The organism is Mesorhizobium sp. B2-9-1 (assembly GCF_006439455.1).
Lineage (GTDB): Bacteria > Pseudomonadota > Alphaproteobacteria > Rhizobiales > Rhizobiaceae > Mesorhizobium.
Window position 1 is genome coordinate 225,330 of the sequence record NZ_VFTP01000001.1, and the last position, 114,435, is coordinate 339,764.

Here is a 114,435-nt window from a genome sequence, read left to right on the forward strand (position 1 = left end):
GGCACGGCGGCCTATATCGACACGCTGGCCGAAGCCGAGAAGGTGCTGGTCGAGGATGCCTCCTCGACCCTGTTCACCATCGCCAAGGACGTCAAGATCCAGGTCGAGTTCAATCCGGCCACGATCTCCGAATACCGTCTCGTCGGTTATGAGACCCGTGCCCTGAAGCGCGAGGATTTCAACAATGACCGCGTCGATGCCGGCGATATCGGCTCGGGCCATTCGGTGACGGCGGTCTATGAGATCACGCCGAAAGGCAGCGGCGGCGAGCAGGTCGATCCGCTGCGCTACGGCCAGGCGAAGGTCGACAATGGCGGCGTCGCCAATGCGGGCGAATATGCCTTCGTCAAGATCCGCTACAAGCTGCCGGACGAGAACACCTCGAAGCTCATCACCACGCCGGTGACCGCCGCTAACGAGGTCTCGTCCTTCGACGCGGCCGGCGCCGACCAGCGTTTCTCGGTCGCCGTCGCGGCTTTCGGGCAGAAGCTGCGCGACGAGGATCAGACTGCGAATTTCAGCTACGACCGCATCGCGGAGATCGCCAATGCCGCGCGCGGCGCCGATCCATTCGGCTATCGGGCGGAGTTCCTGTCGCTGGTGCGGCTGGCCTCGTCGCTGGACGGCAACAAGTAGGCCATTGCGATTGACTGAAGAGCCGGCGGGACAATCCTGCCGGCTCTTTTTTCGATCGTTAAATTGCACGGCTTTTCCGGAACCTGGCCGCAACGAGCTTCTGTCAGTGTTGCTGATAAGGGTTTGAGGGATCAGCAGTGCATATCACGACAATCGGGAACGTGAACTCGACGGCGGCCAATGCCCCGGTGCGCGGACCGTCCGCTGCTTCGGCGGAAGCCGCGCGCATCAGGAAGGATGTCGACGCGGCGCGCAACACAGCGCTTTCGGCCCTCAACAACGACCGTTTTCGTTCGATGCTCGAGCAGATCAGCGACCCCGGCGCATCGGGCGCCCTGATGACGATGGGCGCCGACAACCAAGGCAGCGCCGGCACCGATCTCAATACCGCGCTGTCGCGCTACGCTGAAAACAGCAAGTAGAAAACGTATCAGGCGCGGCTGCGCCGGCGCTCGCGGCGGGCTTCGCTGGTCTCGGCGGTGTTTGCCGTCGCCGCCTTGTTGCGCATCGGGCCGATGCGTTCGACGATCGTCTCGACGGTCGGGCGAGTCGACTTGGTGTGCGCGTCCAGCGCCTTGCGCATGGCAGCAAGGTGCGCGAACGAGGTGCCGCAGCAGCCGCCGACAATCTTGGCGCCGGCATCGACCGCCAGCCGCACATAATCGGACATCAGCTCCGGCGTGCCGGAATAATGGATCTCCGCGCCGCGGAACTCCGGAATGCCGCAATTGCCCTTGACGATCACGGTCGCGTCCGGCTTCGCCTCGGTCATGTCGAGCAGCGACGCCAGGATATCGGAAGCGCCGACGCCGCAATTGGCGCCGACACCGAGAGGGGCCTGCGACAGGCCATCGGCGACGGCGTGGATATCCTTCGGCAGCAGGCCCATCATGGTGCGGCCGGCCGTGTCGAAGGAACCGGTGTAGGTATAGGGCAGGCCGACACGGATGGCGGCTTGCGCCGCGGCGCGGATCTCGTCCGGCGCCGACATGGTCTCGATCCAGGCGACCTCGGCGCCGCCGGCCTTCAAGCCCTCGATCTGTTCGGCGAAGGCCTCGACCGCCTCGTCATAGGTCATGGCGCCGAGCGGCACCAGCAATTCGCCGGTCGGGCCGACGGAGCCGACGACGATCACCGTGCGGCCGGCCTTGTCGGCGACGGAGCGGGCAATCTCGGCGGCGCGCTTGTTCAGCTCGTGGACGCGATCCTGCGCATGATGCAGCTTCAGCCTGTGGCGAGTGCCGCCGAAGGAGTTGGTGAGAATGATATCGGCGCCGGCGTCGACGAAGTTGCGATGCAGGCTGGCGATGGTCTCGGGCGCCGTCTCATTGAGCAACTCAGGCGCTTCGCCGGCCTCAAGACCCATCGCGAACAGATTGGTGCCGGTGGCGCCATCGGCCAAAAGCACGCCTTTTTCGGCAAGCAGTGCGTCAATCGGGTTGGTCGCGGTCATGGCCCTGGATTTCCTGCCTGGAATGGCTTTCGCGTTCAAATTCAAATAACGATATAAAGAAGTCTTTATGTCCAGTCAACGAATTTGCGGCCGCGAAAGGCCAATGGGTTTCCCTGGAGCGATGAGGGGCGGCCAAGATGATGTCGATGCGCGCGATCAGGCAGAGCCTGATGGGAAGGACATTGCGGCCAGCTTTTGCGCAAAACTCGCGGCCTCGTGCGCGTTGATGTCGGCGGCCCGGATCAGGTTGTCGAAATGGCTGGTGAGCGTGCGGATCGGCTGAGTGGCGCTCAGCACGATATACATGTCGCCGACATAGATCGCGGCGCGATAGGGGCCGAAGATCGTATAGGGGATCGAGTAGCGAATGCGGCCGTCATAGAGGAACAGGCGAAAGGTCGGATAAAGATCGTCAAGCAGCGCCGCCATGTGCAGCAATTGCTTGCGCCGTTCGGCCTCCGGGAAACGATCCCAGACACCGAGGCCGCGCGCGAAGATCTCCAGCGTGTGGCGCGGCATGCAGACTTCCATGTCGGTCTCCGGCCGACGGTTGTAGTCGATGCGATATTGCGTTTCGCCGGCCTGCGCCTCGCGGCTCTTGTTGGCAATGCCGGCCTCATATTCCACCAGTGCCTCGGTCCGCAGAAGGTCGGGAATGCCGGCGGGCACATAGCGGATCTTCGTGCCGGCCGCCTCGGCATGCCATTTGGCCAAAAGCGTGCGGTCGAAGCCGTCGGGCGCCTCCTCGATCTCCAGGCTTTCTCTGATTTCGCCGGTGACACCTTCGTCCTGGCTCAGGCCCAGCAGCCAGTCGAGCGACACCTTGAACTCGGCGGCGATGTTGAGGAGGGTCTCGGCGCGGGGCAGGCGGGTCGAGGCGCCGGAGAGCAACTGCGACAGCGCCGAACGGTCGATGCCGACCGCCGTCGCGAAGGCCGACTGGTTCAGGTCGGACCGCGTCAAGAGCAATTTCAGGCGCTCCCGAAAGGTCGTCGACAGATCGCGCTTGTCCATCACGCTGCTCCAGCATTGGAGAGGAAAAATTTGCGCCGGGGCCGTTCTGAACGTGGCTCAGGCGGAAATGAATCCCCATGTCTGTTTACAATGTATAACATATGCCGCCAAAAATGCGCATTCGCAACGGTTTGTGCGCATAGTCGCGTTGATGTCACGGCAGGCTCCTGACACAATGTTGTCAGGAATCGAGTTGGTTCCGGCGACTGGGGGGCAGTGGTCGAGAGCATGGCAAGCGTGAATACCGGCACGAAAAAGAGACGTAGCAGCACACCGGCTGTCGAATGGCCGACAGTCTTCCTCACACTCTTCTGCTACGGCGCATGGCTTGCCACCGGTTTCCTTCTCTGGCCATCCCATCCGCTTCTGGCGCTTGTCGTCCTGCCCTTTATCCTGGCTCTGCAATCCTCCATCATGCACGAAGTGCTGCACGGCCACCCGACCCGCAACGCCAGGATCAATGAAGCCTTCGTCTTCCTGCCCATCGGCATGGTCTGGCCGTTCCGCCGCTTCAAGACCATCCACCTTCGCCATCATGCCGACGAGCGCCTGACCGATCCGCTCGACGATCCAGAGAGCTACTACCAGGCGCTCTGGATGCATGAGGATCTGCCGCCGACAATGAAGCTCCTGCTCAAAATCAACAACACCATGGTCGGCCGCCTCGTCCTCGGTCCGTGGTTGTCCTCGGTCGGTTTCTTCATCGACGATGCCAAGCAGATCCTTGCCGGCGACAAAGCGATCCGCAAGGCCTGGCTGCTGCATGCCATCGGTCTTGCGGTTGTGACGCCGATCGTCACGTTCGGTTTCGGCATCCCACTGTGGCTCTATATCCTGGTGCCGGTGTGGCTCGGTCAGTCGCTGATCTCGATCCGCACCTATGCCGAGCACCAGTGGTCGGAGCATCCGGAGGGGCGAACGGTGATCGTCGAGCGCTCGCCGCTCTCTTTCCTGTTCCTGAACAACAATCTGCATTTCGTTCATCACAAGAGCCCGACCATTGCCTGGTACCGGCTGCCGAAGCTCTTTCGCGAGCGCCGCGAGGAATGGCTGCGGATGAACAACGGTTATGCCTATCCGAACTATTTTGCGATGCTGAAAGCCCATGCGTTCAGGGCCAAGGAGCCGATCGTCCATCCGGTGCTGCGGCGCACGCCGGAACCGGGCCGCGCCTTCAAGCCGCGCGTCAGGGCGCGCAATGTCAGCGGACTTGGCACGGCGCCTGTTCCGGCCGAGCCGCCGAAGGAGTAATTTCGACTTTCCGCGACGCTTTTTTTGCGGCGGAACGCAGGCGCCGAAGGCCGCTTGTCTTTGAAAGCTATTCGACATGAGCAAGTTCGTTGCGGCCCTGCCTATGTATGATTGGTCCGAAGCGCGTGGCCAGGTCGACGCGCAATGGGCGCGGCTCCGTGACGCTTTCCGGCAAAGGGGCATCGATGCGCCGGAGGCGGTCGTGCGCAGCAATCGCGAACTGCCAGGGGTCCCCGGCGGCATACTCGACGGCGCCGGCAAGCCGATCGCGCCCGACCCGGCGACGCTGCCCCCGGAAGAGTTGGACTTTCTCCCGCTCTGGCTAAGCCCGGCGCTGCTCTTCGGGCAAACCTGCTGGGGGCCGATGGAACTCGGCCTTGCCCGGCATGTGCAGGTGGTTGCCCAGCCGAGCTACGATGCGTTCGAGGGCGGGCAGGGAGAGCTCTATTCCAGCGCGCTGGTGATGCCGGCGGATGGCGGACCGGGTATTGCCTCGCCCGCGGACGGCAAGGCCCTCATCCCGATCGACCTTCTCCGCGGCAAGCGCTTCACCTTCAACAATCCGGACTCGATGTCCGGGCTGATCGGCCTGCAGCGCGACCTGGAGGCGATGGGCGAAAGCCTGGACATCTTCGCCTCGCGCGGCGAAAGCGGCGGCCACCGGTCGTCGATCGTGGCCGTGGCGGAAGGCAGCGCCGAGGTCGCGGCCATCGACTGCGGAAGCTGGGCGCTGGCGCAACGTTTCGAGCCGGCGGCGAGGGGCGTGAAGGTGGTCGGCTGGACGGCGCGGCGCAAGGGCCTGCCCTATATCACCGCCCGAACGACGCCGGAAAAAATCATTGCCGCGATGCGCGACGCCGTCGCGGCTGTCGAAAGCGGATCAGAGCAGCCGCTCATCCAGCTTGTAGGCTGAAAGCTTCTCATTGCCGGTCTCGGTGATCAGGATCTGCTCCTCGATCTTGACGCCTTCGCGCCCGCCAAGCCTGCCGATATAGCTTTCGACGCAAAGCACCATGCCGGGTTCGAGCACGCCGTCCGGCGTGTCGTCGGTCCAGTCGCCGGCATGCGGCAGCGTCGGATATTCGTCTGCCAGGCCGACCCCGTGATAGAGCACGCCGTAGCGTGTCGGATAGCAGTCGTCCGGCGGCACCGCCGAGCGCTCGACGAGATCGCGAAAGGAGATGCCCGGCCGCATCAGATCGGTGTTATGGGCGATCTGATCGGCGGCGATGCGAAAGAGGTCGCGCTGCTCGTTCGACGGCTTTCCGTCGCCGCAAAGCCACGTGCGCGAAAGATCGGCGCAGAACCCGTAGGGGCCGATCAGGTCCGTGTCGAAGGCGACGAGGTCGCCATCCTCGATGACGCGCGAGGAGCATTCCTGGAACCAGGGATTGGTGCGCGGTCCCGATGACAAGAGACGCGTTTCGATCCATTCGCCGCCGCGCGCGATGTTGCCGCGATGCAGTTCCGCCCAGAGCTCGTTTTCGGAGATGCCGGGCTTCAGCGCTGTCTCCATCTCGCCAATCGCCGCCTCGCAGGCGACGATGGCGCGGCGCATGGCGAGGATCTCGTCCGGCGATTTGATGAGACGCGCATTCTCCATCACCGCCTCGCCATTGCCTATCGCGATGCCGCGGCGGGCGAGTTCCTCAACGCCTTCCGGGTTGATGCGGTCGACGGCAATGCGGCGGTTGCCGCCGCCATGCTCGGCAACGAGCTCGTCGATACCGGCACCCCAGCGCCGGACTTTCTGCTCGGTAAGCTCGCCGCTGTAGAGATATATCCACGACACGGCGGGGCGTACCTCGTCGACGACGCCCGAATGGTCGGACAGGTGCTCGCAGGAGAAATAGTCGAACAGCACCACCGGCCCTTCCGTGGCGACGAAACAATGGCGTGTCGAATTGTGCGCGACCCAGAGCTGCATGTTGGTCGAATCTGTCGCGTAGCGGATGTTGACCGGGTCGTAGAGCAGGGCGCCGGCATAGTCGCGACGCTTCAGCTCGGCGCGAATGCGCTCCAGCCGGTATCTGCGCATGGCGGGCAGATCGGGCGCGGCGATGCCCGCCGTCGCCCACTCGGCTTCGGCAGTCGCGCCATAGCCCAGCAGATGCTGGTTGAGCGCGCCCGCCTTTCCGCGCGAGGCCTCGCGCAACGCTTCGACCGAGCCGGGTTCGAAGGGCATGATCTTGCGGTGGCGGCCGAAGCCTAGCTTGTCCATTCGTCCCACCTGAAGCTTACTGCGCGGGCTTCTTGTGCAGTCTGGTAATCGTGACCTTGCGGGGCGGAAAGCCGAGTGCCTGCGGCACTTCAATCGTGCGGTGGATCGTGTCCATCACGTAGCCGGCCTTCGCCAACTCTTCGAAAACCTCCGAGGACGATTCCCTGTCGTCGGTAAGCACGAGCACCGCCGGCTCGCGGATCGACCTGGCGAAGTCCGGCGTCTCGTCATCGAGCGCGATGAGATCGGCATCGACCAGGCGCAGATTGCCGACCCAGAACCAGCTCGAGACCACGGTCTTGACCGGTCCGTCGGCGTTGATCTGCTCGTAAAGCGAGCGGTAATCCATGCGCACGACGCTGCCGCGGCTGTCGCCGCCGTGCAGATGCATGTACCAGCTCAGCGGCAGCACCAATATGGCAAGCAGAGCGCCGACGAAGACAATGGTGGCATGCGTCTTTCGGCCTCTCTGGCCCATGGCGTCGAAGCGCATGGCGAGCGCCGCGGGCAAGAGGATGAAGATCGGTAGCATCCAGCGGTCGCGAAACTGGGTGATGCCGGCCGCCAATACGACTGTGACCATGACCACAAGACCGAGTACGATCGCCCGCCACAACAGCTTTTCCGGCCACCGTACCGGGTGAGGCGTATCCGTCCGTTTTCTTGTCGCCAGGACGTAGGCGACGGCAAAAATCGCGACCGGCAGTCCAGCGAAATTGACGATCGCGTTGACCAGTCTGCGGATGCCGAGAAGCGCCGTTTTCGCAACGCTGCCGCCTTCGGCGACGCCCAGGCCCCCCTGGTGCGCGAGCAGATCTTCCAGATGTGTCAGGCTCCAATAAAGCGTCGGCAGGCAGGCAAGGACCGCCACCGCCACGCCGATTGCGAAACGGCGGTCGAAGATCGCCTCACGCGTTTCGCGAACCGACAGAGATGCCAGGAACAGGGCGGCAAGGAAGATGACGATGTTGTACTTCGACAGCATCGCGGCCGCCGTCGCCAGGCCGAAAAACGCATAGGCGACGGCCGATCGCCGCTTCTCCACCTCGACCAGCGCCAGAAACAGCAGCGAGGTGAAACAGAATATGGCGACCGAGTGGGTGAGGGCGTGCTGCATCTCCCAGAAGATCTGGGGAAACAGCAGCAATCCGAACATGCCGGCCGCCGCGGCACGGTTCGAGTAGCCGACGCGGCGTATGGCGGTGAAATAGGCGATCAGCCCCGCGGCCAGCAGGCCGTATTTGACGATCTTGAGGGCAAGGACGCTGGTTCCGACCAGCGAGGCCGCAAGCGTCGCCAGCCAGGTGTATAGAGGCGGCTGCGAGCTGCCGTAGCCGGCGGCCAGGAACCGCATTTCCGTCAATTGCTCTGCATCGTCGACACCGACGCCCGTGCCCGCAACATGGGACAGCAGGGCCATCATGACGATCTGGGTCAGGCAGTAGAGGAGGACCGAAGCAACCGCCGCGCTGAATGGACCGACCCGTTCATCGCAGAGCCAATCGGTCCATTTCTCTAGTTGCCGCACGGGGACGGTCTTCTCATGCTGATGCGCCGGTAGTGGGCTCGGACCATGCCATAGCTACCGACGCAATCCAACAATTCGCGGGGCTTCAGGTCCGCATCTTCTCGCCGCTCGGGTCGAAAGGCGGTTCGACATTGATGCGGGCCGGGCGGCGGTGGCCAAGAATCTCGATCTCGAACAGGCCGGCGCTTTCGTCCTCGGCAAGAGCGGCCGGCACATAGCCCTGCGCCATCGACTTCTGCACGTAATGCGCGTAGCCGCCCGAAGTCACCCAACCAACGACGCGCCAGTCTCCATCGACGATGCCGCGCACGGCCGAAGCGCCTTCGGCGGCCTTCGAGCCACGCACTTCCTTGCCTGATGTGTCGAAGCGCGGCGCGCCGTAGCCATGCGGCTTCTCGACCGTGCCGTAGTCCTTGCCGACCTTGGCCCAGATCGGCTCGTCGCCCATCACGTCGGCATCGGCCGCATCGACGATGAAGGAGACCCGGCGCAGCTTCGGCCCTTCGGCATGCTCCTTGGCGGACGCCTCGCGGCCAATGAAGTCGTTCTTCTCCAGCTTGATGAAGCGGTCCATCGAGCCTTCGAACGGTCCGTAGATCGGACGCAATTCACGGAACCAGGTCGGAAAATTCTTTTCCAGGCGCATTGAGAGCAGCGCGCGCATGCCGAAATCGACGATGCCGAATTCCGCGCCGGCTTCCTTGATCGCCTTGTAGACCAGGCGCTGGTAGGCGGGCGCCATCCAGATCTCGTAGCCAAGGTCGCCGGTATAGGTGATGCGGTTGACCATGCAGGGCGCGCCGCCGACCGCCATCTCGCGGAAGTCCATGAAGCGGAAGGCCTTTGTCGAGACGTCGACATCGACGAGCTTCTGCAGCAGGTCGCGCGATTTCGGCCCGGCGATGGAGAGACCGACCAGCGTCTGGTCGAAGCGGTGGATGCGCACCGACCCATCCTTCGGCAGGTGCTTCTCGAACCAGCGCATGTGATATTTCTGCGCTGCGGACGAGCCCCAGATCATGAAGCGGTCTTCTCCATTTCTTGGGCCGGCCTTGGCGATGGTGAAGTCGCCGATCAGCTTGCCGAATTCGTTGACCATCGGGGTCAGCACGATGCGGCCGACCTTCGGCATGCGGTTGGTCATCAACCGGTTGAGGAAATCCTCGGCACCCGGGCCTGAGACCTCGTATTTGGCGAAGTTGGCGATCTCGGTCACGCCGACCCTGTCGCGGGTGGCGCGCACTTCGTCGCCGATCGGGCCGAAGTCGTTGGAGCGGTGGAAGGAGACGATGTCCTTCGGCTCCGTGCCCTTCGGCGCGAACCAGAGCGGCGTTTCCAGGCCCCACGAATCGCCCATGACGGCGTTGTTGGCGAGCATGGCGTCGTAAAGTGGCGTCGTCTGCGCCGGACGGGCGGCGGGCAGTTCTTCGTTCGGGAAGCGGATCGAGAAGCGACGCGAATAGTTTTCCCGCACCTTGGCGTTGGTGTAGCGCAAGCTCGCCCATTCGCCGAAGCGAGCGACATCCATGCCCCAGACGTCGAAGCCCGGATCGCCATGCACCATCCAGTTGGAGAGCGCCAGGCCGACGCCGCCGCCCTGGCTGAACCCGGCCATGACGGCGCAGGCGCACCAGAAATTGGTCAGGCCCTGCACCGGGCCGACCAGCGGATTGCCGTCGAGCGCGAAGGTGAAGGGGCCATTGATGATCTGCTTGATGCCGGCCTTCTCGATGCCGGGGAAATGCTTGAAGCCGATCTCCAGCGACGGAGCGATGCGGTCGATGTCGGGCTGCAGCAGCTCATGGCCGAAATCCCACGGCGTGTTGACCGGCGACCACGGCTTGCAGGCCTTCTCGTAGGTGCCGAGCAGAACGCCGTTGCGCTCCTGGCGGGTGTAGATCTCGCCCTTGAAGTCGAGCACGCCGATCATCTCGCGGCCGGTCGACTTGTTGAATTCCTCGACCTCCGGCATCGGCTCAGTCAAGAGGTACATGTGCTCCATGGCCAGCACCGGCAGCTCGACGCCGACCATGCGGCCGATCTCGCGCGCCCACAGGCCGCCGCAGTTGACGACGTGCTCGGCATGGACCGTGCCCTGCTCGGTGACGACGTTCCAGGTGCCGTCCGGCTGCTGAGTCAGGTCGACGACGCGGTTGCGCAGCACGATCTCGGCGCCGAGCTTTTTCGCCGCCTTGGAATAGGCGATGGTGGTGCCCGAAGGGTCGAGATGACCTTCGACCGGATCCCACATGGCGCCGACGAAGTTCGTCTCGTCCATCAGCGGGAACATCGCCTTGGCTTCCGAGGGCGTGATCAGCTCGGTATCCATGCCGAGATAGCGGCCCTTGGCGTGAGCCAGCCGCAGGAAGTCCATGCGCTCGGGCGTGTCGGCCATCATGACGCCGCCGGTCAGATGCAGCGAGCAGGACTGGCCGGAGAGTTCCTCGATCTCCTTGTAGAGCTGGACCGTGTAGGCCTGCAGCTTGGCGACGTTAGGGTCGCCGTTCAGCGTATGGAAGCCGCCCGCCGCATGCCAGGACGAGCCGGAGGTCAGCTCCGAGCGCTCGATCAGCATGATGTCGGTCCAGCCGGCCTTGGCGAGGTGATAGAGCACCGAACAGCCGACGACGCCGCCGCCGATGACAACCGCTTTTACGTGGGATTTCATGCAGATAGATCCGTGTTGTGCAATGTGGAGTCAGAAATGGAGATCAAGGATCAGAAATCCGTCGGCGCGCCGCCTTCGGCGCGGCGTTTCTCGACGAAGTCGTTGAGCTCCTCGCGGATGGCCGGATCCATATAGGGCTCCTCGTAGGAGGCAAGGCGCTCCTTCCAGATCTTGTTGGTGCGTTCCAGCGCTGTCGGCGAACCTGCCTCGGCCCATGTCTCGAAATTGCGCCAGTCGGAGACGATCGGCGAATAGAAGGCGGTCTTGTAACGCTGCTGCGTGTGCTGGGTGCCGAAGAAATGCCCGCCCGGGCCGACCGACTGGATGGCGTCGAAGCCGAGCGCATCCTCCGAGAGGTCGAGCGGGGTGAGGAATTCAGCCACCATCTGCAAAAGGTCGATGTCGAGGATGGTCTTTTCGTAGGAGCAGCGCAGGCCGCCTTCCAGCCAGCCGGCGCCATGCATCATCAGATTGCCGCCGCCCTGCATCGCGCCCCACAGCGAGAACACGCTTTCATAGGCGGCCTGGGCGTCGACGGTGTTGGCGGCGCAGGTGTTGGAGGTGCGGTAGGGAATTTGATAGCGTCGGGCGAGCTGGCCGCCGACGAGCTGCGCCTTCATATATTCGGGCGTGCCGAAGGCCGGCGCGCCGGACTTCATGTCGACATTGGAGGTGAAGCCGCCATAGCCGACCGGCGCGCCTTTCTTGACCATCTGCGCGAAGGCAATGCCCGAGAGCGCCTCGGCGTTCTGCTGCACCAGCGCGCCGGCGACGGTGACGGGCGCCATGGCGCCGGACAGCGTGAACGGCGTGACGATCACGACCTGGCCCATGCTCGACATCTGGATGATGCCTTCCATCATCGGCACGTCGAGCTTGAGCGGCGAATTGGTGTTGATGATGGTAAAGACCGACGGTTCCTGCATCAGCTGCTCGCGGCTGACGCCGCGCGCGATGCGGGTGATCTCGATGCCGTCGACGTTGCGTTCCTTGCCGAGCGAATAGATGTGGAAGACCTTGTCGGTCAGCATGGCGAGGTCGCGAATGCATTCCAGGTGCCGCACCGACGGATGGATGTCGATCGGCTCGACCGGATAGCCGCCGGTGCAGTGCAGGATGTTGTGCATCTGCGCCAGGCGCAGGAAGTTGCGGTAATCGGCCTGGTTGCCGGGCCTGCGGCCGCGGTCAAGGTCGGAGCAGTTCGGCGCCGAAGCCATCATCGACAGGATGACGTTGTTGCCGCCGAAGCGCAGATTATGCGCCGGATTGCGGGCATGCAGCGTGAACTCCGACGGGCAATGCGAGACAAGCTCGAGGATCATGTCGCTGTCGAAGCGCACGCGCTCCGAGCCTTCGCGCACGTCCGCGCCATGCGCCTTCATGATGCGGCGGGCCTCATCGTGCAGAACGTCGACGCCGATTTCCCTCAACACACGCAGCGAGGCGAGGTGAATTGATTCCAATTCGTCATCGGACACCAACCTGGTCGGCGTCAGCGGGTTCTTCAATTGCCGGAAGGCGGGCTGCTCGAAGGCGGCCGAACCGCCGGCGCGCTTTCCCGCGCGGCCGCCACGACGGGCGCGATCGGTTGCCAATGCCGGTTCGGCGGGATGGAGGGCGGCAGTCATGAGAAGCCTCGTGAGGATGCGAATTTGGCCGGCATAATGGACTGGCCGCAATGCAGCCGGTGAGGAGGCGGCGACCACTAGGGCGAGGGAAGCGACATGACGGAAGGGGGGCCGGCCGCAGGCGATCGGCCGCTCGGCTGCCTGCCGTTATCGTCGGGCCCGATGCGTTGCTGGGTGCCGTTACCTTGTGCTGTTCCTTGCAGCGCCAGCGCTCCTGACAGGGACTGGCTGGAACATGCGCTTTCGCCGCCGTTGGCCCTTACGGCTGTCGCCGGTAGCGGCTAAGGCTCCGAGATTGGAGCAGCAATGATGGCGCTGGCGGGCTCGGAAAGCGACGAGACGGTGCAGTGGGCCGCGATCACCGGCGTGATCGCGACGGTTTCCGTCTTCGCCATCGCGCAAGGGCTTTCCTATCCGCTGCTCAGCTTTATCCTGCAGCGCCAAGGCGTTTCGCCGGCGATGATCGGACTGTCGGCGGCGATGACGCCGGTCGGCTTCATCCTGTCCTCGCCGCTGATCCCGGGATTGGCGCGCCGGTTCGGGGCAGGGCGGACCGCGCTGACCTGCGCGGCGCTCTCGGCGCTGGTGCTGGCGCTGATCGGCTGGACGCAAAATGTCTATCTGTGGTTCCCGCTGCGCTTCCTGATCGGCGTAGTGACCAACCCGCTCTATGTCCTGAGCGAAATCTGGGTGATCGCTCTGGCGCCGCCGACGCGGCGCGGTCGCGTCATGGGTATCTATTCAACCATCATCTCGGCGGGCTTCGCGGCCGGGCCGCTCTGCCTGCTCGCCGTCGGCACCGAAGGCTGGCCGCCTTTCCTTGTCGGCATTCTTGCCTTCCTCTTCTGCGGCGGCTGCCTGGCCGTGGTGGTGAAGCGGCTGCCGAAAGTCGACGAGGCCGAAAACAAGGTTTCGGTGCTGGGCTTCATACCAATGGCCTGGCTGCTTCTGTCGGCGGTGATCGTCGCGGCCGGGTTCGAGCAGGCGATATTGGCGCTGCTGCCAGTCTATGGGACCCATCACGGCATTCCCGAGGCACGCATGTCGGCGCTGCTTTCCGTGATGATCGCCGGCAACATCGCCATGCAGGTGCCGCTCGGCCTGCTCGCCGAAAGGTTGACGGCGCGCCTGGTGCGGTTCGGCTGCGTGGCGGTGACCGTCCTTGGATGCGTGGCTTTGCCGGCGCTGATCGAGACGCCGCTGATCTGGGCTTGCGTCTTTATCTGGGGCGCCGTTTCCTACGGCATCTACACGATGTCGATCGTCGAGCTCGGCGAACGCTTCACCGGGTCGGCGCTGGTTGCCGGCAATGTCGCCTTCTCGCTGATGTGGGGTTTTGGCGGCATCGTCGTGCCGCCGCTCACCGGCGGCGTCATGGATGTCATCGGCGCCGCCGGCCTGCCGGTCACGCTGGGCGCCATTTGCGCCGCGCTGGCGGCGGCGACGATCGCGCGCCGGCGGGTTTTGTAATCGGTCCCGAAATGGCTCTTGAATATCGAGGCAGCGAACGCGATGTAGGCGGGGCCGCCGGATGGAGACCTGCATGACCAGCACGATGACCAAAACCCAGCTCGAATTGACCGCCGACGATCCCTACCTCTGGCTTGAGGACCGCAACGGCAAGGAAGCGCTGGACTGGGTTCATCGCCAGAATGCGCTGACGGTCGCCGAACTGCAGGGCGATCCTTCTTATCAGGCCGCGTTCGAGACCGCGCTCGACCTGATGACCGCCGAGGACAACATGCCGGTCGGGGCAGCACTTGCCGGCTACGTCTATAATTTCTGGCAGGACAAGACCAATGCGCTGGGTCTCTGGCGGCGCACAACGGTCGCGTCCTATAAGACCGACAAGCCCGATTGGGAGACGATCATCGACTTCGATCAGCTTTCCGCGAAGGAAGGCGTGAAGTGGGTGTTCGGCGGGGCGAGCCGGCTCTATCCCGATTTCAACCGCTGCCTGCTCTACATGTCGCCCGATGGCGGCGATGCCAGCGAGATGCGCGAATTCGATATCGTGACGAGGTCTTTTGTCGATGGCGGTTTTTCCGCGCGTGCTTCCAAGTCGGGCTTTTCCTGGCTGGACGAAGATACGGTGATCGTCTCCGCCGCTTTCGAGGAAGACGACAAGACGCAGTCCGGCTATCCGCGCGTGATCAAGCTGTGGCGGCGCGGCACCAAGCTTGAGGACGCCACGCCGATCCTCGAAGGCGAAAAGCAACATCTCGCGGTCGGCGGCGGCGTCGAATATGACGGCGACAAGCGGCACGTGCTGCTCGGCAAGACGCTCGACTTCTTCACCTCGCACAGTTTCCTGCGGCTGGCTTCGGGCGAGAACCGGCGCATTCCGCTGCCCGACGACGCCACCGACACGGCGATCTTCAAGGGCCAACTGATCTTCGGCGTGCGCAGCCCCTGGACGGCGCCGGACGGCACGCGCTGCCTGCCCGACGGGCTCTATTCGGTCGATTTCGATCGCTGGATCGAGAGCGGTGCCTTCGGTCCGTTCCAGACCGTGCTCGAGCCGGCGCACCGCGTTTCGATCGCCGGCCTCGCCAGGACGCAGGACCGGCTGTTCATCAACCTGATGGACAATGTGCGCGGCAAGGTCATCGCCTGCGACCGCGCCGCCGAAGGCTGGTCGCTGAAGCGGATCGCGCTGCCCGACAACGGCAATGTCGGCATCAGCCATGTCGAGCATTTCGGCTCGAGCGTCTCCTTCTCTTTCACCGATTTCCTGACGCCGAGCTCGATCATCTGGTCGGACGACAATGGCGAGACGCTTCAAACGGTGAAGTCGCAGCCGGCCCGCTTCGACGCCTCGCCTTATATCTCGGAGCAGTTCGAGGCGCGCTCGAAGGACGGCACGATGATCCCGTATTTCGTGGTGCGGCGGCGCGACCAGAAAGGGCCGGTGCCGACGCTGCTCTACGGCTATGGCGGCTTTGAAGTGCCGCTGCTGCCCGGCTATGCCGGCATTCGCGGCAAGCTCTGGCTGGACAGGGGCAACGCCTATGTCCAGGCCAACATCCGCGGCGGCGGCGAGTTTGGTCCGGCCTGGCACCAGGCGGCGCTGAAGGGCAAGCGCCAGAACGCTTTCGACGATTTCGCGGCGGTGGCCGAGGACGTGGTCCGGCGCGGCATCACCACGGCGGCGCAGCTCGGCATCCAGGGCGGCTCCAATGGCGGCCTGCTCACCGGCACGTCGCTGACGCAGCGGCCGGAGCTGTTCGGCGCGGTCATCATCGACGTGCCGCTGCTCGATATGTTGCGCTACACCGAACTGCCCCCCGGCGCCTCGTGGATCGCCGAATATGGCGACCCGTCGAAGCCCGAAGAGGCGGCCTGGCTCGGCGCCTATTCGCCCTACCAGCATGTCGCGGCCAATGTCGCCTATCCGCCCGTGCTGTTGATGACGTCCACCGCCGATGATCGCGTCCATCCCGGACATGCGCGCAAGATGGCGGCACGGCTGCAGGAGGCAGGTCACGGCAGGACGCTGTTTTTCGAGGAGACCGAAGGCGGCCATGGCGGGCGCGGCGACCGCCGGCCGCAGGCGGCGCAGACGGCGATGCGCTACATATTCCTGCAGCGGGCGCTAACCGGAACAGCTTGAATTCTAGGCCTCAGGCGGCATAAGCTGCCGCCATGATCCGCTTCAGCACTTCTGGCGCCTTCGGGGTCGCGGTGACGCCGTCACCGCGCACGCTGCGCGCCGAGCTGTTGCGGCTGTGCGCCCGCATCGGCTATTCGCCGCCCCGCTTCCTCTGACGAATCCGCCCCGGCCGCGCCGGATTGATTCAAGAGGAAAGATCAAATCCATGACCTATCAGAATTATTCGCTGAAGCAGCTTCAGCAGATCGATGCCGCGCATCACCTGCATCCCTTCACCGACCATAAGGAGCTGCGCGAGACGGGCTCGCGCATCATCACCCATGCCAACGGCCCGTTCATCTACGATGCCGACGGCACCGAAATCCTCGACGGCATGGCGGGCCTGTGGTGCGTCAATGTCGGCTATGGCCGCGACGAGCTGGCCGAGGCTGCCTACGCGCAGATGAAGGAGCTGCCTTACTACAACTCCTTCTTCAAATGTTCGACGCCGACGCCGGTGCTGTTGTCGAAGAAGCTGGCGGAGCTGGCGCCGACGCATGTCAGCCAGGTTTTCTACGGTTCGTCCGGGTCGGAGGCCAACGACACGGCGCTCAGGCTCGTGCGCCACTTTTGGGCGCTTGAAGGCAAGCCCGAGAAGAATCGCGTCATCTCGCGCAAGTCGGCCTATCACGGCTCGACGGTCGCCGGCACGTCGCTCGGCGGCATGGAGCCGATGCACAAGCAGCTCGGCGGCGCGGTGCCCAACATCGTCCATGTGATGATGCCCTATGCCTATGAGCTCGCGTTGCCCGGCGAAAGCGACCATGATTTCGGCATCCGCGCGGCCAAGGCGGTCGAGGACGCGATCCTCGAGGCCGGCGCCGACAAGGTCGCCGCCTTTATCGGCGAGCCGGTGATGGGTGCCGGCGGGGTGAAGATCCCGCCGATGAGCTACTGGCCGGAAGTGGAGCGCATCTGCCGCAAATACGACGTGCTGTTGATGCTGGACGAGGTGATCACCGGCTATGGCCGCACCGGCGAGTGGTTCGCGGCGCAGACTTTCGGCATCGAGCCCGACACCATCACCACCGCCAAGGCGCTGACCTCGGGCTACCAGCCGCTGTCGGCGCTGCTGGTCGGCGACCGCATCGCCAAGACGCTGGTCGAGAAAGGCGGCGAGTTCTACCACGGCTACACCTATTCCGGTCATCCCGTGGCTTGCGCGGTGGCGCTGAAGAACCTTGAGATCATCGAGAAGGAAGGCCTGGTCGAGCGCGTCAAGAACGACACCGGTCCCTATTTCGCGCAGGCGCTGCAGGAGCGGATCGCCGGGCATCGGCTGGTCGGCGAGGTGCGCTCGATCGGCCTGATGGGCGCGATCGAGATCGTCAAGGACAAGGCGACCAAGGAACGCTATTTGCCGTCGGGAAGTGCGGCGGTCGTCGTGCGCGACCACGCGATCGCGCAGGGCATGATGCTGCGGGCCACCGGCGACACGATGATCCTGTCGCCGCCGCTGATCTGGACGCGCGACACGATCGACATGGCTTGCGAGCGCATCGCCAAGGCGCTCGATCTCGCGGATGCCGATTTGCGGAAGCGCTGACGAGGCGAAACGCAGCCAGTCGTTCTATGGCGGAGCAAGGAGCGAAGCGACGCGCGCAGACCATAGAATCCATTCCGTGACCTCCGCCGAGGGGTGCAGCGGAGCAGAACTCTGCGCCGTTGCAGCGCTTCGAAGTCACGGCATGGATTCCAGGGTCTTCGCGACGGAGCTTCGCTCCTGCTGCGCCCTGGAATGACGAAGTTGGCGACGTTCTAAAACGCAAAAACCGCGTCCCTGCGGGAACGCGGCTTTGCCAGATACACATGGCATTTCGCTACGAGAATACTTGCGAAATTTACGGGCTCCGGTACGCGAGACCTGATCCGGAGCGCCGGGCAGACGCGATGTCCGCCTCGCAGTCCGTTTTAAAGGCACATCGTTACCGGTGCGTTAGCGAGACCTTAAGCAAATCTAAATTTGCCGGCTTCGCACCGGCAAATCGTGGAAAGAATCTTTGAAAATCAGTGGCTTATGCCGGATTTCCGCGCAAGAAATTAATAATGCCGGAAAAATCGGCGCCGGCGTGGCCTTGCGCGTTGAACAAGGCGTAGAGCTGTGTGGCTTCGGCGCCGAGCGGGGTCACGGCGCCCGCGTTCTGCGCGGCTTCCTGCGACAATTTCAGGTCCTTCAGCATCAGGGCCGCGGCAAAGCCGGGCTTGTAGTCGCGGTTGGCCGGCGAGGCTGGAACAGGCCCGGGCACCGGGCAATAGGTGGTGAGCGACCAGCATTGGCCCGACGAGGTCGAGGCGACGTCATACAGCGCCTGGTGCGAAAGGCCCAGCTTTTCGGCCAGCACGAAGGCTTCGGCTACGCCAATCATCGAGATGCCGAGAATCATGTTGTTGCAGATCTTGGCGGCCTGTCCGGCGCCGTCGCCGCCGCAATGAACGACGCGCCCGGCCATCGGCTTCAGGATCGGCTCGGCGGCGGCAAACGCCTGATCTGAGCCACCGGCCATGAAGGTGAGGGTGCCGGCCGTGGCGCCGCCGGTGCCGCCGGAAACGGGTGCGTCGATCGACGGGTGACCATGCTTCGCGGCAATGGCATGCGCCTTGCGAGCCGATTCGACATCGATGGTCGAGGAATCGATGAACAGCCCGCCTTTCTTCGCCTTGGGCGCGATGTCCTCATAAACCGACAGCACATGCTTGCCGGCCGGCAGCATGGTGATGACGACGTCGGCGTCCTTCACCGCGGCGACGGCATTCGCCATGACGGTGACGCCGTGTTCTTTCGCGACAGTGAGGTTCTCTGGAATGAGATCGAAGCCGAGCACGGTGTGTCCCGCCTTCACGAGGTTGGCGGCCATCGGATTACCCATGTTGCCGAGACCAATGAAGGCGATCGTTGTCATAATGGTGCTCCCTGGATCAGGCAGTAGGCAGTAGGCAGTAGGCAGTAGGCAGTAGGCAGTAGGCAGTAGGGTGTCTACTCAGGTGCGAGCTTGATAATAAGCTGGCGAAGCATTTTTCCGATCGCTTCTGTAGCTGACAGCATATGGTGAACCTCATCACGAGTGGCCAGGCCGATGCGTTCAGCGACCTGGAGGTGTGTCTCGAGTTCCTTTAGGGAGCCTTGGGCTATCCTGAGAAACTGCTGGTAAGAGCCGGTGTTATCTCGGCCGTAACCTTCCGCAATGTTTGCGGGGATAGACGTGGCTGAGCGGCGAATTTGGCTGGTCAGCCCATACAATTCTTCTTTTGGCCATGCCTTGGTCAAGGAGTAGGTAGCCACAGCCAAATCCATCGCCTGCTGCCAAACGATCAAATCCTTGTACGAGTTGATCTTGCCGGTCATCTTTCCCTACTGCCTACTGCCTACTGCCTACCAATCAACGCCCGCGCGATGATGACGCGCATGATCTCGTTGGTGCCTTCGAGGATCTGGTGGACGCGCAGGTCGCGGACCAGCTTCTCGATGCCGTAATCGTGCAGATAGCCGTAGCCGCCGTGCAATTGCAGCGCCTGGTTGGCGATGTCGAAGCCGATATCGGTGACGAAGCGCTTGGCCATCGCGGACCATTTGCCGGCATCCGGCGCCTTGCGGTCGAGCTTCGAGGCGGCGGCGTAGAGAAAGATGCGGGCCGCCTGCAGCTCCGTCTCCATGTCGGCCAGCCTGAATTGCAGCGCTTGGAATTGGTTGATCTTGGAGCCGAAGGCCTTGCGCTCGGAAGTGTAAGTGAGCGCCTTGTCGAGCGCCGACTGCGCGCCGCCGAGCGAACATGCGGCGATGTTGAGCCGCCCGCCATCGAGCCCGGCCATGGCGATGCCGAAGCCGGCGCCTTCCGCGGCGAGCAGGTTGTCGGCCGGCACCTTGCAATCCTCGAAGATGACTTGGCGGGTCGACTGCATGTGCCAGCCCATCTTGTGCTCGTTGGCGCCGAAGGACAGGCCCGGCGCATCCTTGGGCACGGCGAAGGTCGAGATGCCTTTCGGGCCATCGCTGCCGGTGCGCGCCATCACGACATAAAGGTCACTGTCGCCGGCGCCGGAGATGAACTGCTTGGCGCCGTTCAAGACATAGTCGCCGCCGCTCTTTACCGCGCGCGTCTTCAGCGCGGCCGCATCCGAGCCTGAGCCGGGCTCGGTCAGGCAATAGCTCGCGAGCCATTCCATCGAGATCAGTTTCGGCAGGAAGCGCCGGCGCTGCTCGTCTGAGCCGAAGCGGTCGATCATCGAGGCCGCCATGTTGTGGATGGAAATGAAGGAAGAGAAGGCCGGATCGGCATGGGCAAGCGCCTCGAAGATCAGCACGGCATCGAGCCGCCCAAGCGCCGAGCCGCCGACATCGTCGCGCACATAGATGCCGCCGAGGCCGAGCGGCCCGGTCTCGCGGATCACATCGGCGGGGAAGTGCTTTGCCTTGTCCCAATCGAGCGCGTTGGGCGCGACGCGGTCCGCCGCGAAAGCCTGGGCCATCTCCTGGATGGCGCGCTGTTCCTCGTTGAGTTCGAATTGGCCAGTGCCCGCATCGACTGCCGCGTCCATGGCGTGCTCCCTGTCGTTTCAGGCCTTCTGGCCTGTCGTTTTTGGCTTTGCGCGCCGTTCAATCTAGACCAATGATGCCGCCGCGCAACCGGGCCGTTGAGAACCGGCTGTGCATGGAATGACGAACGGAGCTCTTGCGTGCCAACAATTTTCGATGAGTTGCTGGAGCGATTGCAAGCCTATCTCGCCGGCGTCGACAACGATCTGGTGACGGATGAAGTCGCGCGCATCGGCTGGGACATGCCTGCACGTTCTCTCGAGCCGCGTGCGCTTGGCTGCCTTAGCCATCTCGATCGCATCGCCGAGTTGGCTCCGGCCGATGCCAGGCCATTGACGCGATTTGTTGCCGACCATCGGGACGAGTTGCGTTGGGGGCAGACCTATACCGAGGCCGATTTCGGGCCGAGCTTCATCGACAATTACGGCTGGCTGGAAGTGTTCGGCACACGCGGGCATTTCGTCAATGACAAGGTCGCGGCTGGCCTGCTGATCCTCGGGCCTGACATCGTCTATCCCGACCACCATCATATCGCCGAGGAGATCTACATCCCGCTGACCGGCGGCACGGAATGGCGGATGGGCGAGGGGAACTTTCATACGCGCGACGCCGGCGAGGTCATTCACCACGCCTCCAATGTCAGCCATGCCATGCGCACGGGCAAGGAACCGCTGATGGCGCTCTATCTCTGGCGCGGCGGACCGCTGGCGCAGAAATCGACCATTGGTTCAGGAGGCAGAGGCTGATGGCCAAGGCGATCATGCTGCAGGGCACCGGCTCGGATGTCGGCAAGACCGTGCTGGTGGCGGGGCTTTGCCGTGCTGCAAAGAATCGCGGGCTGAAGGTGCGGCCGTTCAAGCCGCAGAACATGTCGAACAACGCCGCCGTCGCCGATATTCCGGGCGACGACAAAGCCGGCGAAGGCGAGATCGGCCGCGGGCAATGGCTGCAGGCGCTGGCCTGCGGGGTGAGGCCGACCGTCCATATGAACCCGGTGCTGCTCAAGCCGCAGAGCGATATCGGCTCGCAAGTGGTGGTGCAGGGCAAAGTCTATGGCGAGGCGCGGGCGCGCGACTACCAGGCGATGAAAGCCGGGCTGATGGACGCGGTGCTCGATTCATGGGCCAAAGTCGGCGAGGGGGCCGACCTGGTCATCGTCGAGGGCGCGGGCTCGCCCGCCGAGATCAATCTCCGCAGCCGCGACATCGCCAATATGGGCTTTGCCACGCGCGCCAATGTGCCGGTGATCCTGGTCGGCGACATCGACCGCGGCGGCGTGATTGCGTCGGTGGCCGGCACGCACCTGATCCTGCCGGAGGAAGACCGGCGCATGATCGCCGGCTATCTCATCAACAAGTTCCGCGGCGATGTCTCGTTGTTCGACGACGGGATCAGCGCGATCGAAAAATTCACCGGTTGGCGTTGCTTCGGCGTCGTGCCGTGGCTGAAGGCGGCCGGGCGGCTGCCGTCCGAGGATTCGGTGGTGCTCGAACGCCTCGCTTCGGGCGAGAAACGGGCGCTGAAGGTTGCGGTGCCGATGCTGGCGCGCATCGCCAATTTCGACGATCTCGATCCGCTGAAAGCCGAGCCGCAGGTCGAGGTGGTGTTCGTGCCGCCGGGCAAGAGGCTGCCGGAAGATGCCGGGCTGGTGGTCATCCCCGGCTCCAAATCGACGATCGGCGATCTCCTGAAATTCCGCGAGAACGGCTGGGATCGCGATCTCCTCGCCCATCGCAAGCGCGGCGGTCATGTCGTCGGCATCTGCGGCGGCTACCAGATGCTCGGCCGCATGGTGCGCGATCCCGACGGCATCGAAGGCAGCGTCACCGAAGCCGAGGGCCTTGGCCTGCTCGACATCGAAACGGTGATGGAACCTGAGAAGACTGTGCGCAATTCAAGCGCGCATTCGGTGCAGTTCGGCCTGCCGCTCGAAGGCTACGAAATCCATCTCGGCCGCACCACCGGCCCGGACGCGGCGCGGCCATCGACAATCCTCAACGGCGTTGAGGACGGCGCGGTCTCCGCCGACGGCAAGGTCATCGGCACCTATCTGCACGGACTGTTTTCCGCCGACGCTTTTCGCGCCGCCTACCTGGAGAGCCTTGGCGTCAGGGGAGGCGGCATCGACTATCGCGCGGATGTCGAGAAGGCGCTGGACGAGGTCGCGGCCGAGCTGGAGAGACACCTCGACTGCGACGCGATTTTTGGTCTGGCGCGATAGGCCTCTCACCAACACGAGTCATTTGGTCGTCATTCTATGGCGGAGCAAGGAGCGACGCGCGCAGACCATAGAATCCATTCCGTGAGGCTAAGGCATTGCAACGGTGCAGAATTCTGCTCCGCCGCGCCCTTCGATCAAGGTCACGGAATGGATCCTCGGGTCTACGCGTCCGCTACGCTCCCGCTCCGCCCGTGGATGACGAAGTTCAGGCGCTTTCGCCAACCTCGGAGCCGCCCTGTCGCGTCGTCATTCTATGGCGGAGCAAGGAGCGAAGCGACGCGCGCAGACCATAGAATCCATTCCGTGACGTCAAAACGTTGCGAGGGTGCAGAATTCTGCGCCGCTGCGCTCTTCGATCAAGGTCACGGAATGGATCCTCGGGTCTGCGCGTCCGCTACGCTCCCGCTCCGCCCGTGGATGACGAAGTCCTTCGCCACCTGGAGCGCGGCGATAACAGAGCTACGCCTTCTCTCCCGCCTTCGGCCAGTAAGTACCGAAGGACCAGACATTGCCTTCCGGGTCGAGGCAGATGAACTCGCGGCTGCCATAGTCGCGGTCGACCAGTTCCTGGATGATTTTCGCGCCGGCCTTCTCGGCACGCGCATAGGCGGCGTCGGCGTCATCGACGGCGATGTAGATCGACTTGCCGCCGCCACCGCCGGGCGCGCCGACCATCTTGCCGTAATCGTCGTCGCGTGCCGTACCCAGCATGATCATCGAGGACCCGAAAGTGAGCTCGGCATGGTGGACGATGTCGCCCTCGCCATAGCGGGCGCGAAGTTCGAAGCCGAAGGCCTCGCTGAGCCAGTCGATCATCTTGGCGGCGTTCCTGTAGCGCAGGGCCGGATAGAGACGGGGTGCTTCGTTTGCTGTCGGCATGACAATATCCCTCGGTCGGTTGATGAATGCCAGTCTGCGCAAAGGCGGTCTCGGCGTCTTGAAGAAATGTTACCTCGCTCAGGCCTACATCGACGTTGCGAGACCGGTCGGCGTTTCGCCGGCCAACTGACGGAACTCGCGCACCAGATGCGCCTGGTCGGCGTAGCCGCAATCGGCGGCGATGTCGGCCCAGTCATGGTCCTGCCGTTTCGACTGGGACAGCGCGCGGTTGAAGCGCACGATGCGTGACAATGTCTTCGGGCCGATGCCGATCGCGTCGGTGAATCTCGCCGCCAGATGCTTGCGGCTCCAGCCGATCTCGCCGGCGAGCGTCGAAATGCGGGTGCGGCCGCCCGACGCAATGACCGCCCTGTAGGCCCAGGCGATTTCCGGTGAAAGCGCATTCGCCTCGACAAGGCGGCTGGTAATGAATCCCTCGGCAATGTCGAAGCGCGCGTTCCAATGCGATGCCTCGCCAAGCCGGTCGCGCAATGCGATGCCGTCAAAGCCCAGCGCATCGTCCAACCCGACCATGCGATCGCGCAACTCGCTCATCGGCAGGCCGAAGAACTGCCTGGCGCCAAGCGGGGTGAAATTGACCTGGACGCAGCAGGCGCCGCCAAAGGATTCGATCATGACCGGCCCGGCATAGAGGCCGGCGGCGAAGCTGGCGTAGCGGTCATTGTCGCCCGGGCTGTGGCCGAGCCCAATGGCAAAGGCTTCGGCGAAGCTGATCACCAGCGGCACGGTCAGCGAAGCATATTCGACGATGCGGAAATGGCCGGGACAGGTCTCGCGATAGCCGCAGATATCGGTGACGATGCCCGCAAGCGAGGCGGCGGGCTTGCGCCGCACCATCTCGAAATGGAGGGCGGGAGAGCGATTATCCTGGCGATGGCGCTCTGGCTCGTCGGACATGATCCGAACCTAGCAGAACACCCCCTCGAAAATCAAAAGCGCCCGGCAGGGCCGGGCGCTCCGAGTTGCCTGAGAATGCTGTGCTCAGGCGCCGCGCATCAAACAGCCGGCGGCGAGCACGATGTAGGCGATAAGCATGATCCAAACGGACGCAAGCGGAATAAATGCAAGAACGCCAAGCGCGGCAAGAAGGCCGATGATGGCGATAACCAACGAAATGATGAACACGATCTGGGTGGGCGCACTGAGATTCATGTCTGGTCCCTCCAACATGATTCGCAACACCAGAACTCTACCAGCAGGAGGCCTCACACACCAACCAGTTGGCGCAAAGGATTGGCGGGATCGGCCAAGAGCTTGATCGCGAGCGCCACGCACACGGTCACCAGCAGCGGCTTGATCAGCTTCGCGCCAATCCGGATGGCCAGGCTTGCGCCGACACGGGCGCCGATGAACTGCGCCACGCCCATCATCAAGCCGATCTTCCAATCGATGACGCCGACGGCGGCGAAAACGACGAAGCCGCCGATGTTGGAGGCGAAATTGAGCAGCTTGGTGTGCGCCGTCGCTTTGAGCACGCCGTAGCCAGCGAGCGTGACGAAGGCGAGCATGTAGAAGGAGCCGGCGCCGGGACCGAAGAGCCCGTCGTAGAAGCCGATCAGCGGCGGGACGCTCAGTCCGAACAGGAAGGGCGACAGCCGCTCGGCGCGGTCGACGTCGTCCATGTTCGGCTTCAGCGCGAAATAGAGCGCGATGGCGATCAGCAGCACCGGCAGCAGGGCGCGCATGAAATCGCCGGGCACGACGGTCGCCAAAAGCGCCCCGACCGCGCCGCCGGCAAGCGCCAGCGCGGCGGACGGCAGCTGGCGGCGCAGGTCGACCTGACCCTTGGCGGCGTAATGGATAGTGGCCGAGCCGGACCCGAACATGCCCTGCAATTTGTTAGTGCCAAGTGCTGCCACCGGCGAAAAGCCGGCGAGCAGCAGCGCCGGGATGGTGATCAGCCCGCCGCCGCCGGCGATCGAATCGACAAAGCCTGCCGCGAAAGCGGCGGCGACGAGAATAAGGACAGTCTGCAGGGTAAGGTCGATCATCGGGGAGGGGCGCCTGGAAGGAAGCCGCAGCTTCCATCATGCTCGCCCCGTTTGCGCAAGAGCGATTCCACGCCACAGCGGTTCGCCGTCACGCGCCGAACCGCTCTGTTCTTGTTTTGACCTAAATTCCGGTCGGAAGGCTACGGCGAAGTCGCCGAGCCTAAACGCTCACACTTTTCCTGGAATTGCTCTAACAATCCAATCGGAACAGCAAGGGAGCTTGGTGGCGATGGCGCTGCTTGACCAGATACGTTCGATCTTCGACGGTGACCCGGGTGTGCGCAAGGTGGCGGACGACCCTGTGCTGTCGGCGGAATTGCTGATGCTGTTCCGCATGATCCTGGCCGACGGCTCGGTCTCGGAGAGCGAGATGGTCGTCTTCCGGCATATCTGCAAGGAAGCCTTCGGCATTCCGGAGGCCAGCATCGACAGCGTCGTCGAATATCTCAACGATTATGGCTACGAGACCAACGGCTCGCAGGCGATCGCGCTGTTCCGCGACCTCGATGTCGAGCGCCGGAAGCTGCTTGCGCGCCACATGGCCGAGATCGCCAAGGCCGATGCCAGGCTGGCGGAGAGCGAGGTGAAGCTTCTGCGCCGCACGCTCGACCTGCTCGACATCAGCCCCGTCGATTTGGTGAAGCCGGAGCGCTGAAGCAATTCCAGGGCAAGGGGAAGCGGTTAGCCTCGCCGACTTCGCCATAGCCTTCCGTCGGGAATTGCCTCAAACAAGGAAGCTGGCTCACCCCTGTTCCTGCATGCGCCGCGCGATGGCGCGGTGGAGGTCAGGCGCCGCCGCGACCAGCGCCTGCGCCGCTTCCGAGCGCGGATGGTCGAGCACTTCGGCCGCCCGGCCGCGTTCGACAATCTTGCCTTCATGCATGACCAGCACCTCGTCCGCCATGGCGCGGGCGACCGTCAGGTCATGGGTGATGAAGAGATAGGCGATGCCGAGCTTCTGGTTGAGCTCGGCGAAAAGGTCGAGGATCTGGGCGCGGATCGAGACGTCCAGCGCCGATACCGGCTCGTCGGCCACCACCAGCTTCGGACGGGTGATGATGGCGCGGGCGATCGACAGGCGCTGGCGCTGGCCGCCGGAGAATTCATGCGGGTATTTGTCCATGTCGCGCTGGCTAAGGCCGACTTCCTGCAGCGCATGCGCGACCATCTCGCGGCGCTCGGCCTTTGCCGGCTGCTTTTCCAGAAGATGCAGCGGCTCGGCCACCAGCTTCTCGACCTTCTGGCGCGGGTCGAAGGAACCGTAGGGATCCTGGAACACGACCTGCATGTCGCGTCGGGCCGGCTTCAGCGTCGACTCCGGCTTGCCGGTGATGGGCTCGCCGCGAAAGCGGATCGTGCCCGCCGTCGGCTTGTCCAAGGCGAGGATCATGCGGGCAAGCGTGGACTTGCCGCAGCCCGAGCGGCCGACGAGCGCCACCGATTGCGCGGGCTCGATGGTGAGCGAGACATCGTCGACGGCGCGGATCGGTTGCGCCGGTCGGAACAGCGATTTGCGCCGTCCCGGATAGTCCCGGCCGACGCCCTCGACTTCGAGCAGGGGTTTTGCCGATCCGGCAAGGTGCGGTTTCGGACGCGCCGGCACATGCATCGAGGCCAATGCCAGCTCGCGCGTATAGGGATGCTGTTGCTCCGACAAGGTCCGGGCGGTGTCGCCGGCTTCCATCACTTCGCCGTTGCGCAGGATGGTCAGGCGATCGGCCATCTCGGTCACCACGGCGAGGTCGTGCGAGATGAGCAGCAACCCCATGCGGTGCTCGCTGACCAGGTCGCGCAAAAGGTCGAGGATCTGCGCCTGCAGCACCACGTCGAGCGCCGTCGTCGGCTCGTCGGCGATCAGCAGCTTCGGCTTCAGCGCGCAGGCGATGGCGATGACGACGCGCTGGCGCTGGCCGCCCGATAGTTCGTGCGGATAGCGCGACAGCGGGAATTTGGCCTCGGGCAGGCCGACGCGGTCGAGGATTTTTCGTGCGCGCTCCTCGGCCTCGGCGCGGCCCGCCTTGGTGTGCCAGCGAATGCCCTCGGCGACCTGCTCGCCGATCGTCTTGACCGGGTTCAACGCTGTCATCGGCTCCTGGAAGACCATGCCGATATCGTCGCCGCGCAAGGCGCACATCTGGTCCTCGCTCGCGCCGAGGATGTCGATGCTGTCGAAGGCGACGCGGCCCTCGGCGCGGGCCAGATGCGGCAGCAGCCGCATGACTGTCAGCGCCGTCATCGACTTGCCGGAGCCGGATTCGCCGACCAGGCCGACGACCTCGCCCGGTGCGATCGTCAGCTCGACGCCTTTCAGGATCGGCGTATCGCCGATCGAAAGCGACAGGTTTTCGATCTCGAGCAGATTCATCTGCGCCGCCGCGATTTCGGATCGAGGATGTCGGCAATGCCGTCGCCGAGCAGGTTCAGCCCAAGCACGGTGATCACGATCGCCATGCCGGGGAAGATCGCCATCCAGGGCGCGATCACCATGCGCGTCTGCGCGTCGAACAGCATGCGGCCCCAGCTCGGCATCGGCGGCTGGGCGCCGAGGCCGACATAGGAGAGCCCGGCTTCGGCGAGGATGCCCAGCGCGAACTGGATCGTGCCCTGGACCAGCAGCAGCGTCGCGATGTTGGGCAGGACGTGCTCGACGGTGATCTGTGTCATGCCCTTGCCGGCGGCGCGCGCGGCAAGGATGAATTCGCGCGGCCAGATGGCTAAAGCGCCCGCGCGGGCGACACGCGCGAAGACAGGTATGTTGAAGATGCCGATGGCAATAATGGCATTGACGGCGCCCGGACCGAAGATCGCGGTGATCATGATTGCCGAAAGCAGCGCCGGAAAGGCGAAGACGAGATCGTTGAGGCGCATCAGCGCCTCGTCGACTATCCCGCCGCGCGCCGCGGCGACGGCGCCGAGCGGCACACCGATGCCCATGCCGATGCCGACCGCGACCAACGCCACGGCGATCGAGTTGCGGGCGCCAACCATGATCATCGACAGGATGTCGCGGCCGAAATGGTCGGTGCCGAACCAGTGCGCCCAAGAGGGCGGCTGCGTCTTGTCGGCGATCACCAACCTGCTGACGTCGTAAGGCGTCCAGACAAAGGAGAGGAGCGCGACGGCCACAACCAGCAGCGTGATGATCAAGCCGATCAGGAAGGAGCGGTTGCCGAAGGCCTTGGCCAGCACGCCGGCAAGCGTTTCTTCGGGCAGGTCGACGCGCAGAGTCATTGCCGGCCTCTCGAGCGGTTCCGCGTTTCGCGGAATCGCTGAACCGCTCTCAGTATTTGTTTTGGCGCAATTCCGGACGGAAAACCGCTACGCACTTTTCCTGGAATTGCTCTAAGCCGCGGGTCGACGATGGCGTAGGAGAAATCGACGATGAGGTTGATCAGGATCACGGCGGCGACCAACAGCATGACGATGCTCTCGACCACGATCAGGTCGCGCTGGGTGATCGCCTGAAAGATCAGCCGGCCGAGACCAGGCAGGTAAAAGACGTTCTCGATGATGATGGTGCCGGCAAGCAGGAAAGCGAATTGCAGGCCGAGGATGGTGAGCACCGGGATCATGGCGTTGCGCAGCGCGTGGCGCCAGAGCACGGTGCGATAGGGCAGGCCCTTGGCGCGCGCGGTGCGGATATAGTCCTCGTTGAGCACCTCGATCAGCGCCGAGCGGGCGACGCGTCCGAGGATCGCCGCCTGCGGCAGCGCGAGCGCGATGGCGGGCAGGAACAGCGATTTCAGCGCCGTCCAGATGCCGGCGCTCCAGCCGGGGAAACCGCCGGCGGGCACCAGCCGCAGCCATACGGCAAACAGATAGATCAGGATCAGCGCGAACCAGAAATTCGGCACGGCGACGCCGAGCTGGGCGGCACCCATGGCGAGCGTGTCGCCGGCACGGCCCTGGCGGCTGGCGGAGAACACGCCGACCGGAATGGCGATGATGGTCGAGAGCGCCAGCGCGATCAGCGCCAGCGGCAGGGAGACGACGACGCGTTCGCGCACCAGATCGATGACGGGCACCGAATAGGTGTAGGAGCGGCCGAAATCGAGGCTGAGCAAGCCTCCCGCCCAGTGGAGATAGCGCAGCACCAATGGCGCGTTCAGCCCCATCTGGTTGCGCAGCACCTCGACCTGGTCGGCGCTGGCATTGAGGCCCAGCATCAGGCGCGCCGGGTCGCCGGGCAGGATCTCCATGACCGCGAACACCACGATCGAGGCCAGCACCAGGGTGAGGGCGGCGATGATGATGCGTTTCAGGAGATAGGCGGTCATGGGAGGCGATCGGGCGATCGCGCCGGCCTCAATCCGTCCACTTCACCTTGGTCAGATCGTCAGCCTCGATCGGCCAGTTCGTCCACATGCCCTGCAGCTTGGCATCCCAGACGCCAATCTTGGGCAGCTCGAACAGGTAGACGGCGGGCACGTCGTGCGCGAGAATCCTCTGCGCCTCGCCCAGCAGCTCCAGCCTCTTGTCCTTGTCGACCGTGGTGCCGAGCTCCTTGATGACATCGTTGAACTTCGGATTGTCATACTGGAAATAGTAGCCGGGCCGCGAATAGATATCGATGTCGTTTGGCTCGACATGGGAAACAATCGTCAGGTCGTAGTCCTTGTTGGTGAAGACCTGGCTCAGCCACTCCGCCCATTCGACCGGAACGATCTGCAGATTGACCCCGATGTCCTTCAGTTGGGACTGAATCACCTGGCCGCCGTCGCGTGCGTAAGGTACGGGCGGCAGCTTGATCGTGGCCGAGAAGCCGTTCTCCAGCCCCGCTTCCTTCAGATACTCCTTGGCCCTGGCGATGTCGTGCGGATAGACGCCGGTGAGATCGACATAGCCCGCATCGGCTGGCGAGAAATGAGAGCCGATCGGCTTTCCTAGACCGTTCGAGGCCGCGGCGATGATGGCACTGCGATCGATCGCGGAGGCGAGCGCCTGCCGCACCGCGAGCTTGTCGAAGGGCGGCTTCTTGTTGTTGATCGACAGGATCGTCTCGCCCTCGGTCGAGCCGATCACGACGCTGAAGCGCGGATCGGACTGGACCTGCGCGAGCGCGTCTTGTGCGGGCATGTTGGCGAAAGCCTGGATATCGCCCGAGAGCAATGCGGGGACAGCCGCGGCCGCGTCCGGCACGATACGGAATGTCGCCTTGTCGAGCGCTGCGGGCGTACCCCAGTACTCCGGATTCTTGACCAGCGTGATCTCGGAACCCTTGGCCCAATGATCGAGCTTGAATGGACCGGTGCCGATCGGCTTGTCCTTGTTGCCGTCGGCCGACCCCTTCGCCACGATCACCGCTGCAACCTGGCCCATGTCGTTGAGGAAACTACCCTGCGGTCCGTCGAGACTGACCTTGACGGTCGCCGGATCGACCGCGGTGACATCGGTGATGTGCGCAAAGAGCTGCTTTTGCGGATTGAGCGAATCCCTGGCACGCGCTCGGTCCAGCGAGAATTTCACGTCGTCGGCGCTGAAGGCCGAGCCATCGTGGAACTTCACGCCGGAATGCAGCTTGAACGTGTAGACCTTGCCGTCGTCGGAGACGGCCCAGCTCTCGGCGAGACCGGGCTGAACCTGGCCGTCGTCGTCAATGCGCGTCAGCCCTTCAAAGACATTGGCATAGGTGACTTCGCCGATGGCCGCGGCCGCGCCGGCGGTCGGATCGAGATGCGGCGGCTCAAGCACGATGCCGAGCGTGAGGTCGGTGCGCGCGGCAAAGGCCGACGTGGCGGCGGCAAGCGACAGCACAGCCGCGGCCAGGATGGTCTTCCACAATTTCATCGCTGAACTCCCATTGCTCAAACGTGCTCAGGCTGGCGGATAGAAGCGTGATTTGGCCTGCGAGTAAATTGCGTTTCGTGCTGCCGGGCGGCGCCAGGCGGAATGTTTTTGCGGATCAGCCGGTTGTACCGCGCAAGAGCACATTGAGGCCGATCGCCATCACCTTGGCCGATTCCACCATGTCGGCGATGCCGACCCATTCGTCCGGCCGGTGGGCGAGGTCGAGAATGCCCGGGCCATAAGCGATGCAGTCATAGAGGTGGCCGATGCGCGCGACATGCTTCTGGTCGTAGGTGCCCGGCGAGATCACATAATCCGGTTCGCGGTCGAACACCGCCATGATGCCCTTCGCGACAGCCTTCACCACCGGCGCGTCGCGCTCGGTCATCAGCGGCAGCACCTCCATCAGATCGCGGATCTCGTAGTCGAATTTCTTGCGCTCGCGTTTCAGCCGTTCGAGGATGCCGGTGACTTCGCCTTTGACGGAGGCGATGTCCTCTTCGAGCAGAAAACGCCGGTCGATGGTGAGCCGGCACCAATCGGGCACGTTGGGCGAGGGAAGCCCCGGCCGGAAATCCTCGGTCTGGCCGCCATGAATGGAATTGATGTTCATGGTCGAGCGCCTGGCGCCTTCCGGCACCACCGGCATGCGCGTCATCTTGCGGTCGAGGGCCGGGAACAGCTCGTCCTCGAAGGCCTGCAGGACGGCGCCCATGTGGCGCACCGCATTGTCGCCGAGGAACGGCATCGAGCCATGCGCGATCTCGCCCTTGGTCTCGATCTCGGCCCACCACACGCCGCGATGGCCAAGGCAGATGCGATCCTTGTTCAGCGGCTCGGGGATGATGACGTGGTCGACTTTCGGCTTCGAGAAATAGCCGAGCCTCGCCAGATGGGCGACGCCGCCGAAGCCGCCCGATTCCTCGTCCGCCGTGCCCGATATCTCGATGGCGCCGGGGAAATCGGGATAGACTTCCACGAAGGCTTCGACGGCGATGACGGAGGCAGCCAGGCCGCCCTTCATGTCGCAGGCACCGCGCCCATAGACCTTGCCGTCCTTCACTACGCCGGCGAAGGGATCGACGGTCCAGCCGTCGCCGGCCTCAACCACGTCTATATGCGAGTTGAAATGCACACAGGGACCGGGTGAGCGGCCCTCGAAACGGGCAACGACGTTGACGCGCGGATAGCGGTCGTTGTCGCCGGGCGTGCCCTCGGCACGAATAAACTCGGTTTCGAAGCCGAGTTTCCTGAGACGCGCGCCGAGAAACTCGGCGCATGGCCGATAGGCTTCGCCCGGCGGGTTTACGGTCGGAAAGCGGATCAGGTCCGCGGTCAGCGCAACGAGGTCGTCGGTCCGGTCCTCGACCGCCTTGAGAAGTCGCTCATTCATCCGGCAGATTGAAGAAGGAACGCGGCGCTTTTGCAAGCGACCAGTCGCCCATTGCCACACAACGACCGAAGCATGGACCAACGCCTCGCCTAAACTTCAGAGGGTGCGTGGCGCGGCGGCAACTATACCGCGAAAATCGTTCAAATTCATTGGATTGGATAGGCGGTTTCGTCAAGGAGTGTGTGGTACTTAACGCATCTGCCGGCAAAAAGATGGAAGAACCGCGCGAATGGCAGGGGGCAATCAAAGGGGTTTGATCGCATGAAAAAGTTCGTTCTCACGGCAACCGTGCTGGCAACTGCGTTGTTCGGCATGTCCATCGCAAGTCGGGCGGCCACGCTAGTCGCCAATATCGACGTCTCCTCGCAGACCATGACCGTCAGCAAATACGGCCAGGTCGTCTATCGCTGGAGCGTGTCGACGGCGCGCAAGGGCTACTTCACGCCGCGCGGCAGCTACCGGCCGCAATGGACCGCCCGGATGTGGTATTCGCGCAAGTATGACAACTCGCCGATGCCCTATTCGGTGTTCTTCCACGGCGGCTACGCCATTCACGGCACCGGGTCGGTAAGAAATCTCGGGCGCCCGGCGTCGCATGGCTGCGTGCGCCTGCATCCGTCCAACGCCGCGACCTTCTATTCGATGGTCAAGGAAGTCGGTTTCGGCAACACACGGATCGTCGTCACCAACTGACCTAAAGGCCGGCTGCCGCCTTCGCCTGTCCGCGCTTGCGGCGACGGCCGCTGATTTCCCAGCGCTTGTGGAACCACATCCACTGGCCGGGATCCTCACGCACCCAGCGCTCGACCACATCGGTGAGCAGCTGGGTGGTGGCGCTGACGTCGACGCTACCGCCTTCGGTGCGCGGCAAGGTCAGCCTGTCCTCGATTTCCAGGCGGAAGCGGTTGCCCGGCAGCCTGACGCAGCGGGCGGGGTAGACATCGCAGTCGTAGTGGCGGGCCAGCATGCCGAGCATCGGGTTGCTCTGGCATGGGCGGCCGAAGAAAGTCGTCTCCACGCCGCCAGAGAATTTCTGATCGACAAGCACGCCGATATTGCCGCCCTTTTCGAGGATGGCGGCAAGGGCGAAGGACGCGCCGGCGGCGGAGGGCAGCAGGGCGCCCATCGAGGAGCGGCGCGTCGAGTGGATGTAATCGGCGAGATAGGGGTTGTTCGGCGGGCGAAACAGCGCCGTGATGTTCATGCCGAAGGTGGCCGCGGCCACCGGCAGCAACTCGAAATTGCCGAGATGGCCGGTGAACAGGATATGCGGCTTCGTCTCGCTGGCGATCTCGTGGAAATGCTCGACGCCGCCTACCTCGACCCGGCCCGGCTTCGAAGCGTTCGGATCGAAGTCGAACAGCGCGTCGAGGAAGATGTATTCGGCCGCGAGGCGGGCCATGTTGCCCCACATGTCGCGCGCAATGGCTTCGATCTCGGCGTCACTCTTTTGCGGATAGGCAAGGCGCAGATTGTTGACCGCAACGCGGTGGCGCCCGACCATCGGGCCGATGCGGCGGGCGACGCGGTCGGCGAAGTTGAGCGCGCTGTCCGGCGGCAGAAGGCGCAGCAGCGAGAGCAACACGATGGCGAGCTTGGCGACCAGCCAATGCTCCAGCTGGCGCAGCCGCCGGCCATAGCGGAACATGAAGTCCCGGCGGGCTTTCCTGAACACCTTGCCGACCATCCTGTCTTAGGAAACGCGCAGGATGATCTTGCCGAAGACGTCGCGGCCTTCCATGCGCTTCAGCGCGGCGTCGATGTCGTCGAAGCCGACTTCCGTGTCGATGACCGGGGCAACGAGGCCGGCCGCCATCTTCTGCATGGCGTTGGCCATGTTCTCCATGCGGCAGCCGAAGGAGCCGAGCAGCTTCAGCTGCTGCTGGAACAGCTGCATCAGGTTGACCTGCGTCGACACGCCCGAGGTCGAGCCGCAGGTGACGAGACGGCCGCCGCGCTTCAAGCACAGCATGGAACCGGCGAAGGTGTCGGCACCGACATGCTCGAACACCACGTCGACACCCTTCTTCCTGGTCAGCTTGCGCACAACGCCTTCGAAACGATCCTCGCGGTAGTTGATGACATGGTCGGCGCCAAGCGCCCTGGCCTTGTCGATCTTGTCGTTCGATCCGACCGTGGTGATGACCGTGCAACCCATCTTCTTGGCGAGCTGGATGGCAGCGGAGCCGATGCCGGAGCCGCCGGCATGGACGAGGACGGTTTCGCCCGGTTCCAGCTTCGCGTTGTCGAACAGCATGTGCTCGACCGTGCCGAAGGTGACGGGCGCGACCGCCGCGCCGATCTCGGTGACGCCGGGAGGCGCGGGCACCAGAAGACGCGCCGGCAGGTTGATCTTTTCCTGGGCAAAGCCGTCGAGATGGAAGCCATGGACGCCGGAAACATGCTCGCACAGATTGTCGCGGCCTTCGCGGCAGGCGCGGCAGAGCCCGCAGGTACGCGCGCCGTAGATCGACACCAATTGTCCCGGCAGGAGGTTGGAGACGCCCGGTCCAACCGCCTCGACCTCGCCGGCGGCTTCGGCGCCGACGACCAGCGGCAGCTTGCGCTTGGCAAACGCCATGCCGCGCCAGCCCCAGACGTCGATGTGGTTGAGCGCCACCGCCTTGATGCGGAGCGTCACTTCGCCCAGCGAAGGCGGCGGGGGAGGCGCCAGGTCCACCGTTTCAAGGCGGCGGTCCTCGATAAGTTGCAATGCGCGCATGTGGCCTGTCGGGTTCTGATCAAAAGCGCGTTTGCGCTTTAGTTCTTTGTTTTATGCATGTCGTCGCAAAAACCGATTTTACTTTTGCACGACATGCATTGGCGGAAAAAATCCGCTTAGACCGGTTCCCGCGCCATGACAAGGCAGGTGTTCTGGCCGCCGAAGCCGAAGGAATTCGACAAAACCGTGCCCACTTCGGCGTTGCGCTTCTTGTTCGGCACGACGTCGAGCACGATGGCCGGATCGGGATTGTCGTAATTGATCGTCGGCGGGATGACGCTTTCGCGCATGGTCATCAGCGAGAAGGCGGCCTCCACCGCGCCGGCGGCCGACAGGGTGTGGCCGATCATCGACTTGTTCGACGAGATCGGCATCGAGCCGATGCGCTCGCCGAAGACGGTGGACAGCGACAGGTGCTCCATCTTGTCGTTCTCGGGCGTCGAGGTGCCGTGCGCATTGACGTAGTCGATCTCGTCTTCGCCAAGGCCCGCATCGGCAAGAGCGGCGCGCACCGCCGCGATTGCCGGCGAGCCGTCGGGCTTGGAGCGAGTGCGGTGAAAATCGTCGGCCTTCTCGCCGCAGCCGCGCATGATGCCGAGGATCGCCGCGCCGCGCGCAAGGGCGCCTTCCAACGATTCCAGCACCAGCGCGCCGGAGCCTTCGGCCAGCACGAAGCCGTCGCGGTCCTTGGAGAAGGGCTTCGAGGCCTTTTCGGGAATATCATTGTGGGTGGAAAGGGCCGAGAGCAGCGAAAAGCGGATCAGCGCTTCGGCGGTGGCCGAGCCGTCGGCGCCGATCGACAGCGCCTTGTCGCACTCGCCGCGCCGGATCGCCTCGACCCCGAGCTGGATGGCGGTGGCGCCCGAGGCGCAGGCGGTCGACAGCGTGATCGGCAGGCCACGCGTGCCGAAGCGGTCGGCCAGGCGATCGGCGATCGAGCCGAACTGCGTGGTCTCGAAGACATCCAGCTCCTTCAGCCCGCGCGCCACGCGCAGCAACCTTTCTGCACCGGCGTCCTGCTTGTCGGAATTATAGAGCGAGAAGCGGTCGATCCAGTCGAGCTCGACCGGCGGCGAGGCCAGGAACAGCGGGCCGCCGAAATCGCCGGACTCCAAACCAGCTTCCGAGACGGCCTCCTGGGCCGCCGTCTCGGCCAGTTCGTAGGTGAGGTGGCTGGCGCCCTTCGAGCTCGACGGCAGGAAGTCGACCATGCCGGAAATGCGGGTGTTGAGGTGGTCGACCGGAAAGCGGGTAATCGGATGGATGCCGGATCTGCCTGAGGTCAGCGCCGCCCAGTTGTCGGCCTTGCCGACGCCGAGCGAGGTCACCACGCCGATACCGGTAACGGCGACGATCGGCCTGCCCATGTGGTCGCGAAGATTGGCCATTCTTTGTCTGCCTCGTTATCGAGCAATTCCAGGAAAAGTGTGTAGCGGTTTTCCGCCCGGAATTGCGAAAAACCGATCTAAGCGGCTTTAACCAGCCCCAGGCCCTCGAATTGGTGATAGCCGATTGCGGTTGCAAGGACGGAATTGGGGGCGCCTTCGAATGGGCGCTCCACCGTGGCATCGAAGGCAGGATAACCGGCCCCGCGGTCGACAGCCATTGCCGCGAGCGCAACCGCAAAGGGGAATTGAGCCTCCTTCATATGGCCGGTCAGCGTCGAGAAGGCGCGCACGGCCAAAGCCGGGTTGGCATCGAGAACGGCCTTTTCGGCCGCCGTCGCGGCGTGGGCGCCGGAGGCTGCGGAAATCGTGAGCAGATCGCCGTCGGGAAGGGCGGCCTGCTTCAGCAGCGCAGCAATCTCAGAATTCAACTCGCCTTGCCGGCGCCTGGCGCGGCCGGAGACGACGGGGCCAAGCTCGGCGTAGATCTTGCGGCCGCGGTTTTTTGCGTGCTCGCGCTGCTCGAGCACCAGGAAGGCGCCGCCGGAGCCCGTCACCACGCCGCCGCCTTCGGCGCCCTGGCGTTGCCAGACCGGCTTCCATGGGCCGCGATGCAGGTAGCCGGCAAGCTCGTAGCCGAGCAGCATGTCGGAATGCTCGGTCTGGAATGCGCCGCCGACCAGAACATGGGTCGACTGTCCCGAGCGGATGCGCGCCGCCGCCGTCTCGACGGCCGAGACGCCGGCGCCTTCCTCGCCCATGAAGGTGCGCGACGAACCGGTGACCTTGTGGACGATCGAGATGTTGCCGGCGAGCAGGTTAGAGAGCTGGGCCAGGAACAAAGTCGGCCGCAGTTCCGTGGTCAGCTTCTCGTTGAGCAGCACGTCGCGGTCGTTGCGGCTCTCGGAGGCAGCCAGGATCGCGGCATCGACGGCTTCGTCGCGCTCGCCGCCGCCGGCCGCCACCACCATGTCCATGGTGGCGCAAAGCTCGTCATTGCCCTTGATGCCGGCATCGTCGAGCGCCAGGCCGGCGGTGTAGGTGCCGAGACGCTGCCAGGTTTCCATCTGACGCTGGTCGCCGCGCTTGGCGATCTGCAGGTTCCAGTCGATCTCCGGCAAGGGATGGATGGTGTAGGGCGCAAAGCGCTCTGCCTCGAGCACCGGCTCAAGGCCCGGTCGGGTGAGCTTCTGCCAATGCGCATCAGGGCCCTCTCCAAGCGAAGAGACAAGGCCGATGCCGGTGATGACGACGTCGTGAGAGCTCATGGGCGGCTGTTGTGGGTCAGCTGGCGGGGCGCGTCAAGACCGCGCCCGCGCCGGCTCAGGCGGCCTTGGCCGCGACCAGCGCGTCGATCTTGGCGCACAGGTTCTTCATGACGAAGTAGTCGTCGGTCGAGGCCTTGCCGTCATTGACCTCCTGCGTCCACTTCTCGAGCGGCACCTTGATGCCGAATTCCTTGTCGATGGCAAAGACGATGTCGAGGAAATCGAGGCTGTCGATGCCGAGATCGTCGATCGTGTGGCTCTCGGGCGTGATGGTGTCGATATCGATCTCGCTGGTGTCGGCAATGATCTTGGCGACTTTCTCGAACGTGGTGGACAAGGGCTCTTCCTTCGGTTGCGGGCGGAATCTGTCCGCATCTTGTTTGGGCGCTGTCTAATCGGTTTTTCCCGGCAGGAAAAGGCCTGACGCGCCGGGGCAGATGGGATGTCGGCTTTGGGAACGCAAGAAGGGCCGCCGGCCTGCCCGGCGGCCCTTCCCATTTGACGTCGCGTCAGCCTTGTTTCGCATGCCGTCTTCCCAAAGCCGGAACCAGTTTGGGCGACATGCATCAGTCGCGGAGCTTGACCAGGTCGTTGAGCAACCCGCCCGTCCCGTTGTGGACGGTGAGCCGCTCGACCTTGCCGGCGATGGCCTCGAGAGCCTCGAGCTCCTTCAGTCGCAGCATCACCGGGTTCTCGGCCATCACCTTGGCCGTGTTGAGCAGCGAACGGGTGGCGTTCGTCTCCTCGCGGCGGCGGATGACGTTGGCCTCGGCCTGCTTCTCGGCCGAAACCACCTGGTTGAGGATCTCGCGCATGTCGCCCGGCAGGATCACATCCTTGAGAGCGATATCGCTGACCTCGACGCCGATCGCGGCCATGTCGTCGCGCACCTTGGCAGCCGCGTCGTCGTCGACCGTGACCTTCTTGTCGAGGATCTGGTCGAGCGTGAGCGCGCCAAGCGTCTTGCGGAAGGCATACTGCAGGGCGCGGTAGAGGGCTTCGGAGAAGTCCTTCACCGTGCTCACCGCCGTCACCGGATCGACGACCCGGTATTCGGCGGCGATGTTGACGCGGATCGTCACGCGATCCTTGGTCAGCACTTCCTGCCCGGCGACATCGAGCGACTGGCGCTTGACGTCGACGACCTTCACCTGGACCATGCGCCCGACATTCCAGAAGGCGTGCACACCCGCGGCAAGCGTGCGGGTGTAGACGCCATCCACGAACAGCAACCCGACCTGGCCGTCAACGACCGGATAGAGGAACACATGTTCCGTCTTCCGGGCCTGGCCGATCCGGCGCATCAAGGCCGGATCGACGGCGAGATCGGCCGCCGTGTCGACGGACGTGACCTTCCACGGGCCGGCTTCCGTCCACAGCACGAGCTTGCGATCCGGGTTGAGCACGGCATGCAAGGCGCCGTCGCGCTCGACGACGGCGACGTCGGTACGCCCGGTGCGGACGACGGTGAGGTGACGCGCGGCCACATCCGGGAGCTTGTCGAACAACGCCTTCTCGTAAGCCGAAACGAATTCCGGGTTCTTCAGGTCGTGCCGGGAGATTTCCAGGTTGGCGCGCCGGTTGGCGAGCCAATGCTCGCCCGGCATCAGGATCGCCTGGATCTCACCCTTGTAGAGGGCGACGGCACGTTCATTTTCCTTCACGAGGACGCGCTGGCGTCCAAGAAGCTTTTCGAGAATGGTCTTCATTGTCTTACTCCTGTCGGGCATGGCCCCATGCGAGGCGTCACGTCATGCGTCGATCGTCCTTTCGTTTCTCGTTTCACGTCGTCGTCTCCCGGGCACGAATGATCCGGGGACCGGTGGCATCGGCGCGTGGCGGGCCTTCGGGAGCGGATCGCGGGGCGGCGAAGCGGGCACCGGAAACCGAAGCTTCCTTTGCCGGCCGCGCCGCGCCTTGATCGTCACCGCGGGCCTGGCCGCGAGCCGATGGCGCAGGACATCGCCGCCCGGCGAGGCCGAAGCCTTGCCGTCCGTGAAGTCCCCGCATTCCGGTCCCCGGACCGTTTTCGGATGGCGTATCAGGCCAATGGAGAAGGATTCGAACCTTCGACAGTCAGATTAAAAGTCTGATGCTCTTCCAGCTGAGCTATCCGTGATGCAGATGACGGGACTCGAACCCACAACCTCCGGATTATGTCCGGCGCTCTCCCAGTTGAGCTACATCCGCGATCCCAATCCCCGAAACGGCGCCGTATACAGGGCGGCAAAGCCGCCTGCACGGGCGGAGACGAAAGCTCCAACCGTTGTGCTCGCTTCGGTTTTCGTGACCGGGAGCGCGCCTATAGACCCTGCGACGGGTTGTCGCAAGCGGCATTGTCGCGGCGGATTTGCGGCTTCTTCCAGGAGTTGTATTTCGGCAACACTAGCCGGCGACGCCTTAGAAGGTGACCCGTCCCAGCACCTTGAGACCATCACCGTCCGGCGCCACCACCACGGCCTCGCCCTCGCGCGGCGCGACGCCGGTGAGCGCCTCGATGTTTTCCACATGCGTGACCAGGACCAGATTGTCGGAGCCGGAATAGCCGCGGATCTCCTTGATGATCGCGGCCTTCTGAGCAGCCTTTTCGGCCGGGTCGGTTTTGAGCAGATCGAGCGGCGCGAAGGGCTGCGGCTCGGATTCGAAAGCGATGCGGGCAGTATCGAGGCAGCGGCAGTAGCGGCTGGAGAGCACGTGATCGATCGGCGCCGAGCGCGCCGCGAACAGCGCGCCGATGCGGCTTGCCTGCTGCTTGCCGCGCTCCGACAGGTTGAGCTGCGTGGCGCAATTGCCGATGTCGAAATTGGCCGGGTCGGCAGCTCCGGTGACGAAGGCGTGGCGAAGCAGCACGACGCGGCCGCCGTCGCGCAGCAGCGCCCACCCCGCGTCGGTCGCGTGGGCCAGGGTGGGAACGGCAAGCAGGAAGAGCGCCAGGGCAAGTCGCAGCATCGGAAGTCCTATGGCAGCCCGCAAAGGCAAGGTCGTGATTGGCATATAGGGACCGCAAAGCAGGCTGAAAGACAAGCAGCGAGGCAGCAGAGCAAATGGAGCGCCGTTCCGTTTGAAGCGATTGCACTGCAGTCAGGGCTCGCCTATCACGGGAAAAATGTCTCCGCCCAAGAAATGACTCCGCTCACTGAAACCGTTCTCTTCGTCTTCAGCCTTGTGGCGCTCGGCTATCTGGCCGGGCTCACCGGCTATCTGAAGCCGGCGAGCGGGGAGGGCATTTCCGAATTCGCCATTAGCGTGGCGATGCCGCTGCTGCTCTTCCGGACCATGGTCAAATCGGATTTCCATGGCGTAACGCCCTGGTCGCTGTGGGGCGCCTATTTTGCGGCCGCGGCAATCACCTGGGCCACGGGCCATCTGATGATGACGCGCGTTTTCAAGCGAGATGCACGCGCGGGCATCGTCGGCGGCGTGTCCTCGGCCTATTCAAATGTCGTGCTGCTCGGCGCGCCCTTCGTCCTCGGCATATTCGGCGCCAGCGGCTTCGAGGTGCTGTCGCTGCTGGTCTCGGTCCACCTGCCGATCATGATGATGGCCTCGATAGTGCTGTTCGAGATGTTCGGGCGCGGCAGCGGCGAGACGGTGCATCCGCTGTGCGTCGTCAAAAACTTCCTCAGGCGCCTGTTCCTCAATCCGCTGATCATCGGCATCCTGGTGGGGCTCGCATGGCGCCTCACCGGCGCGCCGCTGCCGGATCTCGTCGAAAGGTTGGTCAATACGCTCGCCGATACGGCCGGTCCGGTGGCGCTGTTCGCCATGGGGCTCAGCCTGCGCCGTTTCGGCATCTCCGGCAATATCAGGCCGGCGCTGGCGCTGTCGGTGCTGAAACTGTTCGTGATGCCGGCGCTCGTTCTGGTCTTCGTCTGGCTGCTCGGCCTGCCGCCGCTGACGGCCAAGGTCGCGGTGGTGGTTGCGGCACTCCCTTCGGGCATCAATTCCTATCTGATCGCAGTCCAGTTCAACACCGGCCAGGCGCTGGCCTCGAACCAGATGACGCTTGCCACCGCCAGCGCGGTGGTGACCACCTCGTTCTGGCTGACGGTGGTGATCCACGTCTTCGGATAAGGGATGTCGTTATTCAGGTGAGGCCGGCCTGCAAACACCGATTTCCAGCTCTTCCGGCCTTCGCCGGCCGAAGCCTCATGAGTGGCGTGGCAGCTAAATCAAGGCTATGGCCGGCATAGGCCGGTGCTCACGTACTTTAGGTACGCTCCGCTCCGGCCTTCGCCGGCCGAAGCCCTCATAAGTGTCTTCGCCCCATGAAGGCTACGGACGGCGTAGGCCGGTTCTCGGAAATCGCTATTTTCGGCTCGGCCTGACCTGAATCTCGACATCCCTGCCAGCAATTGAGGCGTTCGCTTTTGCTGGCCCAACCCCTATATGCCATCTTGTGATTGCTTGCCCGCCTTTCCCTAGGTAAGAGCAATGCGCCGGCGTGCGGCTCTTGAAGCACGCTCCAACGGATATCCAGAAAACGGCCGATCAGCGCGCCGAACGGAGGCCAGACCATGCTTCAGAAAACCAGCCATTTCATGCGCCAGGCCAACCTCATCGATGGTGAATGGGTGCAGGCCGACAGCGGCCAGACCATCGACGTCAACAATCCGGCGACCGGCCTCAAGATTGGCACCGTGCCTAAGGCCGGCAAGGCCGAGACCCGCCGGGCCATCGAGGCCGCCGAGGAAGCCTTCAAGAGCTGGCGCAAGACCACCGCGCTCGAGCGCTCGAAGCTGCTGCGCAAGCTGCATGACGCGATGATGGACAATCAGGATGTGCTGGCCGAGCTCTTGACCATCGAGCAGGGCAAGTCGCTTAGCGAATCCAAGGGCGAGATCGGCTCGGCCGCCAGCTACATCCTGTGGTTCGCCGAGGAAGGCCGCCGCGTCTATGGCGACATCGTGCCGTCGCCATGGGGCGACCGCCGTATCCTGGTAACCAAGGAGCCGGTGGGCGTCATTGCAGCCATCACGCCGTGGAATTTTCCGTCCTCGATGCTTGCCCGCAAGATCGGCCCGGCTTTGGCCGCCGGCTGCACCGCGGTGGTCAAGCCCGCCTCGCAGACGCCTTATTCGGGCCTCGCCTGGGGCGCGCTCGTCGAGGAAGTCGGTTTCCCGAAAGGCGTCGTCAATGTCATCACCGGTTCGGCCGGCGAGATCGGCGACGAGATCTGTGCCAACCCGCTGGTCAAGAAGATCACCTTCACCGGCTCGACCGAGGTCGGCAAGATCCTGATCCAGAAGTCGGCCGCGACGGTCAAGAAAGTGTCGATGGAACTCGGCGGCAACGCACCGTTCCTGGTCTTCGACGACGCCGATGTCGATCGTGCCGTCGCCGGCGCCATCACGGCCAAGTACCGCAATTCCGGCCAGACTTGCGTGTGCACCAACCGCTTCCTGGTGCAGGCCGGCATCTACGACAAGTTCGTCGAGAAGCTGGCTGCCGCCAGCAACAACCTCAAGGTCGGCTCGGGCCTCGAGGAAGGCGTGCAGCAGGGGCCGCTGATCGACGAGAAGGCGGTCGAGAAGGTCGAGGAATTCATTGCCGACGCGACGTCGAAGGGCGGCAAGGTCGTCGCCGGCGGCAAGCGCCATGCGCTCGGCGGCTCGTTCTTCCAGCCGACGGTGATTTCTGGCGCCACGCCGAACATGCGCTTCATGAAGGAAGAGATTTTTGGGCCGATCGCGCCCGTGTTCAAGTTCGAGACCGAGGAAGAGGCGGTCGCGCTGGCCAACGACACCGAGTTCGGCCTTGCCGCCTATTTCTACACCGGCGATCTCGGCCGCGCCTTCCGCGTCATGGAAGGCCTGAAATACGGCATGGTCGGCGTCAATGAAGGCCTGATCACCACGCCCGAGGCGCCGTTCGGCGGCGTCAAGGAATCCGGTCTCGGCCGAGAAGGCGGGCATCAGGGCATCGAGGACTATCTCGACACCAAATATGCCTGCTTCGGCGGCCTCGGGCTCTGATATCGATCCCCGGAACAGGGCAGGCGCCCAGAGCAGTCCACCGTTTCAGAAAAACGGTGGACTGCTCTTTCGCCTTGTTTTGGCGCAAAACCGCTGCGCACTTTTCCTGGAATTGCTTTAGCCTGCCCTTGCCGGATGATGCGCAGCCGGCCTAAATCCACGGATCGGAAACGACATTTCGGGCATGGCGATGAAAGACGGCGAGGTCTTCGGCACGACGCAGGCGGGCGAGGCCGTGCGCCGCTTCACCATTCGCGGCGGCGGCATCACGGCCAACATCATCGGGCTCGGCGCCATCATCCAGGACCTCAGGCTGAGCGGCCATGACGCGCCGCTGGTGCTGGGCTACGACCGATTCGAGCCCTACCAGACCGACCGCGCCTTCTTTGGCGCCGTCGTCGGCCGCTTCGCCAATCGCATCGGCGGCGGCCGCTTCACCATCGCCGGCAACCGCTTCCAGACCGAGCAGAATTTTCTCGGCAAGCACACGCTGCATGGCGGCTCGGAAGGCTTTTTCCGCCGGCCATGGACCGTCTCGCTGCATGGCCGCGATTTCGTGACGCTGACGCTGCACGATCCGGACGGCGCGATGGGCTTTCCCGGCGCCCTCGACGTCACCTGCACCTATCGGCTGAAGATCCCAGGCACGCTCAGCATGGAGCTGACCGCGACCTGCGAGGAGCCGACGCTCTGCAATCTCGCGCAGCATTCCTATTTCAATCTCGACGATGGCGGCGCGGGCGACATCCTCGATCACCGGCTGATGCTCAACGCCGGCGCCTACACGCCGGTCGATGACGAGATGATCCCGACCGGTGTGGTGAAGCCGGTCGACGGCACGCCCTACGATTTCCGGCAGGCGCGGCCGCTGCGCATGGAAATGGAAGGCGAGCAGCTTCGCTACGACCTGAATTACTGCCTGGCCTCCAGCCGTGGGCCGCTGCACCAGGCTGCCTGGGTGCAAGGCGCCAATTCCGGTGTCGAGATGGAAGTCTGGACCACCGAACCGGGACTGCAGCTCTATAGCGGCCAGTTCGTCGCTCCGACGTCGCCGGGTCTCGACGGCCGCCGCTACAAGGCGTTTTCAGGCCTCTGCCTCGAAGCGCAGACATGGCCGGACGCGCCGAACCGGCCTTATTTCCCGCAGGCGACGCTGTGGCCGGGGCAAATCTATCATCAGGTGACGGAATATCGGTTCCGCTTGCCCTAAAGTTTGCCGATTTTGAAGTGATTCCTGCCCAAGCTTCGATAGCGCTTAACTGTCGAAGGCCATCCGCAAGGTCTCAGATGGCGCCAGCGCGCCGCGAACCTGCACCACCGCGGCGGCGACTTTGTGGGCGCGGCGCACCGCGTCGGCAGGTGCGTGGCCGGCAAGCCGGGCGGCGAGATAGCCGCCGTTGAAGGAATCGCCGGCGCCGGTGGTGTCGACGGGGACAGCCACATGCACCGCGTCGACAGTTTGCGAAGCGCCGTTCAGCGCAATCAGGGCCGGCTGCTCGCCATTCTTGACTACGACCTCGCCGGTCAGCTTGCCCAGGCGCTTGGCTGTGACTTCGGGGGTCTCATCGCCGAACAACATCTGCTCGTCCGGAAAAGTCGGCAGCGCGATGTCGGTCACCGCAAGCGCTTCCAGGATCGCGGCTTGAGCCGCCGCGCGGCTCGGCCACAGACGCGGCCGGTAGTTCGGGTCGAAGGCAACGAGCGAGCCGGCCTTGCGGGCAGCCGCCACGGCCGAGAGGAGGGTTTTCCGCGCCGCCGCGTCCAGAATTGCCAGGGTGATTCCGGAAAAATAGACAAGCGCCTGGTTTTCAAGGCTTTTTGCCAGTGCTGCCGGATCCGAGGCGAGCTGGCGCGCGGCCGCGTCGCTTCGCCAGTAGGTGAAGGCGCGCTCGGCTCCGGTAAGCGTTATGGCGTAAAGGCCGGGGCGCGCGCCGGCAATGACCGGGCTGTTGCCCACGCCTATGCCATTCTCGGCAAAGAAGGCGATCTGGTCGCGCGAGAAGGGATCGTCGCCGAAGGCCGTCACATAGGTCGCGGGCCGATCCGGGCTCAAGGCGTGCAATGCCCAGAGCGTGTTGAAGGTATCGCCGGCAAAACCCATGCGCCAGTTCGGGCCAGCCTGGCCCGACAGTTCCAGCATGCATTCGCCGATCGATGCGATACCATTGGCCATGCGGGCTTATCCCTTCCTAACATCTTGTTGCTGTAGCTTTTTGCGGCCGGCAGCGCCATGCTTGGCTAGCGGCGATTTTTGCGCCAGAAGCGATTTCCCACAGGCAGGGCGGGACGCGACAAGCGGCCCGCGACGTTAGCAGCCGAAGAGGAACGGGCTTGGCATCGACATGGCGTTACATTCTTGCGGGTCTCGGTTTGGCCGCGCTGCTGGTAGGCATCGTGGCCGCCATCTATCTGACGTTGCCGCAATCGGCGCCCGGACCGGACCTGTCGCGCTCGAAAAAGACGGCGAACGGCTTGTTCGTCGCGAGCTTCGAGCCGGAGCGCGGCGTCGTCCGGCAGGGCGAGCTGCAGTCCTGGCTGCTGACGCTGAAGACCGCCGCCGGCGCGCCGGTGGAAGGAGCGGCCATCACCGTCTCCGGCGGGATGCCGCGGCACGACCACGGCCTGCCGACCAGTCCGCAGGCGACCGATTATCTCGGCCAGGGGCGCTATCGCATCGACGGCGTGAAGTTCACCATGAGCGGCTGGTGGCAGCTGCACTTCGGTATTTCGGCGGCCGCCGGATCCGATACCGTCGTCTTCAACATCGTGTTGTGAGCGGGCCATGAGGCGTATTGCCAGCATCGCAAGCCTGCTGGCTTTAGCCGCTTTTGCCCTGTTGGGCGGATGCGGCAAGCCGCAATTCGGCGACGCCGAGAAGAAGACCATCGCGTCGCTGGCGCTGAACACGTTGCCCTCGCTCAAAGTCGACACCACCAACCAATATGCGGATGTGCCGGCGGCTGCCGCGCTCGGCTCGACGCTGTTCTTCGATGCCGGCATGAGCCGCGACGGCACGGTGTCCTGCTCGACCTGCCACAAGATCGACCGCCAGTTCCAGGACGACCTGCCGCAGGCGGTCGGCGTCGGCCACACCAACCGCCGCACGATGCCGCTGGCGGGCGTGGCGCGCGATCCGTGGTTCTTCTGGGACGGCAGGCGCGACAGCCTGTGGGCGCAGGCGCTGACGCCGCTTGAAAACCCGCTCGAGCAGGCCGGCAACCGGGCCGCCTTCGCGCATTACATCAAGAAGCGGTTCGGCGAGCGCTATGAGCGGATCTTCGGACCGCTGCCGGACCTTTCGACCGTGCCGGCCAACGCCAGCCCGCTCGGCAGCGACGCCGAGAAGGCGGCGTGGAACGCCATGCCCACCGGCCGGCAAGACGACGTCAACCGCGTCTTCGCCAATATCGGCAAGGCGATCGCCGCCTTCGAGCGCTCGATCGAGCCTCAGCAGACGCGCTTCGATCGCTTCGCCATCGATCTGGCGACCGGCGCCAAGCCGGAAGGGGACGCGGCATTCTCGCCGGAGGAAGTCCTTGGGCTGAAACTGTTCATCGGCAAGGCCAATTGCGTGACCTGCCACAACGGCCCGCGCTTCACCGACAACGCCTTCCACAACACCGGCGTGCCGCCGGTCGACGACCTGCCGCCTGACCGCGGGCGCGTCGATGCCGTGGCGCAGGTCGGGGCCGATCCTTTCAATTGCCTCGGCAAGTTCCGCGACGGCGACGAGAGCGCCTGCCGCGAGCTGCGCTTCATGGTCCAGGACGGTCCGCAATTCACGCGCGCCTACAAGACGCCATCGCTCAGGGGGGCCGCAAGCCGGCCGCCCTACATGCATGCCGGCCAGTTCGCGACACTCGAGGAGGTGGTGGCGCATTATTCAAAGGCTCCGCCCAGCGTGGAAGGCGTCTCCGAAGTGCACCCGCTCCATCTCTCCGAGCGCGAGCGCGCGGCGCTGGTGGCTTTCCTGAAGACGCTGTCGGAGTGAAGGGATAAAAGGTGATCCCATGAACCGAAAAACAATTCCCGTCGAAGATGCTGCCAAGGACTGGTTTAAGGACCCGGAATTTGTTGCTGAATTCAACGCGTTCGACGCGGAATTCGCGATGGTCGAGGCAGTGATAAAGACCAGCAAGCAGATCGATCAGATGAGGAAGCCTCGCACTAGTGGCACTGCACAGGGATTTTGACCGGTCGGCTCTGTTTGCGTTGGCAGGTGGCACGCGTTGGAGATTGGCCCATCGCGATCGTCATTCCAGGGCGGAGCAGGAGCGAAGCTCCGTCGCGAAGACCCTGGAATCCATGCCGTTACCTTCGCCAAGGTGTGTAACGGAGCAGAATTCTGCACCGTGGCGGCGTTTCGAAGTCACGGCATGGATTCTATGGTCTGCGCGCGTCGCTTCGCTCCTTGCTCCGCCATAGAATGACGAGGTTGGGGCGGCTTCAGCCAATCCCCGGCGTTTGCGCTGACTTTCACGGACATAAACGGAAAATCTCACACCAAGACAAACGGCAACCTTTCAGAATCCCTGTGTCGGGAACTACCGGTCCTTCACCGTCTCCATCGCCACGAAGGTCGACGTCTGGGCGACATGGGGCAGGGCGGAGATGCGCTCGCCGAGCACGCGGCGATAGGCGGCGATGTCGGTGGTGCGGACCTTCAGCAGATAATCGAAGCTCGATGCCATCATGTGGCATTGCTCGATCTCCGGCACGCCCTGAACGGCGCGGTTGAAAGCGTCGAGCGCTGCCGAGCGCGTGTCCGATAGCTTCACCTGGACGAAGGCGACATGGCCTTCGCCCATGCGCTCGCGGTCGATGACCGCGCGGTAGCCGCGTATGTACCCGTCCTTCTCCAGCCGCTTCACGCGCGCTTGCACCGGCGTCTTCGACAAGCCGACCTTCAAAGCCAGTTCGGACATTGAAAGTCTGCCGTCGCGCCCGAGCGCGGACAGGATGTTGCGGTCAATGCGGTCCAATTGGTCTTCGGTCATCAAAATTGCAGTCGAAATGATGGGATCAGTCGCTATATGATAGATCGATCAGTCTACCTTGTCGATTTCTTTGGACCGACTGGAAATCGCAGCTGTGCTAGCTTGCGCCATTCGGTCCGGCGGCCGCCAGACCGTTCGCTCACGCTCGCTTTCATGGACCTGACATGCCGCTCGACGCCATCCGCCAGCAGATCCGCGCCAATTATTTGCCCGACGAAGACGAGGCGGTGAAGCGCCTGTCGACGGCGGCCGGGCTTTCGGCGCAGGAGCGCAAGGCGATCTCGGCGCGCGCGGCCGATCTGGTGCGCGCGGTGCGCGGCTCGACCGATCCCAGGCTGATGGAGGTCTTCCTCTCGGCCTACGGCCTGTCGACCAAGGAAGGCGTGGCGCTGATGTGCCTGGCCGAAGCGCTGCTGCGCGTGCCCGATGCCGAGACGATGGACGACCTCATCGCCGACAAGATCGCGCCGCATGACTGGTCGGCGCATTCGGGCGGCTCGAGCTCGATCTTCGTCAACGCATCGACCTGGGCGCTGATGCTGACGGGCCGTGTGCTGGACGAAGGCGAGGGCGGCATCGAGGGCACGCTGCGCGCCATGGTGCGCAGGCTTGGCGAACCGGTGATCCGCAAGGCGGTCGCCGCGGCAATGCGCGAGATGGGCGAGCAGTTCGTACTCGGCCGCACCATAGCCGAGGCAGTCAAGCGCGGGCGGCCGATGACGCAGAAGGGCTACCTCTATTCATTCGACATGCTGGGCGAAGCGGCCCGCACCGAAGCCGACGCGCTGCGCTACCACCGCGCCTATGCGGATGCGATCTCCTCCCTCGATGCCGGGTCGAACGGTCCCGACATCCGTTACAATCACGGCATTTCAGTCAAGCTCTCGGCGCTGCATCCGCGCTACGAGGTGGCGCAGCGCGAGACGATGCTGCCGGTGATGGCCGAGCGGCTGCTGTCCTTGGCGCTTGCCGCCCGGCATTCGCGCATGGGCCTCAACATCGACGCCGAGGAGGCCGACCGGCTCGACCTGTCGCTCGACGTCATCGAGCGCGTGCTGGCCGACCCGGAGCTCGCCGGCTGGGACGGTTTCGGCGTCGTCATCCAGGCCTACGGCCCGCGCGCGGCTTTCGCCATCGACTGGCTTTACGCGCTGGCGAAAAAATACGACCGCCGGATCATGGTGCGGCTGGTGAAGGGCGCCTATTGGGACACCGAGATCAAGCGGGCGCAGACGCTCGGCCTGTCCGGCTATCCGGTCTTCACCCGCAAGGCCAACACCGACGTTTCTTATCTCGCCTGCGCGAAAAAGCTGCTGTCGATGACCGACCGCATCTATCCGCAGTTCGCCACGCATAACGCGCACACGGTTGCCGCGATCCTGTCGATGGCAAAGGATCGCGACAGCTTCGAGTTCCAGCGCCTGCACGGCATGGGCGAGGCGCTGCATGAGACGGTGCGACAGGCCGAAGGCACGCGCTGCCGCATCTATGCGCCGGTCGGCGCCCATTCGGACCTTCTCGCCTATCTGGTGCGGCGTCTGCTGGAGAACGGCGCCAACTCCTCATTCGTCCACCAGTTGACCGATGAGGAGGTCGAGCCCGAGGAGATCGCGCGCGATCCGCTCGCGGTGGTCGAGACGCAGGGCCCGGCCGCCAATCCGGCCATCGCTCGTCCCGCCGCGATTTTCGGCGCCGGACGCTGCAATTCCAAGGGCTTCGACATCACCGATCCGGTGACGCTCGCGGCCGTCGACAAGGCGAGGGCGGCGTTCGCCGGCGCGGATTGCTGGCACGCCAAGCCGGTCACGCGCGCCGCCGGCTACGGCCAGCCGCGCCAGATCGTCAATCCGGCCAAGCCCGACGAGATCGTCGGCACGGTGCATGAGGCGGCGGCCAAGCAGGTGGCGACCGCCGTGCGCATCGCCGTCGACGCGCAACCCGCTTGGGCGAAGCGTCCGGTTGCCGAGCGCGCCGCTATCCTCAACCGCGCCGCCGACCTCTACGAGGCCAATGCGGTCGAGTTCTTCGCTCTCGCCACCCGCGAGGCCGGCAAATCGCTGGTCGACGGCGTCGCCGAAGTGCGCGAGGCGGTCGACTTCCTGCGCTACTACGCCGCCGAGGCGGCCAATGCCGAAGCGGGCACGCAAGCGCGCGGCGCGATCGTCTGCATCTCGCCATGGAATTTCCCGCTGGCGATCTTCACCGGCCAGATCGCGGCTGCTTTGGTCACCGGCAACTCGGTCATTGCCAAGCCGGCGGAGCAGACGCCGCTGATCGCCTTCCGCGCCGTCGAGATGCTGCGCGAGGCCGGCGTACCGGAAGATGTCATCCAGCTTTTGCCGGGCGATGGCGCCTCGGTCGGTGCGCCGCTGACGGCCGACCCGCGAATTGCCGGCGTCTGCTTCACCGGCTCGACCGAGGTCGCCAAGCTGATCGAGAAGCAACTGGCCGAGACGGCTGCGCCCGATGCGATGCTGATTGCCGAAACGGGCGGCCTGAATGCGATGATCGTCGATTCCACCGCGCTGCCGGAACAGGCGGTGCGTGACATCCTCGCCTCGGCCTTCCAGAGCGCCGGCCAGCGCTGTTCGGCATTGCGCGTTCTCTACGTGCAGAAGGATGTCGAGAAGAAGATGCTGGAAATGCTGAAGGGCGCGATGGAAGCGCTTACTGTCGGCAATCCTTGGGCGATTTCGACTGATGTCGGCCCTGTCATCGACGACGAGGCGCAAGCTTCGATCAGCGACTATTGCAAGAAGAAGGGGCTGGAGGGCCGGCTGATCGCAAAATTGGAAGCGCCGGCAACCGGCCGTTTCGTCGCGCCGCATGTCTTTCGCGTCAAAGGTATCGAGGACATGGAGCGCGAGGTGTTCGGCCCGGTGCTGCATGTCGCGACCTTCGACGCCGACGAGATCGACGCGGTGATCGCCGCCATCAACCGCAAGGGCTATGGGCTGACCTTCGGTCTGCACACCCGCATCGAGGGCCGCGTTCAGCATTTCGTCGACGGTATTCATGCCGGCAACATCTACGTGAACCGCAACCAGATCGGCGCCGTCGTCGGTTCGCAGCCCTTCGGCGGCGAGGGGCTTTCGGGCACCGGCCCCAAGGCCGGCGGACCGCATTACCTGCGCCGCTTCCGCAAGGGGCCGGAGGCCGGCACCGAGGTTGGCGAGGGTCACAAGGTGACCGCGACCGAGCTTGCCGACAATCTGCCGGATCCGGCGCTGGGCGGCTGGTCGACGCGGCCGGACCGCGTGGCGATCCTGAGGAAGCATCTGCGCGGCAAGGGCGCGGCGGCGATCGCTGCCGCTGCCAGCCTCGATTTCGGCCAGGTCGACCTGCCGGGACCGACCGGCGAGGCAAACACGCTGTCGCTGGCGCCGCGCGGCCGGGTGCTGTGCCTAGGCCCGGATGCAGAGACGCTACTTTCCCAGACGATCCAGGCGCTCGCGGCCGGCAATGCGGTGCTTGCGGTGGCGCCGGGCGCTCCGGCGGCGCTATCGGCGCTGACCGGCAAGGGTCTGCCGCTGGCGGCGATCGACGGCCGGCCCGATCCGGTCGAGGCGCGCTCGCTGCGCGTCGATGTCGTCGCCTTCTCCGGCACGCCGGAAGCGGCGCGCATCGTGCGCAAGGTGATTGCCGAGCGCGCCGGGCCGATCGTGCCGCTGGTCAGCGAGGTGCTGAACCCGGCGGCCTACGCGCATGAGCGCGCGGTCTGCGTCGACACCACGGCGGCGGGTGGCAACGCCAGCCTGCTGGCGGCAGCATAGTTCCCCAGCACGGCGATTTTGGCCAGTCGGCTATGTCTGCGTAGGCAGTTACATGCCTTGGCGATTGACCGGAACGCCATCGCGATCGTCATCCTCGGGTCTACGCGACGCCGCTTCGCGGCTGCTTCGCCCGTGGATGACGAGGTTGAGGAGGCTTCAGCCAACCCCCCGCGTTTGCGCTGATTTCACTGACCCGCCGACAATTTTGAGGATCCCTGTGTCGAGGAACTAGCTGGCGCTGCACAGGGATTTTTGACTGGTCGGCTCTGTTTGCGTTGGCAGGCGGCACGCGTTGGAGATTGGCCGAAACGCCCATCGCGATCGTCATTCCAGGGCGGAGCAGCCGCGAAGCGGCGTCGCGAAGACCCTGGAATCCATTCCGTGTCCTTTGCCGTGGGGTGCAGCGGTGCGGAATTCTGGACCGTGGCAGCGCCTCGACGTCACGGAATGGATTCTATGGTCTGCGCGCGTCGCTTCGCTCCTTGCTCCGCCATAGAATGACGATATTGGGGCGGCTTCAACCAATCCCCAGCGTTTGCGCTGATTTCACGGAAATGAACGGAAAATCTTGCTCGAAGACAAACGGCAACCTTTCAAAATCCCTGTGTCGGGGAACTAAGCTGGCGCGAAACAATCTCGTTTGGCAAAGGCATGTTCAGGCGCCTTCGACGACCGAGAATCCTTCGAACTGCGGGTGACCGCGCAGCAGGTGGAATTCCCTGAAACCCTGCACTTCGGAGAGGCTGGAATCGCGGTTCTTCCAGACATTCTCGAAGGCTTCTTCCGAGCCGTTCTGGACCTTGAAGCGGTTCATGGCGATGTACATTGGCTTCCTTTCGACATGGACGAATTCTTTGGATGGCGGGAGTTTTAAAAAGGGCCGATCCGCGCCTTGAACACCCAACTCGATTTTCCGGTCTCGGGTGGAATGGGAGGGAACGGTGCCTGCTTGCGCACCAGCGTCAAAGCGAACTGATCGAGCTCGGCGGACCCTGAACTTTCGGCGAGCTGCAGGTCGCTGACGCTGCCGTCGGCCGCGACGACGAAAACCACCCTGGCATTGTTGCGAGCCTTGGCCTGGACCGACTTCGAAACGCGACGGTTGGCGCGGGCAAGCTTCTTCTGGATTTCACCGCTGTAGCGGGATTCCAGCGCATTGCCGGCGGCCTGTTTCTTGCCCTTGCTGGCGACGACAGGCGCGTCGCGCGTATCGCCATCCGCCGTGCCTCGCGGTTCAACGGTTTCGCCTGGCTCCGCCGATGCGGCTGGTGCGCTCGATGCCGCGCTCGGGACCGGCGATTGCTCGGGCTCGGCAGGGGGCGCTTGTGTGCTTTGCGGCTCGATCGCGGGCGTTGGCTTGCTGTCCGTAGGGACGCTCTGATTATCCTGGCGCGGTGCGGCGGCTGCCAGGATATCCGGGGCCGGCTCGTTGGCGGCTTCCGGCGGAGGCTGGCGCGCCACTTGCTCACTTACCGGCTGCGGCGCCTCGACTGGCGGAGCGGACTGGACAGACTGGCGTTTTGCCGGTTGCGGATCCGGCACCAGGGTAACATCCACCGCGCCGGACGCCTGGTCGTCCAAGGCGCTGCCGATGACGTTGGCGCCGGACTGGTCGGCGCCCTCGGCCCTGATCGCGTCCGCAGGATCGAATGTTCCCGCGGGTGCGATCAGAAACGCCGCCGCGGCGGCGCCATGGAGCAGGCCGGAGGCGACGATCGCCACTGCCCATCTGCGATCTCCCGCGGATTGCCGCGTCTGCATGAGCGGCGCGTCCGGCTTGATCGCCGGTTCACTGCCTGCATCGGAAGGGTGATTGATGTCCTGCATGGCTCGCGCCGAGACCTGCCGCACGTGACAAGGAATTGTCAAATCAAGATCGGTTGCCGCCCATGGCGGACCGGAGGCAGGCCACGCCATGGCGCCATGTGGACTGGCCGGATGCAGTCCCATCCCTATGCGCCGAAAGCGCCTCGGGCCGGAGTCGGCGCGGACTGAGCCCACGCCGGCGCCAGGCCGAGCGACATCGCCAGCGCCGAGGTCAGCAGGCGAAGCGATGCCATCAAGCTATTCATTCCTCAGCCTCCGAAGCGCATGGTAGCCGCCAGCTTCAGGGTGACGCCGGGTTCGTAGACGACAGCGGTCGTGCCTCCGTTGAGCGGATTGGTGTATTTGACGTCGAACAGATTGTCGGCGCGGAAGTCGAGCTTGAGATTGTCCGTCGCCTGGTAGCTGGCGAAGGCGTTGACCAGCGTATAATCCTTGGCCGCCGGATTGCCCTTGGGCTTGCCGTTATACTGGACCTCGCCGCCGACGGTCAGCTTGTCCTCGAGGAAGCGCAGGCCCAGCTGAGCCGTCACCTGCGAGGAGGGGATGGTGGCCAGGTCGGCGCGCTCGCCTTCATACGAGATGGTGTGGCCGTCGATGATGGAGGCCGACAGGCCGGCATAGCCCCAGTCGGCGTCGTAGACGCTTTCCAGTTCGAAGCCGTCGATGTTGGCCTTGGCAAAGTTCTGGTACTGGAAGCAGATCGGAATGCCCGGGCCGAACGGGCAACCGCTGGTCGGATCGAAGGGCGAGAGCGTCACGCCGTCGATGTAATCGTCGACATTGTTGTTGAAGTAGGCTGCCTTGAGCCGCAGCGCGTCGCCGCCCTCGAGGATGTCGTTCCGCTTGTAGTTGACGCCGAACTCGACGGTCTTGCCGGTCTCGGGCTTGAGGTTCGGATTGGGCAGAAAGGGGAAGCTGACGCCGGCTGGATGGTTGCCGCTGATCAGCGTCTCGGTCAGCGAGGGCGAGCGATAACCTTCCGCATAGGTCCCGTAGAATTGCAGGCCGGCCAGGCCGGCGCTTTCGAAGGGCGAGACGCCGACGGTGATGCGCGGCGATACTCGGTCGCCGGACGCCTCATTCGTATCGTCCTTCAGGCTGTAATTGTCGTAGCGCAGGCCGCCAATGACCTCGAGCCACTCCCAGGTCAGCTTGTCCTGGATGTAGGCGCCGGAGACGTTGCGCTTGCCCGACGGCGTGTAGAACGAGTCGCCGCCGGCGCTGCCGCCGGTATCGACGTCGTCGCCGACCCAGTCGCCACCATAGGTCAGTTCATGGGCGACGCTCGCCGTCTCGAAGCGCGACGTGTTCCAGATGTCGATGCCGGTCGTGCCGACATCAAAGGTCGACAGCGAGCCGGCGGGCAGCAGCACGGGCAGGCCGGTGACCGGATCGAAACGGTTCTGCGCGGTGAGCGTGGTCAGGTCGAGAAGGGTCTTGTTGTAGGAGGCGTTGATGTGGAGGTCGAGCCAGCTCCTGGCGTCATCGGTGATGTTGTAGCGAGCCGTGAAAGTGTTCGACTTGAAGTCGACGTCGTTCGCCGGCACGCCGCCGCTGGTCTCGGTCCAGCCGTCCTTCGAGCCGACCCAGCCGAGCTTCAATTCGCTGTTTTCGCTCGGGCGTATGGTGGTCTTGAGCAGGCCGCTCAGCACATCGAAACCGGTGCCGGCAACGGTGTCGCCGCCGCCGTTCTTGTAGTCGCCGTAGTCGCGGTAGACGATGTTGCCGAGAACATCCCAGTTGTCGTTGATCCGGTAAGCGCCGGTCGCGCTGGTGGTCCAGCCCTTGCCGTTGCTTTCATAGCGCCCGGTCAGCGAGCCGGCCCAAGTCTCCTCCGGCTTGAGGAAATCCGCCGCGTCCTTGGTGTCGAAGAAGACGACGCCGCCGATGGCGCCGGAGCCATAGGTGTTGGCGGTCGGGCCGCGGATGACGTCGACGGATTTGATCAGCTCGGGATCGACATAGAAGGTCGATTGCGTGCCGTGGTCCGAACGCTGGAAGTCCTGCCTTGCGCCGTCGACGATGACCGCGACGCGGCCGAAATCCTGCAGGCCGCGGATGTTGATGCTCGAAGAGACACGCCGCGCGTCGGCCTGCACGGTGACACCCGGCACGCCGAGCAGCATCTCGTTCGGGGTCGTCGCCATGCGGCGGTCGAGCTGCTCCTGGTCGACATGGCTGGCGGAAGCCAGCGACTGGATCGCGGTTTCGCCCGTGCGGCTGATGACGAGGATCTTGTCGAGCAGGGTCCCTTCGGCCGCGGCCTTCTCGTCAGCCTGCCTTTTCTGATCGGACTGCTGCTGGTTGACCGCCGTCTGCGCGGCCTGCTGGGCCTGCGCGGCGGGCGCACTGAGCGCAATCGCCGCCGCTCCGGCCATCAATGCGGCGATTGTCTTTGCAATCGATCGGAAGCCCGGCCCCACGCTATCGCCAGCCAGGCCCGTCCGTCCCCAAGTCACCAACTCCATGCCCCAACTCCAGATTTTCAGGCTCGTAGCTGGCTGGCCGGTGGCTCGCTCGCATTTTTGATGACATCCGGCGTCTTAAATGTTGACTAATTTACTCCGGTAATGCACTGACTAGTAAACATGATTATTCGAGTCAAGAATTGAATCGGCATTTTGAGAGGCTGCGGCCAAGGTGGCCGTCAGAGGAAAGGACCGACCCGATGAACACGCACAATCCCAACGATTTCCGCTATCGCGTCCGCCGCCCGGAAGACACGCAGATGCATTACGAAAGGCTGCCGCTGGCGGTGAGGACGCTCTCCAGCAACACGCTGTTCCAGGGCGAGCACGAGATCGGCATCGAGCATCACGGCGCGCTTTACCGCCTGAAGATCACCCGCCAGGGCAAGCTGATCCTCAACAAGTGATCGGAACCGGCGGGGTTAGGCCAGCCCATATCAGTCAGCACGGGTGGAAGACATTGCAGGTGGACGATATGGACCAGCGCGTTAAACCGTTGCCGGAGGAAATCCGGCGGGCGCGAGAAGAAAATTCGAAAATGCGGGAGCGCGATCTCTCGGCGCAACTGGGCATTTCGGAAGCGGAACTGGTCGCGGCGCACTGCGGCTTCGGCACTGTCCGCGTCGAGCCGCGTGTCAACGATCTGCTGACCGGGCTCGAGGCGGTCGGCGAGGTGATGGCGCTGACGCGCAACGAAAGCGCCGTGCACGAGAAGATCGGCGTCTACGACAAGGTCGTCACCGGCAACCATAACGCCATGGTGCTTGGCGAGAACATCGACCTGCGCATCTTCCCGAAGGCCTGGATGCATGGCTTTGCCGTCGAAAAGCGCGACGGCGGCGAGATCCGCCGCAGCCTGCAGTTCTTCGACGCGGCGGGCGAGGCGGTGCACAAGGTGCATCTAAAGCCCGCATCCAATCTCTATGCCTACCAGAAATTGGTGGCGAGCCTCGAATCGTCGAACCAGGAACCGACCGTCGCGATCCTCCCAAGCGCCGCGGAAGGAGAAGATGAAGGGCAGGGCTCGGCTGCCTCGATCGGCGATCTGCGCGACCGCTGGAGCCGGCTTACCGACGTGCATCAGTTCTTCGGCATGCTGAAGACGCTGAAGCTCAGCCGCCGCGAGGCGGTGCGCATGGTGGGTCAGGACTACGCCTGGCTGCTCGATAATGACGCGGTCAGCGCCATGTTCCACCACGCTGCGGCAGGCGAGATGCCGATCATGTGCTTCGTCGGCAACCGCGGCTGCATCCAGATCCATTCCGGCCCGATCAAGTCGGTCAAGCCGATGGGTCCGTGGCTCAACGTGCTCGACGAGACTTTCCATCTGCATCTGAGGACCGACCACATCCACGAGGTCTGGGCGGTGCGCAAGCCGACCAAGGACGGCCATGTCACCTCGCTGGAGGCCTATGACGCCGATGGCGGCATGATCATCCAGTTCTTCGGCAAGCGCCATGAAGGCGAAGGCGAGCGGGAAGACTGGCGTTTTCTGGCCGAGAACCTGCCCCGCATTCCCAATCCGACCGCTGCATGAGGTAGCACCCAATGCGCTTTGCTCTCAGTTTCCGCGCGGCGCTTGCGCCGATGCTCGGCGTCCTGCTTGCCGTCGCCATTCAGCCGGCCACGGCGGATGAAGGCACGACTGTCTTTTCGGACAGCTCGCGGATCGCCTCCATAGGCGGCTCGATCACCGAGATCGTCTATGCGCTCGGCGAGGAAGGCTGCCTCGTCGCCCGCGACTCGACCAGCAACTATCCCGAGGCGGCGGCGAAGCTGCCGGATGTCGGCTATATGCGCGCGCTGTCGCCCGAGGGCGTCCTGTCGGTCAATCCGACCGGAATCCTGGCGCTGCAGGGCAGCGGCCCGAAAGAAGCGGTCGACGTGCTGAAGAAGTCGAGCGTGCCGTTCATCGAGGTGCCGGACCGCTACAATCATGAGGGCATCCTCGAAAAGATCCGCGTCGTGGGAAAAGCGCTGGGGGTCGGGGCCAAGGCCGAGAAGCTCGTTGCCGAAACGGACGCGAAGCTGACGGCGGCCGAAAAGCAGACGGCTGCGATCAAGGGTCGCAAGCGCGTGCTGTTCGTGCTGTCAACGCAGGGCGGCAAGATCCTTGCCGCGGGCAGCGACACGGCGGCCGACGGCATCATCAGGCTGGCCGGCGCGGTCAATGCGGTTGAGGGTTTTTCCGGCTACAAGTCGATGACGGACGAGGCGATCGTCAGCGCCAGGCCGGATGTGATCCTGACGATGACGGGCGGCGGACCGCCGATCTCGGAAGCGGAGTTGTTCGCCAACCCTGCCGTCGCTTCGACGCCGGCGGGCGTCGACCGCAAGATGATCAGCATGTCGGGCGGCTACCTGCTCGGCTTCGGGCCGCGCACGGCGGATGCCATCCGCGATCTTGCCGTTTCGCTCTACGGCAACCAGGTCCTGGACTGAGCGGCGATGGCCGAACAATCCATTGCCGGCGCGGACCGGGCGATGGCAGCCGATGGCGACCGCTCGGCCCGGGCAAGGCTTGTCATCCTGCTCTTGTGTGTGACGCTCGCTCTCTGCGTGTTCCTGTCGCTGACGTCGGGCGCTTCCGACGCCTCCGCGGTCCGCGTCATCCGCGGCTGGTTTACGGGCACCATGCCTGCCGACGCGGCGTTGGCCGCGCGCGACCAGTTGATCGTCTATGACATCCGCATGCCGCGCGTGCTGCTCGGCGTGCTGATCGGCGCAGCGCTGGCCGTCTGCGGCGCGGTGATGCAGGGGCTGTTTCGCAATCCGCTTGCCGATCCCGGCCTGATCGGCGTCTCCGCCGGCTCCAGTCTCGGTGCGGTGGCGATCATCGTGGTCGGCACGACCTGGCTTGCGCCCGTCACGCTTGCGCTGGGCACGCTCGCTTTGCCGCTCGCGGCATTCTTCGGCGGGCTCGCGGTGACGTTGCTGCTTTACGCCGTCGCCACGCGCCAGGGGCGGACGTCGGTCGCCACCATGCTGCTTGCCGGAATCGCCATCAGCGCTCTTGCCATGGCGCTGACGGGTGTCCTCATCTTCATGGCCGACGACCGGCAACTGCGCGACCTGACGTTCTGGCAGCTCGGCTCGCTGGCTGGCGCGACATGGCCGAAGATTGGCACCGTGGGGCCGGTGATCGTGCTGGCGCTGTCGGCGATGCCGTTCCTGTCGCGCGGCCTCAACGCGCTGGCGCTGGGAGAAGCGACCGCGGGCCATCTCGGCATTGCGGTGCAGCGGCTGAAATACACGGCAGTCGTCGCGGTGTCGGCAGCGGTCGGCGCTTCGGTCGCGGTCAGCGGAGGCATCGGTTTCATCGGCATTGTCGTGCCGCATGTGCTGCGGCTGGCGATCGGGCCGGACAACCGTTATTTGCTGCCGGCCTCGGCCCTGCTCGGAGCGTCGCTGCTTCTCGTCGCCGACGCGGTCGCCCGCACCATCGTCGCGCCGGCCGAACTGCCGATCGGCATCGTCACCGCGGTCGCCGGCGCGCCGTTCTTCCTGTGGATCCTGCTGCGCAAGCGCGGCGTCGTTGATCTTTGAGTTCGCCATGATCGAAGCACGCGACATTTCGGTGGCGATCGGCGGCAGGCGCATCGTGTCCAATGTCGATTTCGCGGCGCGGCCCGGCGAGGTGACGGCCATCGTCGGACCGAACGGATCCGGCAAGACGACGCTGCTCAAGGCACTGACCGGCGAGCTTGCCTATACCGGCACCGTCACCCTCAACGGCCGCGACCTGTCCGCGATGAAGCCGGTCGAGGCGGCCACGTTGCGCGCGGTGCTGCCGCAATCGACGGCGCTGTCCTTCCCGTTCACCGTGCGCGAGATCGTTCGCCTCGGCCTGATCGGCGGGCGCTCCGGCGTGCTGCCCGGCGAGAATGCGCGTTTACCCGAGCGGGCGCTGGCGCGTGTCGACCTCGGCGGTTTTGCCGGCCGCTTTTACCAGGAGCTTTCCGGCGGCGAGCAGCAGCGCGTGCAGCTTGCCCGCGTGCTCTGCCAGGTCTGGGCGCCGGTGCTCGAAGGGCGGCCGCGCTACCTCTTCCTCGACGAACCGGTCTCCAGCCTCGACATCAAGCACCAGCTCATCATCATGAACATCGCGCGCGATTTCGCCCAGCGCGGCGGCGGCGTGGTGGCGATCCTGCACGACCTCAATCTGACGGCCATGTATGCCGACCGAATTTTCGTGCTCTCTCGCGGCCAACTGGCCGCCGCGGGGTCGCCAACGGACGTGCTCAATGACGAGCTGATCGAGAGGGTGTTCGACTGCCGCTTGAAGGTCGGCGCACTGCCTGCCGCGAACATGCCGTTCGTGCTGCCGCAATCGGCAGCGTAGACTTGGCTGCGAGGACGGTTTCCCGCCTTCGTCATCCACGGGCGGAGCGGGAGCGAAGCGGACGCGCAGACCCGAGGATCCATTCCGTTACATCAGCCGAAGAATGCGGCGATCCAGAAAGGAGCGCTGGCGCCAACGCCAGTTCTGCATCGCTGTAGGGCTGAAACGTCACGGAATGGATTCTAGGGTCTGCGCTGCGTCGCTGCGCTCCTTGCTCCGCCCTAGAATGACGAAGCCATGGGTGGCGCGCCCCCACCCGCGAGGCCATAGGGTGGCGCCCCATCCGAGAATTCTCGGGTGGCGTTGCACCCGGAAAGGTGTGAGGTGGCTCCCCTCGAGAACCAAGCCGCCAGGGCCCGATCACGCTGCAGGGGCGCGCTGCTCCAGGAGGTCGATGCCGAGCAGGCTGCGCACATTCGGGCGCGCGGCGACGAGGTCGGCGATGGTGTAGCGGGAAAGCACGGCGAAGAAGGCGTTGAGCGCCTCGCGCAGCGCCGAATTCAGGGCGCAGCTGTCGACCAGCGGGCATTCGGCTGCGTCGTTCTCGAAGCATTCGGCCATGGCGAAACTCTCTTCGGTGACGCGCACGACATCGAACAGGTTGATCTGTTCCGCCGCTCGGCCGAGCCGCACCCCGCCGTTGCGGCCGCGCACGGTCTCGACCAGGCCGGCCTCGACCAGCGGCTGCAGGATCTTGAAGAGGAACAGTTCGGATACCGAATAGGCGGCGGCGATCTCAGGGATGCGGCTCAGCCTTTCGGTGTTAGCGGCGCAATACATCAGGATACGCATCGCATAATTGGTCTGGCGCGTGAGCCGCATGGTATCCTCGCGAAATATTAGCCTAAAGCCGAATATGGCCCATAGTTTGGAACAATTCCAGACTGGACCGGTACATAGCTGAATAATCGTGTCAACTTTTTGTGCATGCCGGCGCGGATAGTCGCCGGATATCGCTCCAGCGCTTCGAACGAGCGTTTTGCCGGCGCAGCCACTAGATAGAAGCGGGTGCAAACAGGAAACGCCTTTCCATGTCACGGACAGCTTCGGCCCTCGCGCCGGTTCGATTCGACGCCGATGCCAAGGCTAAGCTCTCGGCGTTGCGGCGGACCAAGTTCGTCGCCGCCGCGGCGCTCGCGCTGTGCATCCTCGTCTTTGCGCTCGCCAAGTCCTTCGAGAGCGGCCATCCGTGGCTCGGCTTCGTCGCGGCTTTCGCCGAGGCGGCGACCATTGGCGGCCTCGCCGACTGGTATGCCGTGGTGGCGCTGTTCCGGCGGCCGCTCGGGCTGCCGATCCCGCACACGGCCATCATTCCGGAGAACCAGCACCGGATCGCCGACAATCTCGGCCGCTTCATCGAGGCCAATTTCCTGGCGCCGGAGCCGGTGCGCGAGAAGCTCGCCGAGGTCGATTTCGCCGCTTTGGTCGCCGACTGGCTGGCCGACGCCGAACGCGCCTCCGATCTGTCGCGATTCGTCGTACGCCTCGTGCCGCAGACATTGACGGCGGTGGAGCAGTCAGGCCTCCGTGACTTCGTCACCAGCCGCATGCTGGAGCAGATCGAGAAGGTGCCGCTGGCGCCGCTCGCGGCCGATCTTTTGTCGGCGCTGACCGACGATCGCCGCCACCAAAAGCTGTTCGACGAGTTCATCCGGGTCGTCGGGCGTTTCCTCAACGACGAGCAGGCGCTGGCGACGATGCGTGAAAAAATCCGCGAGGAACTGCCGTCGCTGTTCAACCTGTTTCGCGCCGATGCCTATCTTTTGAAGAAGATCGTCGCGTCGGCGGGTTCGCTGCTCGACGAGGTGCGGGCCGATCCAGATCATTCCATGCGCGCCGAATTCGACGGTTTCGTACTTGGCTTCATCGAGCGGCTCAGGACCTCGAAGCAATATGCAAGGCGCGCCGAGAAGCTGAAGCGCGATTTCCTCGAACGTCCGGAGGTGCGGGCGCTGGCCGGCGATGCATGGACAAGCCTGCGCCTGTTCATCGAGCAGGACGTCAATGCGCCGAATTCGACGATCCGCGAGCACCTCGCCAACATGTTCGTCGAGGTCGGCAGGCATCTGGCCGACGACGCCCAGATCAGGGCCGATATGAACCAGGGTTTTGTCGTGGCGCTGGCTTCGTTCGTCGAGAGCCAGAAGAGCGGGGTGTCGACATTCATCGCCGATCAGGTCAAGCGCTGGGACCTGGCGCAACTGACGCGGCTGATCGAGCTGAACATCGGCAGGGACCTGCAATATATCCGCTTCAACGGCATGATCGTCGGCGGGCTTGCCGGGCTGGCGCTCCATATGGCGGAGCGGCTGTTCCTCGTCAATTGACGCCGGCCCAAGGAGCACTATTCTCCTTCAAGGGCGCCGCATGGCGGCCGGCAGGGAGGCAGGGCATGGCAAGACAACCGGAATCGGACTCGTTCCTCGACATGTTCAGCAGGTTCGGCCGCGACCTCAAGCTACCGAATGTCGACGTCCAGGCGATCCTCGACCATCACCGCAAGAACCTCGAAGCCCTGGAAAAATCGGCGAGGGCAAGTGCGGCCGGCGCATCCTCGGTGCTGGCGAGGCAGCATGAGATGGTCCAGAATGCCATGCATGAGATCACGCGGATGGCGCAGAACTATCAGACGCCCGGCAATCCGCAGGACCTGATGAGCAAGCAGGCGGAGTTTGCCCGCAGGTCGTTCGAGACGACGCTGAAGAATGCCAGCGAAGTGGCCGACCTTGTGCGCAAATCCAGCACCGAATCGGTCGAGATCCTGCGCGACCGGATCCGGGATGCGATGGCGGAAATCCGCGCCGGCTACGAAAAGAAATAGGCTACCTGGCGATTTCGGACCCATCACCGGCCGACATGCGATGCAACCGGCGCAGGTGTCCGAGCGTTCTCGGCCTGCCCCAAAGCATCAACTCTGCCGGCGAAAATCGCGGGGCGGCGAATTGACAGAGGCCGCCGCTTCATGGTCGGGAGACAGGCAAAAGTGATGGGAAAGCCGGGATGACGGAAACACGGCCGAGAACGCCGCCGACCTTCGAGCAGTTGCGCATGATGTCCGGGCAGGAGCTCGGCGTGTCCGACTGGACGACGGTCGACCAGCAGCGCATCGACCAGTTCGCCGAATGCACGGGCGACCACCAATGGATCCATGTCGATCCCGAAAGGGCGAAACGGCAGAGCCCATTCCGCACCACGATCGCGCATGGCTACCTGACCTTGTCGATCATCGGCGCGCTGGCGCTGGAGATGGGCATCGTGCCGGAAAACACCCAGGCCGCCTTCAACTACGGCTTCGACAAAGTGCGCTTCCTGGCGCCGGTCAAGGCCGGCGCGCGCATCAGGCTGCGCACCACGCTGCTTTCCATGGAGGACCGCGGTCCCGGTCAGTATCTGATGAAGGCGGCCAACACCGTCGAGATCGAAGGCGAGCAGAAGCCGGCGCTGACCGCCGAGACGCTGGTGATGATGTATGAGCGCCGCAAGCGGGCAGGGGCCTAGGGCCTGCTGAGACCCAGCGTAGACTACGCGGCCTTGCGACGAGACGCGGCTATCGCCTTTTCGACCACCTGGAAAATCCGTTCGTCGGCGCATTGCGCGACGTTGAAGCGCATGAAGCGGCCGGCGGTATGCGACAGGCTGAAGGCGTTGCCGGGCGCCAGCACGACATTGTACGAGAGCGCATGGCGCGCGACGTCGGCGGCGTCGATGCCGTCGGGCAGGCGGCACCAGAGGAACATGCCGGCAGGCTGGTCGATCCAGGGCGTGATACCCATCGCCTTCAGCCTGCCGGCGGTCTCGGCCATGGCGCGCGACAGGCGCGTGCGCAACTGCTCGACATGCTTGCGGTAGCTGCCGTCCTTCAGCAGGGTCAGCACCAGCTCGGCGGATAGCCGCGCACTGCCGAATGTCGTGGCGATCTTGAGATCGGTGAGCCCCTCCATCCAGTCGGCTGGCGCCGCGATGAAGCCGCAGCGCACCGAGGCCGACAGCGTCTTGGAGAAGGAGCCGATCTGGACGACGCGCTGCAGCCCGTCAAAGGCCGCGAGTCTCGGAGCAGGGCTATGCTCGTGGTCGGCGAAGATATCGTCCTCGACAATGGTGAGGTCCGCCTGGTCGGCGAGCTTCAGGAGCCGATGCGCGGTGACCGGCGACAAGATCGCGCCGGTCGGGTTGTGGATGCCGGAATTGGTGATGTAAAGGCGCGGCCGGTGCTCGGCGAGCGCCTCGGCGAAAAGCTCGATGTCCGGTCCCGAAGGCGTGTAAGGCACGCCGACAACCTTGGCCTGATGCGCGCGCAGCAGCGCATGGAAGTTGAAATAGCAAGGATCGTCGACCAGGACCGCGTCGCCCGGCTCGATCAGGAAGCGGCACAGAAGGTCGATCGCTTGGGTGCCGCAGTCGGTCAGCATGATCTGGTCCGGCGAGGCCTCGACGCCATGGTCGGCCATGCGCCTTGCCAGCAATTGGCGCAGCGGCGGCAGACCGAGCGGCGTGCCATAGTCCGCAAGCGTCACGTCGTCCGCGCGGGCTACGCTGCGCAGCGCCCGGCGCAAGGCGGCCTGCGGCATCCAGGACGCCGGCAGCCAGCCGCAGCCGGGTTTCAGCATCTCCTCGCCGGCTTCGAGCGATTGCCGCGACACCCAGAGCGGGTCGACGGCTCGGTCCAGCCGTGGGCCGATCTCGGCGAGCGACAATGGCGCGAGCTGGCCGGCGGCGTAGAAGCCGGAGCCAGGCCGCGAACGGATCGTGCCTTCCGCCGCGAGGCGCTCATAGGCTTCGACCACGGTCGATTTTGAAACCTGCATGGATCTGGCCATGGCTCGTATCGACGGCAGGCGGGCTCCGGGCGTCAGCGTGCGCGCCGCGATCCGCTGGCGGATTGCTGTCATGACGGTTTCGACGAGGGTGGCGCCACTGGCATTTGGGCCTGATGCGTCCATCTGTACTTCTCTGTGGACCATTACAGTTTTGTAGAATTGTACTCCATTGTATCTGGCAACACCATGGCCCGCGCCGGTACGGAAGCGCAAACGGAGCGGATCATGGAAAAGAGTTTCGACGGCTGGCTCAGCGGCTTCATTGGGGTGCTGATCTTCAGCGGGTCGCTGCCGGCGACGCGGGTGGCGGTGATGGATTTCGACCCGACCTTCCTGACGGCGGCCAGGGCGGCGATCGCCGGTCTGCTCGGGATTGCGATGCTGCTGCTGTTTCGCGAGAAGCGTCCGGAACGCAGCGACCTGATCTCGCTCGCCGTCGTTGCGCTGGGTGTCGTGGTCGGCTTCCCGTTGCTGACGGCGCTGGCGCTGAAGCATGTCACGTCGGCGCATTCCATCATCTTCGTCGGCCTGCTGCCGCTGGCCACCGCAACCTTTGGCGTGCTGCGCGGCGGCGACCGTCCGCGCCCGGCCTTCTGGCTGTTCTCGTGCCTGGGAAGCGCTTTGGTCGCCGGCTTTGCCCTGGCGCAAGGCGTGACCGCGTCGCCGGTCGGCGACGGCCTGATGCTCGGCGCCATCATCGTCTGCGGGCTGGGCTACGCTGAGGGGGCCAAGCTGTCGCGCAAGCTAGGCGGCTGGCAGGTCATCTGCTGGGCCTTGGCGCTGTCGCTGCCGGTGATGCTGGCGTTGAGCTTCGCGACGCTGCCGCCATCCTTCGCCGCCATCGGCTCAAGTGCGTGGATCGGCCTCGGCTATGTCTCGCTGTTCAGCATGCTGATCGGTTTCGTGTTCTGGTATCGCGGCCTGGCACAAGGCGGCATCGCCGCCGTCGGGCAGCTGCAGCTGCTGCAGCCGTTCTTCGGCCTGGCGCTGGCGGCGAGCCTGCTGCACGAAAAGGTCAGCCCGATGATGGTGGTTGTCACGCTGGGCGTCGTGGCGTGCGTGTTCGGAGCGAAAAAGTTCGCGCGGTAGGGGTGGCTTCTCGTAATCGCGCTCGGTTTTGCCGGGTGCGCATAGGCGCACTGCACAGGGATTTTGACCGGTCGGTTTCGGTCGGCGCTGTTTGCGTTGACAGGCGGCATGCCTTGGAGATTGGCCGAAACGCCCATCGCGATCGTCATTCCATGGCGGAGCAGGAGCGAAGCTCCGTCGCGAAGACCCTGGAATCCATGCCGTTACCTTCGCCAAGGCGTGCAACGGAGCAGAATTCTGCACCGAGGCGGCGCTTCCAAGTCACGGAATGGATTCTATGGTCTGCGCGCGTCGCTGCGCTCCTTGCTCCGCCATAGAATGACGAGGTGGGGGCGGCTTCAACCAATTCCCGGCGTTTGCGCTGATTTCACGGAACTGAATCTTACACCAAGACAAACGGCAACCTTTCAAAATCCCTGTGTCGGGGAACTAAAACTTCGTCACCACCCCGATGCCGATGCCCTCGAAGCCACCCATCGCCATTAGCGCGGCGGGCGCCTCTTCGAGACTGATCCTCTTGCCCACCAGCAATTCGGGCTTCAGCTTGCCGGTGCGGATCATCTCCATCATCGCGTTGTAGCGATACGCCTGCATGCCGTGGCTGCCGAGGATTTCGAGCTCGAACGCGATCACCTTGTCCATCGGCACCTGCGGACGGGCATGCTCGCCCAGCATCAGCCCGACCTGGACGTGGCGGCCGCGCCGGCGCAGATTGGCGATCGAGTTGAACGAGGTGGTCGCGTGCCCGAGCGCGTCCATCGACATATGCGCGCCGCCATTGGTGATCTGCTTGACCGCCTTGACGACGTTCGGCGTCGTCGAGGCATTGATCGTCGCCACCGCGCCGATCTTCTTGGCGAATTCCAGCTTCTTGTCGGTCAGATCGATGGCAATGACATTGGCGCCCATGGCGCTGGCGATCATGATCGCCGAGAGGCCGACGCCGCCGCAGCCATGCACTGCCACCCATTCGCCGGGCGTCACCCGGCCCTGGTCGACGATGGCGCGGAAGGAGGTGACGAAGCGGCAGCCGAGGCTGGCGGCGGTGGCGAATTCCATTTCCTCGGGCAGGCGCACGAGGTTGGTATCGGCATGCTCGATGCCGACATATTCGGCGAATGAGCCCCAGCCGGTGAAGCCCGGCTGCGTCTGGTGCTCGCAGACCTGATGGTTGCCCGACGTGCATTCGAAGCAGCGGCCGCAACCGACGGCGAAGGGGACCGTGACCCGATCGCCGGCCTTCCAGCGGCCGACCTGCTTGCCGGCGGCGACTACGACGCCAGCCAACTCATGTCCGGGGACGTGTGGCAGCGTGATGCCGTCATCATGGCCCATCCAGCCATGCCAGTCGCTGCGGCAAAGACCCGTAGCCTCGACCTTGATGACCACGCCGTCGGCGGCCGGCTTCGGATCGGGCACGGTCCGGATCGTCGGCGCCTCGCCGAACTTTTCAAAGACGACAGCTTTCATGGGGAGTCCTTCAATTCGTTATTCGGCATCGATCTGGTTCTGCGGCGCAGCCTTCTGGAACGCCGGCAGCGCCGTGCAGGCGGCGTTGATGCGCGCAATCACCGGGTAGGGGGCCATGTCGACGCCGAAGCGGGCATTGTTGGCGACCTGGGCGGCGAGGCAGATGTCGGCAAGGCCAGGCGCATCACCGTGGCAGAAGGTTCCGGTCTCAGGCGACGAAGCCAGAATCTTCTCAAGCGGCTGGAAACCTTCGTTCACCCAGTGCCTGAACCAGTTGACGACATCCTCGTCACCGGCGCCGAACAAACTGCGCAGCGAGGTCAGCACGCGCAGATTGTTCACGGGATGGATGTCGCAGGCGATCATCTGCGCCAGCATCCGCACTCGTGCCCGACCCAGCGCATCTTTCGGCAGCAGCGGCGGCTCGGGCTGGATCTCGTCGAGATATTCGATGATCGCCAGCGACTGCGTCAGAAGCGTGCCGCCGTCCAGAACCAGCGCGGGTACCAGCCCTTGCGGGTTGACGGCGCGATAGGCGGGCTCGAGATGCTCGCCATGGCGCAAGTGGTGCGGCACATAAGTGTAGCTCAGGCCCTTCATCTCCAGCGCGATCCGCACCCGGTAGGAGGTGGAGGAGCGGTAGTAGTTGTGAAGGACGAGATCGCTCATCGCCTCGGCTGCCCGATGGTGACCGCGATCTCGCCGATGCCGTCGACGCCGCCGGTGATCCTGTCGCCGGCCTGGACCGCGCCGACGCCGGCCGGCGTGCCGGTGAAGATCAGGTCGCCGGGTTGCAGCTCGACCGCCTCGCTGCAGATAGCGACGATGTCGGCGATCGGCCAGATCAGCTCGGCCAGGTCGCCGTCCTGCTTCACCGCGCCGTTGACGGCAAGCCAGATACGGCCTTTTTCCGGATGCCCCGATTCCGCGGCCGGAACCAGCGGCCCGCAAGGCGCGGATTGATCGAACGCCTTCGACCAATCCCAGGGCCGCGCCGCCTTCTTGGCCTGATCCTGCAGGTCGCGACGGGTCAGGTCGACGCCGACGCCATAGCCCCAGACATGGGCGAGCGCGTCTTCGCGCGGAACGCGGAAGCCGGCCTTGCCGACGGCGACGACCAGCTCGATCTCGTGGTGCAGGTTCGAGGTCAGCGGCGGGTAGGGGATCTCGGCGCCGCTGTCGACCACCGCGTCGGCCGGCTTGGTGAAGAAGAAGGGCGGGTCGCGCTCGTCATTGCCGAGCTCGCGCGCATGCGCGGCGTAATTGCGGCCGACGCAGAAAATGCGGCGCACGGCAAACCGCTCCGCCGAGCCTGCGACGGCAACCGAGGCAATGGCCGGCGGCGGAAGGACGAATTCGGGCATGATTTTTTCTCTGCGTTGGCTGAATCGTGCCCACCTTCCGCCGATTTTGCCGGGCGGGCAAGACTCGACGTCCCGGCACGTCGGGCTGTCGTTTCAGTAACAATGCGCTGTACCATTGGGCGTATACTATTTGCCAATAATCTGGCCATGGTTCATGGGACTATCCTGTGCGCGGCTGAAACCGAACCGATGCCTGATCCTGAGCAATGACCGCAATCAACGATCGCGCCCGCTTCCTGATCATCGACGACCACCCGCTGTTTCGCGAGGCGCTGCACAGCGCCGTGCAGATGGCCTATCCGGACGTCGACACGGTCGAGGCGCGCTCGATCGGGGAAGCGATCGAGCTGCTTGCCGACGCCAAGCCGTTCGACCTCGCGCTGCTCGATTTGAGCATGCCCGACGTGCATGGCTTCGAGGGGCTGTTGCAGCTGAGAACCCGCTATCCGCGGCTGCCGGTGGTGATCGTGTCGGGCTATGAGGAGCCGAAGATCATCTCCGAGGCGCTTTCCTATGGCGCCGCCGGCTTCATCCCGAAATCGGCCCGCAAGAGCGATCTTGCCGCCGCCATCCGCTCGGTGATGGATGGCGCGGTCTATGTGCCGGAAAATTACGAGGGCCAGCCGCCGGACCCCGAAAGCACCGATCGCGCCGACATGGTGCAGCGCCTAGCCAGGCTGACGCCGCAGCAGCTGAGGGTCCTGCAGATGCTGCGCCAGGGCATGCTCAACAAGCAGATCGCCTATGAGCTGCAGGTGGGTGAGACTACTGTGAAAGCACATGTCTCGGAGATCCTGCGCAAGCTCAACGTCTACAGCCGCACGCAGGCGGTGATCGAGGTGTCGAAGCTCGACAATGCGGAGTTGTTTCGCGACCAGGCGGGCTTTTGAGCTTTGCGCTCAGTCTGCAGACAACGGCACTGGGAAAAGTGCACTGTCACCGTAATTCAGGAAGACTCCTCACCTGATGCTAGACGCGCTTTTGCTTTCTTTCCCTTGTCAAGGGTGGACGTTTAGCCATCGCTTTTAAGAAGGCGGTCGAAGCGCTGATTGACTGGTTCGTTCATTCAGGCGCTTCTTTCTCGTTAAATTGAGTCGACGTCGCGGCGGGTTGCTCTATGCAGAAAGCGGCGGGTCTTGCGTTTGTTCGGGCTCAGGCACCGGGGCCGCCTGTTCCTCAACGAAAAGGTCGATTTGGCGAGGCGCTGGGCGATGTTCTAGCACACGAACCACGGTATAGTCAGTTTTTAGGCCTTGGCCCGTTTGCACCTGTCGTATTTTGACCTCGCAAACAAGAACATCTCCCTTGGCGAATCTAATCACATTGGAATCGACGCGGTGCATGAAATCGGCGTCTTCAATTGTCGCGCTGATCTGATTATTGCCGTCGTGCAAGCGCCACTTGTTATCCTCTTTGAATGCTAGCGAGACGATGGAAAAGGCCGACCGCCGAACATCCTCGACTACCACCGTTGAAGGGGGCTCTGGCGCAATGAAGTAGGTTGAATCGCCCTTCTTAACGGACGCGATTTCTTGACGGGCTTCGAGCACCTTGAACTCGTCAATCCCGTCCTTCTGAAGCGGGATCACGACCAATTCCTCATACGCTTTGCGAACCGCTACATCCTGGTACAGGCGAAGCAGTTTCAGCGGGACGTCTATCGTTTGGCCATCGATCGTGATCCGGACGGTGTCATCACTAATCTTCTCGATCCGGCTAGGCTTGTGCCCCCGAAGACGCTTGATTAGGAAGATGAGCCCGCCGACTGCCACTCCACCACCAAAGACCAATTCTTTGAGATTGATTGCCGCAGTAACGAAGTCGCCGGTCAGGAACGTCTTCATACCATCGAGGAATGTCTGCACCACCGTGAGATCGATTTCGAACGATCCCTCTTTGGTGGCTTGCACATTGACGGAAATTGACGGCGCGTCGGAACCATTGAGGGCGCGATTTGCGGCGTCGAAGAGCTGACCGACCGCCAGTAGGGCCGGCGCCAAATCGCGCACGTCCATCGATCCGTCCTTAATGGACGCACCATCATAAGCAATGGTAAAGCTTGCTTTGCTCACGTCGTCGGCATCCATGTGATCCCCCTCATGCCGGCGCCTGATAAGAGCATGATTCCGGCAGGCGGGGAAGAATCAACTAATATGGGTGAAAATCGCCTTAATTGCGATCCATCTTCGAAGGGGATACATCCGGGTCAAGGCGGTCCCAGACCCAGCCTCGCGCTTGGTTGTCCTAGATAGCTCTAAGCCAGCAAATGCGCCAGCAGCGCGCGTAGTTGCGCTGGCTTCAGCGGCTTGCGCATCAGCTCTATGCCGGCGGCGCGGGCGGCTTTGGCGACGGGTTCGGAGCCGTCGGCGGTGACGATCAGCGCCGGCACGGTCCGGCCGAGATAGTCGCGCACTTCGGCGATCGTTGACGTGCCGAGGTCGCCGCCGTCGAGATGCTGGTCGGCGATGACGATGTCGGGCACCCAGGCGGTGTCGCCGAGCAGGTCGAGCGCATCGTCTGTCGAGGTCGCGGCGCGCACCAGGCATTGCCAGCGCTCGAGCAGCGAGGTCATTGCCGAGAGCACGTCCATGTCGTTCTCGACCAAGAGCACCTTGGTGCCGAACAGGCCGTAGCCGCGCGGCCGCTCCATGTCGGCGGCAGCCATCGCCGGTTCGGCCGCGGCCATGCCGATGGGCACGTCGATATGGAAGATGGTGCCGCGCCCGACCTTGGAGGAAAAGGTGACCGGGTGGCCGAGGGCGGCCGCCATGCGGCGCACGATCGCCAGGCCGAGCCCAAGCCCGCCGGCGAGCCCGGCATCGGCAAGCGTGGACGTGCCGCGGTGGAATTCCTCGAACACCGCCTCGCGCTGGTCCTCGGGAATGCCGCAGCCGGTGTCGGCGACGTCGATGCGGATGGTGTCGCCGCGATGCCTGGTGCCGACAAGCACGCCGCCGGAGCGGGTGTAGCGCAGCGCGTTGGAGAGGATGTTCTGCAGGATACGCCTGAGCAGCGTGCGGTCGGAACGCACCGCGACATTGACGGGGCGGAATTTAAGCGACAGGCCTTTCTTTTCCGCCTCGGGAAGAAAGTCCGAGCGCAGCGAGGAGAACAGCGCTTCCAGGCTGACGTCGCCGATCTCGGGCTGCACCACGCCGGCGTCGAGCTTGGAGATGTCGAGCAGCGTGCGCAGCAGGTCTTCCATCGTCTCCAGCGAGCGCTCGACCTGGCGCACCAGCTTCCTGCCTTCATCGCTGGCCTGGACCTCTGCCAGCGCCGAGACCGACAGATGTGCGGCATTCAGCGGCTGCAGCACATCGTGGCTGGCGGCGGCGAGGAACCTGGTCTTGGAGAGGTTCGCCAGCTCGGCGCTCTCCTTCGCCGCGCTGAGGTCAATGTTCGACTGTTCGAGCCGGCGCAGCGTCGCGTGCAGTTCCTCGGTACGGTTGCGCACCCGGTTTTCCAGCGAGATCGCGGTCTGGAACAGTGAGAAGGCGTTGCCCTGCTGGTCCATCGAGCGCTCGACGCGGCTGACCAGCGCCGCGTTGATCTTCTTCAGCCTTTCGAGGTCGTCGATGTCGCGAAGCGGCATCTGCGCTCACTCGGCCGCCTGGCGCTCGCCGAAGGCGATGCCGGTAAAGGTCTGGTTGAGGTGCATCGAACGATACTGCTCGCCATAGGTGCCGAAGCCGATCACCTTATTGGTCCGGTAGAGTTCGGAGATATCGCGAAAAACCTGGCGGTTGCGCGCGTCGAGCCGGCGCAGCACGCAGTCGAAACCGAGGATCATGTCGATGCCACCAAGCCGATGTTCGACGTCCTGGAGAGCGGTGCGCGTCGCTTCGACCATGTTCTTGGGCTGGGCGATGGAAAGCACCACACCGTCGTCGATGGCGCAGAAGAAGGACAGCGAGCCGTCGGGATGCATGCGCTGGATTGAGCGGCAGTAATATTCGCCGCCGACCTTCACCACCACGGGGTGCGAGGCAAAGCTCAGCGGCGTCAGCGTCTGCGGCATGATGCCGACGGAGGCGGCATATTCTTCCGCCGCGTTGGTGGCGTTGAACTCGCGCACGACACGGTGGTCCGGGTCGGACGCCGTCACCACCAGCTTCTCGTCGGTCGGAATGAAATTGTCGGTCTTGAAGACGTGGAAGGGGATCTCGGTCGCGACAAGAACGACGATGGCGCTGTCGGACGCGACCGTGCCGTTGGCGATCAGTCTGGTCGTCTCGAATTTCAGGTCGTCGCCGGCCGAGCCGCCAATCAGCGGAATGTCGTCCAGCCCCCAGTGGATGGCCGAGGTCACCGCTTCCTCCGCATAGGACAGCCCGTCGATGAAGCAGAGCGCGAATATGTTCTTGGCCCGATCCTGGCCGACGCGCCCGCGCAGCAGGCGCCGCAGCGAGGCGACCTCTCCGGTGATCCGGTCCATGCCCGACGAGGAGAGGTTCTCGACCATGGTGGAGACGGTCGAAAACGATGCCGACGGCAGAAGCAGGGCAAGGACATGTCCTTCCTCCAGCCCCTGCGGCGTGATTTCGCCGGCGGTCGAGCAGCCGGCATAGGCCAGCGACGGCGCGTGTACCTTCAGCGCCTGCGCGAGCGCCGGCGCTTCGACCAGGCTCTGGGAGAAGAACAAAAGCGCGAAACCGGCGTCGACGATCGCCGCTTCGGCCGCGATGGCCCGGGCAAAAACATTCGGGTCGGGCTCATCCGTGGTGAGCGCCGAAAGGCCCGATGCATAGCGTGTGCTAGAACTGGCCAGCCGCCTTCTCCGCAATTCCTCCAACGCTGATTATGCGTGTCTTTTCTTATGCGTGTCAGGCACGCTTCGCGTCGAGGGCATCTTTGCCCTCAATCCCTGATTTGGCAATGGGCCGGGCGGCACGCTCAACAGCTTGTCGGCCATGACCGAAAGTACAAGGGACGCAGCGCTGGCAGCACTGTTTTGCCCGTTGTACGGTACGCCAATAGCGCGCTGCCGAAGCACAGGCACGGCATCGGCAAGGCGAGGACCAAGGTTAATACCCAGGGAGGCTGCATGTCGGACGTGTCGTTGACTGTGAATGGGAAACGGGTCAGCGGTAGTACCGAAGACCGAACGTTGCTGGTGCATTTCCTGCGAGAACATCTCGGCCTCACCGGCACGCATGTCGGCTGCGATACCTCGCAATGCGGCGCCTGCGTCGTGCATGTCGACGGCCGGGCGGTGAAGTCCTGCACCATGCTCGCCGTTCAGGCTTCGGGCTCGACCATCGTCACCATCGAAGGCTTGGCCGACGGCGCCGAGCTGCATCCGGTTCAGGCCGCGTTCAAGGAGCATCACGGGCTGCAATGCGGTTTCTGCACGCCGGGCATGATCATGGCGGCGACCGACATGATCGCGCGTCACCCGCAAGACCTCGACGAAGCGATTGTGCGCGCCGAGCTCGACGGCAATATCTGCCGCTGCACGGGCTACCACAACATCGTGAAGGCGATCCTCGCCGCATCGGAGACGATGTCGAAGGGCGCCAAGGGCAAGGCGAAGCAGGCAGCGTGAGATGAGTGAGTAGTGAGTAGCGAATAGTGAGTAGCGAATGGTCGGCGTCTCTGTGACCGACCTCTACTCCAATCGTTCCCTACTCACTATTCGCTACTCACTACTCCCCTGAATTCCGGAGGAATTTCCGCAATGGGTATCGAAGGCGTCGGCGCCCGCGTGGCGCGCAAGGAAGACAAGAGGTTCATCACCGGCGGCGGCCGCTATGTCGACGACATGGTGGTCCCCGGCATGAAGCATGCGGTGTTCGTGCGCAGCCCGCACGCGCATGCGCAGATCAAGAAGATCGACGTGAAGAAGGCGCAGGCCATGCCGGGCGTCGTCGGCGTCCTGACGGGCAAGGAGCTCAAGGCCGACGGCATCGGCAATCTGATCTGCGGCTGGATGATCCATTCCAAGGACGGCACGCCGATGAAGATGGGCGCGTGGTCGCCGCTCGCCGTCGACAAGGTGCGCTATGTCGGCGACGCCGTGGTCGTCGTCGTCGCCGAGACCAAGGGCCAGGCGCGCGACGCGGCCGAAGCGGTCGAGATCACCTATAAGGAACTGAAGGCCGTGGTCGATGCCACGAAGGCCATTCAACCCGGCGCGCCGCAGATCCATGCCGAGGCCGAGAACAATCTGATCTTCGACTGGGAGCTCGGCGACGCCAAGGCGACCGACGCGGCGATCAATTCGGCGGCCCATGTCACGCGCATGAAGATCGTCAACAACCGGCTGGTGCCGAATGCGATGGAGCCGCGCGCGGCGCTCGGGCACTACGACAAGGCGGAAGACCACTATACCTGCTGGACGACGTCGCAAAACCCGCATGTCGCGCGGCTGGTGATGAGCGCCTTCTACAACGTCGCGCCGGAAAACAAGCTGCGCGTGATCGCGCCCGATGTCGGCGGCGGCTTCGGCTCCAAGATCTACATCTATCCGGAAGAGATCGTCTGCCTGTGGGCATCGAAGAAGACCGGTGTCCCTGTCAAATGGGTGGCCGACCGCACCGAAAGCTTCCTGTCGGACGCGCATGGCCGCGACCATGTCTCGACGGTCGAGATGGCCTTCGACAAGGACAACCGCATCACCGGCCTCAAGGTCGATACGATAGCCAATCTCGGCGCCTACATGTCGCTGTTCTCGTCCTGCGTGCCGACTTATCTCTATGCGACGCTGCTGTCGGGCCAGTACGACATCCCGGCGATCCACGCCAATGTGCGCACCGTCTATACCAACACTGCGCCAGTCGATGCCTATCGTGGGGCAGGGCGGCCGGAGGCCACCTATGTGCTCGAGCGCACGATGGAGACCGCGGCGCGCGAGCTTGGCGTGTCGCCGGCGGAACTCCGACGCCGCAATTTCATCACGTCCTTCCCGCACCAGACGCCGGTCATCATGAACTATGACGCCGGCGATTATAACGCTTCGCTCGATGCGGCGATGAAGGCCGCCGACTATGCCGGCTTCACCAAGCGCCGCGCCGACGCCGCCAAGCAGGGCAAGCTGCGCGGCATTGGCATGAGCTGCTATATCGAGGCCTGCGGCCTGGCGCCGTCATCGGCGGTCGGCTCGCTCGGCGCCGGCGTCGGCCTCTGGGAATCGGCGGAGGTGCGCGTCAATGCCGCCGGCACGATCGAGGTGCTCACCGGCTCGCACAGCCATGGCCAGGGCCATGAGACGACATTCGCGCAACTGGTCACCCAGCGCTTCGGCGTGCCGATCGATTCCGTCTCGATCGTGCATGGCGACACCGACAAGGTGCAGATGGGCATGGGCACCTACGGCTCGCGTTCCGGCGCCGTCGGCATGTCGGCCATCGTCAAGGCGCTCGACAAGGTCGAGGCCAAGGCCAAGAAGATCGCCGCGCATCTGCTGGAGGCGGACGAGGGCGACATCGTCATCGAGAATGGCGAGGTCAAGGTCGCGGGCACCGACAAGAGCCTGCCCTGGTTCCAGGTGGCGCTTGCCTCCTACACCGCCCACAATTTGCCGGCGGGCATGGAGCCCGGGCTGAAGGAGACGGCCTTCTACGATCCGTCCAACTTCACCTTCCCGGCCGGCTGCTACATCTGCGAGGTCGAGATCGATCCGGAAACCGGTATGACGGAGATCATCCAGTTCGTCGCGGCCGACGATTTCGGCAACATCATCAATCCGACGATCGTCGAAGGGCAGGTGCATGGCGGCATCGCCCAGGGCGTCGGCCAGGCGCTGCTGGAAGGCGCGCATTACGACGCCAGCGGCCAGCTCCTGACGGCAAGCTACATGGATTACACCATGCCGCGCGCGGCCGACCTGCCGTCCTTCAAGGTCTCGACCTCGAACACGCCATGCCCGGGCAATCCGCTCGGCGTCAAAGGCTGCGGCGAGGCCGGCGCCATCGGTTCGCCGCCGGCGGTCATCAACGCCATCACAGATGCGCTCGGCGTCGTCGACATCGCCATGCCGGCGTCGCCCGCCACGGTGTGGTCGGCCGTTCGGGCGAAGCATTGAAAAGCGAATAGCGAATAGGGAGTAGCGAATAGGGGAGAGGAGAGCGATGCGGCGGATAGATAGTCCTACTCGCTATTCGCTATTCCCTATTCGCTTTTTCCCCGAAGGGAGAAAAGAGACATGTATTCCGTCAACTACCATCGCGCTTCCTCCGTCGCTGACGCCGCAAGGCTGCTGAAGAACGGCGACGCCAAGCTGCTCTCCGGCGGCATGACGCTGATCCCGGCGATGAAGACGCGGCTCGCTGCACCGTCGGACCTCGTCGATGTCTCGCGGCTGAAGGACCTGCAGGGCATCGAGGTGTCCGGCAAGACCGTGACCATAGGTGCCGCGACGACGCATTACGACGTCTCCACCGACGAGAAGCTGAAGAAGGCCTGCCCGGCGCTTGCACATATGGCATCGCTGATCGGCGACCCGGCGGTGCGTTACAAGGGCACGATCGGCGGCTCGATCGCCAACAACGATCCGGCGGCCGACTATCCGGCGGCATTGCTGGCGCTGGGCGCGACGATCATCACCAACAAGCGCGAGATCGCGGCGGACAAATTCTTCAAGGGCCTGTTCGAGACGGCGCTGAAGGACAGCGAGATCGTCACGGCGGTGAGCTTTACCGCACCGGCCAAGGCGGCCTACCAGAAATTCCGCAACCCGGCTTCGCGCTACGCCATCGTCGGCGTGTTCGTGACCAAGGGCAAGGACGGTGTGAGGGCGGCAGTGACAGGCGCCGGCGAGGACGGCGTCTTCCGCTCCAAGGAAATCGAGGCGGCGCTGGCGAAGAATTTCGACGTCGCGGCGCTCGGCGGCCTCAAAGTGCCGGCAAAGGGGCTGATGAGCGATATCCATGCTTCCGCCGATTACCGCGCCAATTTGATCGCGGTGATGGCCAAGCGCGCCGTGGCCGCTGCCAACGCCTGAACGGCGACACCATGCATGAAAGAAGGGGCCTCGCGGCCCCTTTTTCTTTCGCTGCGGCAATGGTTTAGACGCAAACGCCTGTTGAATTGCGGCTTCGCACTTGCACAAAGTTATCCCGCACTGCAAAATAAATCCGGCGGGAATACCAGATGGTCGGGGTGCGGGCAATGTTTCGCATGCGGACCTCGAGTCGCGAAGGCACGGTATGACCGACATCTCCGCAGCGTCCGTTGTCCTGCCGAGGGCCGCGACCGACAGGGAAGCCAGGGCAAGACTGGCCTATCTCGACGGTTGGCGAGGCCTGTCGATCGCCATGGTGCTGGTCGGCCATTTCTTTCCCGTCCCAGGGCTCAATCTCGGCGTGCTCGGCGTCGAGTTCTTCTTCGTGCTGAGCGGCCGGCTGATGGGCGAAATCCTGTTCATCGAGCGCTTTCCGCTGAAGAAATTCTTCAAGCGCCGCTTCTCGCGCATCTATCCAGCGCTGCTAATGTTCGTAATTGCCGCCATGATCGGCCTGACCGGAACCTTCATCGCCTTCAAGTGGAAAGCGGCGCTGACGGCGCTGACCTTCACCTACAATTACGCCGGCGTCCTGATCACCCGCGCCGGCGCGCTCGACCACATCTGGTCGCTCTGCGTGGAGGAGCATTCCTATATCCTGCTGGCGCTGATTAGCGTGGTGGTTACCGGTCGGGCCAATGTCGTGCGGCTGCTGGTGGTGCTGGCGCTGCTGGCAATGGCCAACGGCGCTATTTCCTACGGCGTTCTCGGCATGGGCTACGAGACCAGTTACTGGCGGAGCGACGTGCATATCGCCTCGATCCTGCTGTCCGCGGCGATCTGCCTGCTCAAGGCCGACGGGCGCCTGCCGGCTTTCCTGCAAAACCAGCATGTGGCGCTTGCGGCGGCGGTTGGCGGCGTGTTGCTGTTCCTCGATCCGGTGCCGACCACGATCCACTATCTTGTCGGCGTGCCGCTGCTGGCGCTCGCCGTCAACACGCTCGACTTCGCGGGCGGCTATCTGACGGGGCCGTTGTCGTCGCGGCCGATGGTGATGCTCGGCCTGTGGTCCTATTCGCTTTATCTCTGGCAGCAGCCTTTCTACAAATTCGTCGATGAGCACGGTCGCGCGCCGATCCCGATGCTGGCGGCTGTATTCGCCTGCGCGCTCTGCAGCTATTACATCGTTGAAAAGCCCGCGCGCGGCTGGCTCAACCGCAATTGGTGAGCGCTCTCAGGCTGGCGTGGCCGCCTTCTGCGCGGCGAGATAGCGGCGAAGCCCGGCTTCGCCGCGCGGCGTGGTCCAACGATGGTTCCAGGCGAAGGCTGGCCTCAGAATCGGCGCCAGTAGCTTGAGGATCGGCCTCTCGACCGTGACCTGCCAGACAAGGTCGACATGCGTGCCTCGTCCGGACGGCGACAGCTCTGCCCGCCAGAGCCCGTCGAAGTCGCCGAAGGTCTTGACCACCACCAGCCGGCCGGGCTCGAGCTCGGCCGCCTCGATGATGAAGTTCAGCTCATAGGGCAGGGCGCCGCGCGCTCTCGCCCTGGCGCGCGCACCGACGACGCCCTTGCCCTTCCTGTCGAGCGGCTCGACCTCCTTGTAGGCATCGCCCCACCAGAGCGGCAGAAGCTCGGCGTCCGAGAGCACGTCCCAAACTTCCTGGGGCGTGCCTTCAGGGATGTCCCAGCTTTCGTCGAAGCGGAAGACATTGCTCGCCATCACGTCGCTCCCAACAAGCGGAACGGCCATATTAGCTGCGGCTTGTTTTCCTTGCCAGCGGCTTCGGAGGCATCTTCAGGCGACGATGGGCTTCGCCCAATAGCGCACCGACTTCTTGCCGCCGTGGATCACCGCATCGCCGACCTCGGCGAAGCCGAGCGCTGCGTGGAAGGCGTCGGAGGCCGGATTGGGCGGATCGGCGTTGACCTCGCAGGTGACGATTGCGTGGCCGGCGCGCCGGGCATGCTCGAACAGATCCTCGTAAAGCCGTCGGGCGTGGCCACGGCCGCGCGCCCCGGCCGCGACCACCACACGGTCGACATAGACAAAGCGCAAATAGCGCTCGCGGAACCAGAGGAAGTTCGGGCTGTCGTAGCTTGCGTCCTGGTCGAAGCACATGATGAAGGCTTCGAGCGCGCCGATGCGGCGGGTGTAGAAGGCTTGCCCGAGCAGGAATGAAAGCCTTTCCGGCTCGAGCCAGGACAGCTCTGCCGCATGTTCGTTGTTGAGCGCGAGGATGGCGGGCTCGTCGGCGGGCGAGACGCGTTCGATCGAAAGCACTTGCTTGGTCATCGTCCTTGCCATCAGGCCTTCGCGGCTGCGATCGTCGCCGCCACCTTGGCTTGATCGGTCACCGTGTTGCGGTATTCGCGGTCGAGGTCGGTGCCGCCCATGCCGACATTCGGGTTGCGGTAGCGCATGGCGCTCGGCACGTCCGCAAGTGCTGCAAAATGCATCTCGGTCAGTCCAGTACGCCTGCGTACCTCGCCGATCGTGTCGGGGGCGAGTGCGCCACAGCCGAGTATGATGATGCGCGAGCCGGCCTGGCGAACGAGCTCCGCCAGAAGCCCGACGCCTTCGACCGCCGTGTCGCGCTGGCCACTGGTCAGCACGCGGCCGACCTTGCAGCGGATCAGGGCCTCGAGCGCCTCGGCTGGATCGCGCGTCATGTCGAAGGCGCGGTGGCAGGTGACATTGAGCGGGCCTGCGACCTCAACCAACGCGCGCATGCGCGCCTCGTCGATGGCGCCGTCGGCGGTCAGGCAGCCGACGACGACGCCGGCCACGCCGAGCTCGCGCAGCGCTTCGACATCGGTGAGCATCGAGCGGTATTCGGTCTCGCTGTAAAGGAAATCGCCGCCGCGCGGTCGCACGATGACATGGAAGGGGATGGTCGCGCTTTCGAGCGCGGCGCGCACCGTGCCCATGCTCGGTGTGATGCCGCCTTCGATCAAGCTGGCGCAGAGCTCGACTCGGTCGGCGCCGGCGGCCTGCGCGGCGAGCAGCCCGTCAATGCCTTCGACGCAGATTTCGATCAGGGGGAGTCGGGCGTCGGTCACCAATGTCCATCCATGTTTCAACAGATCGCCAGCCCTAGCATCGCGGCGATTGCCGCGAAAGCCGCAACGATCGATCCAGGGTCCGGCGGTGATTATCGAGGCTTGATGCAGAACGCCGTTGACATTCATAACTGTCAGGTTATAGATAACCCATAGCTGGTGAGTTATTGATGTAATGGGAAGCACGACCGTGCCGCCTGGAGATGGTGAAGAGGATCGCACAAAGACCGGTCTGCGAACTGTCGTCACCTGGACGCTGACGCCGACCGAAACCGGCACCCATCTGCGCGTGGAACAATCGGGGTTCAGACCGCGGGATGCGCAGAGCCATCGACGCGCCAGCCGTCACTGGAAGCGCTGTCTCGCGGCTTTGCAGAAATTGCTGGAACAATTGGACAAGGAGGATGCCATGGACGATATCGCCAAAGACCCGACGAAGAATGAAACCAAATCGATCGTTGTCGAGCGGCTCATTCCACACGGCGCCGACAAGGTTTGGCGTGCGCTGACGTTTCCGCATCTCGTTGCCGAATGGCTGATGGAAAACGACTTCGCGCCGGTCGAAGGCCATCGCTTCACCTTCCGCGCAAAGCCCGTGCCCGGCTGGTCAGGCGTGACGAACTGCGTGGTACTGAGGGTCGAACCGCCAAGGCTGCTCGCCTACAGCTGGGGCGACGGAAGCGAGTCCGACAGTGGCCTCAAGACGGTGGTGACATGGTCGTTGACGCCAGAAGGCGACGCCACCCGGGTGCGGATGGAGCAATCCGGTTTCAGGCCGCAGGACGAGCCTGGCTACAAAGGCATGAGAAGCGGTTGGCCGCGCATCCTGGAGCGGCTTGAGCAGGTTGCCGCCGGGCAAGGCTGATCCCGACATTTGTGCCGACATGTGGTGCAAGTCCCCCGATGCGTCTGCATCCAGGGCTCGCAAAAAAACGTCTGAAGGAGACCAATGATGGAAGCAAGATTGAAGAACCCGGTGATGCTCATTCCCGGCGCGCTGCAGGCGCTGCTGGCGCTCGACAAGTCGACCGAAGCCGGCGGCTTGCCTTATGTGATGCGCAAGCTCGTTCATCTGCGTGCCAGCCAGATCAACGCCTGTGCCGTCTGCGTCGACATGCATGCGCGTGAATTGAAGAAGGCCGGCGAGAAGGACGAGCGGATCTTCGCCGTGTCGGCATGGCGCGAAACGCCTTATTTCAATGACGCAGAGCGCGCGGCGCTTGCGCTTGCCGAAGCCGCGACGCGCATGGCCGACCGCTCCGACGCGGTGCCGGACGACGTCTGGGACGAAGCGGCGCGCCATTATGACGACAAGGCGCTCGCCGCCCTGGTGATCCAGATCGCGCTGATCAATGCGTTCAACCGCCTGAACGCTACTACGCGGCAACCCGTGGGCGCCTGGGGATAAGGTGGGAGGAGGGCGCCCGCTCCGAAGCGGGCCTCTCGCCGGCTACTGTTTCAGGATCGTGTTCTTGGCGCCTTGCTCGACCTGATCGATCACCAGCAGCTTCACCGGATCGGTGCCGATATTGGTGGCCTGGTGCCAGTGGCCGATCATCTCGACGATGAAGTCGCCGGTCTTGTAGATATTGGCGGCGCCGGTCTCGACATTGGCGACCCTGAGCGTGCCTTGCTCGACATAGGCATAGCGCGGGAAGGGGTGCTTGTGCACCGGCAGGGTAGCGCCGGGGGCTATCTGGTATGACGAGACTTGAACCTCGACATTCTTTTGCGGCAGAGTGATCGGCTGGCCCGATGCGGTCGTCGTCTTCGCCGCCAGCGGCGTCACCACGACCGGCGTGTTGCCGCTGTCCAAGGCGTTGGCCGCGGTCGCGTGGACGGCGGCTATCGCCAGCAGTGCCGGTATCGTGATGTTGCACATAGTCCCCTCCAAATTGCCGCACCATCGCCCGACCGACATTGACCCACAAGCATCCTTTTGGAAGCGGCTCTGTCACACGGCGGGACTGTCCTGCCGTTTGCCGGATTTCGGCGGTCGCAGCAGCAGGGCGAGCGGCACGAGCAGCGCCGTCGCTACCGCGCAATAGAAGAAGACATCGACATAGGCGAGCAGCGAAGCCTGGCGGCCGATCTCCTGGCCGATCCAACCCACGGCCTGTTGCCTGGCCTCGGCCAGCGGCGAGCCTTCGGCGACGAAATGGTCCGTCACCTGGCGAAGCGTCTGCTGATAGGTGTCGCTCGACTGCGCCGTGTGGCCGACCAGCACCGACTGATGGAGCTGGGCGTTCTGGGCAATCACCGTGTTGGACAGCGACACGCCGATGCTGCCGCCGAGGTTGCGCGCGACATTGATCAGCGAGGACGCCTGATCGGTCTTCTGCGGCGGCAGGCCGACATAGGCGGCGGTCGAGATCGGGATGAACAGGAACGGCAGGCCGATCATCATATAGACGCGCGCATAGGCGAAGAAGCCGAAGCTGGCATCGGGCGTCAGCGAGGTCGTGTGCCAGAGCGCGACCGCGACCACCGACATGCCCAGCATGATGAGATAGCGCGGCTGAACGATACCGGCGGCAAAGCCTGAAATCGGCATCAGCATCAGCATGGCGATGCCGCCCGGCATCATCGACAGGCCGGAAAGGGTGGCGGTGTAGTCGAAGGTCGTCTGCTGCAGCTGCGGCAAAAGCTGCGTGGTGCTGAAAAGCACCGCGCCGACCGCCATCATGACCAGGAACGACATGCCGAACTGACGGCTGAAAAGCAGGCGGATGTCGACGATCGAGTCGCGCCTCGTCCACTCCCAAGGAACAAGCAGCAGGAACGACACCGACGAGATCACGGCGAAGGTGGTGATGAAGGTCGATGCGAACCAGTCGTTGCGCTGGCCCTCGTCGAGAAAGACTTCGAGGCAGCCGAGCGCCATCGCCACCAGGATGAAGCCGATCCAGTCGACCTTCAGCCCCTTGCTCAACCGCTCGCGGCGCTCGCGCTCGAGAATGTCGGGCTCGATGACCAGCCATTGCACGAGCGCCAGCGACATGATGCCGAACGGCACGTTGATGAAGAAGATCCAATGCCACGAGAAATTGTCCGTCAGCCAGCCGCCGATGGTCGGGCCGACCGTCGGCGCAACGATGACCGCAATGCCATAGAGGGCAAAAGCCTGGGAGCGCTTCTCCGGCGGGAACGTGTCGGCGAGGATCGATTGCTCGCTCGGCGCCATGCCGCCGCCGCCGAGCCCCTGCAGGATGCGGAAGGCAATCAGCGTCGGCAGATTGGGAGCCAGCCCGCACAGCAGCGATGCGAGCGTGAAGGTGGCTACGCAGATCATGTAATAGCGCTTGCGGCCGATGACGCTGGCGAGCCAGCCGCTGACCGGGATGATGACGGAGTTGGCGACGAGATAGGTGGTGATCACCCATGTGCTCTCGTCCATGCCGGCGGCCAGGCTGCCGGCGATATTGCGCAGCGCGACGTTGGCGATCGAGGTGTCGAGCACCAGCATGAAGGTCGCGATCGAGACGACGATCGCAATAAGCCAGGGATTACGCCCGCCGGCCGCCGACCGGCTTTGGTCGCCCTGGACTGTTGCGGCATCGCTCATCTGACCTTGACCGTCGGCACCACAGACATGCCGGGTCCGAGATAGACGCCGGGCGGCTGGTCGAAGACGATTTTGACCGGCACGCGCTGCACCACCTTGACGAAATTGCCGGTGGCGTTTTCGGCCGGGAGCAGGCTGAACGCCGTGCCGCTGCCGGCCTGGACGCTGTCGACATGGCCATGGAAGGTCTTTTCCGGATAGGCGTCGATGGCGATGTCGACGGGCTGGCCCGGCCGCATCAGGTCGAGCTGAGTCTCCTTGAAGTTCGCCTTCACCCAGACGTCCTTGGGCACGAACATCATCAGCACCTGGCCGGGCTGCGCATAGGTGCCTTTCGCCGCCGTGATGTTGGTGGCATGACCGGCGACAGGCGCCGTGATCGTCGTGCGGGTGAGGGTGGTCTTGGCCTGATCCTCGGCGGCCTCGGCCTGCCGAAGCTTGGCCTCGGCGCTCTTGCCCTGTGCCTGCAGAACCGCAACCTGGCTTTTCGCCGCCTCGGCATTGGCGTTGGCGGCATCGAGCGTTGCCTGATCCTGGCGCAAGGTCGAAGCGGCCTGCTGGGCCTGTTGTTGCGTCGCCGTGCCCTTGGCCAGAAGCTCGCGGTTGCGCTGGTCCTCGGATTTGGCGAATTCGAGCGCGGCCTGCGCCTGGGCCACCTGCTTCCCGGCGACATCGATCTTGGCGTTCTGCGCCTGGGTCTGGGCCTGGACGTTGGCGATCTCGGCCTGCGCCGCCGCCACGCCGGCTTCAGCCTGTTTGAGCGAGGCCTGATAGTCGCTGTCGTCGATGCGCAGAAGCACGGCGCCGGCCTCGACCGGCTGGTTGTCGGTGACGGCAACGTCGGTGATGCGCCCGGCAATTTCCGCGCCGATCGTCACCGTGCGAGCGTCGATGAAGGCGTCGTCGGTCCATTCATAGTGCCGTGCGTTGATCCACCAGATGACTACGGCCGCGATGACCAACAGGATCAGGATGGCGACGATCGCCGCTATATAGGGATGGCGTCTGATGAGGCCGGGTTTGTTGCCGTCGGACGAACCGTCATTCGCCTGCGCGTCTTGCGCTTGCGTGTCGTCGTCGCGCTTGTCTTCGACGGGCGTGTCTTCGACGCGCTTGTCGTCGCCCGGCGGCCGTTGCTGCCGATCGGCCCGGGGCTGAGCCCGCGGTTCCTCCGTGGGAGCGGTTTCGCGCTCTTTTCTGTCAGTTTTTGCGTCCAAGGCAACGGATCCCAGATATCGTCGACCCCTCTCGCAGCAGGTTCAACGGGCGGTTTCCGCAAAGGTTCCTGTCGCCGGATGCCGGGTCTTGGTCCGATCGGCGGCCGTTCAGCCCGCCATCCACCATCAGTTGATGCCGGTGACGGGTCCCGCCTACGGGGAATTGCGGTGACAGGGAATTGCGGCGCCAGTTCACAAATCTGCCATGACGGCTATCGGTCGAAGCCCATTGCTTGTGGATTCTGGAAGTCAGAAGTGAGCCAAGCCGCACAGAAAAAATGTGCACTGTCACCGTAATTCGGAGTAAAGACAGGTATGTGGTGTCTGCACTTACGGGGATCGGGGTATTGTAACGGCGACGGAGAAAATCGACAAACCAGAGGATTTCATAAATTCCTTTTCATTCCACGATGTTGGCTTGGATAGAATAAGTATCGATTTCGATAACCAGACTGTGGGGCTGATTACGCCGGACATGAACTGGAGTTACGAAGGCGGCTATGGATATGTTAAGAGACCGTGCACATTAATATTTGGCGTGGTGACAGCGTATTTCATAGATGTTGTTGACTTGGAAGGAGTACGAATAGGAGGCATAACTGCAAATATTATTGGCGACTCGATTTTGGCAAATATCAATCTTAATCTTGGTGGCGGGAGTTCCAGCTGGGGTCAAGATCGTGGCAGTATTAGCTTTATGTTTAAAATTCTTGAAATAGCCGACATGTAATTACCATCCTCTACCGCCGCCGGAGTCTATCTCACCGAAATGTGCACTGTCGCCGTAATTCCCCTCAGTCCCGCCGGAGGCATTGGCCCTCCAAATGGATGATGGCAGCGTCGCTGCGCGAGTAATAGGATCGTCGCTGCGATCGAAACCTCAGGGAGGGGCTGCTCATGCAGTCTCCGATGGAAAAGGACAAAAGCTCAACTCGGCCATTGCCGGGAGAAGCGGAACGTCGGGCGAGGCTGCAAAAAATGCAGGGGCTGCGAAGCCTGCGATCTTACGGCTCCTGCCTTCGGCTTGACCCAAGCGCCCAGTTTCACGATCTGATCGATTGTACCGCGCTGCTGGAACTGTTGAATGAAGGCGACGACGGACATCGACGGCGAACCGCCGCGCTCCCAAGCCACATGGCTTGCTAGCCTCGCGCCGGCGCTGTCGGCACCTACGCCCGGCAAGCAGCGACGAACGCTTACCGTCGGGGCGGCCGCATCCCACAGAACATTCGGGCCCGCCTACCGTTGGCATTCTGTTCGACCGCGGGGATAAGCTCAATCGACCCTAAATCATCGCGCGATCTGCCCGGTCCCAAGCCGCGCAAGGACAAGCAACGCGAAATCCGAGATGCTGCCGCCCGATAAAACCAACGAATGGGATCGGAACAAGGTCCATGGCGATGGGGACAGCATCGGGATCGAAGGGGACGAGGCCTAGCCGGCGACGATAGCGGGCCGTCACCTCGGAGAAGCGGCCCGGCAAGGCTAGCGGGGTAGAACCAGTCAGGCCGGGCCTGACCAGCAAGGCTCGCAACGCTCCGGCTGAGATCGAGCCTATCAGCCGACCCAAGATTCTTGCCATACAAATGGAGGATGCCTAGCCGGCCAGTGGGAACCAAGACCCGCCTTGCCAATAAGTCCCGACGGCTGTTCCTGGAACTACGGCGACGGAACTGCCCATGCGGGTGTAGACGTTTGGCGGCTGCAGCCGTCTTCGCCGACGGTGATTGGAAGTCCGTTGCAGGCCGCCAATCAATCCAACGGAATTGGCTGATAGGCTGCTGAGTGCAAGCTGCGTTTGTACCTCGCCAAGATTTCCTCTTCGATTTCGTCGATCGCCAGCGTTAGTGCACGTTGATTGTTGGCGTCGACGTCAATGATCGACCGGCCGCGCGCCGTCAGCAAGCCGCATACGCGCGCCACGACGGTGGCCGACTGAAGCCTTTTGTCCAATCCGGTTTCGAACAAACGCTCGGCAAAGGTGTGGCTCTTCTGTCTCCGGTCAAGCCGCTCGATGAGAAGTTGCTCGCAGGCGTCGATTCTAACCACCACGTCCGACTCGGGGATGAAATCCAGCGCGTGAGCAAGGCACGTCTCATCTGCTGTTCCACTGAAGCAGGCGAGCATCGAAACCGCCTGGACGAAGGCTTCGTCGAAAATAAGAATTTCCTCGCTGGTGGCAGATTGGCGCCATACACGGGCAAGGCGGAGAACGTATTGACTTAGCCTGATGCGCCAGATCACGTTTGTGGGAGGCAGTGTGTGCACCAGGTTTGCGCGAATTCTGAAGTCGACGGCATTTGCGGATGGGCTACAGGCCATGCCAATCGAGCGTGCAGCCGCGCGAGCGACTCGACACATCGCAGTGACAATGCCGCCGGGGTCCAGCATGGGTCGGTGAACAACCCGCCGGTCAGTGAGAACAATCCTTGCAGGGTGTCCGTGAGCCCGCAACTGCTCATAGAGCGCATGCGCACATGTCGTTTTGCCTGACCCAGCCGGACCTGCGAATTCAACAATCATGCGTTAGGAACCTTGCGGTTGGCCTGGCTACATGTCGTATCGGGGGACCATCTTCGGCGACCGCAGCTCCTGAGCCATTTTCGCCGCCTGGAAGGTTGTCATCAGAACGTAGGTCGTTTCACCTTCGGTCGAGTTTATGGCCAAGACCACGCGGCCAATCTCGTCACTCATGGCGCAAGACCAATCTTTGACAGCAATCGCTCGTTTCCCGGCCATTTGCCCGTGCCTTTCCTTCGCGAGGTTATTTGGCCTCGTGAAGACCAGCAATTTGGACTGAATGCCCATTCCGTTGGGCCTAACGTCGTTGCCTTCAATCAGTGAGCAATCGAGATGCCGGGCTTCAGATTGGCGGAACTACGGTGGCTAATGATCAGAGCCAGCGCTCCCAGGGCAGCGTGAGGCTGCGCCGTCACCGCAGTTCGGGCGTAACCGCCTTGCTTGTTTGCGACGTGTGGGAACGTCTCGAATGACTGCGCGTTCTTACGTCACGGTCACATTTCATTGGGACCTAACCGGAGGATATTCAAATGAAAATGAAGGTGCTCTGCATGAGCGCAGTTGCGCTCGCAATGATAGGTAGTGCCGCGATGGCCGGTAATACGTCCGCGCTCGATGACCCGGCCAAGATGTCGCCGTTCTTCACCGACGCTGGCATGAAAACATTGAGAACCGAGGCGGATTTCAAGACTGCCTGGATGTCCATGAAGCCGGATGAGCGTGCAGCGGTTTTGAAAGACTGCGGCGACACGACACTTAACAAGTCGCACGCGGACTTCTGCGCGATGGCCAAGAAGATGGGGGGCTGAAGCCTCTCCTCTATGAGCCCATCATACCGTTATCCCGCCATGGAATAATGCCCATGCGCTCGGCTGACGGTTGAGGCGGTCGATTCCGCAGGAATGCTGCCGCCCGTTTAAAACCCGCTGCCTTCTCATCGGGGCGGCGGGCTTCCGGCGGGCGCCTATCCTAACCCTTCCGTGAACAGAATATCCGGACTGCGCCCTGCTTGCCGATCAGCCATCGTTCGATGCGCGGCCCTCATACATGAACACCATCGGCCTCGGCCCTTTTGCATAGCCTGTCTCGAGTGCTGAGCATCTGAACCCGGCATCTTCGATGAGCTTCCCGATCGGCCGATTGAGATGGCAGCCGCCAGCGCAGCACTTCCAGAGCGGTGTGAGTCTGTCCTGCCAGCGGCGGACGGATTTGTCCGGTGAAAGACCATGCTCGACGAAAAGCAGCTGTCCGCCGGGTTTGAGCGCTCGCCGCATCTCGCAGAGAGCCCGGCCGACGCGCGGGATCGAGCACAAGGTCCACGTGGTCACGACCGTATCGACCGAGGCGGTTGCCAATGGAATTGCCTCGGCGGAATGCTCCGTGACGGTGACCGGGAATGCGGCGCTGCTTGCGGCGCGCCGCGCCATCGCTGCGAGGCGGGTCGAAGGATCGATTCCGATGACCTCGGTCACGCCCTCGGGGTAATGCGGCAGGTTGAGGCCGGAACCTATGCCGACCTCCAGCACGCGGCCTACCGCAGGCGCCAATACGCGCAGGCGGTAGGGGAGAAGTTCGGGATTGCGCATCGACCCGTGGACTAGGCGAGGCAAGATCAGCTCACTATAAATGCCCATGAAATGCTCCCGCTAACCCTTCGCCGCAGGCGCCGGTAGCTGCGGTGTAACCTGTGGTCGGCGTTTGTCGGCTTTGCCCGCGGCCTGGGCGAAGGCAGTGAGGTAAGTCGGATCCTCAGTGCCCATCAACCTGTCCCACCAGGTGAAATAGAGTCCGAAATTGTAGCGCGGCCTGGCATGATGCAGATCGTGATGGGTCACCGTGGTCAACCAGTCGAACAACGGCCGTCCGTTCGGGCGCGCAGGAAATATCTCGTATCCGCAATGACCGACAGCATTACGCAGCATCATGTGGGCGGTGAAAAGGAACGCGGCGAGCAGGCTTGTCGGCATCAGGAGCAGCGCCAGCGGCAGGTAGATCGCGTTGACCAGCGCTTCGCTCGCGTCGAAGGCATAGGATGTCCAGGGCGACGGATTGTGCGAACGGTGGTGGAGCCGGTGGAACCATCGAAACAGCCCCGGCCGGTGCATGATCTTGTGAGACCAGTAGAACCAGGCGTCGTGGGCGACGATAAGCACGAGGAGGTTGAACACGAGATATGGCAGCCCGCGATCGAGCGGATCGCCGTAGATCGCCAGCCAGCCCAGCCGTTCCGACAGGGCGATGGCAAGGCCGACGAGCGAGAAGATGACTACAGTCCGTAGCGACGCGAGGATCTCGCGCGCCATTTGGCGCCAGTCCGGTCGCTCGACGCGAATCCTTCGACGGGCAAGCCAGCCGGCGAGCAGCGTGTTGACGATCAGGAATGTGCCGCCCGCCCCGGCGACATAGCGGATAAGGTCACCCTGCAGAATATAGGGGTAGACGAGGCTTGCGTAGCTCATGAGCGAAATCAGCAGGCATGTGTCGGACATCGGATGCTCCCTTCGGTGGAATACCGGAAGGATGGTTGGTCAAAGAGCGCGGATCGGGCTGCGCGCGATCACCGGACGCACAGCGATTTCCGGATTCGATCAGGAGTTTCCGGAATCGACGTGCCGCGCCAGCGCCTGCGCGCGGTAGTCGCTCGGCGTGAGGCCGGTCAATTCCCGAAACGCTCGGTTGAACGGCGCAAGCGAAGCATAGCCGAGACCGAAGGCGATGGAGGCGACCTGCTCGCGCGCTTGCTCCGGATCGGCCAGCCTGCGCTTGGCCTCCGCGACGCGGTGGTCGTTGAGGAAGGCCGCGAAGTTGCGGTAGCCGAGCCCCTTGTTGATGAGCCTGCGCAGCCGGTGCTCCGGCAGGGCGAGCTGGCGCGCGAGCGACCCTAGCGAAAGGTCGGGTTCAAAGCAGGAACCCTTTGAGATCACGGACTGGAGGCGCTGGAGTTCCAGCCTTTCGACGGGACCGAGCCGATCGGCGCGCGGCTGCGTTGCCGAAGGGGAGGAGACGAAAAGGTTCTGGCGGATCACGGTCGTCCAGACGGCGAAGGCAAGCGACAGTGTCGCCAGCATCGACGATTGAGCGAGGACGGTCCATTCCGGCAGCGGCTGACGAAGCCTGTAGAGTTCGCTCACGGCGATGATTAATCCTACCACGGGCAGCACGAGCGCGACGACGACGCGGAAACGTCGCCGGGAATCGACGAGGTCGTCCCCGAGTTCTCGAACCGCGAGGCTGACAACATGGATCAACAACAACACCACCACGACCTGATGCAGCAGCTCGCCCGCGGTGCGGCCCGGTCCCTCTGACCATTGCCGCATGCCGTAGAATACGAGGAGCAGACCGGGCGGCAGGGCATAGACATGCCGCCACGCGAAGTCGTCCCGAAACAGCGCGAGCGCGAACCACCAGAAGAACGCCGAAGCGAGCACGGCCGCGATGACAAGGGCCTCGGAAGGCAAGCCCAGCGCATCCGTCACGGGGCCGCTCGATGCGAGACCGTAGCCGGCGATGGAGACGGCAAAGAGGCTCCCCGCAGTCATCGCGAATCGCTGCGCATGCCATCGCAGGAACTGGACGGCAACGAGTAGGTTCAGCGCGACCGCACCCCCGCGCAGCAGCAGATCGACAATATCGAACGCCCCCTTCATGTGCATCATGTTAAGGCAATCAGCGTGTGGCGCAACGCCTTGGCGAGCAGTCGCTCACGCAGATCGTCGGGTCGGCGTGGATCATGTCGTCCGTCGTGATGGTACGAATGTGAGACAGATCGGCGGCTGCTCGATCGTTGTGGCAAAACGAAAACTTGGCGGGGGCGCCTACCTTCATTCGGCAATCGCCAGCATCTGAAAACAGATAACGATCAGACGTTTTCGGCCCTGTCGAGGACGCGCTTGACGGACATTGCCTTGAGGTTGAGCCTCGAGCGTGCGGGAATGTGGACCGCTGGGAAAGGCTGGGCCTTGAAAACGTCGAGATACAAGGCGTTCCGAGTGGAACTTGGCTCCCCGGGCCGGATTCGAACCAGCGACCAACCGGTTAACAGCCGGTTGCTCTACCACTGAGCTACCGGGGAACGGAGGCTCTAACGTGAGTGGCGCAGCCTATAGCAAACACCTTTCGGCTTTGCAAAGAAGCATTTCGCAATTTTTCTCCAGTTTTTGATGCGGCTATTTGTGCCATCGTTCGGCGCGCCCACATATGAAGGGCTTCACACCGGCACGGAACAAAGCGGCCGGTTGTCGTCTTGACATGGCTTAGACAGCAGATGGGATCTGGCTTGAATGACCGCAGCGGATGATGACAACACCCCGGCGCGGAAGATTTCGATCTTCGGCCGCGAGTTCACCATGCCGCGTTCGCGCGGCTGGCGAATCGCGATCGGCATGCTGCTTACGCTTGGCGGGCTTCTGGGCTTTCTGCCGATTCTCGGTTTCTGGATGATACCGCTCGGTCTGCTGGTTCTATCCTATGAATTCGCCATGATCCGACGCCACCGGAGGCGTTTCGTCGTCTGGTGGGAACGCCGGCGGCGGCCCGACTGAGAGCACGGGGCGGCTCCGCCGCGGCGATACCGAACCCGTGACAACCGATTGGTAATCACCACTTTGGCTGCTCCTTGCGAAAGCGCCGGGAAAGACGCGCGAGCGCTTGACGACCTTTGAGCGCCAACATAATGAGTTCGCTCGGAACGCCGGGAGCATTGCGAGGCCTCGTGGCGGAGTGGTTACGCAGAGGACTGCAAATCCTTGCACCCCGGTTCGATTCCGGGCGAGGCCTCCAGATGCTTGCGGGCTCCAGCGCAATCGCGCCGGAGCGGGGTTCCAGTCGAAGTTTTGGCCGCGCGCCTGGCGCGGGGGAGCGGATTGTTGGGACATGAACACTGATTTCTCCGAACGCCGCGTGAAGATGGTCGACGGCCAGATCCGCACCACAGACGTGACCAGCGCGCCGCTCATCGAAGCGATGCTGACCGTTCCGCGCGAGGCCTTCGTCGGCGCCGGACAGCAGGATCTGGCCTATATCGACGAAGACATCCGCATTTCCGATGGCGCCAATGGCAGCGGCGCACGCTACCTGATGGAGCCGTCGCCGCTCGCCAAGCTTTTGCAGCTGGCCGAGATCGACGCGAGCGATTCGGTGCTCGATGTCGGTTGCGGCACCGGTTATTCCGCCGCGCTGCTGTCCAGGCTCGCGCGTTCCGTCGTCGCGCTGGAGAGCGATGCCGCGCTGGCGGAGACCGCGAAATCAACACTTTCCAGCCTTGGCTGCCAAAACGTCACGGTGGTCACCGGGCCGCTGCCGCAAGGGCAGGTTGCCAAAGGGCCCTACAACGTCATCTTCATCGGCGGCAGCGTCGAGGAAGTGCCGCAGGCATTGCTCGACCAGCTCGCGGAAGATGGACGCCTGGTTGCAGTCGAAGGGCGGGGCAACTCTGGCGTGGCCCGGCTGTTTTTCAAGGCAGGGGGGGTTGTAACCGGAACGCGTGCCTTTAATGCGGCAATTAAGCCACTACCGGGCTTCGAACGTGCTCACGCATTTGAATTCTGAGCGTTTTTGCCTTGCAGCGAAGGCGCTGTCATGATCGCTTGCGCCTGACAATCGTTGCTGATTTGTTGACCGGGCGTTTCCGGGAGGCCGTCAGCGGGGGAACGATAAACAACGCGGCGCTAGCCGATCCGTAAGGGTAGGTTGGCGTGGCGTGGTTCCCATGCAAAACGAATGAGGGATATAACGTGCCGCCTCTACGCAAGAGTATTTTAGTAGCTATCCTTGTTTCGGCCACCGCGCTTTCGCCGCTGGCCGCCTCCGCCGAAACCATTACGGGCGCGCTCGCCAAAGCCTACCAGTACAATTCGCAGCTCAACGCGGCCCGCGCCGGCGTTCGCGTCACCGACGAGGGCGTGGCCATCGCCAAGTCGGGCTGGCGCCCGACCGTCACCGGTTCGAGCAGCATCGACTACACCAGCACCCACGCACAGGGCTCCACCCAGAACATCACCACGGGCAATTTCGGCATACAGATCAACCAGACGCTGTTCGATGGGTTTCAGACCAGGAACAATGTCGCTGCCGCCGAATCGCAGGTGAAGGCCTCGGTCGAAAGCCTGCGCAACACCGAAGAGAACATCCTGTTCAACGCGGCCAGCGCTTATATGGACGTGATTCGCGACCGCCAGGTCGCGGTGCTGACCGAGCAGAACCTGCAGTTCCTGAGCGAGCAGGCGCGCGCCGCCCGCTCGCGCTTCGAGGTCGGCGAGGGCACCCGCACCGACGTGGCCCAGGCCGATGCCTCGCGCGCGACGGCCGTGGCGCAGCTGAGCGCTGCCCGCGCGACGGCGCTGGCGAGCGCCGCCACCTATCACCAGATCGTCGGCGACGAACCGGGCAAGCTCAGGCCAGCCTCGCCGCTGGGCAAGCTGCTGCCGGGTAGTGTCGATTCGGCCTTGGCCATCGCTTCCGCCGAGCATCCCGCCATTCTTGCCACACAGCATCTCGTCGATGCCGCGGCCTTTTCGGTGAAGTCGGCGGAAGGCGCGCTGCTGCCGCAAGTGACGGCCTCGGCCGGCGTTTCGGACAATTACAGCCACTCCGTTCCCGACATCAGGGGCACCAACGGCACCTCGACCTCGGCCAATATCGGCGCCACGCTGACCATTCCGATCTATTCGGGCGGCCGGACCTCGGCGGTTGTGCGGCAGAACAAGGAATCGCTTTCGGAGGCACGCATCCAGATCGACGTCACCCGCGATCAGGTGCGCCAGGCTCTGGTCACGGCATGGACGCAATACACCGCGGCGCGCGAAACGGTAGCTGCCAACAGGCAGGTGATCGATGCCGCGCAGCTCGCGCTCAACGGCGTCATCGAAGAGCGCAATGTCGGCCAGCGCACGACGCTGGATGTGTTGAACGCGCAGAACGCGGTCATCACCGCCAAGATCAACCAGGCCAGTTCCGAGCGCGACGTGGTGGTGGCGAGCTATGCCATTCTCCAGGCGATGGGCCGGTTGTCGGTGGATCGGCTAGGCCTGGCGGTCACCAAATACAGGCCGGAAGAGCATTACAACGCCGTCAAGGACAAGTGGATCGGACTGCGCACGCCCGACGGGCGCTGATTGCCGACAGCATGCTTCCTGCAAACGCCGCGTGTCCGATGGACGCGCGGCGTTTGTCTTTCCGGGAGGCTCGTCAGGCTGCGCGTCGCCTAATCTGTTGAAATCGAACGTGTCTCCAGATTGGGGATTCTCGGATGACGATCGGTCGGTTACGCTGTCTCCATTGATTCGAATTCCGGCCCGGGCAGGACGGAATTCTTGAACGGGTCAAGTTCTTGAGCAGGTCAAGTTCTTGGGCAGGTCACTAGGGCGGCGGATGTGACGATGGCGACGGCAAGCAGCGCGCAGCGCGAACCTTCCATGGAAGAGATACTGGCTTCCATCCGAAGGATCATCGAAGACAGCGACACCGGGCGCAAGCAACCGGCCGAGGCCGGCGAACTGCGCCAGGATCTGGAGCCGGCCGCGGCTGGCGCGCCCGCTGTCGAGGTTGATGCCTTTCGTTCCGAATTGCATGCCGATGTCCGCAAGCCGCCGACGCTGGCGGAGGTCCAGGCGCAGCTTGCGGCGACCGATCCAGTGCTGCCGCGTGCCGCCCGCCCCGAGCCGGTGAAGACTGCGCCGACAGTTGAGCTCGAGAGCGCTGCGCCGAGTGCGCAAGCGGCCGCGAGCAAGCCGGCCGCGGCAAATGCGCCGCAGACGGCCGAGACTATTGTCGCCGACTGGCGGCGCGAAATCGCGGCGGTCGGCGGCAGCACGGTCACCGCGAGACCGGCCATCCGGGCTCCGGAGGCCGCGCCGAAGGCCGAGATCGAGAAGGAAGAGCCGACGTTTGAAGCTTCCGTGCCTGCAGGCGCGTCCCGGGCCTCCGAACCGGAGGTGCAGCCGGCTCGGCCCGCGATCCTTTCCGAGCATACGGGCCGGCAGGTCGCCGCGGCCTTTGGCGAGCTTTCCGATGCTTTTGCCAGCCGCGGCAAGAAAAGCTTCGACGAGATGGCCGAGGAGATGCTGCGGCCGATGCTTCAGGATTGGCTCGACAACAACCTGCCGACGCTGGTCGAAAGGCTGGTGCGCGAGGAGATCGAGCGCGTAGCGCGCGGGGCGCAGTAAGCCGCCGCGACAGGCAGGTTGGCAAGCGCCGTCCTGGGGCGGCGCTTTTGTCTAAGGCTGCTTTGAGCGGTTCAGCGTTTGTCGGAATCGCCGAACTGCTCAAAATGTTTGTTTCGGCGCAATTCCGGACGGAAAACCGCTACGCACTTTTTCTGGAATTGCTCCACGGAGGCGCTGCTGCTCGCCCGGCCGGCATTGTCGCTGCTCGCGGCGGGCCTATCTGTGGAAGCGATCGCAGCGCTCGCGGTTGACTCGGCCAAGACCTTCCGATTTACACCGGACGCTTGTTCCCGACAGTTCGGACCTCCTCCATGCTTGATAAGACCTACGACGCCAAAGCCGTCGAGCCGAAGATCGCCAAAGTCTGGGAAGAGGCAGACGCCTTCCGGGCGGGCGCCGGCGCGGAGGAAGGGGCCGAAGCCTTCACCATCGTCATCCCGCCGCCGAACGTCACCGGCTCGCTGCATATGGGTCATGCGCTCAACAACACGCTGCAGGACATTCTCGTGCGCTTCGAGCGCATGCGCGGCAAGAACGTGCTCTGGCAGCCCGGCATGGATCACGCCGGCATCGCCACGCAGATGGTGGTCGAGCGCCAGCTCATGGAAAAGCAGATCCACCGCCGCGATCTGACGCGCGAAGAGTTCATCGAGAAAGTCTGGGAGTGGAAGTCCGAATCCGGCGGCGCGATTTTCAACCAGCTGAAGCGGCTCGGCGCCTCGGCCGACTGGTCGCGCGAACGCTTCACCATGGACGAAGGCCTGTCCAAGGCCGTGCTGGAGGTCTTCGTCACCCTCTACAAGGAAGGCCTTATCTACAAGGACAAGCGCCTGGTGAACTGGGACCCGAAGCTGCTCACCGCCATTTCCGACCTTGAGGTCGAGCAGCACGAGGTGAACGGCAATCTCTGGCACTTCCGCTATCCGATCGACGGCGAGACGTTCGACCCCGAGAACCCGAAGACCTTCATCACGGTCGCCACGACGCGTCCCGAGACGATGCTCGGCGACACGGCCGTGGCCGTGCATCCGGATGACGAGCGCTTCTCCGGTCTGGTCGGCCGCAACGTCGTGCTGCCGATCGTCGGCCGCAGGATGCCGATCGTCGCCGACGAGTATTCCGATCCGGAAAAAGGCTCCGGCGCGGTCAAGATCACGCCGGCGCATGACTTCAACGACTTCGAGGTCGGCAAGCGCCACAAGCTGCCGGCGATCAACATCCTGACGGTCGAAGCGGCCATCAAGCTGAAGGACAATGAGGACTTCCTTGCCGGTCTCGATGTCACGCCGGAGCGCCAGGCGGTGTGGGACGAGCTGGATGGGCTCGACCGTTTCACGGCCCGCAAGAAGATCGTCGAGCTGATGGAGGCCGGCGGCTTCCTCGACAAGGTCGAGCCGCACAGGCATGCCGTGCCGCATGGCGACCGCGGCGGCGTGCCGATCGAGCCGTTCCTGACCGACCAGTGGTACGTGAACGCCGCCGAGCTCGCCAAGCCGGCGATCGCCTCGGTGCGCGAGGGCCGTACCAACTTCGTGCCGAAGAACTGGGAAAAGACCTATTTCGACTGGATGGAGAACATCCAGCCCTGGTGCATCTCGCGCCAGCTCTGGTGGGGTCACCAGATCCCGGCCTGGTACGGACCGGACGGGCATGTCTTCGTCGAGAAGACCGAGGAAGAGGCGCTCGCTGCCGCCATTGAATATTACCTGGCGCTGGAAGGGCCGTGGAAAGCCTGGGTCGAGGATAAGCTCGAGAACTTCCAGCCGGGCGAGATCCTGACCCGCGACGAGGACGTGCTCGACACCTGGTTCTCGTCGGCGCTGTGGCCGTTCTCGACGCTTGGCTGGCCCGACCAGACGCCGGAGCTCAAAACCTATTACCAGACCGACGTGCTGGTGACCGGCTTCGACATCATCTTCTTCTGGGTCGCCCGCATGATGATGATGGGCCTGCACTTCATGGACGAGGAGCCGTTCCACACCGTCTATGTGCACGCGCTGGTGCGCGACAAGAACGGGCAGAAGATGTCGAAGTCGAAAGGCAACGTCATCGACCCGCTCGAGCTGATCGACGAATACGGCGCCGATGCGCTGCGCTTCACGCTGACCGTCATGGCGGCGCAAGGCCGCGACGTGAAGCTCGATCCGGCGCGCATCGCCGGCTACCGCAATTTCGGCACCAAGCTGTGGAACGCGACGCGCTTCGCCGAGATGAACGAGGTCGCGCGCAACGACGAGTTCTGGCTGAACGATGCCAAGCTGCCGGTCAATCGCTGGATCCTGACCGAGCTGACGCGCGCGGCGCGCGCGGTCACCGAAGGCATCACCAGCTATCGTTTCAACGAAGCGGCGGGCGCCGCCTACCGCTTCGTCTGGAACCTGTTCTGCGACTGGTACCTGGAACTGTTGAAGCCGGTGTTCATGGGCACGGACGAGGCCGCCAAGGCCGAGAGCCGGGCCTGCGTCGCCTTCGTGCTGGACGAAATCTACAAGCTCCTGCATCCGATGATGCCGTTCATGACCGAGGAGCTTTGGGCGCAGACCGTCGGCGAGGGCAAGGAGCGCTCGTCGCTGCTTTGCCATGCCGCATGGCCGTCGCCCGACTTCGAGGACGAGGAGGCCGCCGCCGACATCAACTGGCTGGTCGACCTTGTCTCGGGCATCCGCTCGGTGCGTTCGGAAATGAACGTGCCGCCGGCGGCGATCGCGCCGCTGACGGTGATCGGCGCCAACACGCTGACGCAAGAGCGGCTGGAGCGCCACGCCCAGGCGATCAAGCGGCTGGCGCGCGTCGGCGATATCGCGCTCGCCGATGCTCCGCCGAAAGGTTCGGCGCAGATCGTGCTCAACGAAGCGACAGTAAGCCTGCCACTCGGCAGCCTGATCGATCTCCAGGCCGAGGCCGCGCGGCTGCAGAAGGAACTGGCCAAGGTCACCGAAGAGATCGCGCGCCTGCACAAGAAGCTCTCGAACGAAAAATTTGTCGCCAACGCGCCGGAGGAAGTGGTCGAGGCCGAGCGCGACAAGCTCGCCGAATATCGCGAGGCACAGGAGAAGCTTTCGGTGGCTTTGACTAGGGTCCGCGACGCTGGTTGAGCGGCAAGATTCGCCCTCACTCCAAAGGCGCTTTCCGGTGCGTTAGCTGCCTCGAAAATGCGGCTGCCGCTACGTTAATTTTGACGTAAACGGAAAGTTTGCGCCCCATTGTTGCCATAATGTAACAATGGGGGCCGCCAACCCCAAAATCGGCTGTTTTTGCCCTGTTTTGGGGTGGTTTCCCCGGGTTTTTTCGATCGTTTTACGCCGGCTCGCGTGATTTAGGCGCCGATTGCGGCGTCGATGACCATGGCAAAAATAGGTGCTGTCAAGATGTACACGTACAACTCTTGAAATCGTTGTTGCGTCATTAACCCGAATTGGTTCTAGCTTGAGTCACTTGTATTTCGGGGAGGGATTTCCATGAACATCTTGCGAGTCAAAGCGCTGCTGGGGGCAGGCTGCTTTTCGCTGGCCATGATTGGCTCCGCGGTCGTCCCGGCGCATGCCGGCGGCCTGGAGCGCGGCGGCTACGACATTGATCTTCTGTTCGATCCGGCGCCAGTCGCGACGGAGGCGGAAGCCACCTATGTGATGCCGGATCGCAAATATAAGAATGCCACTGGCCTGAATGGTACTTTCAATGTTCTCAGTTCCACGGCGGATGGGGCCGAGCCCTATTGGGTACCGCGCATCGGCGTCAAAGCCCAAGTTGTTCAAGGGGTCGACTGCATGGTCGACTATTCACAGCCGTGGGGCGCCCACACCGCCCCTGGCGCGTCTTGGAACGGCGCGTTTTCGAACGTCGAAACGGATATCAAGAGCAACAACTACGCCGGTACCTGCTCCTACAAGTTCGATGCGGGGAAGGGTCAGCTCCGTTTTATTGGTGGCGTGTTCTACCAGGATATCTCAGGCTTCAAGGAAAGCTTGGTGGGTTTCAACCCAGTTGGGCCGTCGCCGATTGGCCGCGTCGACCTTGAGGCCAGCGGCTGGGGATGGCGCGCAGGCGTTGCCTATGAAATCCCCGACATCGCACTTCGTGCCAGCTTAGTCTACAATTCGCAGGTCAAGCTTGACAACATCTCGGGCACGCTGACCACGCCCCGTGGATCTCAGCCGATTTATGGCTCGACGCAGTACATGCCCGACTCCGTGGAGTTGAAGCTTCAGTCAGGCATCGCGCCCGGATGGCTTGCCTTCGGCTCGATCAAGTGGGTGAACTGGAGTGTGCTGCAAAGTGTTCCGATTTGCCCGACTCTTTTTGTTCCATCATCGTCGTGCTTTACGGGTTCCGCGGGCGCGGTCACGTCGCTCGATCTGATGTATCGCGACGGTTGGACTGTGTCCGGCGGTATTGGCCACAAGTTCAACGATCAGTGGAGCGCCGCGGGACAGCTCGCTTGGGATCGTGGCACGTCACATGGCTATGGCGCGCAGACCGACACCTGGACCCTGGGTGGCGGTGTTGCCTATACTCCAAGCCCGAACATCGAAATCCGCCTGGCCGGCGTTATTGGTGTCATGACCAGCGGCCACTCCGGAACTTTGGCGGGTGAGAATGGCTACGTCGCCGGTGAAGATGCCAGCTATGACTTCGGAAACGATCTGATCACCGCTATTAACGGTGGGATCAAGATCAAGTTCTAAGTTCCTGAAAATCCACTGAAAAGGCCGGGCAATGCCCGGCCTTCTTCGTTTTGCGATAGCGATTTCAACGCTGTCTCCCGACCCGCTGTTGCAAATCCGCGTCACAACCGGCGCCCGATACGATTGTGACGTTTTGGCAACAGTTTATGAACAACCCCCGCGCTAAAAGACTTGCCGAGGGAACTGCCCATTTCCCGCCATAAACCCGGAGCACCCGAGATATGTCCCGGGATGCGTGCCAGGTTGGCGCGGCGATGGGACCGGCCGCGGGTGTGCGGCAAGGACGATGATGGACGCCAAGGCAATCTCCAAGGCCAAGCTGCCCAGCCGCTACGTGACCGAAGGTCCGGCGCGCGCGCCCCATCGTTCCTATCTCTATGCCATGGGGCTGTCGGCGGCCGAGATCGCGCAGCCGCTGGTCGGCGTCGCCAGCTGCTGGAACGAGGCGGCTCCCTGCAACATCTCGCTGATGCGCCAGGCGCAGGTGGTCAAGAAGGGCGTTGCGGCCGCCAACGGCACGCCGCGCGAGTTCTGCACCATCACCGTCACCGACGGCATCGCCATGGGTCACCAGGGCATGAAATCGTCGCTGGTGTCGCGCGAGGTCATCGCCGATTCGGTCGAGCTCACCATGCGCGGCCATTGCTACGACGCGCTGGTCGGGCTCGCCGGCTGCGACAAGTCGCTGCCCGGCATGATGATGGCGATGGTGCGCCTCAACGTGCCGTCGATCTTCATCTATGGCGGCTCGATCCTGCCCGGCAGCTATCGCGGCCGGCAGATCACCGTGCAGGACGTGTTCGAGGCGGTCGGCCAGCACTCGGTCGGTACGATCAGCGACGCCGAATTGCTCGAGATCGAGCAGGCGGCCTGTCCTTCCGCCGGTTCCTGCGGCGCCCAGTTCACCGCCAACACCATGGCGACCGTTGCTGAAGCCATTGGCCTGGCACTGCCCTATTCCTGCGGCGCGCCGGCGCCATACGAGATGCGCGACCGCTTCAATTTCGCCTCCGGCGAAAAGGTCATGGAGCTGATCGCCAGGAACATCCGGCCGCGCGACATCGTCACGCGCAAGGCGCTGGAGAACGCGGCGACCGTGGTTTCGGCCACCGGCGGCTCGACCAATGCGGCGCTGCACCTGCCGGCGATCGCGCATGAGGCCGGCATCAAGTTCGACCTGTTCGACGTGGCGGCGATCTTCGAGAAGACGCCCTATATCGCCGACCTCAAGCCGGGCGGCAAATATGTCGCCAAGGATATGTTCGAGGCCGGCGGCATTCCGCTCCTGATGAAGACGCTGCTCGACCACGGCTATCTGCATGGCGACTGCATGACGGTCACTGGCCGCACTTTGGCCGAAAATATGGAGCACGTTTCCTGGAATGAAAGCCAGGATGTTGTGCGTCCCGCCAATCGGCCAATCACCAAGACAGGCGGCGTTGTGGGCTTGAAGGGCAACCTTGCCCCCGAAGGCGCGATCGTGAAGGTCGCGGGCATGTCGGAACTGAAATTCTCCGGTCCGGCGCGCTGCTTCGATTCGGAAGAGGAATGCTTCGAGGCGGTCACGCAGCGCAACTACCGCGAAGGCGAGGTTCTCGTCATTCGCTACGAGGGGCCGCGCGGCGGTCCGGGCATGCGCGAGATGCTGTCGACGACGGCTGCGCTCTACGGCCAGGGCATGGGCGGCAAGGTGGCGCTGATCACCGACGGGCGCTTCTCCGGCGCCACGCGCGGCTTCTGCATCGGCCATGTAGGGCCCGAGGCGGCGGTCGGCGGGCCGATCGGGCTGATCCAGGATGGCGACGTGATCTCGATCGACGCCGTGAAAGGCACGATCGAAGTGGCCCTGTCGGACGCCGAACTGGCGGACCGGGCAAAGAGTTGGAAGGCGCGCGAGACCGATTATCAGTCCGGCGCGATCTGGAAATATGCGCAGGCCGTAGGGTCGGCCCGCGACGGCGCGGTGACCCATCCGGGCGCCGCCAAAGAAACGCACTGCTATGCGGACATCTGAGGTGTTGAGGTCGTCTGTCTTTTCGGCACTGGTCGCTCTGGCGACCTTGGGCGCCGTTGGGCAGGCCATGGCCTTCGACGACAAGGTGTTCGACGACAAGACCGGCGTGAAGCCGCAGTCGAGCCCCTGGGCGGTGTTCCAGTTCGGCTTCTCCGCCTATAAGAGCGGCCATAAGGATCAGGCTGTCGAGGCCTATAAATACGCCGCCGAGAACGGCCAGATCGGCGCCACCTGGAAGCTCGCGCGCATGTATGCCGAAGGCGACGGCGTGACGCGCGACGATTACGCCGCCTTCAAGTTCTTCTCGGAAATCGTCGATCAGGATGTCGAGCCAGGCTCGCCGGAAGAAAGCTATGTGTCGGACGCGCTGGTGGCGCTCGGCGACTATCTTCGCAAGGGCATTCCCGGCACCCCGGTCGAGGAAAACGACGTCGCGGCGCAGGAATATTACATGCGCGCCGCCGCCAACTATCGCAATCCGAACGCCCAGTTCGAAATCGGCCAGATGTTCCTCAAGGGCGAGGGTGGCGTGAAGGCCAGCGTCAAGCAGGCAGGCCGCTGGCTGCAACTGGCGGCCGAGAAGGGCCATGCCGGCGCGCAGGCGACGCTCGGCAATCTACTGTTCCAGAGCGGCAAGGTCGTGCGCGGCCTGGCGATGATGACCGCGGCGCTGGCGCGGGCTCCGGCGGCCGACCAGCCCTGGATCCGCAACATGCAGGAAGAGGCTTTCGCCGCGGCCGGCGAGGCCGATCGCCGGACCGCGATCTCGCTCGCCGACGATATCTTGACCAAAGGCAACAACGGCGACCAGTAAGCGCAGGTTTGGCGATAGCGTGCGTGGCAGCTTGGCGCATGCATTGTCTAGTGCGGTTCACCGTTTCACGGAAACGGCGAAACGCACTATCTCTTTGTTTTTACGCAATTCCGGGCGGAAAACCGCTCACACTTTTCCTAGAATTGCTCTATTGCAGCGCTGGTCGACCCCCACTCCGTCTCGGCTTCGCCGAGCCACCTCTCCCCCGATCGACGGGGTAGAGGAAAGGCGCCAAGTTTTTTGCCGTCAACGCTCGTCCAGCAAGGCTCCCTTCCTTTCCCTCCGGAGGGGGGAAAGGTGGCGCTGCGAAGCAGCGACGGATTGGGGGAACCACCTGGCAATCAAGCCTCAGGTCGATCAGTCGCGCCAGTCACAGAACATATGTGCATAGCGTAACCTGGATGGTGGGGAAATCAACAAAGCCTCAGTTCTCGGTCGGCTCCGTCGGCGCCTGGCCGGGCGTCGGGGTCGAGAGCGATGTCGGGTGCGGCTTTGGCGCTTCGCCCGGACATTCGTCCTTGATCCTGGTCCAGGACGTGTTGTTGAGAACCATGTCGCAGCGGGCGAGATAACTCTCGCCGGCCAGCATCAGGCACGCCGTCTCGCCGACGTTGAAGGATTTGCCGTTGGCAAGACAGGTTGGCGCCGCCAGCAACGGCGCCGGCGCGGCAAGCGCCAAGGCAAGGCCGGCTGGCCAGAAAAGAAATCGGATCGCCATTCAACCCCCACAGCAAGCCGCATCAAAGACGGGATTTGTGGCGATACTGGGTCCGGGAGCCTGGCAACGTCTCAGGCGGGCTGCAGGCTGAGGTCGACAGCGACCGGCACGTGGTCGGACGGCTTTTCCCAGGCGCGGACGTGCTTTTCCACCGAGGCCGACGAGAAACGGTTGGCGGCTTCCGGTGACAGCAGCAGGTGGTCGATGCGAATGCCGTTGTTCTTCTGCCAGGCGCCGGCCTGATAATCCCAGAAGGTGTAGACGCCGGCCGAGTCGGTCACGGCGCGCACAGCTTCGGTGAAGCCGAGATTCTTCAGCCGGCGAAAGGCCTGCCTCGTCTGCGGCTGGAACAGCGCGTCACCCAGCCAGTTTTCGGGAAACCGGGCATCGGCGGGTTCGGGAATGACGTTGTAGTCGCCAGCCAGCACCAGCGCTTCCTCGAGCCGCAGTCGCTCTTGCGCCCAGCGCTCCAGCCGCTCCATCCAGGCGAGCTTGTAGGAAAACTTCCGTTCATCGTCGACCGGATTGCCATTCGGCAGATAGAGCGAAGCGACGCGCAAGGCGCCCTGGTCGGTGGAAAAAACGCCTTCGATAAAGCGGGCATGGTCATCCGCATCATCGCCCGGCAGGCCGCGATTGACCTCGTCGAAGGGAAGCTTCGACAGAAGAGCGACGCCGTTAAAACTCTTCTGGCCGTTGGTCTCGACATTGTAGCCCAGCGCCTCGATCTCGGCGCGCGGGAACTGGTCGTCGACAGTCTTGATCTCCTGCAGGCACACGATGTCCGGCGCGCTTTCGGTCAGCCAGTGGGTGAGATTGCCGATGCGGGCGCGAACGCCGTTGATGTTCCAGGTGACGATCTTCATGAGGACCTCAATGCTCTTCGGGCGGCAGGCGTTCGACGAGGCCGATCGTATTGCCTGCGGGGTCCTTTAGAAAGGCCATCCATTCGCTTTCCCCCGCCGGGCCGAACCGCCCCTCGGTGTCGCGGTGGACGAGCGTCGGCGGCGCGGTGAAGGGAATGCCCGCGGCTTTCGCCTCGGCGTGGAACGCTTCGAGGCCGGCGATGTCGAAATAGACGGTGCCGGCCGGAACGCCGTCGGTGAAGAGGAGGCGCACATCACCGGCCAGTATGAACGCGATGCCGGGCGGATCGTAGCGAGCGTGCACGTTCAGACCAAGCACGTCGCGCCAGAAAGCAAGCGTCGCATCGAGATCGCGGCCAGCCGAGAGCGCGACCTGACGGACCGCGCCGATGGCAGGCATCGGACTATATGGAGAAACTCGTGCCGCAGCCGCAGGAGGCGACCGCGTTCGGGTTCCTGATCTGGAAGGACTGGCCCATCAGATCGTCGACGAAGTCGATCACCGAGCCGCCCATATAGACCAGCGACAGGTCGTCGATCAGAATGGTTGCGCCGTCCTTCTCGATGGCGACATCGTCATCGTTCGCACCTGCGACGAGATCGAATTTGTAGGAAAAGCCGGAGCAGCCGCCGCCTTCGACGGAAACGCGCAGCGCCGTCTTGCCCGGTTCGCCGGAAACAATCCTGGCGATCCGCTTCGCCGCGGCATCGGTCATTTCGACCTTCATGGCAGTCTTGGCATCCGCGCCCATCGGCGTCACCTTGCTTTCGGTTTCACATGATAGGTATGAAGCGGGCAAGCCTGAGTCAACTGGTGGGTCAATGGACGAGCGGCACGGCAAGGATGCTCTCGGCGACATCGGGTTCGGCGACCGGCCGCGCGCGGCCTATGCGAGCGACCCGGCGCGCTCGCGCGGACGCCTGTTCGACGAGCCGGAAAGCCCGACCCGCACACCGTTCCAGCGCGACCGCGACCGCATCATCCATTCCACCGCCTTTCGCCGGCTGAAGCACAAGACGCAGGTCTTCGTCGCGCATGAGGGCGATCATTACCGCACACGGCTGACGCATTCGATCGAAGTGGCGCAGATCGCCCGCGCGCTGGCGCGGGCACTGCGCGGCGACGAGGATCTCGCCGAAGCCGTGGCGCTGGTGCATGATTTCGGCCATACGCCCTTCGGCCATACGGGCGAGGATGCGCTCAACGAGAAGATGGCCGCCTGGGGCGGCTTCGATCACAACGCGCAGTCGCTGCGCGTCGTCACGCGGCTCGAGCGGCGCTATGCCGAATTCGACGGGCTGAACCTCACCTGGGAAACGCTGGAAGGGCTGGTCAAGCACAACGGCCCGCTGACCGACGCGAGCGGGAAGGGGCTCAAGGGCCCGGTGCCGCAGGCGATCCGCGACTATTCGGAGCTGCACGATCTCGAGCTCGACCGTTTCGCCGGCATCGAGGCGCAGTGTGCGGCGATCGCCGACGACATCGCCTACAACGCCCATGACATCGATGACGGCTTGCGCGCCGGCCTGCTGACGCTGGATATGCTTGGAGAGGTCGGTCTACCCGGCTCGATCCTGAACAGCGTGCGCGCCAAATATCCTCAGCTCGACGATGTGCGCACCGGCCACGAGCTGATGCGCCGGCAGATCACGTTGATGGTCGAAGATGTCATCGCATCGACCGCCGCCAATATCGAGCGCCTGAAGCCTGACAGCGCCGACGCGGTGCGCGCGGCCGGCGAGACCCTGGTGACCTTCTCGGCCAGCATGGCGGCGGCCGAAAAGGAGCTGAAGGCCTTTCTCTACAAGCATCTCTACCGGCATGCGGAGGTGATGCGCGTGCGGGCCGATGCCGAACAGATCGTGCGCGAGCTGTTCGACGTCTATTTCGCCGATCCGCGCGCCATGCCCGACGGATGGCGCGAAGGGCTCGACCGGGCGGAGGATCGCATCAAGGCGCGCAGCGTCGCCGACTTCCTGGCCGGCATGACCGACACCTATGCCTTGAAGGAACATCGGCGTCTGTTTGACCATACGCCCGATTTGAGCTAGGGCGAGCCTCGATTTTGCCGGCCGTCGAGCCGGTCGCCTCTTAAAGCCCAGAGCACTTCCGATGAATATCTTCGCCGATTTCAACGCGCGGATCATAAAAGCTGTCGAAGCCCTTGACCTGAAAGACAAGGATGGGGCCGCGCCCGACCTGTCGCGTGTCGCGGTCGAGCCGCCGCGTGACGCTAGCCATGGCGACCTCGCCACCAACGCGGCGATGGTGCTGGCCAAGCCCACCGGACAGAACCCGCGCGCGCTTGCCGAGAAACTGGCCGAAGCGCTACGGGGCGATGCTGATATTGCCTCGGCCGAGATCGCCGGGCCGGGCTTCGTCAATCTCAGGCTCAAGGACGGCTTCTGGCACACGCACCTGACGGCGCTGCTCGGCGAGGGGCGCAATTATGGCCGCTCGACCGTCGGCGGCGGCCGCAAGGCCAATGTCGAATATGTCTCGGCCAACCCGACCGGCCCCATGCATGTCGGCCACTGCCGCGGCGCCGTGGTCGGCGATGCTTTGGCCAATCTGATGGCCTTCGCCGGCTACGACGTGACCAAGGAATACGTCATCAACGACGCCGGCTCGCAGATCGACGTGCTCGGCAGCTCGGCGTTGCTGCGCTACCGCGAGGCGCTTGGCGACGATATCGGCGAGATCCCGCCCGGTCTTTATCCGGGCGACTATCTGGTCCCCGTCGGCGAGGCGCTGGCCAAGGAATTCGGCCGCGGCCTGCTGCAGATGCCGGAAGAGGAGGCGCTGGCGATCGTCAAGGACCGCACCGTCGATGCGATGATGGCGATGATCCGCGAGGATCTGGCGCTGCTCAACGTGCATCACGACGTGTTCTTCTCCGAGCGCACGCTGCATGCCGACAACGCCAAGAAGATCCGGGCGGCGATCGCCGACCTGACGCTGAAGGGCCACATCTACAAGGGCAAGCTGCCGCCGCCCAAGGGCGAGAAGCCGGACGACTGGGAAGATCGCGAGCAGACGCTGTTCCGCTCGACCGCGGTCGGCGACGACATGGACCGGGCCCTGGTCAAGTCGGACGGCTCCTTCACCTATTTCGCCGCCGACGTTGCCTATCTCAAGGACAAGGTCGACCGCGGCTTCGTCGACCTGATCTATGTGCTCGGCGCCGACCATGGCGGCTACGTCAAGCGGCTCGAAGCGCTGGCGCGCGCGGTTGCCGGCGATGCCGTCAATCTCACCGTGCTGCTTTGCCAACTCGTAAAACTGTTCCGCGATGGCGAGCCGGTCCGCATGTCGAAACGATCCGGCGATTTCATCACGCTGCGCGAGGTCGTGGAAGAGGTCGGCCGCGACCCGATCCGCTTCATGATGCTTTACCGCAAGAACGACGCGCCGCTCGATTTCGACTTCGCCAAGGTCACCGAGCAGTCGAAGGACAATCCGGTGTTCTATGTGCAGTACGCGTCGGCGCGCTGCCATTCCGTTTTCAGGCAGGCGAGCGAGCAGCTCGGCGAGGCGAACTTCGATCGCAACCGGCTCGCGGCCTCGGTGGCTGCGCTGGCCGACGAGGGCGAGATCGCGCTGATCCGGAAGTTGGCCGAATATCCGCGGCTGATCGAATCCGCGGCGCTTTCGCTGGAGCCGCACCGGCTCGCATTCTACCTTTACGATCTGGCTTCCGGCTTCCATGCACAGTGGAATCGCGGCAACGACAACCAGGACTTACGTTTTGTTAAGGTTAACGACCGAGAATCAACTTATGCCAGACTAGGGCTGGTGCAGGCTGTTTCGGATGTTTTGACCTCCGGCCTGACGCTGATCGGGGCAGACGCGCCCATCGAAATGCGTTAGGTTTAACTAAAAAACCTGTCACCTTTTGCCCACATTGCGCTGGTAAGGGCCAACCCTGCGCGACGTCCATGGCGTCCGACTGTGTGCGAGTTCGGGAACAATAATGGCAGACAGAACCCCGCTGAAAGTAGCCGACCACAACGACATCGCCGACGATGATCCGTTCGCTGAACTGACCCGGATCATGGGTTTCGATCCGCGCCAGCCGGTGAGGCAGCCGGCCCCCGCGGCCGAAAAGGCCAATCAGACCGTGGAGGCTGACGATTTCGACATCGACCTTGAGAAGGAGTTGATGGGCGAGTTCGATTCCGTCGAGGAAAGCGCGCCGGTCGCTCAGCAGGCTGCACTGCATCAGATCAGCAAAGAGCCGGCCTTCGAGGCTGCCGCCGCCGCGAATGACGACGAGCTTACCGCCTCCTTCGAGCAGGATTTCGTGTTCGACGACGCGGCGGATTATGCCGACTTCGCCGTGGCCCGTGCGCCGGAGCCGGATTTTGCGCCGCAGCCGCAGGTGGCGCCCGAACCGGAAGTCGCGCCAGAGACGCATTTTGCATCTGAGCCGCATTTCGCGCCTGAGCCACAAGAACCTTCCGAGCCGGAAGTCGCTTTCGACGACGATTTCGACAAGGCCGTCGCCAGTTCGCTCGATGCCTCGCCGGTCGAAGATGATCTTGCGATCGACCGGGAAATGGCGGCTTCGCTGGACCAGGATTTCCAGCTCGACCATCACGAGCCTGCCAACCTCGACGATCAAGAACTCGCCAACCTCGACGATCAAGAGCCGGCCGACGCGCGTCAGGACGCCGTCGAGGCCATGCAGGCCGCAAGCGAGGCGGCGTTCGACGCCGATTTCGACAACGCGGTCCAGATGTCGCTCGAAGACGAGCTGTCGTTTGAGAGCCACGAGCCGGAGCAGCATGCGCAGGCCGCCGAGCCGGTCGAAGCTCATGCAGCCGCCCCGCTGATTTCCGAGGATGATTTTGCCGGTCATTTCGATCAGGCGATGACCGATGTCGATATCAATCTCGGCCAGGATATGGATCTCGGCCAGGGTCAGGATCTTCAAGAGCCTGAGCCGTCGCTTGACGACGAGCCTGCGCCGACGGTCGAGGCGCCGGCCGAGACGGCTCACTTTGCCGCCGAGCCGGAGCTCGCGGCGCCCGAACCTGCCGCCGCGCTGACCCTCGATGACGATTTCGAGCTGAGCTTTCGCGATGCGTTGAACGAGGAGCCGCAAGCTCCGGCCGTCGAGCCCGTTGCCGCGTTGCAGCCGACGGTCGCCGAGGCGGCTCCCGTCGTCGCCGCTCCGGTTCCGCCGAGCGCCGCCGTTGAACCCGTGAAGCCGGCCGCCAGCGAGCGCAGCCTGGAAGACGAGCTCAATGCGCTGCTTGGCGCCATGACTGCGCGGCCGATGCCGGCTATCAGGGAGCCTGCTCCCGCGCCGCGGCTGGTTGCGCAACCTGCGAGCTACGAAAGCGAGAAGGCCGAGACCGACGATCTCGACTGGAATCTCGACGAGCAGCAGCCGTCGCAGAGCGGCGAGGGCGGTCAGCCGGTTGAAAGCGACCTGGACGACCTGCTCGCCAGCGAGCTCGATCACCAGGATTTTGCAACCTCGGCCAAGGCAGAGCCCGCGGTCGATTTTGACGACGACGCTTTCGGCGCCGCTTTCGCCCGGAGTATCGAGGCCGAGCAGGAGGCCGCGCGGGCGAAGGCGAATTCTTCCGATTGGCCGCATTCGACGAACGCCGAGCCGGCGAGGTCGTGGAGCCGTTCGACCCCCACCTCTGCTCCGCCGGTACAGGCTTCTTTTGCGCAGCCGGCAGCGCCGGTGCAGATGGCCGCGCCTTCAGCGCCAACGCAGGTGGCGGCGCCGGCCTACCGCAGCGAACCGGCTACGGATTATTCCGCCTACGCCAAGCCGGCGCAGACGCCCGTGCCGCAAGCCCGCGAGCATGATGACATGCCCGACGTCGAGACGGTCGACGTGCCGGAGCGCGTGGTCGCGCTCGCGGACGACCTCGACATTCCGGAGCTCAGCTTCGAAGAGGACCAGCCGGCCGCACCCGCATATGACGATCTCGATGCGGAATTCGCCAGCCTGCTCACCGACATGAACGCGACGGAGATCGCGTCGGCGCCGACACAGAGCCGCGGTTATGACGACGAATCCTACAATGCCGGCTTCAACGGCTATGATCGTCGCGACTTGCGTGCCGAGACTCCGGCGGCTCCATTGGCCCCGGCTGCGTCTGCCGTCGCGAACGGTTACGACGCCGACGATTTGCCCGGCAGCCGGCCGGTTTCGCAGGCGGACGATTTCGCCGCCGATGAGCTCGACTATGATCCCGAGCTCGAAGAAGCGATGGCGATCCCCGGGCTCGCCGAGCGCGAGGCGGCGCAGCCGCGCCGGCGCGGCGTGATGATCGCGGCGCTCGTCGGTGCAGTGGTGGTTTTCGGCGGCCTTGGCGCGTTGGCCTTCTCCTTCGGCGGCAAAGGCGGCGGCGCGGCCCCGGTGATCGTCAAGGCCGACAATTCGCCGATCAAGGTGAAGCCCGAGAATCCCGGCGGCACGGTGGTGCCGAACCAGGACAACAAGGTTTACGACGCGGTCGCCAAGGGCGGCGCGGCCAAGCCGGCCAAGCCGGCCGAGCCGGTGCAGCAGAAGCTGGTGAACACCACCGAGCAGCCCGTGGATCTGGCATCGAAGGAACCGCCGCAGAGCCGCGTGGTGGAGCTTTCGCCCAACGATAATGGCGCCGCGGCCGGCACTGACGCCGCCAGCGATCCAGGTACAGCGTTGCCCGGTGTCGCGCAAGCGGCTGTGCCCGCAAGGGCGCAACCTGCCGCGCCGGCAAGCGCGCAGCCGGCGGCACCGGCGCCGAAATCGGAAGACCGCATCGCCCAGGTGCTGCAGCAGGATGCCGAGAACACCGCCAACAACGATGTCGTCGCCGTCGCGCCGCGCAAGGTGAAGACGATGATGGTGAAACCCGACGGCTCGCTGGTGCCGCGCGAGGACCCGGCTCCAGCCGCTGCGCCGAAGGTCGCCGCGGCCGAACCGAGCGATCCGGCGCCGCAACATGTCGCGCCGGCCTCCGACGGCCAGCAGACGGGAACCGTGGGTTCCGACGCAGGCCAGGCCGGTACGGACCAGGCCGATGCGCCGGCCGTCAAGCCGGTGAAACCCGCGAAGAAGACCGAAGCCAAGGCGCAGTCGGCCAACACGCCGGCAGTGGTGCCGGTGGCGCCGGCGCGTCCGTCCGACCAGCCGGTCGATATCGTCGGCGAGGTCAAGCCGGACCAGGTCGCTTCGATCGATCCGGCGGTGGCCGCCGGCGGCGGCTCGTGGTCGATGCAGATCGCCTCGCAGCCGACGGTCGAAAGCGCGCAGTCGACTTATCAGGACCTGCAGCGCCGCTATGGCGGCGTGCTGTCCGGTCGCACGGCCAACATCGTCAAGGCCGAGGTCGCGGGCAAGGGCACCTTCTACCGCGTCCGCGTTGCGGCTCAGTCGCGCAACGATGCGATCAGCCTTTGCACCAGCTACAAGGCTGCCGGCGGCAACTGCTTCGTATCGCGCTGATTAAATCAAGCCTATCAAAGCCGGCGCCGCCGCGAGGCC

Annotated in this window: 100 protein-coding genes, 4 tRNA genes and 1 pseudogene (1 of these 105 cut by a window edge); 49 read left to right on the forward strand and 56 right to left on the reverse strand. The window is 63.9% G+C overall.

The annotated features are described in order from the left end of the window. Nucleotides 1–636, forward strand: the 3' end of a protein-coding gene (locus FJW05_RS01095) for a VWA domain-containing protein (RefSeq protein ID WP_140627102.1). 1,557 nt of this gene lie to the left of the window's left edge; only the last 636 of its 2,193 coding nucleotides appear in the window; its start codon lies off the left edge, out of view; it ends in the stop codon at nt 634–636. Between the two features lie 137 nt (nt 637–773). After that, nucleotides 774–1,058 (forward strand): hypothetical protein, encoded by a 285-nt coding sequence (locus FJW05_RS01100; protein WP_246673161.1) that lies wholly within the window; start codon nt 774–776, stop codon nt 1,056–1,058. An 8-nt stretch (nt 1,059–1,066) separates the two neighbouring features. Here FJW05_RS01100 and bmt read toward each other — a convergent pair whose 3' ends face one another. Both bmt and FJW05_RS01110 read right to left on the reverse strand, forming a co-directional pair. Next, complete coding sequence (bmt, locus tag FJW05_RS01105) at nt 1,067–2,089, reverse strand: betaine--homocysteine S-methyltransferase (RefSeq protein WP_140627105.1); 1,023 nt, start codon at nt 2,087–2,089, stop codon at nt 1,067–1,069. 156 nt (nt 2,090–2,245) lie between these two features. After that, nucleotides 2,246–3,103: a helix-turn-helix transcriptional regulator gene (locus FJW05_RS01110; protein WP_140541935.1), complete on the reverse strand. Its 858-nt coding sequence runs from the start codon at nt 3,101–3,103 to the stop codon at nt 2,246–2,248. Nucleotides 3,104–3,331: 228 nt separating this feature from the next. Between FJW05_RS01110 and FJW05_RS01115 the strand changes: the two genes are divergently transcribed. Both FJW05_RS01115 and FJW05_RS01120 read left to right on the forward strand, forming a co-directional pair. After that, nucleotides 3,332–4,354 carry a fatty acid desaturase gene (locus FJW05_RS01115; protein ID WP_140627107.1) on the forward strand — a complete coding sequence of 341 codons (1,023 nt, stop codon included), beginning with the start codon at nt 3,332–3,334 and terminating at the stop codon, nt 4,352–4,354. A gap of 76 nt (nt 4,355–4,430) precedes the next feature. Then, nucleotides 4,431–5,267: a PhnD/SsuA/transferrin family substrate-binding protein gene (locus FJW05_RS01120; protein ID WP_140627109.1), complete on the forward strand. Its 837-nt coding sequence runs from the start codon at nt 4,431–4,433 to the stop codon at nt 5,265–5,267. Here the strand turns inward: FJW05_RS01120 and FJW05_RS01125 are convergent. From FJW05_RS01125 to FJW05_RS01140, 4 genes are all read right to left on the reverse strand, one after another. Continuing rightward, entirely contained in the window at nt 5,235–6,575 is a 1,341-nt protein-coding gene (locus FJW05_RS01125) for a Xaa-Pro peptidase family protein (protein ID WP_140627111.1), read from the reverse strand. The two genes, FJW05_RS01120 and FJW05_RS01125, sit on opposite strands and share 33 nt — an antisense overlap. A 16-nt stretch (nt 6,576–6,591) precedes the next feature. Continuing rightward, the gene (locus FJW05_RS01130) at nt 6,592–8,103 is read right to left on the reverse strand and encodes a glycosyltransferase family 39 protein (RefSeq protein ID WP_140627112.1); all 1,512 of its coding nucleotides are present in this window, start codon (nt 8,101–8,103) and stop codon (nt 6,592–6,594) included. An 85-nt stretch (nt 8,104–8,188) separates the two neighbouring features. Then, complete coding sequence (locus FJW05_RS01135) at nt 8,189–10,771, reverse strand: FAD-dependent oxidoreductase (RefSeq protein ID WP_140627114.1); 2,583 nt, start codon at nt 10,769–10,771, stop codon at nt 8,189–8,191. Nucleotides 10,772–10,821: 50 nt separating this feature from the next. Beyond that, nucleotides 10,822–12,399 carry a trimethylamine methyltransferase family protein gene (locus tag FJW05_RS01140; protein ID WP_140627116.1) on the reverse strand — a complete coding sequence of 526 codons (1,578 nt, stop codon included), beginning with the start codon at nt 12,397–12,399 and terminating at the stop codon, nt 10,822–10,824. Nucleotides 12,400–12,708: 309 nt separating this feature from the next. Between FJW05_RS01140 and FJW05_RS01145 the strand changes: the two genes are divergently transcribed. From FJW05_RS01145 to FJW05_RS01160, 3 genes are all read left to right on the forward strand, one after another. Then, on the forward strand, nt 12,709–13,869 hold the full coding sequence (locus FJW05_RS01145; RefSeq protein ID WP_140628152.1) for an MFS transporter: 1,161 nt from the start codon (nt 12,709–12,711) through the stop codon (nt 13,867–13,869). Between the two features lie 73 nt (nt 13,870–13,942). Then, nucleotides 13,943–16,012, forward strand: a complete 2,070-nt coding sequence (locus FJW05_RS01150) for a prolyl oligopeptidase family protein (RefSeq protein ID WP_140627118.1) — start codon at nt 13,943–13,945, stop codon at nt 16,010–16,012. 205 nt (nt 16,013–16,217) lie between these two features. Then, complete coding sequence (locus FJW05_RS01160) at nt 16,218–17,597, forward strand: aspartate aminotransferase family protein (protein ID WP_140627120.1); 1,380 nt, start codon at nt 16,218–16,220, stop codon at nt 17,595–17,597. A gap of 469 nt (nt 17,598–18,066) precedes the next feature. Here the strand turns inward: FJW05_RS01160 and mmsB are convergent, their stop codons facing one another. The 3 genes from mmsB to FJW05_RS01180 all read right to left on the reverse strand — a co-directional run bounded on the left by mmsB (nt 18,067) and on the right by FJW05_RS01180 (nt 20,584). Beyond that, nucleotides 18,067–18,951, reverse strand: coding sequence for a 3-hydroxyisobutyrate dehydrogenase (mmsB, locus tag FJW05_RS01170; protein ID WP_140627124.1), 885 nt, complete (start codon nt 18,949–18,951; stop codon nt 18,067–18,069). 74 nt (nt 18,952–19,025) lie between these two features. Further along, nucleotides 19,026–19,394 carry a four helix bundle protein gene (locus tag FJW05_RS01175; protein ID WP_140627125.1) on the reverse strand — a complete coding sequence of 123 codons (369 nt, stop codon included), beginning with the start codon at nt 19,392–19,394 and terminating at the stop codon, nt 19,026–19,028. Between the two features lie 20 nt (nt 19,395–19,414). Further along, nucleotides 19,415–20,584, reverse strand: a complete 1,170-nt coding sequence (locus tag FJW05_RS01180) for an isobutyryl-CoA dehydrogenase (protein ID WP_140627127.1) — start codon at nt 20,582–20,584, stop codon at nt 19,415–19,417. Between the two features lie 138 nt (nt 20,585–20,722). Between FJW05_RS01180 and FJW05_RS01185 the strand changes: the two genes are divergently transcribed. Both FJW05_RS01185 and FJW05_RS01190 read left to right on the forward strand, forming a co-directional pair. Beyond that, a complete protein-coding gene (locus FJW05_RS01185) occupies nt 20,723–21,328 on the forward strand; it encodes a dimethylsulfonioproprionate lyase family protein (protein WP_140627129.1) in 606 nt (201 codons plus the stop codon). Continuing rightward, nucleotides 21,328–22,803 carry a cobyric acid synthase gene (locus FJW05_RS01190; protein WP_140627131.1) on the forward strand — a complete coding sequence of 492 codons (1,476 nt, stop codon included), beginning with the start codon at nt 21,328–21,330 and terminating at the stop codon, nt 22,801–22,803. Before FJW05_RS01185 ends, FJW05_RS01190 begins: the two co-directional genes overlap by 1 nt. A gap of 459 nt (nt 22,804–23,262) precedes the next feature. Here FJW05_RS01190 and FJW05_RS01195 read toward each other — a convergent pair whose 3' ends face one another. The 4 genes from FJW05_RS01195 to FJW05_RS01210 form a co-directional block, all read right to left on the reverse strand. Further along, nucleotides 23,263–23,682, reverse strand: a complete 420-nt coding sequence (locus tag FJW05_RS01195) for a VOC family protein (RefSeq protein ID WP_140627132.1) — start codon at nt 23,680–23,682, stop codon at nt 23,263–23,265. Nucleotides 23,683–23,766: 84 nt separating this feature from the next. Beyond that, nucleotides 23,767–24,600 (reverse strand): AraC family transcriptional regulator, encoded by an 834-nt coding sequence (locus tag FJW05_RS01200; protein ID WP_140543627.1) that lies wholly within the window; start codon nt 24,598–24,600, stop codon nt 23,767–23,769. A gap of 84 nt (nt 24,601–24,684) precedes the next feature. Continuing rightward, complete coding sequence (locus FJW05_RS01205; protein ID WP_112127440.1) at nt 24,685–24,855, reverse strand: hypothetical protein; 171 nt, start codon at nt 24,853–24,855, stop codon at nt 24,685–24,687. 53 nt (nt 24,856–24,908) lie between these two features. Continuing rightward, a complete protein-coding gene (locus tag FJW05_RS01210; RefSeq protein WP_140627134.1) occupies nt 24,909–25,694 on the reverse strand; it encodes a TSUP family transporter in 786 nt (261 codons plus the stop codon). 223 nt (nt 25,695–25,917) lie between these two features. On the opposite strand from FJW05_RS01210, the gene FJW05_RS01215 reads away from it, so the two are divergent. After that, nucleotides 25,918–26,349: a TerB family tellurite resistance protein gene (locus tag FJW05_RS01215; RefSeq protein WP_140627136.1), complete on the forward strand. Its 432-nt coding sequence runs from the start codon at nt 25,918–25,920 to the stop codon at nt 26,347–26,349. 87 nt (nt 26,350–26,436) lie between these two features. Here the strand turns inward: FJW05_RS01215 and FJW05_RS01220 are convergent, their stop codons facing one another. From FJW05_RS01220 to FJW05_RS01240, 5 genes are all read right to left on the reverse strand, one after another. Next, nucleotides 26,437–28,059 carry a dipeptide ABC transporter ATP-binding protein gene (locus FJW05_RS01220; RefSeq protein ID WP_140627138.1) on the reverse strand — a complete coding sequence of 541 codons (1,623 nt, stop codon included), beginning with the start codon at nt 28,057–28,059 and terminating at the stop codon, nt 26,437–26,439. Then, entirely contained in the window at nt 28,056–28,925 is an 870-nt protein-coding gene (locus FJW05_RS01225; protein ID WP_140627140.1) for an ABC transporter permease, read from the reverse strand. The genes FJW05_RS01220 and FJW05_RS01225 overlap by 4 nt, the downstream gene beginning before the upstream one ends. Then, complete coding sequence (locus FJW05_RS01230; RefSeq protein WP_246673163.1) at nt 28,922–29,971, reverse strand: ABC transporter permease; 1,050 nt, start codon at nt 29,969–29,971, stop codon at nt 28,922–28,924. Before FJW05_RS01230 ends, FJW05_RS01225 begins: the two co-directional genes overlap by 4 nt. 28 nt (nt 29,972–29,999) lie before the next feature. Further along, nucleotides 30,000–31,481 carry an ABC transporter substrate-binding protein gene (locus FJW05_RS01235; RefSeq protein ID WP_140627142.1) on the reverse strand — a complete coding sequence of 494 codons (1,482 nt, stop codon included), beginning with the start codon at nt 31,479–31,481 and terminating at the stop codon, nt 30,000–30,002. Nucleotides 31,482–31,596: 115 nt separating this feature from the next. After that, the gene (locus FJW05_RS01240) at nt 31,597–32,874 is read right to left on the reverse strand and encodes an acetylornithine deacetylase/succinyl-diaminopimelate desuccinylase family protein (protein WP_140627144.1); all 1,278 of its coding nucleotides are present in this window, start codon (nt 32,872–32,874) and stop codon (nt 31,597–31,599) included. A gap of 261 nt (nt 32,875–33,135) precedes the next feature. Between FJW05_RS01240 and FJW05_RS01245 the strand changes: the two genes are divergently transcribed. Further along, nucleotides 33,136–33,567, forward strand: a complete 432-nt coding sequence (locus FJW05_RS01245; RefSeq protein ID WP_140627146.1) for a L,D-transpeptidase — start codon at nt 33,136–33,138, stop codon at nt 33,565–33,567. A 1-nt stretch (nt 33,568) separates the two neighbouring features. Here FJW05_RS01245 and FJW05_RS01250 read toward each other — a convergent pair whose 3' ends face one another. The 9 genes from FJW05_RS01250 to FJW05_RS01290 form a co-directional block, all read right to left on the reverse strand. Next, nucleotides 33,569–34,561 carry a lipid A biosynthesis lauroyl acyltransferase gene (locus FJW05_RS01250; RefSeq protein ID WP_140627148.1) on the reverse strand — a complete coding sequence of 331 codons (993 nt, stop codon included), beginning with the start codon at nt 34,559–34,561 and terminating at the stop codon, nt 33,569–33,571. A gap of 6 nt (nt 34,562–34,567) precedes the next feature. Continuing rightward, complete coding sequence (locus tag FJW05_RS01255; RefSeq protein ID WP_140627150.1) at nt 34,568–35,596, reverse strand: zinc-binding dehydrogenase; 1,029 nt, start codon at nt 35,594–35,596, stop codon at nt 34,568–34,570. Between the two features lie 116 nt (nt 35,597–35,712). Beyond that, a complete protein-coding gene (locus FJW05_RS01260) occupies nt 35,713–36,984 on the reverse strand; it encodes a beta-ketoacyl-ACP synthase (RefSeq protein ID WP_140627151.1) in 1,272 nt (423 codons plus the stop codon). Between the two features lie 77 nt (nt 36,985–37,061). Further along, nucleotides 37,062–38,249 (reverse strand): beta-ketoacyl-ACP synthase, encoded by a 1,188-nt coding sequence (locus tag FJW05_RS01265; protein ID WP_140627153.1) that lies wholly within the window; start codon nt 38,247–38,249, stop codon nt 37,062–37,064. 55 nt (nt 38,250–38,304) lie between these two features. Next, the gene (locus FJW05_RS01270) at nt 38,305–38,586 is read right to left on the reverse strand and encodes an acyl carrier protein (RefSeq protein WP_027167184.1); all 282 of its coding nucleotides are present in this window, start codon (nt 38,584–38,586) and stop codon (nt 38,305–38,307) included. Between the two features lie 229 nt (nt 38,587–38,815). Next, the gene (locus tag FJW05_RS01275; RefSeq protein ID WP_140627154.1) at nt 38,816–39,958 is read right to left on the reverse strand and encodes a slipin family protein; all 1,143 of its coding nucleotides are present in this window, start codon (nt 39,956–39,958) and stop codon (nt 38,816–38,818) included. Nucleotides 39,959–40,295: 337 nt separating this feature from the next. Further along, a tRNA-Lys gene (locus FJW05_RS01280) sits at nt 40,296–40,363 on the reverse strand. 5 nt (nt 40,364–40,368) lie between these two features. Then, a tRNA-Tyr gene (locus FJW05_RS01285) sits at nt 40,369–40,439 on the reverse strand. A 210-nt stretch (nt 40,440–40,649) separates the two neighbouring features. Further along, a complete protein-coding gene (locus FJW05_RS01290; RefSeq protein WP_140627156.1) occupies nt 40,650–41,198 on the reverse strand; it encodes a histidine phosphatase family protein in 549 nt (182 codons plus the stop codon). Between the two features lie 174 nt (nt 41,199–41,372). On the opposite strand from FJW05_RS01290, the gene FJW05_RS01295 reads away from it, so the two are divergent. The 3 genes from FJW05_RS01295 (at nt 41,373) to FJW05_RS01305 (ending at nt 45,434) form a co-directional block, all read left to right on the forward strand. Next, nucleotides 41,373–42,323 (forward strand): AEC family transporter, encoded by a 951-nt coding sequence (locus FJW05_RS01295; RefSeq protein WP_140627158.1) that lies wholly within the window; start codon nt 41,373–41,375, stop codon nt 42,321–42,323. 443 nt (nt 42,324–42,766) lie between these two features. Continuing rightward, a complete protein-coding gene (locus tag FJW05_RS01300) occupies nt 42,767–44,224 on the forward strand; it encodes an NAD-dependent succinate-semialdehyde dehydrogenase (RefSeq protein WP_140627160.1) in 1,458 nt (485 codons plus the stop codon). A gap of 184 nt (nt 44,225–44,408) precedes the next feature. After that, entirely contained in the window at nt 44,409–45,434 is a 1,026-nt protein-coding gene (locus tag FJW05_RS01305) for an aldose epimerase family protein (RefSeq protein WP_140627161.1), read from the forward strand. 45 nt (nt 45,435–45,479) lie between these two features. On the opposite strand, the gene FJW05_RS01310 is transcribed toward FJW05_RS01305, so the two are convergent. Then, on the reverse strand, nt 45,480–46,397 hold the full coding sequence (locus FJW05_RS01310) for a sugar kinase (protein ID WP_140627163.1): 918 nt from the start codon (nt 46,395–46,397) through the stop codon (nt 45,480–45,482). Nucleotides 46,398–46,555: 158 nt separating this feature from the next. Here FJW05_RS01310 and FJW05_RS01315 point away from each other — a divergent pair, with 158 nt between their 5' ends. From FJW05_RS01315 to FJW05_RS01325, 3 genes are read left to right on the forward strand one after another with little or no spacing between them, the layout of a single operon-like run. Next, complete coding sequence (locus FJW05_RS01315) at nt 46,556–46,999, forward strand: FixH family protein (RefSeq protein WP_140627165.1); 444 nt, start codon at nt 46,556–46,558, stop codon at nt 46,997–46,999. Nucleotides 47,000–47,006: 7 nt separating this feature from the next. Next, complete coding sequence (locus FJW05_RS01320) at nt 47,007–48,215, forward strand: cytochrome c peroxidase (protein ID WP_140627167.1); 1,209 nt, start codon at nt 47,007–47,009, stop codon at nt 48,213–48,215. A gap of 19 nt (nt 48,216–48,234) precedes the next feature. Next, nucleotides 48,235–48,417 carry a hypothetical protein gene (locus FJW05_RS01325; protein ID WP_181164817.1) on the forward strand — a complete coding sequence of 61 codons (183 nt, stop codon included), beginning with the start codon at nt 48,235–48,237 and terminating at the stop codon, nt 48,415–48,417. 351 nt (nt 48,418–48,768) lie between these two features. Here FJW05_RS01325 and FJW05_RS01330 read toward each other — a convergent pair whose 3' ends face one another. Beyond that, complete coding sequence (locus FJW05_RS01330) at nt 48,769–49,221, reverse strand: Lrp/AsnC ligand binding domain-containing protein (protein ID WP_040981793.1); 453 nt, start codon at nt 49,219–49,221, stop codon at nt 48,769–48,771. 164 nt (nt 49,222–49,385) lie between these two features. Between FJW05_RS01330 and putA the strand changes: the two genes are divergently transcribed. Then, nucleotides 49,386–52,994: a bifunctional proline dehydrogenase/L-glutamate gamma-semialdehyde dehydrogenase PutA gene (gene putA, locus FJW05_RS01335; RefSeq protein WP_140627169.1), complete on the forward strand. Its 3,609-nt coding sequence runs from the start codon at nt 49,386–49,388 to the stop codon at nt 52,992–52,994. Nucleotides 52,995–53,649: 655 nt separating this feature from the next. Here the strand turns inward: putA and FJW05_RS01340 are convergent. From FJW05_RS01340 to FJW05_RS01350, 3 genes are all read right to left on the reverse strand, one after another. Beyond that, nucleotides 53,650–53,820, reverse strand: a complete 171-nt coding sequence (locus FJW05_RS01340) for an antibiotic biosynthesis monooxygenase (protein ID WP_140627171.1) — start codon at nt 53,818–53,820, stop codon at nt 53,650–53,652. A gap of 44 nt (nt 53,821–53,864) precedes the next feature. Next, nucleotides 53,865–54,821 carry a TonB family protein gene (locus FJW05_RS01345; protein ID WP_140627173.1) on the reverse strand — a complete coding sequence of 319 codons (957 nt, stop codon included), beginning with the start codon at nt 54,819–54,821 and terminating at the stop codon, nt 53,865–53,867. 248 nt (nt 54,822–55,069) lie between these two features. Next, nucleotides 55,070–57,289, reverse strand: a complete 2,220-nt coding sequence (locus FJW05_RS01350) for a TonB-dependent hemoglobin/transferrin/lactoferrin family receptor (protein WP_181164818.1) — start codon at nt 57,287–57,289, stop codon at nt 55,070–55,072. Nucleotides 57,290–57,489: 200 nt separating this feature from the next. Between FJW05_RS01350 and hemP the strand changes: the two genes are divergently transcribed. From hemP to FJW05_RS01375, 5 genes are all read left to right on the forward strand, one after another. Further along, nucleotides 57,490–57,696, forward strand: coding sequence for a hemin uptake protein HemP (gene hemP / locus FJW05_RS01355; protein WP_140543668.1), 207 nt, complete (start codon nt 57,490–57,492; stop codon nt 57,694–57,696). Nucleotides 57,697–57,764: 68 nt separating this feature from the next. After that, entirely contained in the window at nt 57,765–58,826 is a 1,062-nt protein-coding gene (locus FJW05_RS01360; protein WP_140543670.1) for a hemin-degrading factor, read from the forward strand. 11 nt (nt 58,827–58,837) lie between these two features. Next, nucleotides 58,838–59,731 carry a hemin ABC transporter substrate-binding protein gene (locus tag FJW05_RS01365; RefSeq protein ID WP_140627175.1) on the forward strand — a complete coding sequence of 298 codons (894 nt, stop codon included), beginning with the start codon at nt 58,838–58,840 and terminating at the stop codon, nt 59,729–59,731. Between the two features lie 6 nt (nt 59,732–59,737). Then, a complete protein-coding gene (locus tag FJW05_RS01370) occupies nt 59,738–60,835 on the forward strand; it encodes an iron ABC transporter permease (protein ID WP_140627177.1) in 1,098 nt (365 codons plus the stop codon). Between the two features lie 7 nt (nt 60,836–60,842). Beyond that, nucleotides 60,843–61,631 (forward strand): heme ABC transporter ATP-binding protein, encoded by a 789-nt coding sequence (locus FJW05_RS01375; RefSeq protein ID WP_140627179.1) that lies wholly within the window; start codon nt 60,843–60,845, stop codon nt 61,629–61,631. Nucleotides 61,632–61,991: 360 nt separating this feature from the next. Here the strand turns inward: FJW05_RS01375 and rirA are convergent, their stop codons facing one another. Then, complete coding sequence (rirA, locus tag FJW05_RS01380) at nt 61,992–62,453, reverse strand: iron-responsive transcriptional regulator RirA (RefSeq protein ID WP_140543679.1); 462 nt, start codon at nt 62,451–62,453, stop codon at nt 61,992–61,994. Between the two features lie 209 nt (nt 62,454–62,662). On the opposite strand from rirA, the gene FJW05_RS01385 reads away from it, so the two are divergent. The 3 genes from FJW05_RS01385 to FJW05_RS01395 all read left to right on the forward strand — a co-directional run bounded on the left by FJW05_RS01385 (nt 62,663) and on the right by FJW05_RS01395 (nt 65,129). Beyond that, nucleotides 62,663–63,958: a DUF445 domain-containing protein gene (locus FJW05_RS01385; protein ID WP_140627181.1), complete on the forward strand. Its 1,296-nt coding sequence runs from the start codon at nt 62,663–62,665 to the stop codon at nt 63,956–63,958. Nucleotides 63,959–64,023: 65 nt separating this feature from the next. Further along, complete coding sequence (gene phaP / locus FJW05_RS01390) at nt 64,024–64,452, forward strand: TIGR01841 family phasin (RefSeq protein WP_140627182.1); 429 nt, start codon at nt 64,024–64,026, stop codon at nt 64,450–64,452. 179 nt (nt 64,453–64,631) lie between these two features. Further along, nucleotides 64,632–65,129 (forward strand): MaoC family dehydratase, encoded by a 498-nt coding sequence (locus FJW05_RS01395; protein ID WP_140627184.1) that lies wholly within the window; start codon nt 64,632–64,634, stop codon nt 65,127–65,129. Nucleotides 65,130–65,152: 23 nt separating this feature from the next. On the opposite strand, the gene FJW05_RS01400 is transcribed toward FJW05_RS01395, so the two are convergent. Next, nucleotides 65,153–66,571, reverse strand: a complete 1,419-nt coding sequence (locus tag FJW05_RS01400) for a PLP-dependent aminotransferase family protein (RefSeq protein WP_140627186.1) — start codon at nt 66,569–66,571, stop codon at nt 65,153–65,155. Nucleotides 66,572–66,673: 102 nt separating this feature from the next. Between FJW05_RS01400 and FJW05_RS01405 the strand changes: the two genes are divergently transcribed. Then, entirely contained in the window at nt 66,674–67,537 is an 864-nt protein-coding gene (locus FJW05_RS01405) for a DMT family transporter (RefSeq protein ID WP_140627188.1), read from the forward strand. Nucleotides 67,538–67,966: 429 nt separating this feature from the next. Here the strand turns inward: FJW05_RS01405 and FJW05_RS01410 are convergent, their stop codons facing one another. From FJW05_RS01410 to FJW05_RS01420, 3 genes are read right to left on the reverse strand one after another with little or no spacing between them, the layout of a single operon-like run. After that, the gene (locus tag FJW05_RS01410) at nt 67,967–69,007 is read right to left on the reverse strand and encodes a zinc-dependent alcohol dehydrogenase family protein (protein ID WP_140627190.1); all 1,041 of its coding nucleotides are present in this window, start codon (nt 69,005–69,007) and stop codon (nt 67,967–67,969) included. A gap of 18 nt (nt 69,008–69,025) precedes the next feature. Beyond that, nucleotides 69,026–69,676: a maleylacetoacetate isomerase gene (maiA, locus tag FJW05_RS01415; protein WP_140627192.1), complete on the reverse strand. Its 651-nt coding sequence runs from the start codon at nt 69,674–69,676 to the stop codon at nt 69,026–69,028. Beyond that, a complete protein-coding gene (locus FJW05_RS01420) occupies nt 69,673–70,371 on the reverse strand; it encodes a fumarylacetoacetate hydrolase family protein (RefSeq protein ID WP_140627194.1) in 699 nt (232 codons plus the stop codon). Before FJW05_RS01420 ends, maiA begins: the two co-directional genes overlap by 4 nt. Nucleotides 70,372–70,577: 206 nt before the next feature. On the opposite strand from FJW05_RS01420, the gene FJW05_RS01425 reads away from it, so the two are divergent. Beyond that, the gene (locus tag FJW05_RS01425; protein WP_140543207.1) at nt 70,578–71,261 is read left to right on the forward strand and encodes a response regulator transcription factor; all 684 of its coding nucleotides are present in this window, start codon (nt 70,578–70,580) and stop codon (nt 71,259–71,261) included. 225 nt (nt 71,262–71,486) lie between these two features. On the opposite strand, the gene FJW05_RS01430 is transcribed toward FJW05_RS01425, so the two are convergent. The 3 genes from FJW05_RS01430 to FJW05_RS01440 form a co-directional block, all read right to left on the reverse strand. Then, entirely contained in the window at nt 71,487–72,458 is a 972-nt protein-coding gene (locus FJW05_RS01430) for a hypothetical protein (protein WP_140543206.1), read from the reverse strand. A gap of 167 nt (nt 72,459–72,625) precedes the next feature. Continuing rightward, nucleotides 72,626–73,963, reverse strand: coding sequence for a hybrid sensor histidine kinase/response regulator (locus tag FJW05_RS01435; protein WP_140627195.1), 1,338 nt, complete (start codon nt 73,961–73,963; stop codon nt 72,626–72,628). Nucleotides 73,964–73,969: 6 nt separating this feature from the next. Beyond that, nucleotides 73,970–75,154 carry an FIST signal transduction protein gene (locus FJW05_RS01440; protein ID WP_181164819.1) on the reverse strand — a complete coding sequence of 395 codons (1,185 nt, stop codon included), beginning with the start codon at nt 75,152–75,154 and terminating at the stop codon, nt 73,970–73,972. Nucleotides 75,155–75,415: 261 nt separating this feature from the next. Here FJW05_RS01440 and FJW05_RS01445 point away from each other — a divergent pair, with 261 nt between their 5' ends. From FJW05_RS01445 to FJW05_RS01460, 4 genes are all read left to right on the forward strand, one after another. Next, on the forward strand, nt 75,416–75,916 hold the full coding sequence (locus FJW05_RS01445) for a (2Fe-2S)-binding protein (RefSeq protein WP_140627199.1): 501 nt from the start codon (nt 75,416–75,418) through the stop codon (nt 75,914–75,916). A gap of 132 nt (nt 75,917–76,048) precedes the next feature. Beyond that, entirely contained in the window at nt 76,049–78,394 is a 2,346-nt protein-coding gene (locus FJW05_RS01450) for a xanthine dehydrogenase family protein molybdopterin-binding subunit (RefSeq protein ID WP_140627201.1), read from the forward strand. A 120-nt stretch (nt 78,395–78,514) separates the two neighbouring features. After that, on the forward strand, nt 78,515–79,312 hold the full coding sequence (locus FJW05_RS01455; protein ID WP_140627203.1) for a xanthine dehydrogenase family protein subunit M: 798 nt from the start codon (nt 78,515–78,517) through the stop codon (nt 79,310–79,312). 205 nt (nt 79,313–79,517) lie between these two features. Continuing rightward, nucleotides 79,518–80,540: an acyltransferase gene (locus FJW05_RS01460; RefSeq protein WP_140627205.1), complete on the forward strand. Its 1,023-nt coding sequence runs from the start codon at nt 79,518–79,520 to the stop codon at nt 80,538–80,540. Between the two features lie 6 nt (nt 80,541–80,546). Here FJW05_RS01460 and FJW05_RS01465 read toward each other — a convergent pair whose 3' ends face one another. The 3 genes from FJW05_RS01465 to FJW05_RS01475 form a co-directional block, all read right to left on the reverse strand. Beyond that, nucleotides 80,547–81,035 carry an SRPBCC family protein gene (locus FJW05_RS01465; RefSeq protein ID WP_140627207.1) on the reverse strand — a complete coding sequence of 163 codons (489 nt, stop codon included), beginning with the start codon at nt 81,033–81,035 and terminating at the stop codon, nt 80,547–80,549. A gap of 75 nt (nt 81,036–81,110) precedes the next feature. Continuing rightward, nucleotides 81,111–81,608: a GNAT family N-acetyltransferase gene (locus FJW05_RS01470; RefSeq protein ID WP_140627209.1), complete on the reverse strand. Its 498-nt coding sequence runs from the start codon at nt 81,606–81,608 to the stop codon at nt 81,111–81,113. A gap of 11 nt (nt 81,609–81,619) precedes the next feature. Beyond that, complete coding sequence (locus tag FJW05_RS01475) at nt 81,620–82,375, reverse strand: copper homeostasis protein CutC (RefSeq protein ID WP_246673165.1); 756 nt, start codon at nt 82,373–82,375, stop codon at nt 81,620–81,622. Between the two features lie 175 nt (nt 82,376–82,550). Here FJW05_RS01475 and FJW05_RS27585 point away from each other — a divergent pair. From FJW05_RS27585 to FJW05_RS01490, 3 genes and pseudogenes are all read left to right on the forward strand, one after another. Next, nucleotides 82,551–82,751 (forward strand): annotated as a pseudogene (locus tag FJW05_RS27585) (SRPBCC domain-containing protein); the annotation flags it as partial. Between the two features lie 33 nt (nt 82,752–82,784). Further along, nucleotides 82,785–83,240 (forward strand): SRPBCC domain-containing protein, encoded by a 456-nt coding sequence (locus FJW05_RS01485; RefSeq protein WP_140628157.1) that lies wholly within the window; start codon nt 82,785–82,787, stop codon nt 83,238–83,240. 87 nt (nt 83,241–83,327) lie between these two features. After that, nucleotides 83,328–83,783 carry a carboxymuconolactone decarboxylase family protein gene (locus FJW05_RS01490; RefSeq protein ID WP_140627213.1) on the forward strand — a complete coding sequence of 152 codons (456 nt, stop codon included), beginning with the start codon at nt 83,328–83,330 and terminating at the stop codon, nt 83,781–83,783. A 42-nt stretch (nt 83,784–83,825) separates the two neighbouring features. Here FJW05_RS01490 and FJW05_RS01495 read toward each other — a convergent pair whose 3' ends face one another. The 3 genes from FJW05_RS01495 to FJW05_RS01505 all read right to left on the reverse strand — a co-directional run bounded on the left by FJW05_RS01495 (nt 83,826) and on the right by FJW05_RS01505 (nt 87,157). Then, on the reverse strand, nt 83,826–84,257 hold the full coding sequence (locus tag FJW05_RS01495) for a cupin domain-containing protein (RefSeq protein WP_140627214.1): 432 nt from the start codon (nt 84,255–84,257) through the stop codon (nt 83,826–83,828). 72 nt (nt 84,258–84,329) lie between these two features. Then, a complete protein-coding gene (locus FJW05_RS01500; RefSeq protein ID WP_140627216.1) occupies nt 84,330–85,940 on the reverse strand; it encodes a DHA2 family efflux MFS transporter permease subunit in 1,611 nt (536 codons plus the stop codon). After that, on the reverse strand, nt 85,937–87,157 hold the full coding sequence (locus FJW05_RS01505) for an HlyD family secretion protein (protein WP_246673166.1): 1,221 nt from the start codon (nt 87,155–87,157) through the stop codon (nt 85,937–85,939). Before FJW05_RS01505 ends, FJW05_RS01500 begins: the two co-directional genes overlap by 4 nt. A gap of 418 nt (nt 87,158–87,575) precedes the next feature. On the opposite strand from FJW05_RS01505, the gene FJW05_RS01510 reads away from it, so the two are divergent. Beyond that, entirely contained in the window at nt 87,576–87,887 is a 312-nt protein-coding gene (locus FJW05_RS01510) for a hypothetical protein (protein WP_140627218.1), read from the forward strand. 1,022 nt (nt 87,888–88,909) lie between these two features. Here FJW05_RS01510 and FJW05_RS01520 read toward each other — a convergent pair. Together FJW05_RS01520 and FJW05_RS01525 are read right to left on the reverse strand one after the other, a co-directional pair. Then, nucleotides 88,910–89,548 (reverse strand): hypothetical protein, encoded by a 639-nt coding sequence (locus FJW05_RS01520; RefSeq protein WP_140627220.1) that lies wholly within the window; start codon nt 89,546–89,548, stop codon nt 88,910–88,912. Between the two features lie 159 nt (nt 89,549–89,707). After that, nucleotides 89,708–89,965, reverse strand: a complete 258-nt coding sequence (locus FJW05_RS01525) for a hypothetical protein (protein ID WP_181164820.1) — start codon at nt 89,963–89,965, stop codon at nt 89,708–89,710. 242 nt (nt 89,966–90,207) lie between these two features. Between FJW05_RS01525 and FJW05_RS01530 the strand changes: the two genes are divergently transcribed. After that, the gene (locus FJW05_RS01530; RefSeq protein ID WP_140627222.1) at nt 90,208–90,486 is read left to right on the forward strand and encodes a hypothetical protein; all 279 of its coding nucleotides are present in this window, start codon (nt 90,208–90,210) and stop codon (nt 90,484–90,486) included. A 207-nt stretch (nt 90,487–90,693) separates the two neighbouring features. On the opposite strand, the gene FJW05_RS01535 is transcribed toward FJW05_RS01530, so the two are convergent. The 4 genes from FJW05_RS01535 to FJW05_RS01550 all read right to left on the reverse strand — a co-directional run bounded on the left by FJW05_RS01535 (nt 90,694) and on the right by FJW05_RS01550 (nt 93,752). After that, the gene (locus FJW05_RS01535) at nt 90,694–91,311 is read right to left on the reverse strand and encodes a class I SAM-dependent methyltransferase (protein ID WP_140627224.1); all 618 of its coding nucleotides are present in this window, start codon (nt 91,309–91,311) and stop codon (nt 90,694–90,696) included. A gap of 12 nt (nt 91,312–91,323) precedes the next feature. Then, nucleotides 91,324–92,166, reverse strand: coding sequence for a sterol desaturase family protein (locus FJW05_RS01540; protein WP_140627226.1), 843 nt, complete (start codon nt 92,164–92,166; stop codon nt 91,324–91,326). 99 nt (nt 92,167–92,265) lie between these two features. After that, on the reverse strand, nt 92,266–93,336 hold the full coding sequence (locus FJW05_RS01545; protein ID WP_140627227.1) for a helix-turn-helix domain-containing protein: 1,071 nt from the start codon (nt 93,334–93,336) through the stop codon (nt 92,266–92,268). 341 nt (nt 93,337–93,677) lie between these two features. Continuing rightward, nucleotides 93,678–93,752 (reverse strand) — tRNA-Asn (locus FJW05_RS01550). Nucleotides 93,753–93,960: 208 nt separating this feature from the next. On the opposite strand from FJW05_RS01550, the gene FJW05_RS01555 reads away from it, so the two are divergent. The 9 genes from FJW05_RS01555 (at nt 93,961) to FJW05_RS01600 (ending at nt 105,355) form a co-directional block, all read left to right on the forward strand. Next, complete coding sequence (locus tag FJW05_RS01555) at nt 93,961–94,221, forward strand: hypothetical protein (protein ID WP_140543177.1); 261 nt, start codon at nt 93,961–93,963, stop codon at nt 94,219–94,221. 164 nt (nt 94,222–94,385) lie between these two features. Then, nucleotides 94,386–94,459: transfer RNA gene (locus tag FJW05_RS01560), tRNA-Cys, on the forward strand. 93 nt (nt 94,460–94,552) lie between these two features. Then, nucleotides 94,553–95,227 carry a protein-L-isoaspartate O-methyltransferase gene (locus FJW05_RS01565; protein WP_140627229.1) on the forward strand — a complete coding sequence of 225 codons (675 nt, stop codon included), beginning with the start codon at nt 94,553–94,555 and terminating at the stop codon, nt 95,225–95,227. Nucleotides 95,228–95,412: 185 nt separating this feature from the next. Beyond that, a complete protein-coding gene (locus FJW05_RS01570; protein ID WP_140543175.1) occupies nt 95,413–96,792 on the forward strand; it encodes a TolC family outer membrane protein in 1,380 nt (459 codons plus the stop codon). 264 nt (nt 96,793–97,056) lie between these two features. Continuing rightward, entirely contained in the window at nt 97,057–97,842 is a 786-nt protein-coding gene (locus tag FJW05_RS01575; RefSeq protein ID WP_140627231.1) for a PopZ family protein, read from the forward strand. A 311-nt stretch (nt 97,843–98,153) separates the two neighbouring features. Beyond that, complete coding sequence (locus FJW05_RS01585) at nt 98,154–100,937, forward strand: valine--tRNA ligase (protein ID WP_140627235.1); 2,784 nt, start codon at nt 98,154–98,156, stop codon at nt 100,935–100,937. A gap of 363 nt (nt 100,938–101,300) precedes the next feature. Further along, the gene (locus FJW05_RS01590) at nt 101,301–102,527 is read left to right on the forward strand and encodes an OmpP1/FadL family transporter (protein ID WP_140627237.1); all 1,227 of its coding nucleotides are present in this window, start codon (nt 101,301–101,303) and stop codon (nt 102,525–102,527) included. A gap of 289 nt (nt 102,528–102,816) precedes the next feature. Then, nucleotides 102,817–104,541 (forward strand): dihydroxy-acid dehydratase, encoded by a 1,725-nt coding sequence (gene ilvD / locus FJW05_RS01595; protein WP_140628166.1) that lies wholly within the window; start codon nt 102,817–102,819, stop codon nt 104,539–104,541. Then, on the forward strand, nt 104,528–105,355 hold the full coding sequence (locus tag FJW05_RS01600) for a tetratricopeptide repeat protein (RefSeq protein WP_095765008.1): 828 nt from the start codon (nt 104,528–104,530) through the stop codon (nt 105,353–105,355). Before ilvD ends, FJW05_RS01600 begins: the two co-directional genes overlap by 14 nt. A 424-nt stretch (nt 105,356–105,779) precedes the next feature. Here the strand turns inward: FJW05_RS01600 and FJW05_RS01605 are convergent, their stop codons facing one another. From FJW05_RS01605 to erpA, 4 genes are all read right to left on the reverse strand, one after another. Then, a complete protein-coding gene (locus FJW05_RS01605) occupies nt 105,780–106,073 on the reverse strand; it encodes a hypothetical protein (protein ID WP_140627239.1) in 294 nt (97 codons plus the stop codon). 71 nt (nt 106,074–106,144) lie between these two features. Next, nucleotides 106,145–106,939 (reverse strand): exodeoxyribonuclease III, encoded by a 795-nt coding sequence (gene xth, locus FJW05_RS01610; protein ID WP_140627241.1) that lies wholly within the window; start codon nt 106,937–106,939, stop codon nt 106,145–106,147. Nucleotides 106,940–106,946: 7 nt separating this feature from the next. Further along, a complete protein-coding gene (locus tag FJW05_RS01615) occupies nt 106,947–107,339 on the reverse strand; it encodes a VOC family protein (RefSeq protein WP_140627243.1) in 393 nt (130 codons plus the stop codon). Between the two features lie 4 nt (nt 107,340–107,343). Further along, nucleotides 107,344–107,691, reverse strand: a complete 348-nt coding sequence (erpA, locus tag FJW05_RS01620; RefSeq protein ID WP_140627247.1) for an iron-sulfur cluster insertion protein ErpA — start codon at nt 107,689–107,691, stop codon at nt 107,344–107,346. Nucleotides 107,692–107,761: 70 nt separating this feature from the next. Between erpA and FJW05_RS01625 the strand changes: the two genes are divergently transcribed. The 3 genes from FJW05_RS01625 to FJW05_RS01635 all read left to right on the forward strand — a co-directional run bounded on the left by FJW05_RS01625 (nt 107,762) and on the right by FJW05_RS01635 (nt 114,396). After that, on the forward strand, nt 107,762–108,991 hold the full coding sequence (locus tag FJW05_RS01625; protein WP_140627249.1) for a deoxyguanosinetriphosphate triphosphohydrolase: 1,230 nt from the start codon (nt 107,762–107,764) through the stop codon (nt 108,989–108,991). A 61-nt stretch (nt 108,992–109,052) separates the two neighbouring features. After that, nucleotides 109,053–110,810: an arginine--tRNA ligase gene (gene argS, locus FJW05_RS01630; protein WP_140627251.1), complete on the forward strand. Its 1,758-nt coding sequence runs from the start codon at nt 109,053–109,055 to the stop codon at nt 110,808–110,810. A gap of 103 nt (nt 110,811–110,913) precedes the next feature. After that, the gene (locus FJW05_RS01635) at nt 110,914–114,396 is read left to right on the forward strand and encodes an SPOR domain-containing protein (RefSeq protein WP_140627253.1); all 3,483 of its coding nucleotides are present in this window, start codon (nt 110,914–110,916) and stop codon (nt 114,394–114,396) included. The last annotated feature ends 39 nt before the right edge of the window (nt 114,397–114,435 follow it).

Coding starts and splice junctions, on each gene's coding strand:
- bmt (WP_140627105.1), bottom strand. CDS start 2,089: ATGACCGCGACCAACCCGATTGACGCACTGCTTGCCGAAAAAGGCGTG.
- FJW05_RS01110 (WP_140541935.1), bottom strand. CDS start 3,103: ATGGACAAGCGCGATCTGTCGACGACCTTTCGGGAGCGCCTGAAATTG.
- FJW05_RS01115 (WP_140627107.1), top strand. CDS start 3,332: ATGGCAAGCGTGAATACCGGCACGAAAAAGAGACGTAGCAGCACACCG.
- FJW05_RS01120 (WP_140627109.1), top strand. CDS start 4,431: ATGAGCAAGTTCGTTGCGGCCCTGCCTATGTATGATTGGTCCGAAGCG.
- FJW05_RS01125 (WP_140627111.1), bottom strand. CDS start 6,575: ATGGACAAGCTAGGCTTCGGCCGCCACCGCAAGATCATGCCCTTCGAA.
- FJW05_RS01135 (WP_140627114.1), bottom strand. CDS start 10,771: ATGAAATCCCACGTAAAAGCGGTTGTCATCGGCGGCGGCGTCGTCGGC.
- FJW05_RS01140 (WP_140627116.1), bottom strand. CDS start 12,399: ATGACTGCCGCCCTCCATCCCGCCGAACCGGCATTGGCAACCGATCGC.
- FJW05_RS01145 (WP_140628152.1), top strand. CDS start 12,709: ATGGCGCTGGCGGGCTCGGAAAGCGACGAGACGGTGCAGTGGGCCGCG.
- FJW05_RS01150 (WP_140627118.1), top strand. CDS start 13,943: ATGACCAGCACGATGACCAAAACCCAGCTCGAATTGACCGCCGACGAT.
- FJW05_RS01160 (WP_140627120.1), top strand. CDS start 16,218: ATGACCTATCAGAATTATTCGCTGAAGCAGCTTCAGCAGATCGATGCC.
- mmsB (WP_140627124.1), bottom strand. CDS start 18,951: ATGACAACGATCGCCTTCATTGGTCTCGGCAACATGGGTAATCCGATG.
- FJW05_RS01175 (WP_140627125.1), bottom strand. CDS start 19,394: ATGACCGGCAAGATCAACTCGTACAAGGATTTGATCGTTTGGCAGCAG.
- FJW05_RS01180 (WP_140627127.1), bottom strand. CDS start 20,584: ATGGACGCGGCAGTCGATGCGGGCACTGGCCAATTCGAACTCAACGAG.
- FJW05_RS01190 (WP_140627131.1), top strand. CDS start 21,328: ATGGCCAAGGCGATCATGCTGCAGGGCACCGGCTCGGATGTCGGCAAG.
- FJW05_RS01195 (WP_140627132.1), bottom strand. CDS start 23,682: ATGCCGACAGCAAACGAAGCACCCCGTCTCTATCCGGCCCTGCGCTAC.
- FJW05_RS01200 (WP_140543627.1), bottom strand. CDS start 24,600: ATGTCCGACGAGCCAGAGCGCCATCGCCAGGATAATCGCTCTCCCGCC.
- FJW05_RS01205 (WP_112127440.1), bottom strand. CDS start 24,855: ATGAATCTCAGTGCGCCCACCCAGATCGTGTTCATCATTTCGTTGGTT.
- FJW05_RS01210 (WP_140627134.1), bottom strand. CDS start 25,694: ATGATCGACCTTACCCTGCAGACTGTCCTTATTCTCGTCGCCGCCGCT.
- FJW05_RS01220 (WP_140627138.1), bottom strand. CDS start 28,059: ATGAATCTGCTCGAGATCGAAAACCTGTCGCTTTCGATCGGCGATACG.
- FJW05_RS01225 (WP_140627140.1), bottom strand. CDS start 28,925: ATGACTCTGCGCGTCGACCTGCCCGAAGAAACGCTTGCCGGCGTGCTG.
- FJW05_RS01230 (WP_246673163.1), bottom strand. CDS start 29,971: ATGACCGCCTATCTCCTGAAACGCATCATCATCGCCGCCCTCACCCTG.
- FJW05_RS01235 (WP_140627142.1), bottom strand. CDS start 31,481: ATGAAATTGTGGAAGACCATCCTGGCCGCGGCTGTGCTGTCGCTTGCC.
- FJW05_RS01240 (WP_140627144.1), bottom strand. CDS start 32,874: ATGAATGAGCGACTTCTCAAGGCGGTCGAGGACCGGACCGACGACCTC.
- FJW05_RS01245 (WP_140627146.1), top strand. CDS start 33,136: ATGAAAAAGTTCGTTCTCACGGCAACCGTGCTGGCAACTGCGTTGTTC.
- FJW05_RS01250 (WP_140627148.1), bottom strand. CDS start 34,561: ATGGTCGGCAAGGTGTTCAGGAAAGCCCGCCGGGACTTCATGTTCCGC.
- FJW05_RS01255 (WP_140627150.1), bottom strand. CDS start 35,596: ATGCGCGCATTGCAACTTATCGAGGACCGCCGCCTTGAAACGGTGGAC.
- FJW05_RS01260 (WP_140627151.1), bottom strand. CDS start 36,984: ATGGCCAATCTTCGCGACCACATGGGCAGGCCGATCGTCGCCGTTACC.
- FJW05_RS01265 (WP_140627153.1), bottom strand. CDS start 38,249: ATGAGCTCTCACGACGTCGTCATCACCGGCATCGGCCTTGTCTCTTCG.
- FJW05_RS01275 (WP_140627154.1), bottom strand. CDS start 39,958: ATGAAGACCATTCTCGAAAAGCTTCTTGGACGCCAGCGCGTCCTCGTG.
- FJW05_RS01290 (WP_140627156.1), bottom strand. CDS start 41,198: ATGCTGCGACTTGCCCTGGCGCTCTTCCTGCTTGCCGTTCCCACCCTG.
- FJW05_RS01295 (WP_140627158.1), top strand. CDS start 41,373: ATGACTCCGCTCACTGAAACCGTTCTCTTCGTCTTCAGCCTTGTGGCG.
- FJW05_RS01300 (WP_140627160.1), top strand. CDS start 42,767: ATGCTTCAGAAAACCAGCCATTTCATGCGCCAGGCCAACCTCATCGAT.
- FJW05_RS01305 (WP_140627161.1), top strand. CDS start 44,409: ATGGCGATGAAAGACGGCGAGGTCTTCGGCACGACGCAGGCGGGCGAG.
- FJW05_RS01310 (WP_140627163.1), bottom strand. CDS start 46,397: ATGGCCAATGGTATCGCATCGATCGGCGAATGCATGCTGGAACTGTCG.
- FJW05_RS01320 (WP_140627167.1), top strand. CDS start 47,007: ATGAGGCGTATTGCCAGCATCGCAAGCCTGCTGGCTTTAGCCGCTTTT.
- FJW05_RS01325 (WP_181164817.1), top strand. CDS start 48,235: ATGAACCGAAAAACAATTCCCGTCGAAGATGCTGCCAAGGACTGGTTT.
- FJW05_RS01330 (WP_040981793.1), bottom strand. CDS start 49,221: ATGACCGAAGACCAATTGGACCGCATTGACCGCAACATCCTGTCCGCG.
- putA (WP_140627169.1), top strand. CDS start 49,386: ATGCCGCTCGACGCCATCCGCCAGCAGATCCGCGCCAATTATTTGCCC.
- FJW05_RS01340 (WP_140627171.1), bottom strand. CDS start 53,820: ATGTACATCGCCATGAACCGCTTCAAGGTCCAGAACGGCTCGGAAGAA.
- FJW05_RS01345 (WP_140627173.1), bottom strand. CDS start 54,821: ATGCAGGACATCAATCACCCTTCCGATGCAGGCAGTGAACCGGCGATC.
- FJW05_RS01350 (WP_181164818.1), bottom strand. CDS start 57,289: ATGGAGTTGGTGACTTGGGGACGGACGGGCCTGGCTGGCGATAGCGTG.
- hemP (WP_140543668.1), top strand. CDS start 57,490: ATGAACACGCACAATCCCAACGATTTCCGCTATCGCGTCCGCCGCCCG.
- FJW05_RS01360 (WP_140543670.1), top strand. CDS start 57,765: ATGGACCAGCGCGTTAAACCGTTGCCGGAGGAAATCCGGCGGGCGCGA.
- FJW05_RS01365 (WP_140627175.1), top strand. CDS start 58,838: ATGCGCTTTGCTCTCAGTTTCCGCGCGGCGCTTGCGCCGATGCTCGGC.
- FJW05_RS01370 (WP_140627177.1), top strand. CDS start 59,738: ATGGCCGAACAATCCATTGCCGGCGCGGACCGGGCGATGGCAGCCGAT.
- FJW05_RS01375 (WP_140627179.1), top strand. CDS start 60,843: ATGATCGAAGCACGCGACATTTCGGTGGCGATCGGCGGCAGGCGCATC.
- rirA (WP_140543679.1), bottom strand. CDS start 62,453: ATGCGGCTCACGCGCCAGACCAATTATGCGATGCGTATCCTGATGTAT.
- FJW05_RS01385 (WP_140627181.1), top strand. CDS start 62,663: ATGTCACGGACAGCTTCGGCCCTCGCGCCGGTTCGATTCGACGCCGAT.
- phaP (WP_140627182.1), top strand. CDS start 64,024: ATGGCAAGACAACCGGAATCGGACTCGTTCCTCGACATGTTCAGCAGG.
- FJW05_RS01395 (WP_140627184.1), top strand. CDS start 64,632: ATGACGGAAACACGGCCGAGAACGCCGCCGACCTTCGAGCAGTTGCGC.
- FJW05_RS01400 (WP_140627186.1), bottom strand. CDS start 66,571: ATGGACGCATCAGGCCCAAATGCCAGTGGCGCCACCCTCGTCGAAACC.
- FJW05_RS01405 (WP_140627188.1), top strand. CDS start 66,674: ATGGAAAAGAGTTTCGACGGCTGGCTCAGCGGCTTCATTGGGGTGCTG.
- FJW05_RS01410 (WP_140627190.1), bottom strand. CDS start 69,007: ATGAAAGCTGTCGTCTTTGAAAAGTTCGGCGAGGCGCCGACGATCCGG.
- maiA (WP_140627192.1), bottom strand. CDS start 69,676: ATGAGCGATCTCGTCCTTCACAACTACTACCGCTCCTCCACCTCCTAC.
- FJW05_RS01420 (WP_140627194.1), bottom strand. CDS start 70,371: ATGCCCGAATTCGTCCTTCCGCCGCCGGCCATTGCCTCGGTTGCCGTC.
- FJW05_RS01425 (WP_140543207.1), top strand. CDS start 70,578: ATGACCGCAATCAACGATCGCGCCCGCTTCCTGATCATCGACGACCAC.
- FJW05_RS01430 (WP_140543206.1), bottom strand. CDS start 72,458: ATGGATGCCGACGACGTGAGCAAAGCAAGCTTTACCATTGCTTATGAT.
- FJW05_RS01435 (WP_140627195.1), bottom strand. CDS start 73,963: ATGCCGCTTCGCGACATCGACGACCTCGAAAGGCTGAAGAAGATCAAC.
- FJW05_RS01445 (WP_140627199.1), top strand. CDS start 75,416: ATGTCGGACGTGTCGTTGACTGTGAATGGGAAACGGGTCAGCGGTAGT.
- FJW05_RS01450 (WP_140627201.1), top strand. CDS start 76,049: ATGGGTATCGAAGGCGTCGGCGCCCGCGTGGCGCGCAAGGAAGACAAG.
- FJW05_RS01455 (WP_140627203.1), top strand. CDS start 78,515: ATGTATTCCGTCAACTACCATCGCGCTTCCTCCGTCGCTGACGCCGCA.
- FJW05_RS01460 (WP_140627205.1), top strand. CDS start 79,518: ATGACCGACATCTCCGCAGCGTCCGTTGTCCTGCCGAGGGCCGCGACC.
- FJW05_RS01465 (WP_140627207.1), bottom strand. CDS start 81,035: ATGGCGAGCAATGTCTTCCGCTTCGACGAAAGCTGGGACATCCCTGAA.
- FJW05_RS01470 (WP_140627209.1), bottom strand. CDS start 81,608: ATGACCAAGCAAGTGCTTTCGATCGAACGCGTCTCGCCCGCCGACGAG.
- FJW05_RS01485 (WP_140628157.1), top strand. CDS start 82,785: ATGGACGATATCGCCAAAGACCCGACGAAGAATGAAACCAAATCGATC.
- FJW05_RS01490 (WP_140627213.1), top strand. CDS start 83,328: ATGGAAGCAAGATTGAAGAACCCGGTGATGCTCATTCCCGGCGCGCTG.
- FJW05_RS01495 (WP_140627214.1), bottom strand. CDS start 84,257: ATGTGCAACATCACGATACCGGCACTGCTGGCGATAGCCGCCGTCCAC.
- FJW05_RS01500 (WP_140627216.1), bottom strand. CDS start 85,940: ATGAGCGATGCCGCAACAGTCCAGGGCGACCAAAGCCGGTCGGCGGCC.
- FJW05_RS01520 (WP_140627220.1), bottom strand. CDS start 89,548: ATGCTGGACCCCGGCGGCATTGTCACTGCGATGTGTCGAGTCGCTCGC.
- FJW05_RS01525 (WP_181164820.1), bottom strand. CDS start 89,965: ATGGGCATTCAGTCCAAATTGCTGGTCTTCACGAGGCCAAATAACCTC.
- FJW05_RS01530 (WP_140627222.1), top strand. CDS start 90,208: ATGAAAATGAAGGTGCTCTGCATGAGCGCAGTTGCGCTCGCAATGATA.
- FJW05_RS01535 (WP_140627224.1), bottom strand. CDS start 91,311: ATGGGCATTTATAGTGAGCTGATCTTGCCTCGCCTAGTCCACGGGTCG.
- FJW05_RS01540 (WP_140627226.1), bottom strand. CDS start 92,166: ATGTCCGACACATGCCTGCTGATTTCGCTCATGAGCTACGCAAGCCTC.
- FJW05_RS01545 (WP_140627227.1), bottom strand. CDS start 93,336: ATGATGCACATGAAGGGGGCGTTCGATATTGTCGATCTGCTGCTGCGC.
- FJW05_RS01555 (WP_140543177.1), top strand. CDS start 93,961: ATGACCGCAGCGGATGATGACAACACCCCGGCGCGGAAGATTTCGATC.
- FJW05_RS01565 (WP_140627229.1), top strand. CDS start 94,553: ATGAACACTGATTTCTCCGAACGCCGCGTGAAGATGGTCGACGGCCAG.
- FJW05_RS01575 (WP_140627231.1), top strand. CDS start 97,057: ATGGCGACGGCAAGCAGCGCGCAGCGCGAACCTTCCATGGAAGAGATA.
- FJW05_RS01585 (WP_140627235.1), top strand. CDS start 98,154: ATGCTTGATAAGACCTACGACGCCAAAGCCGTCGAGCCGAAGATCGCC.
- FJW05_RS01590 (WP_140627237.1), top strand. CDS start 101,301: ATGAACATCTTGCGAGTCAAAGCGCTGCTGGGGGCAGGCTGCTTTTCG.
- ilvD (WP_140628166.1), top strand. CDS start 102,817: ATGGACGCCAAGGCAATCTCCAAGGCCAAGCTGCCCAGCCGCTACGTG.
- FJW05_RS01600 (WP_095765008.1), top strand. CDS start 104,528: ATGCGGACATCTGAGGTGTTGAGGTCGTCTGTCTTTTCGGCACTGGTC.
- FJW05_RS01605 (WP_140627239.1), bottom strand. CDS start 106,073: ATGGCGATCCGATTTCTTTTCTGGCCAGCCGGCCTTGCCTTGGCGCTT.
- xth (WP_140627241.1), bottom strand. CDS start 106,939: ATGAAGATCGTCACCTGGAACATCAACGGCGTTCGCGCCCGCATCGGC.
- FJW05_RS01615 (WP_140627243.1), bottom strand. CDS start 107,339: ATGCCTGCCATCGGCGCGGTCCGTCAGGTCGCGCTCTCGGCTGGCCGC.
- erpA (WP_140627247.1), bottom strand. CDS start 107,691: ATGGGCGCGGATGCCAAGACTGCCATGAAGGTCGAAATGACCGATGCC.
- FJW05_RS01625 (WP_140627249.1), top strand. CDS start 107,762: ATGGACGAGCGGCACGGCAAGGATGCTCTCGGCGACATCGGGTTCGGC.
- argS (WP_140627251.1), top strand. CDS start 109,053: ATGAATATCTTCGCCGATTTCAACGCGCGGATCATAAAAGCTGTCGAA.
- FJW05_RS01635 (WP_140627253.1), top strand. CDS start 110,914: ATGGCAGACAGAACCCCGCTGAAAGTAGCCGACCACAACGACATCGCC.